This is a genomic window from Pseudomonas sp. LP_7_YM, assembly GCF_004364435.1.
GTDB lineage: Bacteria > Pseudomonadota > Gammaproteobacteria > Pseudomonadales > Pseudomonadaceae > Aquipseudomonas.
This window is the reverse complement of record NZ_SOCT01000006.1, coordinates 1-115343: the sequence shown is the minus strand read 5'-3', so window position 1 is coordinate 115343 and position 115343 is coordinate 1. Positions and strand designations below refer to the sequence as shown.

The 115343-nt window shown below is 58.5% G+C and carries 104 protein-coding genes, 4 tRNA genes, 5 pseudogenes and 1 riboswitch; of the genes and pseudogenes, 47 read left to right on the top strand and 66 right to left on the bottom strand.

All coding sequences use genetic code 11. The features are described from left to right. Positions 1-233 precede the first annotated feature (233 nt). From EC915_RS16085 to EC915_RS16060, 6 genes are all read right to left on the bottom strand, one after another. On the bottom strand, positions 234-416 hold the full coding sequence (locus EC915_RS16085) for a hypothetical protein (RefSeq protein WP_133751521.1): 183 nt from the start codon (positions 414-416) through the stop codon (positions 234-236). Between the two features lie 188 nt (positions 417-604). After that, on the bottom strand, positions 605-1768 hold the full coding sequence (locus tag EC915_RS16080; RefSeq protein ID WP_133751520.1) for a lactonase family protein: 1164 nt from the start codon (positions 1766-1768) through the stop codon (positions 605-607). Between the two features lie 185 nt (positions 1769-1953). Next, positions 1954-2256, bottom strand: a complete 303-nt coding sequence (locus tag EC915_RS16075) for a DUF5629 family protein (protein ID WP_133751519.1) — start codon at positions 2254-2256, stop codon at positions 1954-1956. A gap of 189 nt (positions 2257-2445) precedes the next feature. Beyond that, positions 2446-3771: an MFS transporter gene (locus EC915_RS16070; RefSeq protein WP_133751518.1), complete on the bottom strand. Its 1326-nt coding sequence runs from the start codon at positions 3769-3771 to the stop codon at positions 2446-2448. 237 nt (positions 3772-4008) lie between these two features. Continuing rightward, entirely contained in the window at positions 4009-5001 is a 993-nt protein-coding gene (araD1, locus tag EC915_RS16065; protein ID WP_133751517.1) for an AraD1 family protein, read from the bottom strand. A 33-nt stretch (positions 5002-5034) separates the two neighbouring features. Beyond that, complete coding sequence (locus tag EC915_RS16060) at positions 5035-6351, bottom strand: MFS transporter (RefSeq protein ID WP_133751516.1); 1317 nt, start codon at positions 6349-6351, stop codon at positions 5035-5037. Between the two features lie 220 nt (positions 6352-6571). Here EC915_RS16060 and EC915_RS16055 point away from each other — a divergent pair, with 220 nt between their 5' ends. Next, on the top strand, positions 6572-8314 hold the full coding sequence (locus EC915_RS16055) for an IlvD/Edd family dehydratase (protein WP_133751515.1): 1743 nt from the start codon (positions 6572-6574) through the stop codon (positions 8312-8314). A gap of 167 nt (positions 8315-8481) precedes the next feature. Next, positions 8482-9204, top strand: a complete 723-nt coding sequence (locus tag EC915_RS16050; protein ID WP_133751514.1) for a FadR/GntR family transcriptional regulator — start codon at positions 8482-8484, stop codon at positions 9202-9204. A gap of 86 nt (positions 9205-9290) precedes the next feature. Here EC915_RS16050 and EC915_RS16045 read toward each other — a convergent pair whose 3' ends face one another. Both EC915_RS16045 and EC915_RS16040 read right to left on the bottom strand, forming a co-directional pair. After that, positions 9291-9983, bottom strand: coding sequence for a sensor histidine kinase KdpD (locus EC915_RS16045; RefSeq protein WP_133751513.1), 693 nt, complete (start codon positions 9981-9983; stop codon positions 9291-9293). Further along, positions 9980-11584, bottom strand: coding sequence for a tetratricopeptide repeat-containing response regulator (locus EC915_RS16040; protein ID WP_133751512.1), 1605 nt, complete (start codon positions 11582-11584; stop codon positions 9980-9982). The genes EC915_RS16045 and EC915_RS16040 overlap by 4 nt, the downstream gene beginning before the upstream one ends. Before the next feature lie 446 nt (positions 11585-12030). On the opposite strand from EC915_RS16040, the gene EC915_RS16035 reads away from it, so the two are divergent. Continuing rightward, positions 12031-13671 carry a methyl-accepting chemotaxis protein gene (locus EC915_RS16035; protein WP_133751511.1) on the top strand — a complete coding sequence of 547 codons (1641 nt, stop codon included), beginning with the start codon at positions 12031-12033 and terminating at the stop codon, positions 13669-13671. A gap of 475 nt (positions 13672-14146) precedes the next feature. Further along, positions 14147-15790 (top strand): malate dehydrogenase (quinone), encoded by a 1644-nt coding sequence (mqo, locus tag EC915_RS16030; RefSeq protein WP_133751510.1) that lies wholly within the window; start codon positions 14147-14149, stop codon positions 15788-15790. A 156-nt stretch (positions 15791-15946) separates the two neighbouring features. On the opposite strand, the gene EC915_RS16025 is transcribed toward mqo, so the two are convergent. Together EC915_RS16025 and EC915_RS16020 are read right to left on the bottom strand one after the other, a co-directional pair. Further along, positions 15947-16414 carry a DUF1203 domain-containing protein gene (locus tag EC915_RS16025; RefSeq protein WP_133751509.1) on the bottom strand — a complete coding sequence of 156 codons (468 nt, stop codon included), beginning with the start codon at positions 16412-16414 and terminating at the stop codon, positions 15947-15949. A 273-nt stretch (positions 16415-16687) separates the two neighbouring features. Then, a tRNA-Arg gene (locus EC915_RS16020) sits at positions 16688-16764 on the bottom strand. A gap of 309 nt (positions 16765-17073) precedes the next feature. Between EC915_RS16020 and EC915_RS16015 the strand changes: the two genes are divergently transcribed. The 3 genes from EC915_RS16015 (at position 17074) to EC915_RS16005 (ending at position 18331) form a co-directional block, all read left to right on the top strand. Next, a complete protein-coding gene (locus tag EC915_RS16015) occupies positions 17074-17316 on the top strand; it encodes a hypothetical protein (protein ID WP_133751508.1) in 243 nt (80 codons plus the stop codon). A 51-nt stretch (positions 17317-17367) separates the two neighbouring features. Further along, positions 17368-17565, top strand: coding sequence for a PA3371 family protein (locus EC915_RS16010; protein WP_133751507.1), 198 nt, complete (start codon positions 17368-17370; stop codon positions 17563-17565). A gap of 439 nt (positions 17566-18004) precedes the next feature. After that, the gene (locus tag EC915_RS16005) at positions 18005-18331 is read left to right on the top strand and encodes an Arc family DNA-binding protein (RefSeq protein ID WP_110947489.1); all 327 of its coding nucleotides are present in this window, start codon (positions 18005-18007) and stop codon (positions 18329-18331) included. Between the two features lie 125 nt (positions 18332-18456). On the opposite strand, the gene mgtE is transcribed toward EC915_RS16005, so the two are convergent. Continuing rightward, entirely contained in the window at positions 18457-19899 is a 1443-nt protein-coding gene (gene mgtE, locus EC915_RS16000; RefSeq protein WP_133751506.1) for a magnesium transporter, read from the bottom strand. 321 nt (positions 19900-20220) lie between these two features. On the opposite strand from mgtE, the gene EC915_RS15995 reads away from it, so the two are divergent. Further along, positions 20221-20718 (top strand): cell envelope protein SmpA, encoded by a 498-nt coding sequence (locus EC915_RS15995; RefSeq protein WP_133751505.1) that lies wholly within the window; start codon positions 20221-20223, stop codon positions 20716-20718. A 49-nt stretch (positions 20719-20767) separates the two neighbouring features. Here the strand turns inward: EC915_RS15995 and EC915_RS15990 are convergent. From EC915_RS15990 to ltaE, 7 genes are all read right to left on the bottom strand, one after another. Further along, a tRNA-Arg gene (locus tag EC915_RS15990) sits at positions 20768-20844 on the bottom strand. A 135-nt stretch (positions 20845-20979) separates the two neighbouring features. Continuing rightward, positions 20980-21056 (bottom strand) — tRNA-Arg (locus EC915_RS15985). Positions 21057-21163: 107 nt separating this feature from the next. After that, positions 21164-21254: transfer RNA gene (locus EC915_RS15980), tRNA-Ser, on the bottom strand. A 62-nt stretch (positions 21255-21316) separates the two neighbouring features. Further along, positions 21317-21505, bottom strand: a complete 189-nt coding sequence (gene csrA, locus EC915_RS15975) for a carbon storage regulator CsrA (protein WP_020290522.1) — start codon at positions 21503-21505, stop codon at positions 21317-21319. Positions 21506-21686: 181 nt separating this feature from the next. Beyond that, on the bottom strand, positions 21687-22919 hold the full coding sequence (locus EC915_RS15970; protein ID WP_133751504.1) for an aspartate kinase: 1233 nt from the start codon (positions 22917-22919) through the stop codon (positions 21687-21689). Positions 22920-23009: 90 nt separating this feature from the next. After that, complete coding sequence (gene alaS / locus EC915_RS15965; protein WP_133751503.1) at positions 23010-25634, bottom strand: alanine--tRNA ligase; 2625 nt, start codon at positions 25632-25634, stop codon at positions 23010-23012. Between the two features lie 144 nt (positions 25635-25778). Continuing rightward, entirely contained in the window at positions 25779-26783 is a 1005-nt protein-coding gene (gene ltaE, locus EC915_RS15960) for a low-specificity L-threonine aldolase (protein WP_133751502.1), read from the bottom strand. Between the two features lie 184 nt (positions 26784-26967). Next, positions 26968-27126: riboswitch (FMN riboswitch) on the top strand. Between the two features lie 124 nt (positions 27127-27250). Between ltaE and EC915_RS15955 the strand changes: the two genes are divergently transcribed. Further along, positions 27251-27745: a 6,7-dimethyl-8-ribityllumazine synthase gene (locus tag EC915_RS15955; RefSeq protein ID WP_133751501.1), complete on the top strand. Its 495-nt coding sequence runs from the start codon at positions 27251-27253 to the stop codon at positions 27743-27745. A 68-nt stretch (positions 27746-27813) separates the two neighbouring features. Here EC915_RS15955 and astE read toward each other — a convergent pair whose 3' ends face one another. From astE to acs, 14 genes are all read right to left on the bottom strand, one after another. Further along, entirely contained in the window at positions 27814-28821 is a 1008-nt protein-coding gene (astE, locus tag EC915_RS15950) for a succinylglutamate desuccinylase (protein ID WP_133751500.1), read from the bottom strand. A gap of 21 nt (positions 28822-28842) precedes the next feature. Further along, the gene (locus EC915_RS15945; RefSeq protein ID WP_133751499.1) at positions 28843-29133 is read right to left on the bottom strand and encodes a topoisomerase II; all 291 of its coding nucleotides are present in this window, start codon (positions 29131-29133) and stop codon (positions 28843-28845) included. 77 nt (positions 29134-29210) lie between these two features. Continuing rightward, on the bottom strand, positions 29211-30557 hold the full coding sequence (astB, locus tag EC915_RS15940) for an N-succinylarginine dihydrolase (protein ID WP_133751498.1): 1347 nt from the start codon (positions 30555-30557) through the stop codon (positions 29211-29213). Between the two features lie 164 nt (positions 30558-30721). Next, positions 30722-32191, bottom strand: a complete 1470-nt coding sequence (gene astD, locus EC915_RS15935; protein ID WP_177413381.1) for a succinylglutamate-semialdehyde dehydrogenase — start codon at positions 32189-32191, stop codon at positions 30722-30724. Beyond that, positions 32188-33213 (bottom strand): arginine N-succinyltransferase, encoded by a 1026-nt coding sequence (gene astA, locus EC915_RS15930; RefSeq protein ID WP_133751496.1) that lies wholly within the window; start codon positions 33211-33213, stop codon positions 32188-32190. The genes astD and astA overlap by 4 nt, the downstream gene beginning before the upstream one ends. Before the next feature lie 100 nt (positions 33214-33313). Continuing rightward, a complete protein-coding gene (gene aruF, locus EC915_RS15925) occupies positions 33314-34345 on the bottom strand; it encodes an arginine/ornithine succinyltransferase subunit alpha (protein ID WP_133751495.1) in 1032 nt (343 codons plus the stop codon). 173 nt (positions 34346-34518) lie between these two features. Further along, positions 34519-35739, bottom strand: a complete 1221-nt coding sequence (locus EC915_RS15920) for an aspartate aminotransferase family protein (RefSeq protein ID WP_133751494.1) — start codon at positions 35737-35739, stop codon at positions 34519-34521. 246 nt (positions 35740-35985) lie between these two features. Continuing rightward, positions 35986-36969 carry a transcriptional regulator ArgR gene (argR, locus tag EC915_RS15915; protein ID WP_133751493.1) on the bottom strand — a complete coding sequence of 328 codons (984 nt, stop codon included), beginning with the start codon at positions 36967-36969 and terminating at the stop codon, positions 35986-35988. Between the two features lie 147 nt (positions 36970-37116). After that, positions 37117-37881, bottom strand: a complete 765-nt coding sequence (locus tag EC915_RS15910; RefSeq protein WP_133751492.1) for an ABC transporter ATP-binding protein — start codon at positions 37879-37881, stop codon at positions 37117-37119. 21 nt (positions 37882-37902) lie between these two features. Continuing rightward, positions 37903-39015: a succinylglutamate desuccinylase/aspartoacylase family protein gene (locus EC915_RS15905; protein WP_133751491.1), complete on the bottom strand. Its 1113-nt coding sequence runs from the start codon at positions 39013-39015 to the stop codon at positions 37903-37905. Between the two features lies 1 nt (position 39016). Beyond that, positions 39017-39715 (bottom strand): ABC transporter permease, encoded by a 699-nt coding sequence (locus tag EC915_RS15900; protein WP_133751490.1) that lies wholly within the window; start codon positions 39713-39715, stop codon positions 39017-39019. Next, on the bottom strand, positions 39712-40401 hold the full coding sequence (locus EC915_RS15895) for an ABC transporter permease (protein ID WP_133751489.1): 690 nt from the start codon (positions 40399-40401) through the stop codon (positions 39712-39714). Before EC915_RS15895 ends, EC915_RS15900 begins: the two co-directional genes overlap by 4 nt. 87 nt (positions 40402-40488) lie before the next feature. After that, positions 40489-41265, bottom strand: coding sequence for an ABC transporter substrate-binding protein (locus EC915_RS15890; protein WP_133751488.1), 777 nt, complete (start codon positions 41263-41265; stop codon positions 40489-40491). 753 nt (positions 41266-42018) lie between these two features. Continuing rightward, on the bottom strand, positions 42019-43974 hold the full coding sequence (acs, locus tag EC915_RS15885) for an acetate--CoA ligase (protein WP_133751487.1): 1956 nt from the start codon (positions 43972-43974) through the stop codon (positions 42019-42021). A 452-nt stretch (positions 43975-44426) separates the two neighbouring features. Here acs and EC915_RS15880 point away from each other — a divergent pair, with 452 nt between their 5' ends. Then, the gene (locus EC915_RS15880; RefSeq protein ID WP_133751486.1) at positions 44427-44693 is read left to right on the top strand and encodes a DUF2790 domain-containing protein; all 267 of its coding nucleotides are present in this window, start codon (positions 44427-44429) and stop codon (positions 44691-44693) included. A 125-nt stretch (positions 44694-44818) separates the two neighbouring features. Here the strand turns inward: EC915_RS15880 and EC915_RS15875 are convergent, their stop codons facing one another. After that, positions 44819-46375 (bottom strand): sigma-54-dependent transcriptional regulator, encoded by a 1557-nt coding sequence (locus tag EC915_RS15875; protein WP_133751485.1) that lies wholly within the window; start codon positions 46373-46375, stop codon positions 44819-44821. A 283-nt stretch (positions 46376-46658) separates the two neighbouring features. Between EC915_RS15875 and phhA the strand changes: the two genes are divergently transcribed. The 6 genes from phhA to EC915_RS15850 all read left to right on the top strand — a co-directional run bounded on the left by phhA (position 46659) and on the right by EC915_RS15850 (position 51072). Beyond that, positions 46659-47462 carry a phenylalanine 4-monooxygenase gene (phhA, locus tag EC915_RS15870; protein ID WP_133751484.1) on the top strand — a complete coding sequence of 268 codons (804 nt, stop codon included), beginning with the start codon at positions 46659-46661 and terminating at the stop codon, positions 47460-47462. Between the two features lie 15 nt (positions 47463-47477). Continuing rightward, complete coding sequence (locus EC915_RS15865; RefSeq protein ID WP_133751483.1) at positions 47478-47849, top strand: 4a-hydroxytetrahydrobiopterin dehydratase; 372 nt, start codon at positions 47478-47480, stop codon at positions 47847-47849. After that, a complete protein-coding gene (locus tag EC915_RS15860) occupies positions 47850-49046 on the top strand; it encodes an amino acid aminotransferase (protein ID WP_133751482.1) in 1197 nt (398 codons plus the stop codon). 224 nt (positions 49047-49270) lie between these two features. Beyond that, positions 49271-49408 carry a hypothetical protein gene (locus EC915_RS24850; RefSeq protein WP_166651001.1) on the top strand — a complete coding sequence of 46 codons (138 nt, stop codon included), beginning with the start codon at positions 49271-49273 and terminating at the stop codon, positions 49406-49408. Between the two features lie 80 nt (positions 49409-49488). Then, positions 49489-49668, top strand: coding sequence for a hypothetical protein (locus tag EC915_RS15855; protein WP_133751481.1), 180 nt, complete (start codon positions 49489-49491; stop codon positions 49666-49668). A 174-nt stretch (positions 49669-49842) separates the two neighbouring features. Next, positions 49843-51072, top strand: a complete 1230-nt coding sequence (locus EC915_RS15850) for an MFS transporter (RefSeq protein ID WP_133751480.1) — start codon at positions 49843-49845, stop codon at positions 51070-51072. 22 nt (positions 51073-51094) lie between these two features. Here the strand turns inward: EC915_RS15850 and arfB are convergent, their stop codons facing one another. Both arfB and EC915_RS15840 read right to left on the bottom strand, forming a co-directional pair. Then, a complete protein-coding gene (gene arfB, locus EC915_RS15845) occupies positions 51095-51508 on the bottom strand; it encodes an alternative ribosome rescue aminoacyl-tRNA hydrolase ArfB (protein WP_133751479.1) in 414 nt (137 codons plus the stop codon). A gap of 218 nt (positions 51509-51726) precedes the next feature. After that, positions 51727-53139 carry an amino acid permease gene (locus EC915_RS15840; protein ID WP_133751478.1) on the bottom strand — a complete coding sequence of 471 codons (1413 nt, stop codon included), beginning with the start codon at positions 53137-53139 and terminating at the stop codon, positions 51727-51729. A 453-nt stretch (positions 53140-53592) separates the two neighbouring features. Between EC915_RS15840 and EC915_RS15835 the strand changes: the two genes are divergently transcribed. After that, entirely contained in the window at positions 53593-54120 is a 528-nt protein-coding gene (locus EC915_RS15835) for a hypothetical protein (protein ID WP_133751477.1), read from the top strand. A 58-nt stretch (positions 54121-54178) separates the two neighbouring features. On the opposite strand, the gene EC915_RS15830 is transcribed toward EC915_RS15835, so the two are convergent. From EC915_RS15830 to EC915_RS15795, 8 genes are all read right to left on the bottom strand, one after another. Beyond that, positions 54179-54559 carry a hypothetical protein gene (locus EC915_RS15830; protein ID WP_133751476.1) on the bottom strand — a complete coding sequence of 127 codons (381 nt, stop codon included), beginning with the start codon at positions 54557-54559 and terminating at the stop codon, positions 54179-54181. A gap of 158 nt (positions 54560-54717) precedes the next feature. Next, entirely contained in the window at positions 54718-55176 is a 459-nt protein-coding gene (locus EC915_RS15825; protein WP_133751475.1) for a hypothetical protein, read from the bottom strand. A gap of 145 nt (positions 55177-55321) precedes the next feature. Beyond that, positions 55322-56575 (bottom strand): efflux RND transporter periplasmic adaptor subunit, encoded by a 1254-nt coding sequence (locus EC915_RS15820; protein ID WP_133751474.1) that lies wholly within the window; start codon positions 56573-56575, stop codon positions 55322-55324. Next, positions 56568-58049, bottom strand: a complete 1482-nt coding sequence (locus EC915_RS15815) for a TolC family protein (RefSeq protein ID WP_133751473.1) — start codon at positions 58047-58049, stop codon at positions 56568-56570. Before EC915_RS15815 ends, EC915_RS15820 begins: the two co-directional genes overlap by 8 nt. Beyond that, positions 58042-59277: an ABC transporter permease gene (locus EC915_RS15810; RefSeq protein ID WP_256658749.1), complete on the bottom strand. Its 1236-nt coding sequence runs from the start codon at positions 59275-59277 to the stop codon at positions 58042-58044. Before EC915_RS15810 ends, EC915_RS15815 begins: the two co-directional genes overlap by 8 nt. Further along, positions 59231-59911 (bottom strand): ABC transporter ATP-binding protein, encoded by a 681-nt coding sequence (locus EC915_RS15805; protein WP_256658754.1) that lies wholly within the window; start codon positions 59909-59911, stop codon positions 59231-59233. Before EC915_RS15805 ends, EC915_RS15810 begins: the two co-directional genes overlap by 47 nt. A 52-nt stretch (positions 59912-59963) precedes the next feature. Next, a complete protein-coding gene (locus EC915_RS15800) occupies positions 59964-60728 on the bottom strand; it encodes a hypothetical protein (protein WP_133751471.1) in 765 nt (254 codons plus the stop codon). A 134-nt stretch (positions 60729-60862) separates the two neighbouring features. After that, positions 60863-61552 carry a hypothetical protein gene (locus tag EC915_RS15795; RefSeq protein WP_133751470.1) on the bottom strand — a complete coding sequence of 230 codons (690 nt, stop codon included), beginning with the start codon at positions 61550-61552 and terminating at the stop codon, positions 60863-60865. Between the two features lie 1022 nt (positions 61553-62574). On the opposite strand from EC915_RS15795, the gene EC915_RS24845 reads away from it, so the two are divergent. Further along, positions 62575-62715 (top strand): hypothetical protein, encoded by a 141-nt coding sequence (locus tag EC915_RS24845; RefSeq protein WP_166651000.1) that lies wholly within the window; start codon positions 62575-62577, stop codon positions 62713-62715. Positions 62716-62786: 71 nt separating this feature from the next. Further along, a complete protein-coding gene (locus EC915_RS15790; protein WP_133751469.1) occupies positions 62787-63758 on the top strand; it encodes a leucyl aminopeptidase in 972 nt (323 codons plus the stop codon). 60 nt (positions 63759-63818) lie between these two features. Here EC915_RS15790 and rluB read toward each other — a convergent pair whose 3' ends face one another. From rluB to EC915_RS15760, 6 genes are all read right to left on the bottom strand, one after another. Further along, complete coding sequence (rluB, locus tag EC915_RS15785; RefSeq protein ID WP_133751468.1) at positions 63819-65024, bottom strand: 23S rRNA pseudouridine(2605) synthase RluB; 1206 nt, start codon at positions 65022-65024, stop codon at positions 63819-63821. A gap of 209 nt (positions 65025-65233) precedes the next feature. After that, positions 65234-65422 (bottom strand): DUF1289 domain-containing protein, encoded by a 189-nt coding sequence (locus EC915_RS15780; RefSeq protein ID WP_133751467.1) that lies wholly within the window; start codon positions 65420-65422, stop codon positions 65234-65236. A 175-nt stretch (positions 65423-65597) separates the two neighbouring features. Beyond that, complete coding sequence (gene scpB, locus EC915_RS15775) at positions 65598-66389, bottom strand: SMC-Scp complex subunit ScpB (protein WP_133751466.1); 792 nt, start codon at positions 66387-66389, stop codon at positions 65598-65600. Between the two features lie 18 nt (positions 66390-66407). After that, entirely contained in the window at positions 66408-67106 is a 699-nt protein-coding gene (locus tag EC915_RS15770) for a ScpA family protein (protein WP_177413385.1), read from the bottom strand. A 116-nt stretch (positions 67107-67222) separates the two neighbouring features. Next, positions 67223-67855, bottom strand: coding sequence for an L-threonylcarbamoyladenylate synthase (locus EC915_RS15765; protein WP_133751464.1), 633 nt, complete (start codon positions 67853-67855; stop codon positions 67223-67225). A gap of 13 nt (positions 67856-67868) precedes the next feature. After that, positions 67869-68729 carry a PHP domain-containing protein gene (locus EC915_RS15760; protein ID WP_133751463.1) on the bottom strand — a complete coding sequence of 287 codons (861 nt, stop codon included), beginning with the start codon at positions 68727-68729 and terminating at the stop codon, positions 67869-67871. A 65-nt stretch (positions 68730-68794) separates the two neighbouring features. Between EC915_RS15760 and EC915_RS15755 the strand changes: the two genes are divergently transcribed. From EC915_RS15755 to EC915_RS15730, 6 genes and pseudogenes are all read left to right on the top strand, one after another. Beyond that, positions 68795-69403: a septation protein A gene (locus EC915_RS15755; RefSeq protein WP_133751462.1), complete on the top strand. Its 609-nt coding sequence runs from the start codon at positions 68795-68797 to the stop codon at positions 69401-69403. A 1-nt stretch (position 69404) separates the two neighbouring features. After that, a complete protein-coding gene (locus tag EC915_RS15750; RefSeq protein ID WP_133751461.1) occupies positions 69405-69704 on the top strand; it encodes a YciI family protein in 300 nt (99 codons plus the stop codon). Positions 69705-69781: 77 nt separating this feature from the next. After that, positions 69782-69997, top strand: a pseudogene (locus tag EC915_RS25300) (hypothetical protein); the annotation flags it as partial. Then, positions 69975-70652 carry a response regulator transcription factor gene (locus tag EC915_RS15740; RefSeq protein WP_133751460.1) on the top strand — a complete coding sequence of 226 codons (678 nt, stop codon included), beginning with the start codon at positions 69975-69977 and terminating at the stop codon, positions 70650-70652. The pseudogene EC915_RS25300 and the gene EC915_RS15740, both read left to right, overlap by 23 nt. A 252-nt stretch (positions 70653-70904) precedes the next feature. Beyond that, positions 70905-71348, top strand: coding sequence for a Spy/CpxP family protein refolding chaperone (locus tag EC915_RS15735; protein WP_133751459.1), 444 nt, complete (start codon positions 70905-70907; stop codon positions 71346-71348). Between the two features lie 92 nt (positions 71349-71440). After that, positions 71441-72769, top strand: a complete 1329-nt coding sequence (locus EC915_RS15730) for a HAMP domain-containing sensor histidine kinase (protein WP_133751458.1) — start codon at positions 71441-71443, stop codon at positions 72767-72769. Between the two features lie 79 nt (positions 72770-72848). Here EC915_RS15730 and EC915_RS15725 read toward each other — a convergent pair whose 3' ends face one another. Then, the gene (locus EC915_RS15725; protein WP_133751457.1) at positions 72849-73415 is read right to left on the bottom strand and encodes an NAD(P)H nitroreductase; all 567 of its coding nucleotides are present in this window, start codon (positions 73413-73415) and stop codon (positions 72849-72851) included. A 174-nt stretch (positions 73416-73589) separates the two neighbouring features. Here EC915_RS15725 and EC915_RS15720 point away from each other — a divergent pair, with 174 nt between their 5' ends. Both EC915_RS15720 and EC915_RS15715 read left to right on the top strand, forming a co-directional pair. Then, positions 73590-75044, top strand: a complete 1455-nt coding sequence (locus tag EC915_RS15720) for a TrkH family potassium uptake protein (RefSeq protein ID WP_133751456.1) — start codon at positions 73590-73592, stop codon at positions 75042-75044. A gap of 94 nt (positions 75045-75138) precedes the next feature. Beyond that, positions 75139-75450: an Mpo1-like protein gene (locus EC915_RS15715; RefSeq protein WP_133751455.1), complete on the top strand. Its 312-nt coding sequence runs from the start codon at positions 75139-75141 to the stop codon at positions 75448-75450. Between the two features lie 39 nt (positions 75451-75489). Here EC915_RS15715 and EC915_RS15710 read toward each other — a convergent pair whose 3' ends face one another. The 5 genes from EC915_RS15710 to recQ all read right to left on the bottom strand — a co-directional run bounded on the left by EC915_RS15710 (position 75490) and on the right by recQ (position 81895). Next, entirely contained in the window at positions 75490-76389 is a 900-nt protein-coding gene (locus tag EC915_RS15710; protein WP_133751454.1) for a bestrophin family protein, read from the bottom strand. A gap of 3 nt (positions 76390-76392) precedes the next feature. Beyond that, positions 76393-76695, bottom strand: a complete 303-nt coding sequence (locus EC915_RS15705; RefSeq protein WP_133751453.1) for a SelT/SelW/SelH family protein — start codon at positions 76693-76695, stop codon at positions 76393-76395. Further along, positions 76696-79005 carry a FimV/HubP family polar landmark protein gene (locus EC915_RS15700; protein ID WP_256658748.1) on the bottom strand — a complete coding sequence of 770 codons (2310 nt, stop codon included), beginning with the start codon at positions 79003-79005 and terminating at the stop codon, positions 76696-76698. A 135-nt stretch (positions 79006-79140) separates the two neighbouring features. Then, positions 79141-79575 (bottom strand): MarR family transcriptional regulator, encoded by a 435-nt coding sequence (locus EC915_RS15695; protein WP_133751452.1) that lies wholly within the window; start codon positions 79573-79575, stop codon positions 79141-79143. 193 nt (positions 79576-79768) lie between these two features. Continuing rightward, positions 79769-81895, bottom strand: a complete 2127-nt coding sequence (recQ, locus tag EC915_RS15690) for a DNA helicase RecQ (RefSeq protein WP_133751451.1) — start codon at positions 81893-81895, stop codon at positions 79769-79771. 211 nt (positions 81896-82106) lie between these two features. Between recQ and EC915_RS15685 the strand changes: the two genes are divergently transcribed. Together EC915_RS15685 and EC915_RS15680 are read left to right on the top strand one after the other, a co-directional pair. Further along, a complete protein-coding gene (locus tag EC915_RS15685) occupies positions 82107-82694 on the top strand; it encodes a YecA family protein (RefSeq protein WP_133751450.1) in 588 nt (195 codons plus the stop codon). A gap of 10 nt (positions 82695-82704) precedes the next feature. After that, positions 82705-83010: pseudogene (locus tag EC915_RS15680) on the top strand (YbaN family protein); the annotation flags it as partial. Positions 83011-83115: 105 nt separating this feature from the next. Here the strand turns inward: EC915_RS15680 and pap are convergent. Then, on the bottom strand, positions 83116-84618 hold the full coding sequence (gene pap, locus EC915_RS15675) for a polyphosphate:AMP phosphotransferase (RefSeq protein ID WP_133751448.1): 1503 nt from the start codon (positions 84616-84618) through the stop codon (positions 83116-83118). Positions 84619-84793: 175 nt separating this feature from the next. Between pap and mnmC the strand changes: the two genes are divergently transcribed. The 9 genes and pseudogenes from mnmC (at position 84794) to EC915_RS15630 (ending at position 97500) form a co-directional block, all read left to right on the top strand. Further along, the gene (mnmC, locus tag EC915_RS15670; protein ID WP_133751447.1) at positions 84794-86770 is read left to right on the top strand and encodes a bifunctional tRNA (5-methylaminomethyl-2-thiouridine)(34)-methyltransferase MnmD/FAD-dependent 5-carboxymethylaminomethyl-2-thiouridine(34) oxidoreductase MnmC; all 1977 of its coding nucleotides are present in this window, start codon (positions 84794-84796) and stop codon (positions 86768-86770) included. A 269-nt stretch (positions 86771-87039) separates the two neighbouring features. After that, a complete protein-coding gene (locus EC915_RS15665) occupies positions 87040-87708 on the top strand; it encodes an ABC transporter ATP-binding protein (RefSeq protein WP_133751446.1) in 669 nt (222 codons plus the stop codon). Beyond that, positions 87708-90188, top strand: coding sequence for an ABC transporter permease (locus tag EC915_RS15660; RefSeq protein WP_133751445.1), 2481 nt, complete (start codon positions 87708-87710; stop codon positions 90186-90188). Before EC915_RS15665 ends, EC915_RS15660 begins: the two co-directional genes overlap by 1 nt. Next, positions 90178-91266 carry a lipocalin-like domain-containing protein gene (locus EC915_RS15655; protein WP_133751444.1) on the top strand — a complete coding sequence of 363 codons (1089 nt, stop codon included), beginning with the start codon at positions 90178-90180 and terminating at the stop codon, positions 91264-91266. Before EC915_RS15660 ends, EC915_RS15655 begins: the two co-directional genes overlap by 11 nt. A 385-nt stretch (positions 91267-91651) precedes the next feature. Continuing rightward, positions 91652-91917 (top strand): annotated as a pseudogene (gene tssD, locus EC915_RS15650) (type VI secretion system tube protein TssD); the annotation flags it as partial. A 258-nt stretch (positions 91918-92175) separates the two neighbouring features. Next, a complete protein-coding gene (locus EC915_RS15645; protein ID WP_133751443.1) occupies positions 92176-93948 on the top strand; it encodes an N-acetylglutaminylglutamine amidotransferase in 1773 nt (590 codons plus the stop codon). Between the two features lie 3 nt (positions 93949-93951). Then, positions 93952-95700 (top strand): N-acetylglutaminylglutamine synthetase, encoded by a 1749-nt coding sequence (ngg, locus tag EC915_RS15640; RefSeq protein ID WP_133751442.1) that lies wholly within the window; start codon positions 93952-93954, stop codon positions 95698-95700. A 114-nt stretch (positions 95701-95814) separates the two neighbouring features. After that, a pseudogene (locus tag EC915_RS15635) lies at positions 95815-97042 on the top strand (osmoprotectant NAGGN system M42 family peptidase). A gap of 227 nt (positions 97043-97269) precedes the next feature. Further along, entirely contained in the window at positions 97270-97500 is a 231-nt protein-coding gene (locus EC915_RS15630; RefSeq protein ID WP_133751440.1) for a YheU family protein, read from the top strand. Between the two features lie 31 nt (positions 97501-97531). Here EC915_RS15630 and csrA (EC915_RS15625) read toward each other — a convergent pair whose 3' ends face one another. The 4 genes from csrA (EC915_RS15625) to EC915_RS15610 all read right to left on the bottom strand — a co-directional run bounded on the left by csrA (EC915_RS15625) (position 97532) and on the right by EC915_RS15610 (position 99650). Next, positions 97532-97729 carry a carbon storage regulator CsrA gene (gene csrA / locus EC915_RS15625; protein WP_133751439.1) on the bottom strand — a complete coding sequence of 66 codons (198 nt, stop codon included), beginning with the start codon at positions 97727-97729 and terminating at the stop codon, positions 97532-97534. A gap of 200 nt (positions 97730-97929) precedes the next feature. Beyond that, positions 97930-98262, bottom strand: a complete 333-nt coding sequence (locus EC915_RS15620; RefSeq protein ID WP_133751438.1) for a YnfA family protein — start codon at positions 98260-98262, stop codon at positions 97930-97932. Between the two features lie 96 nt (positions 98263-98358). Then, positions 98359-99168 (bottom strand): SDR family oxidoreductase, encoded by an 810-nt coding sequence (locus tag EC915_RS15615; RefSeq protein ID WP_133751437.1) that lies wholly within the window; start codon positions 99166-99168, stop codon positions 98359-98361. Between the two features lie 104 nt (positions 99169-99272). Further along, complete coding sequence (locus EC915_RS15610) at positions 99273-99650, bottom strand: DUF2784 domain-containing protein (RefSeq protein WP_133751436.1); 378 nt, start codon at positions 99648-99650, stop codon at positions 99273-99275. Positions 99651-99952: 302 nt separating this feature from the next. On the opposite strand from EC915_RS15610, the gene EC915_RS15605 reads away from it, so the two are divergent. Continuing rightward, positions 99953-100111, top strand: a complete 159-nt coding sequence (locus EC915_RS15605; protein ID WP_133751435.1) for a DUF3309 family protein — start codon at positions 99953-99955, stop codon at positions 100109-100111. Positions 100112-100461: 350 nt separating this feature from the next. Here EC915_RS15605 and EC915_RS15600 read toward each other — a convergent pair whose 3' ends face one another. The 3 genes from EC915_RS15600 to EC915_RS15590 form a co-directional block, all read right to left on the bottom strand. Then, on the bottom strand, positions 100462-102120 hold the full coding sequence (locus tag EC915_RS15600) for a cation acetate symporter (RefSeq protein WP_133751434.1): 1659 nt from the start codon (positions 102118-102120) through the stop codon (positions 100462-100464). After that, positions 102117-102428: a DUF485 domain-containing protein gene (locus EC915_RS15595; RefSeq protein ID WP_133751433.1), complete on the bottom strand. Its 312-nt coding sequence runs from the start codon at positions 102426-102428 to the stop codon at positions 102117-102119. Before EC915_RS15595 ends, EC915_RS15600 begins: the two co-directional genes overlap by 4 nt. Positions 102429-102697: 269 nt before the next feature. Then, complete coding sequence (locus EC915_RS15590; protein WP_133751432.1) at positions 102698-103555, bottom strand: glycine betaine ABC transporter substrate-binding protein; 858 nt, start codon at positions 103553-103555, stop codon at positions 102698-102700. A gap of 419 nt (positions 103556-103974) precedes the next feature. Between EC915_RS15590 and EC915_RS15585 the strand changes: the two genes are divergently transcribed. Beyond that, on the top strand, positions 103975-105579 hold the full coding sequence (locus EC915_RS15585) for a beta (1-6) glucans synthase (protein ID WP_133751431.1): 1605 nt from the start codon (positions 103975-103977) through the stop codon (positions 105577-105579). Positions 105580-106161: 582 nt separating this feature from the next. On the opposite strand, the gene EC915_RS15575 is transcribed toward EC915_RS15585, so the two are convergent. Beyond that, positions 106162-106521, bottom strand: a complete 360-nt coding sequence (locus EC915_RS15575) for a hypothetical protein (RefSeq protein ID WP_133751430.1) — start codon at positions 106519-106521, stop codon at positions 106162-106164. A gap of 236 nt (positions 106522-106757) precedes the next feature. Between EC915_RS15575 and EC915_RS15570 the strand changes: the two genes are divergently transcribed. The 3 genes and pseudogenes from EC915_RS15570 to EC915_RS15560 all read left to right on the top strand — a co-directional run. After that, the gene (locus EC915_RS15570; RefSeq protein ID WP_133751429.1) at positions 106758-108056 is read left to right on the top strand and encodes a serine/threonine protein kinase; all 1299 of its coding nucleotides are present in this window, start codon (positions 106758-106760) and stop codon (positions 108054-108056) included. Continuing rightward, the gene (locus tag EC915_RS15565) at positions 108049-108852 is read left to right on the top strand and encodes a VacJ family lipoprotein (protein ID WP_133751428.1); all 804 of its coding nucleotides are present in this window, start codon (positions 108049-108051) and stop codon (positions 108850-108852) included. Before EC915_RS15570 ends, EC915_RS15565 begins: the two co-directional genes overlap by 8 nt. 319 nt (positions 108853-109171) lie before the next feature. Further along, positions 109172-110023, top strand: a pseudogene (locus EC915_RS15560) (pirin family protein); the annotation flags it as partial. A gap of 49 nt (positions 110024-110072) precedes the next feature. Here EC915_RS15560 and EC915_RS15555 read toward each other — a convergent pair. Beyond that, on the bottom strand, positions 110073-111308 hold the full coding sequence (locus EC915_RS15555; RefSeq protein WP_133751427.1) for a patatin-like phospholipase family protein: 1236 nt from the start codon (positions 111306-111308) through the stop codon (positions 110073-110075). Positions 111309-111327: 19 nt separating this feature from the next. Further along, complete coding sequence (locus EC915_RS15550) at positions 111328-112260, bottom strand: lipid A biosynthesis lauroyl acyltransferase (RefSeq protein WP_133751426.1); 933 nt, start codon at positions 112258-112260, stop codon at positions 111328-111330. A 145-nt stretch (positions 112261-112405) separates the two neighbouring features. Here EC915_RS15550 and minC point away from each other — a divergent pair, with 145 nt between their 5' ends. The 4 genes from minC to EC915_RS15530 all read left to right on the top strand — a co-directional run bounded on the left by minC (position 112406) and on the right by EC915_RS15530 (position 115180). Further along, positions 112406-113152 carry a septum site-determining protein MinC gene (gene minC / locus EC915_RS15545; RefSeq protein WP_133751425.1) on the top strand — a complete coding sequence of 249 codons (747 nt, stop codon included), beginning with the start codon at positions 112406-112408 and terminating at the stop codon, positions 113150-113152. A 197-nt stretch (positions 113153-113349) separates the two neighbouring features. Next, positions 113350-114162 carry a septum site-determining protein MinD gene (gene minD / locus EC915_RS15540; protein ID WP_133751424.1) on the top strand — a complete coding sequence of 271 codons (813 nt, stop codon included), beginning with the start codon at positions 113350-113352 and terminating at the stop codon, positions 114160-114162. After that, complete coding sequence (minE, locus tag EC915_RS15535; RefSeq protein WP_037013831.1) at positions 114162-114416, top strand: cell division topological specificity factor MinE; 255 nt, start codon at positions 114162-114164, stop codon at positions 114414-114416. Before minD ends, minE begins: the two co-directional genes overlap by 1 nt. Before the next feature lie 128 nt (positions 114417-114544). After that, on the top strand, positions 114545-115180 hold the full coding sequence (locus EC915_RS15530) for an RluA family pseudouridine synthase (protein ID WP_133751423.1): 636 nt from the start codon (positions 114545-114547) through the stop codon (positions 115178-115180). Positions 115181-115343 lie beyond the last annotated feature (163 nt).

Genomic DNA, 115343 nt, shown 5'->3' with positions numbered 1-115343 from the left:
CTTTCGCGAACAAGCTCGCCTGCACCTGACACATGGCCTGACACGCAGTGGTCAGTGGGTCGCGTCAGCCTGCTAACGGCGAAGTTGCTCGCGAAAGCGTTCCTGATCCTGGAGCAGAGCACCCTGGAGCAGCTAACCATTGGAATTCAATGCTTGAAAATCCATTCCCCGTTATCGATGACTCATGACACGTGACCGTCGTTAACGGGGAATGGATTTACCGCAGGCTCTGTTCATTGCTGGGTTTTGTGGTCCAGGGCGGCATAGAAATTGGCGCTTTGTTGCAGGTATTTGGGGGTGTAGGTCTGGGTCGAGCTGATTTTTTTGTCTGTGGCTTCAACACTGGCATTGGCGGGTAATGCAGCGGTGGCGGAGATGGCAGACGCGGCGATGATGGAGAAGATATTGAAGTTCATGATGCGTACCTCGGTGTGGTTCGTTTCAAGTCTTGACCGTCGTGGCCGTGGAATGAAAGTTACGCCCGAGACGCTTTCAGAAAAAATCTTTTCTGCCACTAGCCCTTATCAATTTAATTAATACAGAGCCGCAGCCCTTATAGATCAAGGGCTACAGCCTGCGTCAATGTGTCACTTGCCAGAGTTCATCACTTCAAAAAACGAAAATCCGAAGGCGAATCGAAGTCAACTTTCTGCACCGTATCGCCAAGCAGGCCGGTTTTCGGGTCTACGCGCACGGTGACGATCTGGTTGCTTTTCTGGTTGGCGATCAGCACGAAGTGGCCGCTGGGGTCAAAGTTGAACTCCCGCGGTTCCTTGCCTTCCACCGACCGACGCTGAACTTCCTTTAACTGGGCGTTGGCCGAAGCGATGCTGAACACCACAAGCTCGTTGGCCTCGCCACGATTGGCGACGTAAAGGAATTTCCCGTCTGGCGACGTGTGCAGGCCGCCACCGGCGCGGTATTGCTGACCCTCCTTATTCGCCAGATCCACCCGTTGAGTGCGCTTGAAGACACCATCGTGGTAATCGAACACGGCCACCTGGGCGCTCATTTCCATGGTGAGCCAGGCGTGTTTGCCATCCTTGCTGAACAGCAGGTGACGCGGGCCACTGCCAGGCGGCAAGTCAATTGATGGGGTTTTGGCAGGTTGCAGCGGCTGGGCATTTTGGCCGTCGTAGTTGAAAACAAACAGCTTGTCGGCGCCCAGATCCATGGCGATCAGGTACTTGCCATCGGGTGTCGGCACAGCGGAGTGAACGTGGGATGAGGCCTGACGTTCAGGGTTGACCTTGCTGGCTTCGTGGGTGGCGGTCTGCGCGACGTCTGAGAGCGTGCCGTCCTTGCCCACCGGCACCACGGCCAATGAACCGCCCGGATCGGGGTGCACGGCGTAGTTGGCGACAAACAGGAAACGGCCATCCAGGCTCAGGTTGGAATGGGTTGGTTCCTCGCCTTTGCTGTCGATCTGATTAATGAACGATACGGCGTGGGTCTTGGAATCGATGGCAAAGCTGCTGACCTTGCCGACCACCTCGGTCTGCCCCGGACCGTTTTCGTTGACCACGAACAGATGACGCTGGTCTTTGGAGAGCGTCAGCCAGGAGGGGTTTTCACTTTTGATCACCTGACGCGGCTTGGCTTCAAGCTGCCCGGTTTGGGTGTTGAAGCCGTAACGGTAAATACCTTCGCTGGCGCCAGCGGTGTAGGCACCTACCAGTACGTCGTAGTCAGTCATGGGTTTGGCCTGAGCGGAAATGGCGGTAAGGCTGCTGGCGAGCACCAGCCATGGCAGGAATCTGGGAGTCATTTGGGTGATCTCGTTTTTGGAGTTATTGGCGCGCTGTTCACGTGGGAGTCAGGGCTATGACAGTGATGGGCGGGGAGTAGTTGCCTGGACGATCGATCAGCGCATTGCCGCTCAGGGTGGGTTGGCTGCAACTGATCCCCGTCGGTCACGGGTCAGCCGTCGGGTTGACGACTGACCTTTTGGTATCAGGCCTGCTCGTCGTCCTCTTCATCCTCGTCGCTGGCGCTAAACGCGCTCAGCACCAGGATGCGGTGATCGGCATTACCGTCGCTGATGACCCAACTTTGCAGTTCGCCGTCGAACTGGGCAGCGTCGACCTGCGCCAGTGAGAAGCGCCAGACCTTGCGCTCGCGTCCGTCCATGCTTTCGATGTACAGCATCTCGTCCAGAGTGAATTCGAAGGCGTGCAGGCCATCGATCTCCAGCATGCTGTGTGAGGTGAGTGCGGTTTGCAGGGCGCTGCGCAAGGTGTCGGGCGTGTGGGTCATGGCAATCGTTCGCGTGGGTGAAAGCGCGAATGATAGGTCAAAAGCACCCATAGCGGGCGTAATGCAGGCCTTGCGGGGTGAGTTCATTCGCCAAAGCGTCCCCAACTCTGGAGCTTGTCGACTGCACCCTTGTTTCGCGAGCAAGATCGCTCCCACTGCCTTAGGTGCAGCGCCCAAGCCTTACGGTCCTTAAGCTTGCGCCGCATCCTTGGCGTAATAGCGCTTCGGAATACCCCATAAGATCAAAGCGATAGCCAGTACGCTCACGGCGAACAAGGCGAATAGCGCAGGCGTTGCGGTGCCGGTCAGGTCCTTGATGCGACCGACCATGAACGGCGCGATGACGCCACCGAGCTGCCCCAGTGAGTTGATCAAGGCAATGCCTGCGGCAGCGGCAATGCCACTGAGGAAGCGTGGCGGGATGGTCCAGAAAATCGGCATCCAGGCGATGAGGCCGGTCATGATGATGGTCATGCCGACCATCAAAGGCAGCAGTTGCCCAGGGAACAACGCGCAGACCAGATACCCCACAGCGGTCAATGTCGCGCAGCCCGCCATGTGCCAGCGTCGCTCGCTGCGGCGGTCGGAGCTGGCGCCAATCAGCAGATTACCGATCACCGCACCCACGTAAGGAATCACGCTCAGCAAGCCGATGTTCAAGGTGTCGGCCACGCCCGCGCTCTTGATCAGTTGCGGCATCCAGAACAACAGCCCGGTCAGCGCCATGACCAGACACAGGTAGATCGCCGACATCACATAGGTCGTCGGATGCTTCCAGATGTCCTTGACCTTCTGCGGCGTGGCAGGCTTCACCTCCCTGGCCATGCGCGACAGCACCACCTGTTTTTCCTGAGCGTTGAGCCAGGTCGCGTCTTCAATTCGGTCCTTGACCAGACAGAACACCACGACCCCCAACAGCACCGAAGGGATGCCTTCCAGCAGAAACAGCCAGCGCCAGCCGGCCAACCCCATGAAGCCATCGAAGTGACCGAGAATCATGCCGGCGATAGGCCCGCCCACAATGCCGCATAAGGGTATGGAGCTTTTGAAGTAGGAATTGACCCGCGCACGCCGTGAGCTGGGATACCACTGAGTGAAGAAATACAACACACCAGGCACAAACCCAGCCTCCATCACGCCGATCAGAAAGCGCAGGGAGTAGAACCAGAATTCGGTCTGAACGTACATCATGCACGCCGAAGCGATGCCCCAGGACACCATGATCCGGGCGATCCAGATGCGCGCGCCGATCCTGTGCAGCAATACGTTGCTCGGCACCTCGAACAGAAAGTAGCCAACGAAGAACAGACTGGCGCCCAGACCGTAGACTGTTTCGCTCAAGCCCAGGTCATTGACCATCTGCAGCTTGGCGAAGCTGATATTGACCCGGTCGAGATAAGCGAACAGGAAGCAGCAAATGAACAACGGCACGATGCGCCAGCTGACCTTGCGGTAGATGCTGTCCTCCAGCGCGTCGGTGTCGAGCTGTTCCAGCGCAATGGCGTTAGCAGTCATGGGGGCGCACCTCGTTTGTTTTTATGGGGGTGTCGGGTATTGCGTTGAACGCGCGGTGCATGTTTCGCAATCTGTTGATCGTTCCCACGCTCTGCGTGGTAACGGCGCTCATGACGCTTCGCGTCCGGTTGACGTAGAGCGTCAAGGGCTGCATTGCCACGCGCAGCGTTGGCACGATCAACGGGTTCGCGGCTACAGGTGATCAGGGTGCTTCGAACCAAGGCGCTGATCACCGCATCAGAGCGGCTTGATCCCTCCCGGTTGAAACACCGCCTCGGCCGGCGCGATCCCGTTGATCAAGGAAGCTCCGAATTCACGCTGGCTGATCTCGAAATGATCGCCCGCCTGGGTCTTGATGCCATCAGCAAAGGACAGGGTCGCGGTGCCGAAGAAATGCACGTGCACGTCACCCGGACGCAGGAACTGGCTGTATTTGAAGTGGTGGTACTCAAGGTTTTCCAGGCTGTGGCACATGTTGGCCTCGCCGCTGAGGAACTCTTTCTCCCACAGGACCTGGCCGTCGCGCAGGATGCGGCTGGTGCCCGCCAGGTGTGGTGGCAGATCGCCGACCCGCAACTCAGGCCCGAACGAGCAGGCACGCAGCTTGGAGTGGGCCAGGTACAGGTAATTCTTGCGCTCCATGATGTGATCGGAAAACTCGTTCCCGATGGCGAACCCCAGGCGATAAGGCTTGCCATCGTGGCCGATGACATACAAGCCGCTCAGTTCCGGCTCTTCACCGGCGTCTTCGGAGAACGGCGGCTGCGGGAAAGACTCACCGGGACGAATGACAATGCTGCCGTCGCCTTTGTAGAACCACTCCGGCTGTACACCCACCTGCCCGGCTGCAGGTTTACCGCCTTCCAGGCCCCATTTGAAGATGCGCATGGTGTCGGTCATGGTCGACTCGTCATTGCCATGCTGGTGCATCTTGTCGCGGGCCGAGGCACTGCCCAGGTGCGTCAGTCCGGTGCCGCTGACCAGCAGGTGCGCCGGGTCCGGGTGATCCAGGGGTGGCAGAATCATCAGGTCGGCGCGCAGCTGCGAATAATCGTGACCTTCACCCAGGCCGAGGCGGTCGACCTGTTCGGCGAGGGAAATTTTCCTTTCGATGGCCTCCAGGGCCAGTTCACGTGTGGTGGTCGCACCTTGCACTTCCCGCACCAGCGCACCATCCACCAGACCGACGCGACGTTGGCCGTTACCCAATTCGAATTGAACCAAATGCATATCAAGACTCCTTTTAATGAGGGCCGCAGGCGCTTAACGAGAGCTGCGAGCGCTGGCCGCGAAGCTGGATGGCGGCAGCGCGTGCTTGCGCTCCAGCACACGATAGACGACACCGGTCAGTATCAATCCGCAGATCATTACGCACGAGAGGAAATACAAACCACTGGCGAGGTTGCCTGTAAGCTCCTTCAGCCAGCCGATCACGAAAGGACCAATATAGCCGCCCAGGTTGCCGACCGAGTTGATCAGCGCAATGCCGGTCGCCGCACTGGCACCTGCGAAGAAACGTCCCGGCAGGGTCCAGAACACCGCTGTGCAGGAAAACAGTGCGAACGCCACCAGACACAGCGCCGCCAGTTGCAGGACCGGTACGCTCAGGAACGCACTGAAAAACAGGCCGATGGCACCGATCACATACAGCACCGCCAGATGACCATAGCGGTCGTTCAGCCGGTCGGAACTGCGCGGCACGAGCAACAATCCGACGATGCCGAAGAAATAAGGCACGGCAGACACGAAACCGGTCACCAGATCGCTGCCGCCAAACGGCTTGATCAGGGTTGGCAGCCAGAGACCCAAGCCATAGATGCTCAAGGTGACAGGGAGGTAGAACAATGCCAGCAGCAGAACGCGCTTATCCTTGAGGGCATGCAGCGGATTACCGTGACGAGTCTGGCCGTACTCCTCCAGGTCCTTCTTCAGCTCGCCGCAAAGCCATTGTTTCTCAACCGGGTCCATCCATTTCACGTCTTCAGGGCCATCCGGCAGCCAGCGTAGCACCGGCCAGGTCAGCAGCAGCGCGGGGGCGCCGATGCACAGGAACAGCCACTGCCAGCCGTGCAGACCGGCAATGCCTTCCATGCCCAGCAGGCCTCCGGAAATCGGGCCAGTGATCAACATGGCAATGGGTTGCGACAGGATGAACAGCCCGAGAATCCTGCCGCGATGGCGCACCGGGAACCACTGGGTGATGTAATACAGCACGCCCGGAAAAAAGCCCGCTTCGGCGGCGCCGAGCAGAAAGCGCATCAGGTAAAAGCTGGTTGGGCCCTGGACGAACGCCATGCCCATGGTGATCGCGCCCCAGGTGACCATGATCCGGGCGAACCAGCGGCGGGCGCCGAAGCGCTCGAGCATCAGGTTGCTGGGGATTTCCAGCAGGAAGTACCCAATGAAGAACAGCCCCGCGCCCAGGCCATAGGCCGCATCGCCGATCCCGATGTCCGCGCCCATATGCAGTTTGGCGAAACCCACGGCCGAACGGTCCACATACGCAATCAGGTACAACAGGATCAGAAAAGGAATCAGTTTCAGGGTGATGCGACGGATAAGCCTGAGTTCCTGGCTCATGTATGCGGTCTCCACATTGTTTTTGTTATGGACGTCTGCGTGGATCGCCTCTGCCTTCGTGTGTGCCGGTGTTTGCGGTACACGGCTGACAGGGTCGTCCATCGATCTGGATCGACTATATAGTATTACTATTTAACGTGACAACTCTTCCAACCTGACGCTTTTCAGCCTATTTTAATCAGACGCGGAGCCTTTAGTCTTACAATAAGAGTGATGATTTATGCCTGATTCCAATAAGAAACCTGTCCTGCGTTCTGCCCAATGGTTTGGTACTGCCGACAAAAACGGCTTTATGTACCGCAGCTGGATGAAGAACCAGGGCATCGCTGACCACCAGTTCCAGGGCAAGCCCATCATCGGCATCTGCAACACCTGGTCTGAACTGACCCCCTGCAACGCCCACTTCCGGACCATCGCCGAGCACGTCAAACGCGGCGTCATCGAGGCCGGTGGTTTTCCCGTCGAGTTTCCGGTGTTTTCCAACGGCGAATCGAACCTGCGTCCCACTGCCATGTTGACCCGCAACCTGGCGAGTATGGACGTGGAAGAGGCGATTCGTGGCAACCCGATTGACGGCGTGGTGCTGCTGACCGGTTGCGACAAGACCACCCCTGCCCTGCTGATGGGCGCGGCCAGCTGTGATGTGCCGGCCATCGTCGTCACCGGCGGGCCGATGCTCAACGGCAAGCACAAAGGTAAGGACATTGGCGCCGGGACTATCGTCTGGCAGATGCATGAGTCGTATAAGGCAGGCCAGATCAGCCTCGACGAATTCCTCTCCGCCGAAGCGGGCATGTCGCGCTCGGCGGGCACCTGCAACACCATGGGCACGGCGTCGACGATGGCCTGCATGGCCGAAGCACTGGGCACCTCGCTGCCACATAACGCGGCGATTCCCGCCGTGGATTCGCGCCGTTATGTGCTGGCACACATGTCTGGCATGCGCGCGGTGCAGATGGTTAATGAAGACCTGCGGCTGTCGAAGATCCTGACCAAAGAAGCCTTCGAAAACGCCATTCGCGTGAACGCAGCCATTGGCGGTTCGACCAACGCGGTGATTCACCTAAAAGCCATTGCCGGACGCATCGGCGTGGATTTGGAACTGGACGACTGGACCCGCATGGGGCGCGGCATGCCGACCATCGTCGACCTGCAGCCGTCCGGTCGCTTCCTGATGGAGGAGTTCTACTACGCAGGCGGGCTGCCCGCAGTATTGCGCCGCATGGATGAGGCCAATCTGCTGCCCAACCCCCACGCACTGACGGTCAACGGTCAGAGCCTGCGCGAGAACGTCAAAAACTCACCGATCTATGGTGAGGACGAGGTCATCAGGGCACTGGATAACCCGATCCGCGCCGATGGCGGCATCTGCGTCCTGCGCGGCAATCTGGCGCCGTTGGGTGCTGTCCTTAAACCGTCGGCGGCGACCCCTGCACTGATGCAGCATCGTGGACGTGCCGTGGTGTTCGAGAACTTCGACATGTACAAAGCGCGGATCAACGACCCGGATCTGGACGTCGATGCCAACAGCATTCTGGTGATGAAAAACTGTGGCCCCAAGGGTTATCCGGGCATGGCAGAAGTCGGCAATATGGGCCTGCCGGCCAAGCTGCTGGCCCAGGGTGTGACCGACATGGTGCGCATCTCGGATGCCCGCATGAGCGGCACGGCGTATGGCACCGTGGTCTTGCATGTGGCGCCGGAAGCCGCTGCAGGCGGTCCGCTGGCCGTGGTGCAGGAAGGCGACTACATCGAACTGGATTGCACGACCGGCCGATTGCATTTGGATATTTGCGAGGCAGAACTGGCTGCGCGCCTGGCTGACTGGCAGGCCCCGCAACAGTTGTTGGTGGGCGGCTATCGTCAGCTGTATATCGACCACGTGATGCAGGCTGATCAGGGTTGCGATTTTGACTTCCTGGTGGGAATGCGTGGGTCGGAAGTGCCGCGGCACTCGCACTGATCGGCGCAATACCTGCAGGAGCCGGCTTGCGGGCTCCTGCAGGTATTTGACGTCCAGCCGGCATACCGTGGCTGGCCTGAAATGCCCCGACATCTGCACTTGCGCCCGGCGCTTCCCGCCAATGCTATGATGCGCGGCATTTCCCGTTCAGGATCGCCTCGCCGCCCATGGATTACCGTAAGCCCTCCGACCGAAAAAGCATGCATTCGCGTATTGTCCAGGACATCGGCATGCAGATCGTTTCAGGCCGCTTCAAGCCTGACGACAAGCTTCCTGCCGAAGCCCTGTTGTGTGAGGAGTACGCGGTCAGTCGCCCGGTGTTGCGCGAAGCCACGCGGGTGCTGGTCGCCAAGGGCCTGGTGTACTCGCGGCCACGGGTCGGCACAGTGGTCAAGCCGCGTCGCGAATGGCACATTCTCGACCCTGATGTACTGCACTGGATGATGCAGAGCTCGCCGCAGAACGAATTCTTCGCGTTGCTTACCAGTGTGCGCAGCATCATCGAACCGGCCGCGGCGGCATTGGCAGCTCAGCATGCGACGCCTGATGAGGTCGACGCCATTGGCGAGGCCTATCAGCGCATGGCCGCCGCGCAGAGCGTCGAGGAAGTGCTGCAACCGGACCTCGATTTCCACAGCCGTATCGCCGACGCCACCCATAACGACCTGCTGGCGCATCTGTGCAACATGCTGTCGCTGGCCTTGCGCGAAGCGCTGAAACACTCCAACCAGCGTCCCAACCTGCACGAACTTGCCCTGCCCCGCCATAGGGCGATCCTAACCGCCATCGAAAACCGCGACGCCCTCGGCGCCCACCATGCCACGCTGGTCCAACTGGACGACGCGCGTAATGCGTTGAATGTGGTGTTGGGGCAAGGCTTGAAGCTGTAAGCGCGCACTTGCCCGCGAAGGCGATGCTTCAGATCACCTTGAGCAACCGACCCGCCGCGTTCGCTGGCGTCGTAACCTGCGGTGTTTCAGGGCAGATAGATACGAAACAATCCGCCGCCCAGCCGTCCGCCGTTGGCGATCTCGATATGCCCTTTCATACCCTGGCGCTGGTGCTGGCGCGCGATGTTTGCGGCGAAGTACAGACCCAGCCCCGTGCTGCCGCTGCTCTGGTTGATGCCCAGTACATAATCGGTCTGCTGCGCGATCATGTGCTCGGGGAATCCCGGGCCGTCGTCGTTGATACTGATGACAAGTTGCCCGGCGACCTGGCCCGCGGTGATCAGCACTTCCTCGCGCGCAAAGCGAATGGCGTTGATCATCACGTTCGAGACCACCGACCCGACCAGTTCACGATCGAAAAAGCCCGGCAAATCGAAATCGCCAACCTCATACCGCGCAGCGATACCGCGACTGATCAACACTTCCTGATGAAACGCCAGTTGTGCCTCGATGAAGTCATCCAGTTCGTGATAATCCGGACGCCACGGCAACTGATTCACCCCAAGCTTGTACAGCCCGAGTAACTGCACGAGCATGCCGTTCAGGTGCGCAAACTCATAATCGATCACACCTTGCTCGGCAGTGCTGCGCTGAGCCTGCGGCAGCTGCTTGAGCCACTCACCGTGAGCCTGGATCAGCGTGGCCAGGGAGTTCTTCATGTCGTGCACGGTGGAGGCAATCACCATGGAGAAATCCAGCCCCGAATCCTTCTCAGTCATTCGCCAAACGCCTTGTTCCGCAGTTTCTGATAACGGTCGTAGCGTGCATCGGTGTCGGGCATCATGCCCACCATTTTCAGACTGTTCCGGCACTCCTGCAGGCTGGCGTTATCAAGGTTCTGCACGCCTACGTGCAGCAGCGACTGGGCCATGTTCAGGGCAACACTGATGTTTTTCGGTTGCAGCGCCAGCGCTCGGCGGAACAGGTCCTGGGCCTCGCCGAGCTTACCGGCGCGGTAGCTGCGGATACCTTGCATGTTCAAATCGATGGCCGCCTTGCCGGCACCGAGAATTTGCGGATCGTCGGTCTGCCTGGCGATGCTCTGCATCACCGCCGGATCAACGCCATAGATTTCAGCACAGCTTTTCAGAATGCCGGCACCTGCCGATTCCTGACCCAGTTGCTTGAGCTGGGAGGCCACTGCCAATGCCGCATCGGCGCTGAGAAACTGTTCCATGCCTTCCAGGCGCGCCATGGCCTGTTCAGTCAGCTTGGCGGCCATTTCCGGATCGGAACCGGCAACGCTGGTGGCTTTCATCAAACGAGCCCGTACCTGCAGGCCCGCGTCGCTGGTGTGCTCTTTGGCGACTTCACCCAGGGTCTGGTTGATCTCCACGCGGGTCCGCGCATCCAGGCCGCGCTCGCCGCCACGACTGATCAACGCCTGCGCCAGCCCGAGGTTGGTTTCAGGGTCCTTGAAGCGGGAAAACTGACCTTGGGAAACGGCCTGACGAAACGCTTTCGAAGCGCCATCAAAGTCCTGATTTTCCAGTGCCAGCTTGCCCAGCAGACGTTGACGACGCACGGCGTAGGGCGACAGACGCACCGCTTCTTCAAGCATTTTCTGCGCGCGCCCGTTGTCGCCACTGGCCATCAGTACATCGGCCAGACCGTCGTACAGCACCGGCATCGCGTTGAAAGCACGAATCGCATCTTCGTAGACCTTCTGCGCTTCGCCATGGCGTGCGCGCTTGAACAACAGCTTGCCCAACGCCACGTAGGCCCAGGGTTGCGGGCGATCAGTCAGAATGGATTTGAGAAAGCCTTCAAGCGCCTCGTGCTGATTGAGGTCGCGCAGCGCATCGGCCTTGTAACGCAGGCACAACGGCGCGAGGCGCGGATCCTGTTTGCTCAGGCTGACGCAAGCGGCCAGCACCTCAGCCGGTTTGCCGCGATCCAGTGCCTGCAGGATCGGCTTGAGCAGGTTCTTGCGCTGGACGATCTTTTCCAGCCGTTGCGCCAGGCTGGCACGGTTGAAAGGCTTGGTCAGGTAGGCGTCAGGCTCCCATTCCAGTGCACTCATGACCATGGCCTGGCTGTTCTCGGCGGTGACCATGACGAACACGCTTTCGTGGCTGATCAACCTGTCGGTCATCAAATCTTCGAGGACCTGCTGGCCGTTCTTCTTGCCGTCGCCCAAATTGAAATCGTGCAGGATGAAGTCGTACCGCTTCTGCGAGCAGGCCCTGATTGCCAGTTCGCCCGTCTCAGCGGTGTCTACTTCCTTGACGCCCAATTCGCGCAGCATCGATCTGACCGAACTTCGAAAATCGGAGAAATCATCGACGATCAGAAAGCTTTTTTGGTTCCACGCCAGCATCGGGATTCCTGTCACGGGATAAATAAACAGCCTATAAGGGACTACACAACACGCGGCCCGCCGCAGCGGTGCTGATGATGCCTCATCGCAGCAAGCCATCAATCTGATTGCATCTGAGGGTGACTACATACACGAGGCCGCAGGTCGTGTGTAGCGGTTATCGGCTTTCGATTCGGAAAACTTAGGTCAAGCCAGGCAAAAAGTCGCCGTAAAACGCAGCATTTCACTGCTTCAGACGAGCACTTCCAACCGCATCCGCTTCTCTTTTAGAAGCGCTCCAATGTAAATATCGTTCACGTACTGTGTTTAATTTCCGGGAAAAGTGCACTAAATGCCAAACTTATTAGAAGTTTGCGTGAAATAAGTAAAGTCCATTCTGCTTGCGCCGATATGCATGGAAAGCGGCCTGTGTAAGTCGCATTTTCATTCCTGCCCGAGTATCACTTATGACCTGGCTGATCCATCTGAAACTCAAATACAAACTATTGTCCGCATTTAGTCTTTGTGCGCTGATCACTATAGTAGTCGGCGTCCTGGGGCAGCATGGCATTTCGCGTCTGTATGACCTGTTTCAGGACACGGTGGACAACAGCATGCTCTCGGTCGCCAAAGTGGATTCGGTCAAGGCGAATGTCATCGCCACCAACCGGGACTTTTTCAAGATCATCAGTATGAGTGCGCTCAAAGCCAGCCCGGATGACATTAACGCTGTGATTGAGGCGCTCAAGGAAAATCAGGCCCAGGCCGAAAGCGACTTCGCCATCTATCGCGGTACACCACTTGAGGACGATGAAAAAGCAGCCGGCGACGAATTCCTTAGAGACTGGCCCGCTTACCTGGCAGCGTTGCAGAACACTTTGAGCGTCATTCAAAGTGGCGATCTGGAACAGGCCAGTCAACTGGCGGCAAACAGCGTTACACCTGTTTATCGCAAGACCATGGCCGAGCTCAAAATCATCATTGAATCCAACTCACGCCAGGCCAGTGAGTCGGCTCAGGCCGGGATCGACACGAACCGGCAGGTGACGTGGATCCTGACCATAGGCGCGCTGATCGCCGTGATCTGCGCCATTGCCCTGGGACTGATCGTCACGAGGATGATCACCAAGCCTATTTATCAGTCGGTAGACAGCGCTTCGCGAGTGGCAAGCGGGGATCTGACCCACACGATTGCCGCAGGCGGCCGCGATGAGACCGGGCAACTGCTGCAGGCCTTGTCGCACATGCAGGGCAGCCTGAAGGGCACGGTGCAGCAGATTGCCAACGCATCCTTCCAGTTGGCCGCAGCGGCAGAAGAACTCACGGTCATCACTGATGACAGCACCCGCGGACTGATGCGTCAGAACGACGAGATTCAGCAGGCGGCAACCGCCGTGAACGAGATGACTGCTGCGGTCGAAGAAGTGGCTCGCAATGCTGCAAGCGCCTCACAGGTTTCGACCCAGACCGCCGACGATGCGATCAAGGGTCAGCACCAGGTTCAGCAGGCTGTCACCGCGATGAATACCATGACCACGGAAATCAGCGAGTCGACCCAACGCGTCGAAGCGCTGGCCGGACAGATCCGCGACATCACCAAGGTGCTTGACGTGATCCGCGGCATTGCCGAACAGACCAACCTGCTGGCACTTAACGCGGCCATCGAGGCCGCCCGTGCAGGCGAACAAGGTCGCGGGTTCGCCGTCGTCGCCGATGAAGTTCGCGCTCTGGCGCATCGTACTCAGGCGTCGACCGGCGAAATCGAATCCATGATAACCCTTGTGCGCAACGGCGCTGACGAGGCAGTGCAGGCGATGAGCAAGAGCCAGGCGCTGGCAGTCAGCACTCAAACGCTGGCCGGTGAAGCCGGTCTGGCGCTGGAGCGCATCAGTAGTGGCGTCAGCCAGATGAACGAACGCAACCTGGTCATTGCCAGTGCTGCCGAGGAGCAGGCCCAGGTCGCTCGTGAGGTAGACCGTAACCTGGTCAATATTCAGGACCTGTCATCCCAGAGCGCCTCTGGCGCCAGTCAGACCAGTACGTCCAGTCAGGAGCTGTCTCGCCTGGCGGTGTCGTTCACTACCATGGTCGGAAAGTTCACCCTTTGATCCGGTCCGCCAGCGCTCGATGCGCTAAAGCGCCAGAAGCGTCGTGGGCAATGAGTTAATACCCGCACTCCTGCCAGGTGCGGGGCCCGACAATTATCGGCCCCAAGCCCCGGCGTAAACGACGTCTTTTTGCCACCTGTGACACATTGGCGTATTGACTAAACCGTCACATGATTTGTCGTAAATCACATTTCAGGTACAATCGCCACCCTCCCGCAGCTTTGCTTGGACCTGATGACCGAGTCCTGCGGGGGTAGATGTTTACTCAAGCTGCTGAATCCAATGATCGAATAAAAAGCCAGCACCGAGGGACATAGAACGAGAGGCCGTCAGACCACTGGCCTTTTGACCCTTCCTCCTCGTCTTCCGAGAGCGAAGCCTGTTTGACGTTGCGCCGGGTGCGGCATGCGACGCCGCGGGATAGCGCCTGAAGAAGGGCTGCAGGCGGATAACTTTCTATCTATTGGATGACTCAATGTTCAAGAAAACCAGCAAGGCTCTACTGGGCCTGGCGATTTCGGCGACCTTCCTGCAAGCCCATGCCGCAGAAAACAAGAAAGTCGATGTGCTGCTGATCGGCGGCGGCATCATGAGCTCAACGCTGGGCGTCTGGCTCAACGAGCTGGAGCCAGGCTGGTCGATGGAAATGATCGAGCGTCTGGACGGCGTCGCCGAGGAAAGCTCCAACGGCTGGAACAACGCAGGCACCGGCCACTCCGGCCTGGCTGAGTTGAACTACACGCCTGAGGATAAAGACGGCAAGGTCAACATCTCCAAAGCCATCGAAATCAACGAAGCGTTTCAGGTGACCCGTCAGTTCCTCTCCTGGCAGGTCAAAAGCAGCGTCCTGAAGAACCCGCCGTCGTTCATCAACACCACACCGCACATGAGCTTCGTGTGGGGCGACGACAACATCAAATTCCTGAAGAAGCGTTATGACGCGCTGCAAGCCAGCCCGCTGTTCCGCCCGATGCAGTACTCCGAAGACCCGGCGCAGATCGCCAAGTGGGTTCCGCTGATGATGGAAGGTCGCGACCCTTCCCAGAAGCTGGCGACCACCTGGACGCCAATCGGCACGGACGTCAACTGGGGCGAAGTGACTCGTCAATACGTGTCCTACCTGAAGACCCGTTCGAACTTCGACTTGAAGTTGTCCAGTGAAGTCAATGACATCACCCGTAACGAAGACGGCTCCTGGCACGTCGAGTACAAGAACCTGAAAGACGGCACCACCTCCGGTACCGACGCCAAGTTCCTGTTCATCGGTGCGGGCGGCGGCGCGTTGAAGCTGTTGCAGAAATCCGGTATTCCCGAAGCTCGCGACTACGCAGGCTTCCCGGTGGGCGGTTCGTTCCTGGTGACCGATAACCCAACCGTAGCCATGCAGCACATGGCCAAGGCCTATGGCATTGCTTCCACAGGCGCGCCGCCCATGTCGGTTCCGCACCTGGACACCCGCGTGCTCGACGGCAAACGTGTGATCCTGTTTGGCCCGTTCGCCACCTTCTCCACCAAGTTCTTGAAAGAAGGTTCGTATCTGGACCTGTTCAGCAGCATGACCACGCACAACTTCTGGCCAATGACCAAGGTCGGTATCGAGCAGTACCCACTGGTCGAGTACCTCGCCGGTCAACTGATGCTGTCTGATGATGACCGCTTCAAAGCGCTGCAGGAGTACTTCCCGCACGCCAAGAAAGAAGACTGGCGCCTGTGGCAGGCCGGTCAGCGCGTGCAGATCATCAAGCGCGACGCGGACAAGGGTGGCGTGCTCAAGCTGGGCACCGAAGTCGTTTCCTCCCAGGACGGCACCATCGCCGCTCTGCTGGGCGCATCACCGGGCGCTTCGACCGCTGCACCGATCATGCTGAACGTGCTGGAAAATATCTTCAAAACCCAGGTGGCAACGCCAGAGTGGCAAGCGAAAATCCGTCAGATCGTGCCCAGCTATGGCACCAAGCTGAATGACTCGCCGGCCGCTGTGCAACAGGAATGGAACTACACCGCCGAAGTCCTGCAACTGGGCAAGCCTCCGGTTATCGACCAGAGTGTGGGTACCGGTACTAGCACCCCGGCTGGCAAGCCTGCCGAAAGCAAGCCTGCGAACGACATGGCGCTGTAAACATCGCTGCCGCTATCGGCACTGGTGACGCTGTGAATGAAGCCACGGGGATCAAATCCCGTGGCTTTTTTATGGCCTCTCCTTGAGCTGCTGCACACCGGACAAACAGGCCCGAATTACGTCGATAACCCCGCCTTGGCTGACCTCTCACGGTACCTACACACGATCTATGCGGCCGCAGTAGCACCCTTGCCTGGCATTGTGTACATGGATGTAGCTGATTTGCGGGTTGCCAAACATCCGCTCGATCAGCGACTCAATCGCCACGCCTTCGATGACATCAGCATCGAGCATCATCCCGCTTTCGCTGTATGCCCGCAGCGATAGCAAACGAATGCGCATCGACTCGGGCACGCTGTCGACAGCGTCGTAGGGCTGCGTAGCGCCCTCACGTATGAAGATCGCGTGGCAAGCACGGTACGGCGTATCAGCAGGCTGGCAAACATGATTGAGTAAAAGCACGCTCTCACCGGGCTCGGCATCTTTCAACTCGACGCGGTCCGGGAAGCCAGGCTTGGCGTCAACTCGATAACGCTTGATCCCGAGCAATGCCAACTCTGCTTCGGGTAAGCCAAAAAATGAGCGAAAGGGTTCTGGGGAAAGGCCGGAAATACGAAATGTCATGGTCAGCTGCCTGCCGAGAGGGAGGTCTATGAGACAGGCGTTCGATCCACAGGGGATATCCGTTTCTTGCTACAGGTTTCGTCGCTACAGCAAGTCGATTTGCAGGGGCGTCGATGACGGCAGCTCAGCCCGCGACAGCAACGCTTCTTGTTCTGCGGTACGAGGCCCAGGCGCTGTGAAAAGCCATGAGGGGGAAAATAGGAAAGGAACAGGCAAGGATGGTCGAGAGCATGAATCACACCTCTGACAGCAACCATTAGAGGTAGTTTTATATGGTGTCCCAGGCGGGGTTCGAACCTGCAACCTTCCCCTTAGGAGGGGGATGCTCTATCCAATTGAGCTACTGAGACACAGAGCCAGCGCGCTGAATGGCGATGGCGGGACGGCGAGCATGTTAACGGCAAGCCTTTGTTTTGTCATGTCGTGATTGTCTTTTTAGGCTGTAATCCGCCAGACATTTGACCTTGATGAAAAGGTCACCATGCAATTTGCAATGCCTCAAAATGACATCATTGCAATCTGCAACCCAGCGCACCCGAATTCATCATTTATGTCGTTGATTTATAAGGATATTTTTAGTTAATTCGTTTGGCATGCAGCGTGCACTATTCCTTCCCGTGCAATCCCCTTCATACCCATTGCAAACGAAGGTAACCGAGATGAACGTGACTCTCTCCTTATTGAATGCTGCGGCTTTGGTCGCACTGGTGGCGTTCCACTTTCAGGACGACGGCAGCAAAACCGAGAGCGTCGCTGTACAAGTTCAACCGCATTACCTTGTCAAACAGGCTCCACGCTTCGCTGCAACGCTGGCGCAACCAGCGCACCGTTCAGACGCCATGCTGGCGAATGACACCGATGAGGCCATCCCCGTGGATCGCTCCGAACGCTGGGTATTCTGACAACGCATTGCCAGAAGGGTTTGCTAGTTTGTTTTTATCGCGAGAAAAATCATGTCAAAAGCAGCACTGTCTTTTCTGATTCTGGCCATCATGGCCATTACCGCTGATCAACTGCTTCCCGAACCTCTGGAGACGGTAGGAACTGTCGCCAAAATTGCCGCTGGCGTGTTCGCCAGTTTGTTCGTAGCCGCATTATTCGTGGGCCGTCGCATCAAATTTGATCCGGTACTGCGTCAAGCCAAGCCGTGACAGCTCTGGGCAGACTGCGTAGCGTCTGCCAGCCATCTTTGCTATGCCCGCCTGTTGTGCCCTTCTCAGGCGTCAACCTACAGATCCTTCGTCTCTTTCCTGACAGCGTTCTTGAATTTCATCCCGCACGCCCTACGCTTTGAGCAGATAGCCATTACAGCGTTCGTTTACTCCCCGCGCAGCCTTGTGGCCCTAGCGGCATGGCTATCGGATGAAGTTTGCAAACTGGAACGTATTTCGGATAATTGGTGCTGGCTAATCGCCTTTATCTAGTTCAATATTTGTCACAGATTTGACGCCAAGGTTTCGACGTATTGATGCATGATGACGGACCTTTATGCTGGCAGGTTGAACATTTCGCCGAAATGAGAGTCAGAGGATGACATCTCGCGGCCAAATGCAAAAACCGCCTCTCCTTTGAACTAAATCGGTTAAATATATGAGCCCTATGAAACAGGCCAATTATTCCAGTCGCACAGCTGACAAGTTCGTTGTCCGTCTTCCGGAAGGCATGCGCGAGCGCATTGCGGAAGTATCCAAAGACAACCACCGCAGCATGAACTCTGAAATCATTGCGCGTCTTGAACAAAGCCTGATTCAAGAAGGTGCACTGGGTGATGAGCCTAAGCTGCGCCTGGACAGCCCTGAGCTGTCATTGCACGAACGCGAGCTGCTGCAGCGCTTTCGTCAGCTCGCCCACCGCCAGCAGAATGCTCTGGTTTCGCTGATCGCACACGACACCAGCCTGGCCGCCGACGACGAATAAGTCCCGGACGCCAGAGACTAAAGAGCCAGCTCTGAGCTGGCTTTTTTGTGGGCGTTATATGAGCCGATTAACCAGATGCAAAAAAACCGCTCTTCTGAGCGGTCATTTTGTGATGCTGGCGGCCGTTAAAGCAGGAACACCGTCGCCAGCCCCAGGAAGATGAAGAATCCCCCACTGTCGGTCATGGCAGTGATCATCACACTGGCCCCCATTGCCGGATCCCGCCCGAGACGTACCAGCGTCATGGGGATCAATACGCCCATGAAGGCGGCGAGCAGCAGGTTCAAGGTCATCGCTGCAGTCATCACCACGCCCAGCGACCAGCTGTGATACAGCAGATAGGCCACGATACCGATTACGCCGCCCCATACCACACCGTTGACCAAGGCAACGCCCAGTTCCTTGCGCATCAGGCGCGAAGTGTTGCCGGTACTGACCTGATCCAGCGCCATGGCGCGGACGATCATGGTAATGGTCTGGTTACCCGAGTTACCGCCAATGCCAGCCACGATCGGCATCAAGGCCGCGAGCGCCACCAGTTTTTCGATCGAGCCTTCGAAAAGGCCGATCACTCGGGACGCAATGAACGCAGTGATCAGGTTGACCGCCAGCCAGGACCAGCGGTTGCGCAAGGAACGCCAGACCGAGGCAAAGATGTCTTCCTCTTCGCGCAAACCGGCCATATTAAGAACTTCGGTCTCACTCTCTTCACGAATCAGGTCAACCATCTCATCGATGGTCAGACGGCCGATCAGCTTGCCGTTCTTGTCCACTACGGGCGAAGAAATAAGGTCGTATCGCTCAAAAGCCTGCGCAGCTTCATAGGCATCGCTGTCCGGGTGAAAGCTTACCGTGTCGCTGGCCATGACTTCCGACACCTGCTTTTCAGGGTCGTTAACCAGCAGACGCTTGATCGGCAGCACGCCTTTGAGAACACCGTCGTTATCGACCACAAACAGTTTGTCGGTGTGGCCCGGCAGCTCCTTGAGACGACGCAGATAACGCAGGACTACTTCGAGACTGACGTCCTCGCGAATGGTGACCATTTCGAAGTCCATCAGCGCGCCGACCTGATCCTCGCTGTAGGACAAGGCGGAGCGCACGCGCTCACGCTGCTGACTGTCCAGCGCTTCCATCAACTCGTGCACGACGTCGCGCGGCAGCTCTGGTGCAAGGTCAGCGAGTTCGTCCGCGTCCATTTCCTTGGCGGCAGCCAGCAACTCGTGATCGTCCATGTCGGCGATCAGCGTCTCACGAACGGAGTCGGATACTTCGAGAAGGATATCGCCGTCGCGCTCGACCTTGACCAGTTGCCATACCGTTAAACGGTCTTCTACAGGAAGGGCTTCGAGAATATAGGCGACGTCGGCAGAGTGCAGATCGTCGAGCTTGCGCTGCAGCTCGACAAGGTGTTGCCGGTGAACGAGGTTTTCAACGCGACCCTGATGCTGGCCTTCCTGGCGGTGAGCCAGATCTTCGACAATCCGCTGACGCTGCAGCAAATCGACGACTTGCGCGAGGCGATCCTGAAGGCTTTCTTGGGTTTTCTTTACTTCTATTACGGTCATAGGCGAACTCCACTCCCAGCAGTGGACCACGCCGGAAGATCAATCAGTCGATTCTCGATTGGTAAAGCCAGGTTCTGAGTTGCTACTGGGTGAGTCCATGGAGGTATTCCACAAGCCCCGGCGGGGCTGACGGGCGCAATCATACACCGCTTGCCAAAGCTTCATGTTAAAAATTCACCGGACAACAAGCGCTTGCAGCGCAATGTTAAGCATCGTCCGAGACGTTATTGCTACGACGTCACATTCAGAGGAGAAAACACGCTCGCCCGTAAAACGCCCTTTGGCTAGTCTCTCTTGATAACTGTCAAGGAGGACGTCGTCATGCCGCTGGACCTTCGTAAAACCGTCATTACTGCCCTGCTGCTACCTGCCACTTTCGGAGCCACGACGGTAAACCGTTGCGAAGACGCACTCGGCGCTATTACCTTCACCACCCTCAGTTGCCCATCAGGCCACGCCAGAACGCCGCACAGCGTGAACAATGCACTTGTTGGAACGATTGCCCCCTCCTCCGCAGCCGCCGAGTCACTGAAGAAGCCACTCAAGCCCGAACTCGTGGTGATCGGTCAACGAGACGATGGCTGCGGAAACATATTGAGTGCTGAACAACGCCGCAAGGCAATCATCAACCAACAGACGCCGGCCGGAATGACCAGCAGAGACGTGGAAAGCCTGCTGGGCAAGCCGGATAAAGTCATTGGTCGAAATGCCGAACTGCGTTTTCTCTATGAGGAAAAGAAAGGACGGAGCCGTCAGATACAGTTCGATGAGCACGGCTGCGTGAAAGGTACGCAGCAGAAGGAAAGATCGAAGAAGTGAATTCTGGAAAAGCAAAAAGCCCGCATTTGCATGCGGGCTTTTCGTTTTATGGTGCACTCGACAGGATTCGAACCTGTGACCGCTCGGTTCGTAGCCGAGTACTCTATCCAGCTGAGCTACGAGTGCATGTGGCGCTTGATGAACCAGATCACCTCTGGTCAGTGCATTTTACTTCTGGAAGTGAGTGGTACTTCCGAAGACCTATTAAAGCCAGGCTCTTTCTTAAGGCTGCTAACCGTATGACTACAGTTAACGCTTAAATGGTGCACTCGACAGGATTCGAACCTGTGACCGCTCGGTTCGTAGCCGAGTACTCTATCCAGCTGAGCTACGAGTGCATTTGTTGCCGCGCATTATAGGCCGTCAAATCTTTTGGTCAAGCACTTTTTCTAGTAATTTCAACAACTTACCGATAAAGCCAGATTACGACGTACTACGCAAATAATGGCGGAGAACGGGGGATTCGAACCCCCGACACCCTTTTGAGGTGTACTCCCTTAGCAGGGGAGCGCCTTCGGCCACTCGGCCAGCTCTCCGCAACACGGGGCGTATAATAACCACCCTTTTCCCCGTTTGCAAACCGAAAATTCAATAAAAATTAATGGCTTGGTTCCTGGTCCTTCTCTTTCTTGATACGCAGGTAAATCTCTTCGCGGTGAACAGCTACTTCCTTGGGCGCATTGACGCCAATTCGTACCTGATTACCTTTTACGCCGAGCACGGTGACGGTGATCTCACCGTCTCCGATGATCAGACTCTCCGCGCACCGACGGGTCAAAATCAGCATACCTATCTCCTCAAGCTGAATTCAGGGACAACACTGTGCACAACCAAAACGGCATCAGCCTGAGCCAGCATCGACAGCAGGTCTACGCCTGAGTATTGACTAGCACCGGAGAAAAAACAGTTTTCTTGCGCCTATCCGATACACAAAAAGCGCGGATGAACCGCGCCTTTTGGTAAAACCCCTACTCGCCCTGACGAGGAGTGTCGAGTTCGAAAGCCGTGTGCAGAGCGCGAACGGCCAGTTCCAGATATTTCTCTTCGATCACGACCGAGACTTTGATTTCGGACGTCGAAATCATCTGGATGTTGATGCTTTCCTTGGCCAGCGCTTCGAACATGCGGCTGGCAACGCCTGCGTGCGAACGCATGCCGACGCCAACGATGGAGACCTTGGCGATCTTGGTGTCGCCGATGACTTCGCGCGCACCGATTTCCCGGGCAGTGTTTTCCAGTACTTGCAGCGCGGACTGGTAATCGTTGCGGTGAACGGTGAAGGTAAAGTCAGTGGTGTTATCGTGCGAAACGTTCTGCACGATCATATCCACTTCGATATTTGCGCCACTGATCGGGCCCAGAATCTTGAAAGCAACGCCCGGGGTGTCTGGCACGCCACGGATCGTCAGCTTGGCTTCGTCGCGGTTGAAAGCGATGCCAGAAATGATCGGCTGTTCCATGGATTCCTCTTCATCAATGGTAATGAGGGTGCCTGGACCCTCCTTGAAGCTGTGCAGTACGCGCAGCGGGACGTTGTATTTGCCGGCGAACTCGACTGCGCGGATCTGTAGCACCTTGGAACCGAGGCTGGCCATTTCCAGCATCTCTTCGAAGGTGATCTTGTCCAGACGCTGGGCCTGGGAGACAACACGCGGGTCGGTGGTGTAGACGCCATCGACGTCGGTGTAAATCTGGCATTCGTCCGCTTTCAAAGCAGCCGCCAGTGCTACGCCGGTGGTGTCCGAGCCACCGCGACCCAGGGTCGTGATGTTTCCGTTTTCATCAACGCCCTGAAAACCGGCGACCACGACTACACGCCCTTCTTTCAAATCAGCGCGAATTTTCTGATCATCAATCTGCAGGATGCGCGCCTTGTTATGCGCGCTATCCGTCAGGATACGGACCTGATTGCCGGTGTAGGACACCGCCGGCACGCCACGCTTGATCAGAGCCATGGCCAGCAAAGCAATGGTGACCTGCTCGCCGGTGGAAACGATCACGTCCAGTTCGCGCGGAACCGGTTGATCGCTGATCTGCCTGGCCAGGTCGATCAAACGATTGGTTTCGCCACTCATGGCGGACAGCACCACCACCAGATCATCACCCGCTTCGCGGAATTTCTTGACCTTGTCGGCCACCTGCTCGATGCGCTCGACCGAGCCCACGGAGGTGCCTCCAAACTTTTGTACGATTAAAGCCATCTCAAAGCCGCCTCAGCCCATGAAGGGCGCCCGTTAACATTCAAACCGCGTAGCGCCGGAGCCTACGGACGCAGGCCCCGGTGGGTCGACTTAAATTCCCTGTTCGGCGTACGGAACAGCCAGTGCGAGCGCTGCATCCAGGCCAGCGGCATCAACGCCACCACCCTGTGCCATATCAGGACGACCGCCACCTTTACCACCCACAGCGGCGGCCGCTTGCTTCATCAAATCACCGGCTTTGAGTTGGCCAGTCAGGTCCTTGGTGACGCCTGCCACCAGTACGACCTTATCTTCATGCACCCCACCGAGCAGGATCACTGCGCAGCCGAGTTTGTTCTTCAACTGGTCGACCAGGGCCAGCAGTGCCTTGCCATCCTGACCATCGAGACGTGCAGCGAGGACTTTGACACCCTTGACCTCCACCGCAGCGGCGGACAGATCGTCGCCGGCAGCGCTGGCCGCCTTGGCCTGCAGTTGTTCCAGCTGTTTTTCCAACAGACGATTGCGTTCCAGAACAGCCGTCAGCTTGTCCAGCAGGTTGTCGCGATTGCCTTTGACCAGGTTCGCGGCTTCCTTTAATTGCTCTTCAGCGGTAGTGAGATAGGCCAGTGCGACGGCACCGGTCACAGCCTCGATACGACGCACGCCAGCGGCCACGCCACCTTCGCTGATGATCTTGAACAGTGCGATGTCGCCTGTACGGTTGGCGTGGATACCGCCACACAGCTCAACGGAGAAATCGCCACCCATGCTCAATACGCGAACGCTGTCACCGTACTTCTCGCCGAACAGCGCCATCGCGCCTTTCTTCTTGGCGGTTTCGATGTCGGTCTCTTGGGTTTCGACGGCGGTGTTCTTGCGCACCTCGGCGTTGACGATATCTTCCAGCGCCTTGATCTGCTCAGGCTTGATCGCCTCAAAGTGACTGAAGTCGAAGCGCAGGCGCTGACTGTCGACCAGCGAGCCTTTCTGTTGAACGTGGTCGCCCAGCACCTGACGCAATGCTGCGTGCAGCAAGTGGGTGGCCGAGTGGTTCAGGGACGTGGCCTGACGCACTTGCGCAGCGACATCCGTACTGACGGTCGCGCCGACTTTCAGACTGCCCGACACCTGGATGCCGTGGTGCAGAAACGCGCCGCCGGTCTTGGTCGTGTCGCTGACGTCGAAACGCGCATCGCCCGCCGTCAGGTAGCCGCTGTCGCCGATCTGGCCACCGGATTCGGCATAGAAGGGGGTCTTGTCCAGAACGACCACGCCGTCCTCGCCTTCGCTCAGCTGCTCGACCGCCACGCCTTCCTTATAAAGAGCAACGACCCTGGCTTCACCAACCGTAGCGCTGTAACCGGTGAACTCGGTCGCAACGTCGACCTTGACCAGGGTGTTGTAATCCAGCGAGAAGGAACTGGCCGAACGCGCGCGTTCACGCTGGGCATCCATCTCGCGCTCGAAACCGGCCTCATCGAGGGTCAGGTTGCGCTCACGGGCGATGTCGCCGGTCAGGTCCATCGGAAAGCCGTAGGTGTCATACAGTTTGAACACCACATCGCCTGGCACCACCGTGCCCTGAAGTTCAGCCAGATCCTGCTCGAGAATCTTCAGGCCCTGCTCCAGGGTCTTGGCGAACTGCTCTTCTTCGGCTTTAAGCACGCGCTCGATGTGCGCCTGCTGGGATTTCAGCTCCGGGAAGGCTTCGCCCATCTCGGCGACCAGGGCCGCGACAATCCGGTAGAAAAAGCTGCCCTTGGCGCCCAGCTTGTTGCCGTGACGGCAGGCGCGACGAATGATGCGACGCAGCACATAGCCACGCCCTTCATTGGACGGAAGTACGCCATCGGCGATCAGGAAACCGCAGGAGCGGATGTGGTCCGAAACCACCTTGAGCGACGACTGATCGCCATTGCTGCAACCGATTGCCGCAGCCGAGGCGCTAAGCAGGTTCTTGAACAAATCGATTTCATAGTTGGAGTGCACGTGCTGCATGACCGCACTGATGCGCTCAAGCCCCATGCCGGTGTCGACCGAAGGTGCAGGCAACGGGTGCAGAACGCCGTCGGCCGTACGGTTGAACTGCATGAAAACGTTGTTCCATATCTCGATGTAGCGGTCACCGTCTTCTTCCGGCGAACCCGGTGGGCCGCCCCAGATATCGGCGCCGTGATCGTAGAAAATCTCGGTGCAGGGACCGCACGGGCCGGTATCGCCCATGGTCCAGAAGTTGTCGGACGCATAAGGCGCGCCCTTGTTGTCGCCGATGCGAATCATGCGCTCGGCCGGCACGCCAACTTCTTTGGTCCAGATGTCGTAGGCTTCATCGTCCGAAGCGTAGACCGTGACCCAGAGTTTTTCCTTGGGCAGGTTCAGCCACTTTTCGGAAGTCAGGAAGGTCCAGGCGTAGGTAATTGCATCACGCTTGAAGTAATCGCCGAAACTAAAATTGCCCAGCATCTCGAAAAAGGTGTGGTGACGCGCGGTGTAGCCGACGTTTTCCAGGTCACTGTTCTTGCCCCCGGCGCGCACGCATTTCTGGCTGCTGGTGGCGCGCGTGTAGGAGCGCTTTTCCTGACCAAGGAAGCAATCCTTGAACTGGTTCATGCCTGCGTTGGTAAACAGCAGGGTCGGGTCGTTGCCCGGAATCAAGGAGCTGGAGGCTACTCGGGTGTGGCCTTGCTCTTCGAAGAAGCGAAGGAAGGCTTCACGGATTTCTACGCTTTTCATAGGTTCTTCCACGGGAACTGCGGCCTGAGGCAAATGCATAACGTCATTCGACGAAGCGACGGCAAAGGGCCGCATTATATAGGCGTTGCCTCCACGGTACAGTGACTTTGTACGATAGAGGCAGCCAATTGGATTATCGATGAGTTATCGGCTACCGAATTCGGCAAAAGCCGCGATGACCTGTTCCATCTGCGTCGATGAGACGTCCAGATGCGTCACCATGCGCAAACGCGGTGATGCACTGAGAACGATCCCTCGCTCGGCGCAGAAGGTCTTGAGCTGCTGGGCACGTTCGCCAATCTGCACATAGACCATATTGGTTTGCACCGGCTCGACGTCGAAGCCCAGCTCATGCAGCCCCTTACCCAGAAACGCAGCGTTGCGATGATCATCGGCCAGACGTTCGACCTGATGCTCCAGCGCATACAAACCGGCTGCTGCAATGGAACCTGCCTGGCGCATGCCGCCACCCACCATTTTGCGCAGACGCCGCGCTTTGGCGATGAACGCGCTCGAGCCACACAGCACCGAGCCGATGGGCGCGCCCAAGCCTTTGGACAGGCACACCGAGACCGAATCGAAATGCTGCGTGATCTCGCGCGCGTCGACGCCCAGCTTGACGGCGGCGTTGTAGAGGCGCGCGCCATCCAGATGCAATCCCAAACCTTTTTCCTGGGTCAGTTTGCGCGCCGCCGCCAGATACTCCAGAGACAGCACCTTGCCCTGCATGGTGTTTTCCAGTGCCAGCAAACGGGTTCGGGCGAAATGGAAATCGTCCACCTTGATCGCAGCAATAACCTGATTCAGGTCCAGCGAACCATCGGCCTGATTGTCCAGAGGTTGCGGCTGGATCGAACCCAGCACCGCTGCGCCGCCGCCTTCATATTTATAGGTGTGCGCGTGCTGTCCCACGATGTACTCATCGCCACGCTCACAATGCGCCATCAGGCCCAGCAGATTGCTCATGGTGCCGGACGGCACGAACAACGCAGCGCTAAACCCAAGATGCTCCGCCAACCAGGACTCCAGTTTGTTGACCGTCGGGTCCTCGCCGTAGACGTCGTCCCCCAGAGGCGCCCGGGCCATGGCCTCGCGCATACCCGCGGTAGGTTGGGTCACTGTGTCGCTACGCAGATCGATAACCGTCATGATGAAGCTCCCTGTCATGTAGTTCGAAACTTGGTTTTGTGGCCAGCGCCCAGAATATTCAAGGCTCCTGGCCGCAATTCCTAGATGTGCTTAGAAGAAAAACTGATAAAAGCCTGCAAAAAGGCTCCATGCGCATTAGGAAAATCTGTGTTACAAACTCTCCGCCGACCCATGATGTTGTCGGCGACGTTCTCAGGGCGGGGTGCGATTCCCCACCGGCGGTAATGATGCGCAATGCGTCTAGCCCGCGAGCGCTCGATCGGGGTTTATTCCCGAAAGAGGTCAGCAGACCTGGTGTGATCCCAGGGCCGACGGTCATAGTCCGGATGAAGAGAGAACGGGATTTGCACCACAGGATCGTCTCGAAGCACCGCCACGCGCTTGTCGCCAGGCATGCCATCGACCGTACCCTGGCATCCCCTTCGATCCAGCACGCCCTGTTTTTTAATTAAACAGGAGTCAGAACAATGCAACCTACCGCAATTCACGCTCATGAGCGCATCGCCTTCGTTCAAGCCTGCTGGCACAAAGAAATTGTCGATCAGGCGCGCAAAGGTTTTGTCGCCGAGATGGCGAACCACGGCTATGCCGAGAGCGATATCGATTTCTTCGAAGTGGGCGGTGCCTTTGAAATTCCACTACACGCCAAATTGCTCGCCAAAACCGGTCGCTATGGCGGCGTTGTGGCCGCAGGCCTGGTGGTGGACGGTGGAATCTACCGCCACGAATTCGTCGCGCAGTCGGTAATCAGTGCGCTGATGCAGGTCCAGCTGGAAACCGAAGTGCCTGTGTTCTCGGTAGTCCTGACCCCACACCACTTCCACGCCGGTGAAGAACACCAGAAATTCTTCTTCGATCACTTCGTGCATAAAGGTGAGGAAGCGGCGAAAACCTGCGCAGACACATTGGCCAAACTGCGAGCAGTGCGCCGCGGGGGCGAGCTGCAAAAAGTGGCAGGCTGATTGACCAGCGCTCTTGATGATGATGATCGTTCCCACGCTCTGCGTGGGGATGTATCGCGTGACGCTGCCTACCCCAAATGCTCATCCGTAACCGGCACAATCAGAATCCCTGCGCGCAGGCCGTTTTTGACCTTCGGGTTGGGAAAAATGATGCGTGCACCCTCCTCCTCGATCACCCAGCGCGAGTCAGCCTGGTCTTCGGCCAGCAGATAGCCCTTGTTCAGCTCGGTGAAGTTCTCGATGTCGTCCCGCAGATGCAGGCGAAAGGCATCGCTGCGCTTGATGATCTCCCGCGCCACGCTGAACAGTTGCAAGCCATCCAACTGATCGTCTGATACCGGTTCAGTCCCTTCTATCAACTGCACCAGCGACGACTTCAGCGTAGACAGATTGACCTGCTGGTTTTGCCCGAATGGACGTGCCTTGCCCAACTCCAGGGTGAAGGACTGCGCCCCAAGCTTGTCGCAGGTATAGGCGCTGAACACGATGGAGGCCGTGTTCTGCAACAGCACCGCCTGCATTCCAGCCCTCTGCAGGCGAGCCAGCTCGCGGCGTGAATGCTGACGGCCTTCTTTCCACGGGTAGAGGGCGAATTGCTCGATCTTTGAGCCACGAATGGCGGTGTGCAGGTCGTAGTGCAGGCGATAGCGATCAGGAATGCTAAAGAAGCTCGCGGCCAGGTCCTCCAGTTCGCAGGCACGCAGTGCTTCGTTACCGCTGCTCTGTCGATGACGACCATTGAACAGCCGATTGACGTCCTGTTCGACATAACGCTCGCCGCGACGCATGGCTTCGGGATTGCCGAACAGGAAAAGAATACGTGCCCGAGGCTTGAGATCGGCCCGGGCGATGGCGTGAATCAGCTCGTCGAGCAGCTCGATCGGCGCCGTCTCGTTGCCATGAATGCCGGCTGAGAGCAGCAGGTCGGTTCCATTGTCATGAGCCTCGGGCGGCTGGACTTCCAGCGCACCCTCAGCCAGCCAGCGCAGCCGCACGCCTTCGACAGTCAGTTGAGTCTTTTCAGCGGGTTCGCGACCCGCCAGGGTCAGTTCAAGCAGTTTGCCGAGGGCGAGCATGGGGCGAGTTCCTGCTGAGTCTTAGTCGTGGTTACAGTCTGGACCGTGCACGTGGCCGTCGTCGTCGCCAGCGATGTCTGCCGGTTCCATTTCCAGTTGCAGGCTGACCAGGTTGGTCGCCAGCGGACGCAGCAGCAGGTTGGCGTACTCGGCATCGTCTTCTTCGACGTCTACGCCGATCAGCAGTTGGCCGCGGCCGTCTTGCTGAATCCATACCTCTTTGCCCTGCCAGATAACGGCAAAACGGGTGCAGGACGTTTCCAGCTGAGTGCCATCGGTGTCTTCAAGGATCAAACGCAGGGCGTCGGTCATGGTAAAAACTCTCTCTTTATAAGCACAGACATCGACTGCCTGACGTCGAATCGGTCAGGCGCGATGTCATCGATGCATCAATTGATTTGGAAAGGATAAACCGCACCCAGCTTCAAGTGCTGCGTCAGTTCATCCAGTGCCGTGCGGCACTCGGTCAACAGTTGAGGATCAGCCAGGTCGCTGTCGCTCAGACGATCGCGGTAGTGTTTGTCCACCCACTGAGTCAACGTGTCGTACAACGGCGCTGTCATGATAACCCCTGGATTGACCGCCGCCAGTTCCGTTTCTTTGAGCGCCACACGCAGACGTAGACAAGCCGGACCGCCGCCATTTTGCATGCTCTGCTTGAGATCGAAAACCTTGACCTCACGAATCGGGCTCTCGTCGGCCATCAGGCGCTGCAGGTAGTGCCATACGCGCTCGTTGCTGCGGCATTCCTCCGGCACGATCAGCAACATTGAACCATCAGCACGTGACAGTAACTGGCTGTTGAACAGGTACGAACGCACAGCGTCTTCGACAGCGACCTCGGTGCGCGGTACGCAAATAGCCTGGAAGCGGCCCCCGCAACGACCGAGTTTGTCGTGCAGTTCGCTGAGCATGTGCTCTGTATTGAGGAAGGCGTCTTCGTGGTAGAAGAGTACCTCGCCGTTGCCCACTGCGATGACGTCGTTGTGAAACACGCCCTGATCGATCACCGCCGGGTTCTGCTGTGCAAACACGACCCCCTCATCGCTCAGACCGTGCAGACGCGCGACGGCTTGCGAAGCTTCCAGGGTCTGGCGCGCCGGGTATTTCTGTGGCGCGGGAAAACGCGCATCGAAGGCAGCGCGACCAAAGACAAAGAACTCAACGCCCGCTTCGCCGTAGCTGCGGCAGAAGCGCGTATGGTTGGCCGCGCCCTCATCGCCGAACTGCGCGACAGCGGGTAACGCCGCGTGGTGGGCGAAGTGCTGTTGATCGGCGAACATTGCGCCCAGCACACGACTGGTGGTCGGGTGCTCGATACTGCGGTGGTATTTGCAGTTAAGGTTGGCAGCAGTGAAATGCACGCGCCCGTCTGCGGTGTCGGCGCTGGGGCTGACCGTCGCGGCGTTGGCGACCCACATGCTCGACGCCGAGCAACTGGCCGCCAGCAGCGGCATGGATTGATTGGCCGCACCCTCGATGACTTGCGCATCGCTACCGCCAAAGCCCAATTTGCGCAAACCGGCAATGTCCGGGCGTTCCTGCGGCGCCAGCACGCCCTGGGTAAAGCCCAGCTCCGTCAGCGCCTTCATTTTCGCCAGGCCTTGCAGCGCCGCTTCCCGTGGGTTGGATGACTGCTGACAGTTGCTTTGGGACGCGACGTTGCCGTAGGACAACCCGCCGTAGTTATGGGTCGGCCCCACTAGACCGTCAAAGTTGACTTCACAGGATTTCATCGGTGAGGCTCCGTGGATCTGTTTTTATGTGCACATTCTTCATCCTGCGCTGCAAAACCTGTAGGAGCGCGCCGGGTCTGGTGCGCATCTGGACGACTGCGCCGTATCAACCGACGCGTCTGGCGCGGACCGACCTCACTTGCGGGCAAGCGCGCCTACAAGGATCAGCTCAGGGTGATGCCCGGTGACAGGCTGGCCGGCAGCACCAGCGTACCGCTCTCCAGCGACGCCACCGGATATGCGCAGTAATCCGCTGCGTAATAGGCGCTGGCGCGGTGGTTACCCGAGGCCCCGACACCACCGAACGGTGCGGTACTCGCAGCGCCGGTCAATTGCTTGTTCCAGTTGACGATGCCCGCCCGGCTGCGCAGCCAGAACTGCTGATAGCGCTCCCGGGAATCCGACAGCAGACCGGCGGCCAGGCCGTATTGCGTTGCGTTGGCCTCTTCGATTGCGGCGTCGAAGTCAACGTAGCGAATAACCTGCAGCAACGGACCGAACAATTCCTCATCCGGGCGATCACGCACCTCGCTCACATCCACAATCCCCGGCGTCAGCAATGCCGACTGCGCATCCGTCTGCGTCATTTCCAGAAGCGACACCGCGCCGTTGGCCAGCAGCTGCTCCTGCGCATCGAGCAGGGCTTGCGCAGCCTGCAGAGAAATCACCGAGCCCATGAACGGTGCAGGCTGTTGATCGAATGCGCCCACCTGGATCGATGCTGTTACTTCAACCAGCCGCGTCATGAAAGCTTCACCCCAGGCACCCTGCGGGACCAGCAGTCGACGCGCACAGGTGCAGCGCTGACCGGCCGAGATGAACGCCGACTGAATCACGGTATACACCGCCGCATCGATGTCAGCGACCTGATCGACCACCAGCGGGTTATTGCCACCCATTTCCAGAGCGAGGATTTTGTCGGGACGACCGGCAAATTGCTGATGCAGCACATTACCCGTGCGGCTGGAACCGGTAAAAAACAGGCCGTCGAGCCCCGGATTGGCCGCCAGCGCAATACCGGTTTCCCGCGCGCCTTGCAGCAGATTCAGCACACCTGCAGGGAGTCGCGCATCAATCCAGCACTGCACGGTAAGCTCGGCCACTTTGGGCGTCAGCTCGCTGGGCTTGAAAATGACAGCGTTACCGGCGAGAAGCGCCGGGACGATGTGACCGTTGGGCAAATGCCCCGGAAAATTGTAGGGACCGAACACGGCAACCACGCCATGAGGCTTGTGGCGCAGCACGGCAGTGGCGTCGCCCAACGGGCCGCTTTTCTCACCGGTCCGCTCGCGGTAACTCTGGATCGAAATCGCCACTTTGTTGACCATACTGGTCACTTCAGTTGACGACTCCCACAACGGTTTGCCGGTTTCCTCACTGATGCAACGCGCTATTTCATCGGTGCGGCTTTTCAGCTTAGCTGTGAATGCTTCGAGAACGGCGATGCGCTCATCGAGGGTGCGGGTCGCCCAGGCCGGAAAAGCCTGACGCGCCGCTTTGACCGCTGCGTCGACTTGATCGGCATTAGCCCCCTGCCCCTTCCAGAGCACTTGTTGGGTGACCGGGTTCAGCGATTCAAAGGCCTCGCCCCGCCCGGCTTGCCAGGCGCCCGCGATGTACAAGGTATTCATCAAATGCTCTCCCGAGCTGGAGACAAAGGCACGGCGCGTACCTGATCGCCCGCGTTCAGGCGCAAGCGCTTGGCGGTCATCGGATCGACGACCAAAGTACCCGCCGCAAACCGCGCGGGGGCAGCCGTGATGCGGCAGTCTTCACGCTTGCGGTTATGGATAACAAAGGGCGTTGCATCGTCACCCGGCGTGCCGACTGCCAGCACCAGCGCCTGGCTGTCACGCACCGCGCGGATCTTGCCGGTTTCGCACTCGATCGCCGGCCCTGCGTCGAAAATGTCGACATAGCCCTGATAGCTGAAGCCTTCGGCCTTGAGCATTGCCAAGGCAGGCTCGGTGCTGGTGTGCACGCGTCCAATGACGTTGCGCGCCGCTTCGGAGAGGAAGCAGCTGTACAGCGGAAATTTCGGCATCAGTTCGGCAATGAATGCGCGGTTGCCTACGCCAGTGAGGTAGTCCGCCTGACTGAATTCCATCTTGAAGAAATGCCGCCCCAGGCTCTCCCAGAACGGCGAATGACCTTGCTCGTCGGACATGCCGCGCATCTCGGCAATGATCTTGTTACCGAACAGCTCGGGGAATTCAGCGATGAACAGCATCCGCGCCTTCGATAACAGCCGACCATTGAGGCCATTGCGGAAATCTGCCTGCAGGAACAGCGAGCACAATTCCGAGTTGCCGGTCAGATCATTGGCCAGGAACAGCGTCGGAATCTCACGGTAGATGTTCAGCTCCTGAGACGCGCTGACCGTAAGCCCCACTCGATAGTTGTACCAGGGCTCACGCAGGCCAACGGCACCTGCGATGGCGGAGATGCCGACCACCCGGCCCTCGTCGTCCTCAAGGACGAACAGATAATCGGCGTCGCCCCGGTCAGCGTCGCCACGAAAGGTTTTTTCGGCCCAACCGACCCGGTGTGCCAGACGCTCTTCGTTGGCCGGCAGCGTGGTCAACCCTGCGCCTGTGCTGCGCGCCAGGTCGATCAGCGCCGGTAGGTCACTACTGCGTACGGGACGAACGATCATGCTTTCTCCTCAAGCCGGTTTCCGTAGAATCCGACGAACTCGCTAACCTGCGACACGGTACCAGGCTGTCGATCAGCGCTGATCACCGATGACTCAACTGTCAAACCGCGACGATACGGACGCTGGCGCCTTCACCGACACCCAGCGCTTCGGCTGCGCAAAGGCTCAGGGTTACTGGCTTACCAGGCACCCAGTCCAGCTCCAGCATCACGGCCCGGTAGTCCTGCAACTGACTGTTGGCGACCAGATAAGGACGCCCGCCTTTGACCGCATCGCCGCTGTTGACGGTGTCGACTCTCACCGGCACCACACGGCTTTGGGCGATCGAACGAATACCGGAAACCCGGGCGTGCAGCGTCGGGCCGCCATCGAAGATGTCGATGTAATGATCGGTTTCGAAGCCTTCGCGCATCAGAATGTCGAAGGTGATCTGCGCCCGCGGGTGCACCTGCCCCATGGCCTCCTGAGCTTCGTCCGGCAGCAGTGGGACGTAGATCGGGTAATGCGGCATCAATTCGGCAAGAAATGTACGGCTCTTCAGGCCGCAGATACGCTCGGCCTCGGCATAGTTGAGGTCGAAGAAGTTGCGGCCGATGGCGTCCCAGAATGGCGAGTCACCGTTTTCATCGCTATAGCCGACAATCTCGGTCACTACCGAGTCGGCAAAACGCTCGGGGTGCGCTGCGACGAACAGCAAGCGCGCCCGGGAGTTGAGCTCCGACCACAACGTACCCACCAGCTCCGGCAGCACATAAAAACTGGTCAGCAAGCTGTTGCCGGTCAGGTCATGGCATTGCGAGAGCACGTGAATCTTGTTGTGAATCTTCAGTTCGCGGGAAGCATGAACGAACGTTTCGTTGCGAAAGCTGTAGAACGGCTCGGAATACCCAGCCGATGCAACAATCCCGGAACAGCCGACAAGACGACCGGAATCGGTGTCTTCCAGCACAAAGAAATAGGTTTCCTCGCCGTTGAAACTGACTTCGGCAGCGAACGACGCTTCGGAAGCGGCGATCTTGTCACTCAGACGTCCAGCGTCATCCGGCAGGGACGTGACACCAATCGGGCTGTCCGCAGCGAGTCGTTGAACCTCGCTCAGATCAGCCATTTGCGCGGGGCGCATCACCAGCATGGTGTCACTCCTTGAGAAAAACAGGCCGGTGGACCGGCATTGGGAAAATAGTCCAACCGCACGCACATCTCTGTAGGAGCAATCGCAGGTGACGACGGTCGCGAAAAGCGGTGTGTCAGACAGACCGCCATCGCGACCACACTCACGCCTACAGGGTTCGTGCAGCTCGGGAGTCAGGCTTTCGTCAGTTTCGCAACAGCACGCTCGAAGCGATCCAGACCTTCATTGATGTCGGCGTCTTCAATCACCAGACTCGGCGCGAAGCGCACCACGTCGGGACCTGCCTGCAGAATCATCACGCCTTCGTGCTCGGCGGCGTTGAAAAACTCCTTGGCCTTGCCCTTCCAGGCATCGGTGAGCACGCAGCCAATCAACAGCCCCATGCCGCGCACCTGGCTGAACACGCCGTACTGCTGACCGATCTTCTGCAGGCGCGCCTTGAACAGCTCGTGTTTGGCGTTTACGCCGGCCAACACTTGCGGCGTGTTCACCACATCGATGACCGCCTCGCCTACCGCACAAGCCAGCGGGTTGCCGCCGTAGGTGGTGCCGTGAACGCCGACCGACAGGTGCTTGGCCAGTTTTTCAGTGGTCAGCATGGCGGCCATCGGGAAGCCACCGCCGATGCTCTTGGCGCTGGAAAGGATGTCCGGGGTCACGCCGTAATGCATGTAGGCGAACAAATGGCCGCTGCGGCCCATGCCGCTCTGCACTTCGTCGAATACCAGCAGCGCATTGTGCTCGTCACAGAGTTTGCGGGCACCTTGCAGGTATTCCAGCTCGGCTGGCAGCACGCCGCCTTCGCCTTGGATCGGCTCGAGCACGACAGCGCAGGTCTTGTCGCTCACTGCGGCTTTCAGCGCTTGCAGGTCGTTATACGGCACATGGGTGATGCCGGTGATTTTCGGGCCAAAGCCTTCAGAGTATTTCGGCTGGCCACCCACACTCACGGTAAACAACGTGCGGCCGTGGAAGCTGTTCAGCGCAGCAACGATTTGATACTTCTCGGTGCCGTAGAGATCGTGGGCGACGCGACGCGCAAGCTTGAAGGCCGCTTCGTTGGCCTCGGCACCGGAGTTACAGAAGAACACGCGTTCAGCGAAGGTGGCGTCGACCAGCTTTTTGGCCAGACGCAGCGCTGGCTCGTTGGTGAATACGTTGGAGACATGCCACAGCTTGTTGGCTTGTTCGGTCAGTGCGCCGACCAGCGCCGGATGCGCATGGCCCAGTACGTTGACCGCGATGCCACCGGAGAAATCGACCAGTTCACGACCCGACTGATCCCACACGCGGGAACCCTGGCCGCGTACGGGAATGAATGCTGCGGGGGCGTAGTTAGGAACCATCACCTGGTCGAAATCGGCACGTTGCACCGGAACTTGCTCAACGGACATCGGAGTCTCCTGAAGAGGAACGCCTGCCTGAGACTGGCGGGCGATGAAAGGATTGTAAGGACTGATTTCGGTCCGGCCTTGCCGCCAAGCGACAACTTGTTATAGCGCCAAACCGGCTTTTCCCGAGGTTTTCGGCAATGCGACAAATAGCGTCGGAAAGGCGCAGTTTAAACGTTGGCGGCGTGCTGTAGCAGGCCTTGCGGTGTGAATGCCAGCCAATGATTTTGAAGGCAACGGGAGTATCGATTAACCCCGCTCCGCCGGCACCGAAGACAGTTCGAAAGGGCTGCTGCTACGGCGTTGGTTGCGGTCTTCGCGGGGAGTGGCGCCGAAGAAATTACGGTATGCGCTGGAAAAATGCGGGCCGGAGGAAAAGCCGCAGGAGAGGCCGATCTGGATAATCGATTTGCTGGTCTGCATCAGCATTTGCCGGGCCTTGTTCAGGCGCAGCTCCAGATAATACTGGCTGGGGACGCGATTGAGGTATTGCTTGAAAATGCGCTCCAGTTGACGACGGGACACGCAGACATGTTGAGCGATTTCGTCGGTGGTCAGCGGCTCTTCGATGTTGGCTTCCATCAACAGCACAGCTTGAGTGAGCTTGGGATGACTGGAGCCCAGGCGATTCTGCAACGGGATGCGCTGACGCTCGCCACCTTCACGAATGCGCTCGACCACCAGTTCCTCCGAGACCGCGCCCGCCAGCTCCGCACCATGATCGCGCGCCAGCACCGCCAACAGCAGATCCAGCACCGACATGCCGCCGCAGGCCGTCAGACGATCGCGATCCCAGTCGAACAGATGACTGGTGGCGATGACCTTGGGGAAGCGCTCGGCGAAATCATCCTGCCAGCGCCAGTGCACTGCAGCCCGATAACCATCCAGCAGCCCCAATTGCGCCAGCGGATACACACCCGCCGAAAGACCGCCGATCACGCAACCTGCGCGCACCAACTGCTTGAGCGCTGCGGCCAGTGAAGACGCCATCGGGGCTGGCGGCTCATCGGCGACGAGAAATACTTTCTGACAACCCTCAAGCCGACCGCCCCAAGGCTCACCCGGTAATTGCCAGCCGCCGCCTTGCGCCGCAGGCTCGGCCTGCATGAAGGTCAGATCGTACACCACCTCAGGATGAACACGCTGAGCGACACGCAAGGCTTCCTCCGCCAGCGCCAGAGTCAGGGCTTTGGTGCCGGGCCAGATAAGGAATCCGATTCGATGGGCAGTCATGGCGTGCAGTCCGAAACGTGTCGCTGTTATGGGTCACACGCAGCGCGTGTGAAAGCAATCTACCGGGTTCAGCTCATGGCAGCGCGAGGTGACGCGCAGCATGAACTGTTCTCGTACAAAACGCACCGTTCAACACGGCGCCAATGGTTACTTCAAGCTGCCTGATAGGAACTGCTGCAGGCGCTCGGATTTGGGGCTGACCAGCACTTCTCGCGGGTTGCCGCTCTCTTCGACCAGGCCCTTGTGCAAGAAGATGAGCTGGTTCGACACCTCTCGGGCAAAGCCCATTTCGTGGGTCACCACGACCATGGTGCGGCCTTCCTGGGCCAGTGCCTGCATGACCTTCAAGACATCGCCGACCAGTTCCGGATCGAGCGCTGAAGTCGGCTCGTCGAACAACATCACCTCCGGTTCCATGGCCAGCGCACGGGCAATTGCCACACGCTGTTGTTCGCCACCGGACATGTGCCCCGGAAAGGCATCCTTGCGATGAGCGACGCCGACCTTGTTCAGATAGTGCTCGGCCTTTTCCAGGGCCTCCTTTTTCGGGACCCCCAGCACGTGAATCGGCGCTTCGATAATGTTCTCCAGCGCGGTCATATGGGACCAGAGATTGAAATGCTGGAACACCATCGACAGCCGCGAACGCATGCGTTGCAACTGCTTGGGATCGGCAGCCTTCAAGCCACCGTCCTTGTTGGCGACCAGTTTCAGCTCTTCATTGTTGAGCAGAATGCGCCCGGATTTCGGCTGCTCCAGCAAGTTGATGCAGCGCAGGAACGTACTCTTGCCCGAGCCACTGGAGCCGATGATGCTGATGACATCGCCAGCCCTGGCGGTCAGCGAAACGCCCTTGAGCACCTCGTGATTGCCGTAGTACTTGTGCAGGTCCTGGACTTCCAGTTTGTTCATGTTGTCGGTTCTCACAAGTAATCAGTCACTGAGCAGGCGGCCGCTGCGCAAAGGGGTGCGGCCCGCCACCTTGGCCATCCAGAAACCTGGCTGGGCGTAACGCAGTTTTTCGATGGCGAACAGTACGCCGGCAGTCCCGGCGCACACCGTGGTCGCCCGATCGGACAAAGGGTCTATGACCTCGAACAGCGGCTCGCCGGGCTCTACCCAGGCGCCTGCCGCACGCAGGAACGTCAGCACGCCAGGATGCGGCGCGTAGATCATTTCGGTGCCTTCGAACGGCATGCCTTCGCACGCTTCGAACGCCGGTTGCGGCCATTGGCCACTGATCAGGCCATGCTCGGCCAGAAATGCCAGCATGCCTTCGGCAAAGGCCTCAGCGTCCGCCTTGCCGGTGTTGGACTGACCGCCCAGCTCCAGGGTGGTGGACATGCAGGCCGGCGGAATCTGCGCATCGGGAAAACGCTTCGCCAGTCTCAACCAGGGAAGCGAGCAGGCCTCATCGAACGAGCTGCCACCGGAATCCTCAGCCAGCAGCCCGACACTGACGCCCAAACGGGCAGACAGCGAGCGCCATTGGGGCCAGTGCTGGGGCAAGGCGTACATATGCAGGGAAGCATCGGTGTCGCAATGCAGATCCAGAACGATATCGGCGTTGCAAGCGTGACTCAGCAGCACACGCTGCATGCCCGCCAGCTCACTGCCCGCCGGTGGCAACCGGTCAAGCACATCGGCCATGGCCTGACGGATCAGCTTGACGTTGGCATGTGGATCGTCACCAAGCTTGCCAGTGAGCAGGTCACCCACCGGCTCGCTCAACTCGGTGAAATCGCGGTTGAAGTTCTTGCCGCTGCCGTACTCGAAGCGCCCCTGATGATTGCCCTGCAGCAATTGCCCCAGGCCAATCGGGTTAGCCACCGGCACCAGCTCGATAACGCCGTTGAGCAAGCCCTGCTCCTCCAGCTGCATCAGACGCTTTTTCAGCTCCCACGCAGTGCGCATACCCGGCAGCTCGTCGGCGTGCAAGCTGGCCTGAATGTAGGCCTTACGCTCGCCTTGACCGAAACGCAATACGCTCAAGGTGCGCTGGGTGCCGAGGCTGCCCCACGGCAGGCTGTGATCGATGCGCTGCATATCAGTGCTTCCTCGGTGCGAGGTAACTGAGCCAGCGGCGCTCGGCCAGCTTGAACAGTTTCACCAGAATGAACGTCAGGCACAGGTAGAACACCCCAGCGGTAATGTACGCCTCGAACGGCAGGTAGAACTGCGCGTTAACGGTGCGCGCCGCGCCGGTGATATCCATCAAGGTGACAATGGACGCCAGGCTGGTGGTCTGCAGCATCATGATCACTTCATTGCTGTACTGCGGCAGTGCCCGACGCAACGCCGAGGGCAGAAGGATGCGGCGATACAGCTTGGACTTGGACATACCCATCGCCCGGGCCGCTTCGATCTCACCGGGCGGGGTGGACTTCAGGCTGCCGGCAATGATTTCGGCGGTGTAGGCGCTGGTATTGACGGCAAACGCCAGGCAGGCGCAAAAGGTGGCACTGGACAACCATGGCCAGAGAAAGCTTTCGCGCACCGCTTCGAACTGGGCCAGCCCGTAATAAATCAGGAACAGCTGCACCAGCATCGGCGTGCCGCGAATCACGTAGGTATAACTCCAGGCCAGCAGGTTGACCCAGGCGACTTTCGAGACCCGCATCAATCCCAGAGGCAATGCGGCCAGCAGACCGAAAAACAGCGAAATCGCAAGTAGCTTGAGGGTAATCAACATGCCGCCGAAATACAGGGGCAGGTTTTCCCAGACGACGTTGTAATCGAAGATCATAGGTCTGCCACCCTTACGCCCGCCGAATAACGCTTTTCGATTTGACGCAGTATCAGCAGCGAGACACTGGTGATCACCAGGTACATGGCCGCCACTGCAAGGAAAAAAGTGAAGGGCTGGCGAGTGGCATCGGCCGCCTGCTTGGCCTTGAACATCATGTCTTGCAGGCCGACCACGGAAATCAGCGCGGTGGCCTTGGTCAGTACCAGCCAGTTATTGGTGAATCCGGGAATCGCCAGACGAATCATCTGCGGCACCAGGACGCGGAAGAACAGGCGTGAACTGCTCATGCCATAAGCCATGCCCGCCTCGGCCTGCCCCTTTGGAATGGCCATGAACGCGCCGCGGAAGGTTTCGGACAGATAGGCGCCGAAGATGAAACCCAGCGTGCCGATACCGGCCACCAGCGGGTTCAGGTCGATGTAATCGTCATAACCGAGCAGGGGTGCGGCGCGGTTGAGCAAGTCCTGGCCGCCGTAAAAAATCAGCAGGATCAGGACCAGATCGGGAATACCGCGAATGACCGTGGAATACAGATCACCCAGCCAGGCCAGCCAGCGCACCGGCGACAGGCGCAGCGACACGCCGATCAGACCGAGCACGATTGCCATCGCCATGGAGCACAGGGCGAGCTGCAAGGTCAGCCATGCACCGTCGAGGATGACGGCTCCGTAGCCTTTCAACATGTTGTTTGGCCCTCGAGCACGGGATAGAAAAATGGCGCAATCGTGGATCCGGTCCCCGCCGATTGCGCCATTACTGCAGGTGTTTACTTACTGGCCGTAGATATCGAAATTGAAGTACTTGTCCTGGATCGCCTTGTATTTACCGTCTGCACGGATAGCAGTGATGGCCGCGTTGATTCGGTCCAGATCGGCCTTGTCACCCTTGCGTACCGCGATGCCTACGCCGTCGCCGAAGTAGTTGACATCGGTGAAGGCCGGGCCGACAAACGCGTAGCCCTTGCCCGAATCGGTATTGAGGAAACCGTCCTGCAACAGGGTCGCATCCGCTACGGTGCCGTCCAGGCGACCGGCGCCGATGTCCAGATAGATTTCGTTCTGCGAGCTGTAGGGCTTGATTTCGGCGCCCAGTGGAGCGAGGACTTCCTTGGCGAAACGCTCGTGGATGGAGCCACGCTGCACGCCAATGTTCTTGCCCTTGAGCTCGGTCATGCTGTCGCTGACGACGGTGCCTTGCTTCATGACCAGACGGGCCGGGGTGTTGTAGTACTTGTTGCTGAAATCAACGGACTTCTTGCGATCTTCGGTGATGGACATCGAGGACAGGACCGCGTCGATCTTGCGTACTTTGAGGGCCGGGATCAGACCGTCGAACTCTTGCTCGACCCAGACACACTTGACCTTCATCTCTTCACACAGCGCGTTGCCGATGTCGTAGTCGAAGCCGACGATGTTGCCGTCCGGCGCTTTCGAGGCGAATGGAGGATAAGCAGCTTCGATACCGATCTTCAGGGGTTTTTCATCGGCAACTACAGGCTGTGCCAATACGGACAACGCCAGCGCGCCCAGCAGCATGAGCTTTTTCATTCTTGAAACTCCATCGGTATAACGCGACAAATGGCAGAGAGCGAAACGCTCAATGTGCAGAAGGAATATCTGAAATTGCGACGCAGGTCCCGTCGGGTCTCAGGGCTCGACAGGCCTTCGGCGAGTGATCGGCATTTTAGCGACAGGCTGTAAGTCGATATTTCTTCAATGCGACAACTAGTTACAGAAGCACCAAGAAAGCCGATCAGCCCGATTGACAGCCCAGGATTTTTATGCCCGAACCAGTAGCGGCAAACCCATCAACAAAGCAAATAACGCGCCCATTATTGGCAAAGCCTTCTAATCCGGCAAGTCCAGCGTGCCAGGCGGTGGGTTTCGGGCGATGACATGCACGCATTTCGGGTTGAAACGCCCCACAGCGGGGCGCAAGGTTACAGGGCGTGGGCAGGCGGTAACAAATCGATATATATCTCGGTTTTCTCATGCACCGCAGTCTCTGCAGCAGCTATCGGAAGGCCAGACAGCCGCGAAAGCGATCTTCCTGACATACAGATTGCGCCACTGTCGTAACCTCCAGCAGCGCCTACAGGCATGAGCAGGGGCGGAAGATCTCGACACAGCGCTGCCCGTCCTGCGCAGGCGAGTTGATTCACGAGAGCGACATTGAACCAGATGTATTTCTGGCGCTTTATAGATTGATCGCGAATGAATTCGCTTCCTCAGCGATTCGCAGGAAGCTGAAAAAAGCCCCGCCAGGCTTTCACCAAGGGGGCGCTTTTGATCACGCGAGCGTCAGGCGACATTCATGGTCTTGTGGGTCTCGACCAGATGGGCGACGACACCTGGATCGGCCAGGGTCGAAATATCGCCCAGAGCATCGTATTCGCCGGTGGCGATCTTGCGCAGGATACGACGCATGATCTTGCCCGAACGGGTTTTCGGCAGGCCCGGTGCCCACTGAATCACGTCTGGCGAGGCGATTGGGCCAATCTCCTTGCGCACCCAGCTACGCAGTTCGATGCGCAGCGCTTCGTCCGGCACCTCGCCCCCATTGAGTGTCACGAATACATAGATGCCCTGCCCTTTCAGATCGTGCGGCACACCGACCACCGCCGCTTCGGCGACCTTGGGATGAGCGACCATCGCGCTTTCGATTTCAGCGGTTCCCATGCGGTGGCCTGAAACGTTGAGCACATCGTCCACCCGGCCGGTGATCCAGTAATAGCCGTCCTCGTCGCGGCGAGCACCGTCACCGGTGAAGTACATGCCGCGGAAAGTCTTGAAGTAGGTGTCAACGAAGCGGTCATGGTCGCCATAAAGACTGCGCGACTGACCCGGCCAGGAATCGAGAATCACCAGATTGCCTTCGGCTGCCCCCTCGATCAGGTTGCCGAGGTTATCCACCAGCGCCGGGATGACGCCAAAGAAGGGACGCGTTGCCGAGCCCGGCTTCAGGGCCGTTGCGCCTGGCAGCGGGCTGATGAGAATGCCGCCGGTTTCGGTCTGCCACCAAGTATCGACGATCGGGCATTTCTGCTTGCCCACGGTGTTGTAGTACCAGTTCCAGGCTTCCGGGTTGATCGGCTCACCCACCGAACCCAGCAGGCGCAGGCTCGAGCCGTCCGCACCTTCCACCGCTTTGGTGCCTTCAGCCATCATCGCGCGGATGGCAGTCGGAGCGGTGTAGAGGATATTGACCTTGTGCTTATCGACAATTTTCGAGACGCGGGTGATGTCCGGGTAATTCGGCACACCTTCGAACAACAAGGTGGTCGCACCGTTGGCCAGCGGGCCGTAAACAATGTAGCTGTGCCCGGTCACCCAGCCCACGTCAGCGGTGCACCAGTAAACCTCACCCGGCTTGTAGTCGAACACACGCTCATGGGTCAGCGCGGCATACAACAGATAACCTGCCGTGGTGTGCAACACGCCCTTGGGCTTGCCGGTCGAGCCCGAGGTGTAGAGGATGAACAGCGACTCTTCAGCCCCCATTTCTTTCGGTGCGCAGGTGCTGGAAGCCACCTCGAGCAAGGCGTGGTACCAGATGTCGCGATGACGGTTCCACTCGATGTCACCGCCGGTACGCTTGCAGACGATGACTTTCTGCACGCTGCCGGTTTCAGGGTTGGTCAGGGCCCTATCGACGTTCGCTTTGAGCGCAGTACGCTTGCCGCCACGCAGGCCTTCGTCAGCGGTGATCACCACTTTCGATTTGCAATCGATGATGCGCCCGGCCAGAGCCTCCGGTGAGAAGCCGCCGAACACCACCGAGTGGATCGCACCGATACGCGCGCAGGCCAGCATGGCGACCACGGCTTCCGGAATCATCGGCATATAGAGGGTGACGACATCGCCACGGTGCACATCCTGACCGCGCAAGGCATTGGCGAACTTGCAGACTTCTTCATGCAGTTGGCGGTAGGTGATGTTGCGGCTTTCGGAAGGGTCATCGCCTTCCCAGATGATTGCAATTTGATCGCCACGTTCGGCCAGATGACGATCCAGACAGTTGTAGGAAACATTCAAGGTGCCATCGGCAAACCACTTGATATCCACCCGGTGATCGTCGAAGGAGGTCTGTTTGACGGTAGTGAAAGGCTTGATCCAATCCAGGCGCTGGGCCTGCTCACGCCAGAAGCCATCGGGGTTGACCACCGACTGCTGGTACATGGCCTTATAGGTCGCCTCGTCAGTGAGCGTATTTGCTGCCACTTCAGGGCGGACGGGGTACAGGGAAGCCGCGCTCATCTTTCTTACCTCGGTGAAAATGTTGTTGTTTTATGACCCTGTTGTATCTGCCGATGGCCCCGAAAGCCATTCGACGATGGTCTTACCGGCCTTGAGCATAACGCCGAAAAGCTCTGCAATACCCGGGTCGCCGCAAATTTCCCTCCAGACGCCATGGCCAGAGAACCCGATCAGTAGAGGGTCTACCGAGCCTGTTCAGTGATTGTTACGCAATTGCTCAACAGTCTTTATCAAAATGGTTTCTATATAACTTCCAGACAGGGGCATAGAATTCATTCCGCCAACACGGCAACTGATTGACAACGCAAAGCCCCCCACCCCGGCTTGTCGATCCAGCAACTTAACCTGGTTATCACCTGGCTTCACACAGAACCCCAGAAGGGTTTTGCGCACCCGGCCGAACGGAATTCCCGTTCAGCAGAGTTGACGAAGCAACCGAGAGGAAACATGTAATGAAAGCTGCACTGGTTGTAATGGCTCTTTGTGGTTTCAGCGCCATGGCAATGGCAGAAGAATCGGGCGCGAAAGTGGCCGCCCAGCAACAACGCATCGAGCACTACACGTATGCGAGCAAGCCGGATATCGCCAAGGTCATCTCGGTGGATGAAGTGCCCAATGTGTGTCGCGTCGTACCCGAACACATGACGTACGAAGACTCGCAGGGTCAGCGTCACATCATGGAATACATGGTCATGGGCAACGGATGCAGTAACGGCTAAGCCTGCAGTGTTCCCACTGTCTGAACTCACGTTTATGTGCAGGCGTTACTTGCCAAGCAAACGTGCACCTGCCAGTTGATATGGAAACTCAGGCAGCGTCCTGCCAGACAAACGCGCTCTAGCAATCAGCGCGTTTGCCCTACTCCATAAAGTTTCAACTTATTGGCAATTGTCGTATGAGAAAGACCTAACCGTTTTCCCAATAGCCGACTACTGGGATGGCCGCAATACAACTGTTCCAAAACCGCTTTCTCGAAACGCCCGACAATATCGTCCAACCCGCCCTCCAGCGAAAAATTCCCAAATGGCTGCGGCACGCCGTAATCCGGCAGCCGGATGTGTTCAACCTTGACCAGCCCGCCCTCGCATAATGAAACCGCCTGAAACAGCACGTTTTCCAATTGCCGGACGTTACCCGGCCAATGGTATTGAGCCAGACGCTCCAGCGCAGCGGGCGCAATGCGCGGCAAAGGGCAGCCAATCTGCCGACTGGCCTGATCGAGAAAATGCTCAACCAGAGGCTGCAGGCCGTCGAGGCATTCCCGAAGCGGCGGTATATGCAGGGAAAGTACATTCAGCCGGTGGTAGAGGTCCTGACGGAACGCACCACGGGCGCACAACTCAGACAGATCGACCTGGGTGGCACAGATTACCCTGACATCCAGGTACACCTCTTCTTCACTGCCCACCCGGCGAAAGCAGCCTTCTTGCAGAAAGCGCAGCAATTTGGCCTGCAACCGCGCGCTCATTTCCGCCACCCCATCGAGAAACAGCGTCCCGCCTGCGGTCAACTCCAGCAGCCCCAGCTTGCCCTCGACCCGTGCGCCTTCGAACGCCCCCGGCCCGTAACCGAACAGCTCGGTCTCAGCCATGGATTCGGACAACCCGGCGCAATTGAGCGCCATCAGCGGCGACTGACCACGCGGACTGGCCAAGTGACAGGCGCGAGCCAGCAGCTCCTTACCGGTGCCGGTTTCTCCTTCTATCAATAGCGGTGCATCCAGCGGAGCCATGCGCCGGGCTTCACGCACCACTGCTGCCATCACTCGGGAGCTCTGGAATATGCTGTCGAAGCCGCGCAGCTCCTGCTTGCGCACGTTATAGATGTGCTCACCGACGCGGTCGGCCCGATGCAGGGTCAACACCGCACCCGCCATGGCCTCGCTGTCTTCGTGCTCGGACTGCAATGGCGCGATGTCAGCGAGAAAGACATCGCCCTTAACCTTCACCCTCAGACCGTTGATCCGCGAGCGATTGGCACGCACCAGTTGCGGCAAGTCAAAGTCATCGACGTAGCGCGCCAGCGGCATCCCGGGCACTTCATCGACGCGTACGCCCAATAACTGCGCCGCTGCTCTGTTCGCAGCAACGATCGCACCGCTCATGTCGATGGACAATACCGGGAATTCCAGCGCACCCAGCAGTGCGTTCAGCTCCATATGCCGACGCTCGCTCGGCATCAATCCCACGCGCTTGACGCCGAAGACTCCAGGAATCGTTGCGAATTTGGGGACCAGCGACTGAAATTGCAGATTGATGAGATTGGGACAGCGCAAATAAATCGCATCACCATGCTCACCCCCGACCTCGCCGCTGGAAACATTGACGCCGTATGCAACCAGCAATTGGAGGATGTCGCGCAGGATTCCGACGCGGTTCTGACAGTGCACCTTGATACGCATGGCGAGTGGACTCTTCTGAACAGGCAGGCTTTTTAGGCTGACGCGAAGTTTACCGTCAAGGTTACGTTACAGCGCAAGCACTAATAGCCCCGCGGAATCGAAGAACATGACGCGATCAATGCTTGACTGTCAGGGATTCTTTACGATTTAGGCAAACGGAGGCTGCAGTGACGTTCTTCGCTCTACTACGAAGGGATTGAAAAGCGGTTATCAATAGCTACACGCAGGTCATTAGCCCGCATCGCATTGCTCCAGATAAAAACAAGCCATTCAGGAGAGCAGCATGAGCACGCAATACATTGCCCGTGAGCCGGACGCCACCGGTTTCATCCATTACCCTGACGCCGAACATGGTGTGTGGAATACCTTGATCACCCGCCAGATGAATGTCATCGAAGGCCGTGCCTGTCAGGAATACCTCGACGGTATCGAGCAGTTGAAGCTGCCTCACGACCGAATTCCGCAACTGGACGAAATCAATCGCGTGCTGGCGGCGACCACGGGCTGGCAGGTAGCCCGGGTTCCGGCGCTGATCCCCTTTCAAACCTTTTTTGAACTGCTGGCCAGCAAACGATTCCCCGTGGCTACGTTCATCCGCACCGAGGAAGAGCTGGACTACCTGCAAGAACCTGACATCTTTCACGAGGTCTTCGGCCACTGCCCGCTTCTGACGAACCCCTGGTTTGCGCAATTTACCCACACCTATGGCCAGCTAGGTCTGGCAGCCAGTAAAGAGCAGCGGATATACCTTGCCCGCCTTTACTGGATGACCATCGAGTTCGGACTGGTAGAAACCCCACAGGGCCGCAAGATCTACGGCGGCGGCATTCTTTCCTCGCCAAAAGAGGCGGTTTACAGCCTGTCGTCGACGCCGGAACATCAACCCTTCGATCCCGTCGAAGCCATGCGTACGCCTTACCGCATCGACATTCTGCAGCCACTGTATTTCGTGCTGCCGGACCTTAAACGCCTGTTCAACCTGGCCCACGAAGACATCATGGGCATGGTCGAACGGGCCACCGGCATGGGCCTGCATGCCCCACGCTTCGCGCCCAAAAAGCAGCCAACCAAAACAAACGTCGCCTGAAAAAGGACATCTTTCATGACCGCCCACAACTCCCATACGCTGAGTCAGGCCCATTGCGTAGCCTGCCGCGCCGACGCCCCGCAAGTCAGCGAAGCCGAATTGCCGGAACTGCTGCGCCAGATCCCGGACTGGAACATCGAGGTTCGCGATGGCGTGATGCAGTTGGAAAAGGTCTTTGTGTTCAAGAATTTCAAATTTGCACTGGCATTTACCAACGCGGTCGGCGAAATTGCCGAAGCCGAAGGTCATCACCCGGGTCTTTTGACCGAATGGGGCAAAGTGACCGTGACCTGGTGGAGCCACTCAATCAAAGGGCTGCACCGCAACGACTTCATCATGGCCGCCCGCACCAACGAGGTGGCCAACGCCGCCGAGGGCCGCAAGTAAATGCATTTTTCACAGATTCAGCGCGTACCGGACGATCCAATCCTGGGCTTGATCCAGGCCTACGCCAAAGACCCGAACCCGAACAAGTTCGACCTGGGCGTGGGCGTATATAAAGACGCGCAGGGCCTGACCACCATTCCGCGCGCAGTCAAGCTGGCCGAGCAGCGCCTGGTGGATTCGCAGCCGACCAAGGCCTACATCGGCGGCCATGGCGAACCGCGTTTCGGTACGCTGATCTGTGACCTGGTGATGGGCGCCGATTCGCCACTGATTCAGCAAAAGCGCGTGGGCGCCACCCAGACCCCAGGCGGCACTGGCGCGCTGCGTTTGTCAGCTGATTTCTTCGCCAATTGCCTGCCGGGCAAAGGCATCTGGCTGAGCGATCCGACCTGGCCGATTCACGAAACCATCTATGCCGCTGCGGGACTCAGGGTCAATCACTACCCCTATGTGGGCAGCGACAACCGGCTAAACGTGTCGGCCATGCTGGAAACGCTGAACACCGTACCGCAAGGCGACGTGGTGCTGCTGCACGCCTGTTGCCATAACCCGACCGGCTTCGACCTCAGTCACGAGAACTGGCATCAGGTGCTGGAAATTGTCAAACGTCGCAACCTGCTGCCGCTGATCGACTTCGCCTATCAGGGGTTCGGAGAGGGCCTGGAAGAGGACGCATGGGCCGTTCGCCTGTTCGCCAGCGAGTTGCCTGAACTGCTGATCACCAGCTCCTGCTCGAAGAACTTCGGCCTGTACCGCGAACGCACCGGCGCGTTGCTGGTGTGCGCTCAGACCAGCGAAAAGCTCGCGGACGTGCGCAGCCAGCTATCGGCGACGGCTCGCAATCTTTGGTCCAACCCACCGGATCACGGTGCAGCGGTGGTCGCCGAGATTCTCGGTGACCCCGAACTCAAAGCCGTATGGGCCGATGAAGTCGAGCAAATGCGTAGCCGCATCGCGCAACTTCGCAAGGGTCTGGTAGATGCACTGACACCGCTGGGCTTTGGCGAACGCTTTGCACACATTGCGGCACAACGGGGCATGTTCTCCTACACCGGCATGAGCGACGATCAGGTCGTACGCTTGCGCAACGAGTACGGCGTGTACATGGTTGCCGCTGGCCGGGCAAACGTAGCGGGTATCGACGCTACCCGCATCGATGCACTGGCGGCAGCGTTCGCGGCCGTCTGCGACGACTGAACGTGTGACCTGTGGGAGTAAGCCTGCTTGGCGAGCAAGCTCGCTCCCACGGGCTTTCGCGCAGGGTAATGGAATCAGCCCCGCCCGGTGGGTTGTGGAATTCATTGGCTACTACATGACCAACGGCCATCAAGAAAAAATCTGTTTGTCATTTGTTGTGCTGTATCCTCCGTTGGCGTTTTTTGGACGCGCTGTTCAAACCAGCAACTTGTGAGGAGTGACTTATGCACGAAATCCCAAATTTCCCCTTCCCAAGCCAAACCCAGCAAAGCGCAGCAGCCCGTCAGGAACTCGGTCAGCCGACCGGGATGAACGCCGGTGCCAAAGATGGTGATAGCAAGAAGGCCCAAAGCCAAGGCTGAAGGCTGATTTCAGCCCCTATGCAAGAGCGTCTTTCAGGCGTACTTCCATAAGGGCTGAAACGTTTCGAGACCCGATACCCATGACCGAATTCACTGAAACCCAGGCCCAGGCGCTGATTGGCACGGCCGAAAAAATGATCGACATCTGGGCCCGCCTGAGCCCGGAAAAACAACAGGCATTACTGGCGCGCTTCGGTACCCAGGAAAATGCCCTTGCCGCCCTGGTCACGACGCAGCTCGTGGCACCCGCTGCTGACTGAGCCAATGACTGGCTGATAAAAATCGCGTTTGATTCAACGCTGATTCAACCTTCGCTGCCCTGCACGGGAAAGCCCGTTATCATGTGCGGCATCGCTTGATTATCAGACGTGTACGCTCCATTTCAATTTTCAGTCCCGCTGCACCTCCCCAGTCGTAATCGTGGATCAATGCCCATGCCAGACGCTTTGAGCGCCGCAACTCAACGTAGTGCCGACCCATCGCCAAGGGCGGTCACGCTTCAGGTCGTTTCCATTGTCCTGTTCACCTTCATCGGCTATCTGAACATTGGTATCCCCTTGGCCGTGTTGCCAGGTTACGTCCACACCGACCTGGGCTTCGGCGCCGTGGCGGCGGGTCTGGTGATCAGCGTCCAGTACCTGGCCACGCTGCTCAGCCGCCCCTATGCCGGGCGCATCATCGATAACAAAGGCCCGAAGAAGGCAGTGATCATCGGCCTGTTTGGCTGCGGCCTGAGCGGCGTGTTCATGCTATTGGCCGGCTGGCTCGATGCCTGGCCGATGGTCAGCCTGGTCAGCCTGTTTATCGGACGGCTGGTGCTCGGCAGCGCGGAAAGTCTTGTGGGCTCAGGCTCCATCGGCTGGGGCATTGGCCGGGTGGGGGCGGCGAACACGGCCAAGGTGATTTCCTGGAACGGCATTGCCAGTTATGGCGCGCTGGCCATCGGTGCGCCGCTGGGTGCAGTGCTGGTCAACGCCTTGGGGCTGTGGAGCATGGGGGTGAGCATCATGCTGCTGGCGGCCCTGGGTATTTTCCTGGCCTGGGAAAAAACGCCTGCTCCGATCGTCCATGGCGAGCGCATGCCATTTCTGCACGTGTTGGGGCGGGTGTTGCCCCACGGAACCGGACTGGCGCTGGGCTCCATTGGCTTTGGCACCATCGCGACGTTCATCACCTTGTACTACGCCAGTCACAGCTGGCCCAACGCGGTGCTGTGCCTGAGCCTGTTCGGCGCCTGCTTCATCGGTGCGCGACTGCTGTTCGGCAATATGATCAACCGCATCGGAGGCTTCCGCGTGGCGATCGCCTGTCTGTCGGTGGAAGCACTGGGGCTACTGCTGTTGTGGCTGGCACCCACGCCTGATCTGGCGCTGGCCGGTGCCGCACTGACGGGCTTTGGTTTCTCGCTGGTATTCCCGGCGCTGGGCGTCGAGGCAGTGAATCTGGTACCCGCGTCCAGCCGTGGTGCAGCAGTGGGCGCCTACTCGTTGTTCATCGACTTGTCGCTGGGCATTACAGGCCCCGTGGCGGGCGCTGTAGCGTCAGGCTTTGGCTTCGCCTCGATCTTCCTGTTCGCGGCGCTGGCCTCTCTGGCAGGGCTGGGGCTAAGCGTGTACCTGTACAAGCAGGCCAAGGTGACGCGGGACAAGGTGACAGGGTTGTAGCCGCGCCTGCGCAGGGCGCTCTTTAGAAATCCACCCTTCCCCGCCCCGCCTTGATCGAGCCGCGCTTGGACTTGGATTCCAGTCTGCGGGTCTTGGAGCCCAGCGTCGGTTTGGTAGGCCGACGCTTCTTCTCCACCTTCGCAGCACTGATGATCAGCTCGCTCAAGCGCTCCAGTGCATCGGCACGATTGTGCTCCTGCGTGCGGTACTGCTGGGCCTTGAGAATGATCACCCCCTCGCCGGTGATTCGACTGTCACGCAGCGCCAGTAGCCGTTCCTTATAGAACGGCGGCAGTGAAGAGGCATTGATGTCGAAACGCAGATGCACCGCACTGGACACTTTGTTAACGTTCTGGCCGCCCGCCCCCTGGGCACGAATAGCGGTCAGTTCGACTTCGCTGTCAGGCAGATGAACGTTGTTGGAGATGATCAGCATGCGGGGACTCAGGTTGGAAAGTGACCACTACCGCGGACATTGCCCGCAAGATCGTCTGGTCTGACGACAGATAGCAGTAGGAGCGAATTCATTCGCCAGACGTCGCTACAGACAACAGATCTGTGTCGACTGCACCGTTGTTTCGTCGGAGCGCCGCCCAAAATGAATTCGCTTCCACAGGTTCAGCGGCGCACTGAAAATCAGACGCCGCTGACGCTCTATTTAATGATCGAGGTGCGTTGCGCCATTGATTCAGCGTCGGCGTGGCGCTTGTTCTTGATCAGGTAGAACACCCACATCGCTGCCAGCCAGACAGGGATCGCATAGACCGATACCTGAATCCCCGGAATCATCAGCATGATTGCCAGGATCAACGCCACGAACGCCAGGCACAGGTAGTTGCCATACGGATACCACAACGCTTTGAACATCGGTTGCAGGCCCTCACGTACCATGTGCTGACGGAACTTGAGGTGCGAGTAGCTGATCATGGCCCAGTTGATGACCAACGTCGCGACCACCAGTGACATCAGCAACTCCAATGCATTTTGCGGCATCAGGTAGTTGAGCAGCACGGCGATCAGCGTCACGGCTGCCGACAGCAGAATGGCTCGCACCGGCACGCCACGACGATCGACTCGTGCCAGCGAACGTGGTGCATCGCCCTGCTCGGCCATGCCAAACAGCATCCGCGCATTGCAGTAAGTGCCGCTGTTATAGACCGACAGCGCCGCCGTCAGCACTACAAAGTTGAGAATATGCGCGGCGCTGGTACTGCCCAGCATCGAGAATACGTGCACGAACGGACTACCGCTGTAGGCATCGCCGGAGGCGTTCAGATCGGCCAACAGGGCATCCCAAGGGGTCAGCGACAGCAGCACCACCAGCGAACCAATGTAGAAAATCAGGATGCGGTAGATCACCTGATTGATCGCTTTGGGAATGATGACCTTGGGCTGGTCGGCTTCGGCTGCGGTGAACCCGAGCATTTCCAGGCCGCCGAAGGAGAACATGATGAACGCCAGCGCCATCACCAGACCGCTCACCCCGTTAGGGAAGAAGCCGCCGTGGGACCACAGGTTACTCACCGACGCATGAGGTCCGCCGTTGCCACTGACCAGCAGATAGCTGCCCAGCGCGATCATGCCCAGAATGGCTACGACCTTAATGATCGCGAACCAGAACTCAGCCTCGCCGAAGACTTTGACATTGGCCAGGTTGATGACGTTGATCATCACGAAGAACACCGCTGCCGATGCCCACGCCGGGATTTCCGGCCACCAGTACTGGATGTATTTGCCGACTGCGGTCAGCTCCGACATGCCCACCAGGATGTACAGCACCCAGCAGTTCCAGCCGGACAGAAAGCCCGCAAACCCGCCCCAGTATTTATGTGCAAAGTGGCTGAAGGACCCGGCCACCGGTTCTTCAACGATCATCTCGCCCAGCTGGCGCATGATCATGAAGGCAATGAAGCCGCACAGGGCGTAGCCAAGAATCATCGACGGACCCGCCGATTTGAGAACCCCCGCCGAGCCCAGGAACAGGCCGGTGCCGATGGCGCCGCCAAGGGCGATCAGCTGGATATGACGGTTTTTGAGACCACGCTTCAAGTCTCCTGAATGGGACATGTGTTCACTCACTGGATAGTCACCTTTTTGTTCTTGTCTGTGACGGAATCGAACCCGACGCGCTCATGACGCGGCGGAGTGAAACGGAGTGGATAACCCCGAGTTTTTTGTGGCGTCCATACGCCGATGGATCACAGAAAAAACGCGGCGCATTGTACACCGTCACGTACGCAGATGACCGAGAAAACCTGCGGGCTCGATCAGGCAGAGAGTTATCGAATGAGCAGAGTTTGCAAATACTTACAACTTAGAAGCCTGCTACCCGCCTCGAAACGTGGAGAGTCTGTTCTCTATTCCCGGGAAAACTGTACGGATCGCGCACTTACTTAATGCGTAAGCTGGACATTGCATTCAATAGCACTAAAATTGCCGAGGCAGTTGAGGTAGAGAGAAAGTCCAACAAAGCCAATAAATAACCGAAACAAGCACGTTAAAATCATGGAGGACATTCAAATGTCTGTTTTGCTGACCGCTGCAGAAATGCGTTTGACCAAACAAGCCAATGCATATCAGATAAAAAACCCTAACCAGGTTGAAACGGAATTCACAATCACCTCAGAATCGAAAGCAGCTCAGACGTTAAAGCTCAATGATCAAAGCAAAATTAACGACCTGAAAGACTTTTTGAAAAGCTACGACATGACGAACATCAGCACTGATGAATTGAAAAAGGTCGGCGCTGAATTATATAAGAATGGCTTGATAGACGATAACGTTTTTTCGTCCTTCATCGGTGGAGATAGGGCTTTCGACGTTAACGGAGAGCAAACTGACACAGATAAAAAATTTAACGCTATTGCAATGTTTAACGAAATGCTTGCAGACAACACCGCCTATAATAATGAATACCCTCAATATGCCAATCAGGACTCAGCAATAGTCGCCAGACAAGGATTGATTGGCGCAAATCAAGCGATCAGTGCCTTGGCGTATTTTGCCAACTCGGGTAACAGTACGCTTGCGGTGCACGAAAAAGCGTGAAGACTGCTGAGTCAACTGATGCGCCAAGGGCAACCCTGGCGCACCATCCAAAGGGTAACTACCGGCCGTATCCTGTAGAACCCGAGTAGGTTACCGGCATAGCTTCGGTATTCTCCTGGCGAACACGATAAGTACCGAGCGGGCCGAGGTACGAGGCATTATTACCCGTATCACCGGCTACTTGAACCCAGCTGGAGCCTAATTGACGCTCGATGTAGAGCTTAGGAGATCTACCCCCGCCAACAGCAGAAACGGATGCGGTAATGTTCGCGTTAGGGCATCCATTCGCATCGTTGATGGTGAAAGGACCGTACGCGACAATTTCCGAGTTGGCTGCCATGGTGCCGCTGTATCGGGACGTAATATTCAAACATAGAGCGCAAGCCTCAAAAGACAACGCCGCAAGCGAAATAATAGATACTGCCAGTAAACGTTTCATTTAATGATTCCAATAACGAATTAAACAGGGATGCATTCAAAGCGCCGGGCAAGCGCATGGTTTCAGGTAATGCATTCATGCATGACCGGCACTGTCGGCTGGAACACCGAACACAGCCTTGTCCCCACAATGGCGGGCAGGCTGTGCTGGTCATGCGCTTATTTCATGGTGAACTGAACAGCCCATTCATGGGTGCTGAAGTTGGTCGAGGTAATGGTTGCCGTGCAGGTAGCGCCGCCGCTGGGTGTTGCGCTCTTGTTCCACTTGGGAACCTTGACCCCGCCAGCGCCAATCGTGTTCGAGTACGTGGTACTGAACGCGCAGGTCTTGCTGCCTATGGTGTAGCGCACAGACGCATAGTTCATATCCGGAGAAATATTGCTTTGAACTCTGTAGGAATCGCGTGCACCGGCGTCAACAGTTGTATCCGGTTTGGGACTGGCATTCATATTGGTACTGGTTTCATTTGAATTGGTAATGATGTACTTGGCCTCATCCGAATCGGCTGACCCCACATGTTTAAATGTGACGGTAACAGCAGGTCCAGCATAAACAGCACCTGTTGCAAAACATGCAGCTATTGCCAACGTAGCAAACAGTGACTTACGAGCATCCATAACCATACCTTCCTTGTTTAGCGTTTAATGCAATGACGAACCGAGGCCGCATTGCCGAGTACGCAGTCCTGGCGCAATAAGGCCGGGATCGCGAATTTGAGAAATCCACGTGGTGCAGATTTATTGCGCAGCGCACTCAGAACAACTAGCGCGCGGTTGTACTTACATATCCCGGCTGCAGACCAATGACTTCCACGCCCTGCGGCACCGCCTTGCCCAGAGTGACCGGAACACGTCGCGCTGGCCCATCCGCAGTAGGCCGGTAAATGACATAAACGCCGTGGGCATCCTGATTCAATGCCTCGGCGGGCAAGGCCAGGCCGCTGTCGTTGTGATAGGTAGTCAGCGCCAAGCGCGCACTCATGCCCAGCCGTACTCGCGGTTGCTGCTCGGCAGTCAGGCTGTCGATGGAAACAATGACCTTGTAATAACCACCGCCGGCGGTCTGCGATGCCAACGACTGAGCGCCGATGAAACTGACATGACCTTGCAACGTAAGCCCGTCGAAGCCGTCTCCGGTAATCTGAACAGGCATGCCTGCATGTATCTGATGAAGATCGACTTCTTCAATCCGGGTAATAGCGTTTATATGTTCCAGGCTGACCAGTTCGAACAACGGGAGACCTTGAGGCACATGCCGCCCAATCTGAATGACAGGCGCACTGTCGGGTCCATCGCCTTTATGTGGACGCAATATGACGCCGGTAAACGGCGCATGAAGTTCACGTTGGGCCCGCTGGGCCAAGAGGCTGTCATGGCGTGCCTGAGCATTGGCCAGTTCCATCTCGGCGATTTGCCGATTTTCGTTATCGCCTCTTGAATGGGCCGCACGTAACTCGATCTTTGCAGCAGCCAGGTCCAGTTGCTGCAATTTGACTTGCTGTTCCTGGGCCTCAACTTCCATACGCGCGACGATGCCACTTGCCAACAAGCGGCGGGAATCGCTCAGTCTGGCCTGGCTGTCATTAAGATTGAGTTCGGCATTGGCCAGGGTGCGCCGTGCGCGCGCCACCTCATCGCTGTTGCTCCAGTCCCGTATCTCTTTGACCGTGCGTCGAGCTTTGAGCAGTTCAGCCGACGCCTGGCGTACCTGAATGTCCAGTTGGGTGGTGTCCAGAACGAGTAACTGACTGGATCGTTCCACCTGTTGGCCTTCACTCGCGGTCAGTTGCTGTACGCGCCCTTCAAACGGTGCGGACAGTGTCACCTTGTTGGCCGCTTCGATACGTCCCACCAGCCCAAGCTGACTTTCCAGCACCTGTGGCTGCACAAGTAACCAATGCCCCTGATCGACCGCTACAGAGGCGTTGAACCCCCCTGTAGCGGCCAGCATTGCGGCAATCGCCACTGCCGATGCCAACCCGATTATCAGGCCACGGACTTTCGAACGCTCAGTCATTGAGTTCGATGCCCCAACTTTCCAGGGTCGTGCCGAGGTTTTGGTCCAGTGTGCTCTGGGCGTTGAAATACGCGATGAGGGCGTCCAGCCGAGTGCTTTCGGCCCCGCGCAAGTCGGCTTCGAAACTGATCACCTGAAAGTTGCTGGAACGCCCCGCCGTAAGCTTCTGGCGCTCGATGTCCAGTTTGCGCCGTGAAAGATCTCGGGCTCGCTCAGCGATTTCGTACTGACGCCAGCGCGCGTTTAAATCCCGTACCGCATTTTCAACGTCTCGCTCCAACAGCTGACGACTGTCGGCCATGCGGATGAGCTGATTGGCGACCTGTACCTGAGCGCGCACTTTGGCTTGGCGGCGCGACAGGTCATTGATCGGAATGTCGATCTGAACACCGGCATAGCCTTCCCAACGGCGGTCGGTCTGTCGCTCGCCCGCGTGCCTGTATCGGTCTCGGACCTGGGTGGCGCCTGCGATCAAGGAGACATCCCATTGCTGTTCATTGTCCGCAAGCACAAGATTTATATCTGCCTGCTCACGGGCGATCAGCTGCATCAAGTAGGTTGGCTGCTGCTCCCGCGCCGCGTCCAGTGCTTGCGCCAGCGTGATGTCGATTCGTTGAGGCGCCAGGGTGTCGATGGCTCGCAGCGATGTGTTCAGGTTCAGCGCCAGCAGATGCAACAGGTCAAGGCGAGCAGCATCCAGTTGGTTGATGGACTGCTCCACGGCGAGCTCCTGGCTGGCGACATCGGCTTGGGTTTGCACCTGTTCAAATGTCGCCATCCGGCCCGCAGCAATCATCGCCTGGTTGGCTTCCAGCAAATGGCGTGATCGCGCAAGGGCGTCATTGACGATCTGTAGTTGCGCCTGGGCGCGTAACAATTCCCGGTAGGCAAGGATGATCTGCGTGATCGCGTCCGAGACGGTGGCTTTGAGATTCAGCGTGTTGATGTGCTCGCTCAGGCGGGCCAGGCGCAAGGGCGCGGTGCTCACTTCCCGGCCCGCGCCACGTAACAGGGGCTGAATGACGCTGAAGGTCGCGCCATCATTGCGGGCACGACCGGCACCATCGGCGACCGACAACTGGTTGCTCCAGGCCATGCTGAAGCGTGCTCCCGTTTCGGTCTGCCAAGTGGTCTGCGGCAGTACTTCAGCCTGGCGATAGCGGTCGTTCTGGTTGCGATAGGCGACTTGTCGGCCGCTGAGCGTCAGCTTGGGCGTAAAGCGATCCTCTTCAACCCGCAGATCGAATTTCTGCGCAATACGCTCCAGGTACACGCTGCGGATCGATCGGTTGTCGCGCAGGCCCAGATAAATAGCATCGCTCAGGGTCAAGCCAAGGGTCTCGCCGACCAAAGAGATCGTTCGTGCCGGCATGTAAGCCTGTGACGGTGCGAGCGGTGCGGCCTGACCCACGCCGGAACAGCTGAACAGGTACAGCGACACCAGTCGTGTGGTGATGCTTCGATAATCAGTCATCACGCAGCGCCTGTATCGGTAACATCCGCGCCGCTGCCAACGCAGGCTGCAGGCCGAAAAACAGGCCGATGATCAGTGAGCCGAAAACACCCAAAGGCAGCGACAGCGGCGACACACTGAAGGCCCAGCCAGACGCCTTCACAAATACCCAGGTGGCGATCAGGCCGCAGACCGCGCCGACCAGCGCCCCTGCACACGACAGCACCGCTGCCTCGCCCAAAAACAGATTTCTGATGTCCGAAGCCCGGGCACCCAGCGCCATGCGCACGCCGATTTCACGGCGGCGCTGCGCCACGTTCATCAGCATCACGTTCATCACGCCAACGCCGCCGACCAGCAGCGATATGCCACCCAGCCCCGCGAGCAGCCAGGAAAAGGTACTGGCTTGCCGGTTTAGGCCATCCAGCAAGTGCAGGGGGATCTGAACATCAGCCTCGCGTCCGTTGAGCACCGCTTGCAGATACTGTTTCAAGGTGGTCGCCGTGGCCGAAAGTGTCGACCTGTCGCTTCCCCATGCAAGAAGGCTGGTCAGCTGCGGCGCAGGTTGGAACCGGCGCGCCCCTTCAATGGGGATCAGCACCGACTCGTCGGGCGCCATTGCCACCAATGGATTGAGCGGCTGGGCCGTCAGAATGCCGATGACGTCAAGGACGTAGCGTTCAGCCTGCAGCCGGCTGCCCACATGAATATTCAGTTTTTTAGCAATGCTGGCGCCCACTACGGCATGGGTCGAAGCCCGATCAAAAAATGCAAGAAATCGACCGGCCTCCATGTCCAAACCCAGAATATTCAACAGCTCAGCGGTGGTGCCGATGATGTAAGCATCGGACCTGCGTCCGGCGTGGCTGAGCTGGGATGAATACACGATCAAGGGAGCGGCGTACGTGATGCCTGGGAGCCGGTTTTTCAGCGCAGCCGTGTCGAGCGCCGCAGGTACCGACCGGGTGCCGTCCGGCGCTGGGGGAAACGACACCACCAATGTATTGACGCCCAGCCCTTCGAAGGCGGCGATGGCTTGGTTGGCAGCCGCCTGCCCAATGTTCAGCAGCGCAACGACGGCCGCACATCCCACGGCAATACCCAGCAATGCAAGCAACGAGCGTCGTCCCAACAGGCGCAGGCTGCCCAGCGACTCATCCAGGTGCTGACGCAGCGTCATGCTCTGAGCGTTGGACCTCATTTCAGGCATGCCGAGCGTCTCGCGCCAGAATGTGACCGTCTTGAACATGCAGACGCTGGTCCAGGCATCGGGCCAGGCCGCTGTCGTGCGTCACCATGACCAACGTCACGCCATCGTTGCGATTCAGCGTCAGTAGCAGGTTCATGATGTCGGCTGCGGTACCGTCATCAAGGTTGCCGGTGGGTTCGTCCGCCAGAATCAGCGCCGGTTCACCGACCAATGCTCGAGCAATGGCCACACGTTGGCGCTGGCCACCGGACAAGTCGGCCGGACGATTGAGTGCCCGCTCGCCAAGCCCGACACGTTGCAGCTGCCGACCGGCACGCAGGCGCGCTTGCGTGCGCGAAACACCCCGGTAGAGGAGCGGCAACGCAACGTTATCCAGTGCACTGAGCCGTGGCAGCAAATTGAAACTTTGAAACACGAACCCGATGCAGCGGTTACGCAGGCCCGCACGCTGGTCCGATGTTGACGCCTGTACATCGAGTCCTTCGAGCATGAACCGCCCTGAAGAGGGTTGATCCAGCAAACCGAGAATATTGAGCAGCGTACTTTTGCCCGAACCAGACGCACCGGTGATGGCGTAACTGCGTCCTCGCACGATCACGAGCGAAACGTTATGCAGAACGCGGTGAGATGCGCCTGCCGTCTGATAGTCATGACAAATGCCCTGCAGCACGATGAACTCATCATGGGCGGGTGCGGGATGCCGATTTGAGCACGTGATTTGCGCATTAACCGACACTGCCCAATCCTCCGGAAGTGGTTGAGCCTGATGACGCCCCGTTTTCCGAGGAGACGCTTGACGCACCGCCCCTTGCCTGGCCATCTGCGGGAGTGAAGTCCTGGCCGATTTTCTGCCGCAGGCCAGCCACATAACTCTGCGGGTATTGCGCTCGTTCGATGGCGGGTAGCGACTCGTAATGGTCGAGCACCTCGGCGAAGAAACTGGTCGTCTTGCCGGTGGCCTCGTATTCAGCCGATGCCTTTTGAATGACCTGTCGCCTCCAGACTTGCTCCTGGTCATAAGCCTCACGCCAAGCGGCACGACGCTCATTGACGGTAAACTCACCGCCTTCGTCGTAGGCAATCACGGCAAGCTGGTCGCCAGACAAACCCTTGAACGGGTTGGTGTCGTTGCCATAGATAAATCCCGTTGCCTGACGGGCGCGTGCGAGCAATTCAGGATCATCCGTATCAGGTACTTCGGCATTATTCCGAGCCTTGTTGGCTTGGTAGGTATCGCCAATCAATTCATCGGTGATGCGCCCAGCCAACTGTCCCAGTGCCTTGAAATCAATCGTGGCATCCCTGAGTTCCGCCCGCTTTGCCGCCTCGCTCAGTTGACGTGCCAATGTAGAAACAGCAGGTTCAGCGCTCGCTTGAGGGTCAGTCTTTTCTGTCCTTTCAGTACGCACAGTGGCAGCGGATTGAATGTTTGCGGTTGCAGCAGTGGTTATTGAACTGCTGCCTGAAAATGCAGTGGCGATTCCGACCATGATGATTCTCCTTAATCCAAGCCATGCAGTAACTCGGGCAACAACATGTGCAGTTGCGTTATCGCGATGTGGCGAAATACTCGAAGCGGTCAGTAACAGTCAGCCCGACTTTTTGAATACTTGCGGGCGACAAATCAGTTTTCCCCCTGATTACCTGTGTGAACGAAGTCCTGGCCGATTTTCTGCCGCAGGCCAGCCACATAACTCTGCGGGTATTGCGCTCGTTCGATGACTGGCAGCGATTCGTAATGGTCGAGCACCTCGGCGAAAAAACTGGTCGTCTTGCCGGTGGCCTCGTATTCAGCCGATGCCTTTTGAACGACCTGGCGCTTCCAGACTTGCTCCTGGTCAGATGCTTCGCGCCAAGCCGCGCGGCGTTCATCAACAGTGAAGTCGCCACCTTCGTCGTAGGTAATCAACGCAAGCTGCTCGCGAGATAATCCTTTGAAGGGATTGCTGTCAGTGCCCTTGATAAATGCGGTGGCCTGCCGAGCACGGGCAAGCAACTCAGGATCGTCCGTCCCTGGGACCTCGGCGTGATTCCGGGCTCTATTGGCCGAATAGGTGTCACCAATCAATTCATCGGTGATGCGCCCAGCCAACTGTCCCAGTGCCTTGAAATCAATCGTGGCATCCCTGAGTTCCGCCCGCTTTGCTGCCTCGCTCAGTTGACGTGCCAGTGTAGAAACAGCAGGTTCAGCCCTCGCTTGAGGATCATTCTTTTCTGTCTTTTCAGTGCTCACAGTGGCAGCTGATTGAATGTTTGCAGTTGCAGCAGTGGTTATTGAACTGCTGCCTGAAAATGCAGTGGCGATTCCGACCATGATGATTTTCCCTAATCTGCACCGCTGGGTCCCAGTTTGATAACGAGCTATACGATAAAGTTATCCGCTACCGCAGAAACGCTTAAAAAACCAATAAACAAGAAACAGTTTTCACCAACGGCAATAAGTACTCGCCTGGTTACCCTACACAATGCTCGCCACAGAATAAATAAACAGCTGCAATTATTTTCACGACCGCGCATGCACAGTGTGTTTATTCTTTCGATACCTACAGAATTTATATAAAAGCGACACAGCTATTATTCATATAAGTGAGTGAGCAGGCACTACTTCAAATCAACACGGCCTGTCTTTACCAATCGAAAACGGCCAACGACCGCAGCAGGAGGTGCACCTGAATTTGCCGTTCTCTCACGCTATCAAGCAACGTGACCACCCCAGCCAAACGGATTGCCACAACGTGCCATGCGTGGCGCACGCAAAAAAAAACGCCAGTCACAGGGACTGGCGTTTTTCATTTCACGACACGGCTATTAAGTCATGGGACAACCTGAGGCCCAACCGAGGCGCCGCTGTTTGAGCTTGTCCTCGGTCTTGGTGTCCATTTGCGGCATGGCGGCCGGCTTCAGCCGAAGGGGTCCGCGACAGCGACGCCCACTGCGAACCGGGTCAGAAAATCAGGATTCATGCATCGGGCCGGGAACGAGCCGCACCAGCGATCAGATACTGCCCAGAAAACACACTGATACAGCGCTATGTGTGGGGTACCGGAAACGTCGTTTCAAAGACGATTGTTTAAAACCCGACATAATTGCGTCGAAAAAAGTTTAAAAAAAAACGGTTCAGCTGGGCCGTTGTTTTCCTGCAAGTTTTTGTTTTTTAGGCGAAATGCCAGCATTGTCATCGTGTATAAAATTTTTGCAACAATCGGATTCGTGCACTAACTTTTTCAACGCCTGCTGGCCAAGAAGGTCAGCGTGCTTCCCCCGACGAGGCGGTCACCGCTACCGGTACGGTTGTCCTCGTCGCACTCGGCAAGTAAGTATTCTCAGGAGATTCATATGCAATCAACAGCGGAACATACCCTGGAAGAAGAACTGCAACTGGACGACTGGTTTGAAGCACCGACGCACGATGCTGCCGTGGAAATGATGCAAGCTGACGCCGTGGTGCCATTCGGCACCGCGATGTGGCCGCTCTAAGGCAGAAACAGGGCGAACGGGTCTGACCCGTTGGCCCTTTCAGTTTTCAGCATTTGCAGCGGAGCGCCTTTATGGATCAGAACAGGGCAATCGACCACTTTCTTTACTACCTGCATCATCATCCCGCCGTCGCGCATATTCCTTCACCCAATGTTTTGCTGGCCCACACCGAAGACTACGACGCTCTGGTCGCAGAGATCGTTGAAGGCCCCACCGCCCGTGACACCTTTCAATTCAGCAAGATGCCTTTACAAACGTCGTCCACCGATCAGTTGACTCAAGCCATCATTGAGGCTGATCTGTATGTCCTGTTCTACGACGCATCTACCCTGCCCAATCCGCGGGCCGAAGGACCGGATTTCATTCGCGCGCTGCAGGGGGTGATGTCGGAACACTGGAAGAAATCGCTGCTGTTCAAGGATTACGGCAGTCACTTCTACGACACCTTCAGCGTCGAACCGCAACGTATTGCGCAGTTGAATGCCGCCCTCATCGAGAACATGAATCAGGGCGAAATCCTGAGCTTCAGCGACGAGCAAGGCTCGCATTTCGAGCTCCCTCTGGGTGAGCTGAAAAAATGGACCAACATCAACGGCGTCGGGAACTATGATTTGGCACCCGGCGAGGTCGCGACGCACAGCGACTCCATCAACGGCCATGTGAAATTCGTCGGGACCTTTCTCGGTACCATCCCCTTTGCGCGCAAGTACGGAATTATTGAGTCTCCCCTGGAGTTATGGATCGAAAACTCCACCGTTACACGTATCGCGACGCAGGTGCCCGGGCTGGAAAACGACTTCAACAAGTACCTCGATGCCAACCCTTCGAACCGCCGCATCGAAGAACTGGGCATCGGTACTAACGAGGGCGTAAGGCAGCTGTATGCCCGCAATGCCGGATTCGAAGAGCGCCATTGCGGACTGCATCTGGGCCTGGGCGGGGGCGCCAAGGGCAGTCATCACCTGGACCTGATTTTCAACAGCGGAGCGCTGGCTGTGGATGGTCGCGTGCTGTTCGACGGTCTTCGGTATGTGAATCTGTAAGCGCACGCCACACATGAAAACGCCAGTCACAAGGACTGGCGTTTCTATTTCAGGACCGGATCACTCAGGCTTGCGACGACCGAAGCCCGGACGCTGACCGGCCCCGGCCGGGGCGCCGCGACGCTTGCCCGAAGGGGTCTTGTCGTCGTCCACCAGCTTGATACCCGGACGCGTGGTCTTGGGCTTGGCCGGGCGCTTGTTCATCTCGCTCGGACGATCTGCTACCGGCGTGCCACGACTGCTGTCGGTGCGACCGCCAGCTGCCGGACGCGGGGTACGTGCAGGACGGCCGCTGTCGGCCGGCTTACGGGCAGGACGCTCACCATCGGCCAGACGCGGCTCGCGGGCAGGACGATCAGCCGGTGCGGCATCCTTGGCAGGACGCAACTGACGCACGCGCTCGCCTTTGCCCAATGGGCGCGAAGACTGACGCTGCAGACGTTCGAGCTTATCCTTGGTCTTGGCGTTCATTTGCGGCATGGCGACCGGTTTCAGGCCGACTTCGGCGCTCAGGATGTCAACTTCCTGCTGACTCATTTCGCGCCAGCGCCCCATTGGCAGGTCGGAGTTGAGGAACACCGGCCCGAATCGCACGCGCTTCAGGCGGCTGACCACCAACCCCTGAGACTCCCACAGGCGACGAACCTCGCGGTTACGGCCTTCCATCACCACACAGTGATACCAGTGGTTGAAGCCTTCACCACCCGGCGCTTGCTGGATGTCGGTGAAACGCGCAGGACCGTCTTCGAGGATCACACCGTTTTTAAGACGCAGCAGCATGTCGTCATCGACTTCGCCACGCACGCGTACAGCGTATTCGCGGTCCATCTCAAACGAAGGGTGCATCAGGCGGTTGGCCAATTCACCGTCGGTGGTGAACATCAGCAGACCGGTGGTGTTGATGTCCAGACGACCGATGTTGATCCAGCGGCCTTCTTTGGGGCGCGGCAGGCGGTCGAACACGGTCGGGCGGCCTTCCGGGTCGTCACGGGTGCAGATTTCGCCGTCTGGTTTGTTGTACATGACGACGCGGCGCACGGTCTCGGCCGCTTCTTCGCGACGGATGACGCGGCCATCGACGGTGATGGCGTCGTGCAGGTCGACACGCTGCCCAAGGCTTGCCTGTACGCCGTTGACCTTGATCCGGCCTTCGCCGATCCAGGCCTCGACGTCACGGCGCGAACCGACGCCAATGCGCGCCAGCACCTTTTGCAGTTTTTCGCCTGCTGGGCCGATTTCTTGGTCCTGCTTGTCTTGTTCACTCATCTGGGCACCTCCCGGTGTGTCGAATCAGGGCGTGCGCGAGTGGGCACGGCCTGTTGCCCGATCTCTGGACGAGCATGGCGCTCAGAACCAGCAGGGCTGAAAACTGAAGCCTGAGGCGAGTGTGGATCGCCAAAAGGTCGCGAATCATACGCTCATGGCGCGCGTCGCGCATCAGAGACCAGACGAAAATATCGGGGGTTAGCCCTCAGCTACTTCTTTTTCCGCCGACCGGCGCCCTTGAGCTTGATCAGGCGCATGGCTGACTCGGCCAGCACCGAGCGCTTCTCGTTCTTGTCCATCTTCTTCCACGATTTGATCTCGCGCTTGCTGCGACCACAGCCGATGCAGATGTCATCGTCAAATTTACAGATACTGATGCAGGGGTCTTTGGTACTCATGAAGTGGCCTGAAGTCGCGTATCAACCGGAGGAGAACCTGTAGAGGCGATTCATTCGCGAAAAGATCGGTCAGGCGATGAGCATGCGTCGACTGCACTGCCCTCTTACGAATGAATCGTCTCTACAGGATCGCGTTTCAACATGAAATCGCAGGCATGCGTGGATCGGTGCCGCGTTATCGCGAATCTTCGTCGTCCGCAGGCCCCTCTTCCAATTCAGACTCTTTATCGGCGTCATTGAGCAATAAATCGTCGAAGTCGATTTTCAGCCCCTTTTCCATGGTGTCCAGCTCGGCCAGCAGACTGCGGAAGCTGGTCTCATCACGCGGCGCCTCGGGCTCGGTTTCAAGGGTCGGTTCCAGACTTGCGTCGGCGAGCGCCTGCAAATGTGCAGGGACCGGCGCGTCGTCGAAGTCCAGCACCGGTTCTGCCTCCATTTCCCGCAAGTCTGCCATGGGCGGCAACTCGTCCAGACTCTTCAGATTGAAGTGGTCGAGAAAGCTTTTGGTGGTGGCGAACATTGCAGGCTTGCCCGGCACATCGCGGTAACCGACGATCCTGATCCACTCGCGCTCCAGCAGCGTCTTGACGATGTTGCTGTTGACCGCCACGCCGCGCACATCCTCGATCTCGCCGCGGGTGATGGGCTGGCGATAGGCGATCAGTGCCATGGTTTCCAGCAAGGCACGGGAATAGCGTTGCGGGCGCTCCTCCCAAAGTCGGCCCACCCAGGGCGCGAACTTTTCACGGATCTGCAAACGATAACCCGAGGCAACCTCTTTGAGTTCGAAGGCCCGGTTGTCGCAGGATTTGCCCAGCAGCGCCAGGGCTTTCTTGAACACCGCAGGCTCCGGTCGCTCGCCCTCCTCGAACAGCTCGTAAAGCCGGTCAAGCGATTGCGGTTTACCGGAGGCCAGCAGGAAGGCTTCGAGCAGGGGCGCGAGTTCACGGGGTTCGTTCAGGTTCATCGATCAGCTCTGGCTCTTTTATTCGGCTCGGGCGCGCACATGAATGACAGCGAAGGGTTCGTTCTGCACCAGCTCGACCAGTTGCTCCTTGACCAGCTCAAGCACCGCCATGAAGGTCACGACTACGCCCAGCCGCCCCTCCTCTGCCGTGAACAGTTCGGCGAACGGTACGAAACCGGCTCCTTTGAGCCGTTCCAGCACATCGCTCATGCGCTCGCGAGTGGACAATGCTTCCCGGCTGACCTGATGGCTTTCGAACATGTCGCCACGGCGCAGCACCTCAGCCATGGAAATCAGCAACTCTTCAAGTGCCACATCCGGAAGCAGCTTGCGCGCACGGGCCTCGGGTGCGTCGAGTTTGGGCACTACCACGTCACGGCCTACCCGGTTCAGGGTGTCGATCCCTTCCGCCGCTGCCTTGAAGCGCTCGTATTCCTGCAGACGACGAATCAGCTCGGCACGCGGGTCGTCCTCTTCCTCTGCGGCGATTTCCGAGCGCGGAAGCAGCATGCGCGACTTGATCTCCGCCAGCATCGCAGCCATGACCAGATACTCGGCGGCCAGCTCAAGACGCACCGTTTTCATCAGCTCGACATAACCCATGTATTGGCGAGTGATCTCTGCCACCGGAATGTCGAGGATGTTAATGTTCTGCTTGCGTATCAAATAAAGCAGCAAGTCCAGCGGGCCTTCGAAGGCGTCAAGAAAAACTTCCAGCGCATCCGGGGGAATGTACAGGTCCACCGGCATCTGCATGACGGCCTGCCCGTAGACCATGGCAAATGGCAGCTCCTGCTGAGCGTCGACTTGCGAGTCCGCCGTCTGGACCTCGGTCACTCGACTTCGACCCCGAACGGCGTCGGATCACCGCAACCGATGCGTACCACTTGCGGCTCGTGTTCGGTCAGATTGATCACGGTGGACGCCGATATTCCGCCCTCGCCGCCATCGATGATCAGATCGACATGATGTTCGAGTAACAGGCGCATCTCGTAGGGGTCGCTCATGGGGAGGGTCTTACCCGGCATGATCAGGCTGACGCTCATCAACGGCTCGCCCAGCTCCTGCAGCAACGCCTGCGCGATGGGGTGTTTCGGCACCCGCAGCCCGATGGTGCGACGCTTTGGATGAAGCAACAGCCGCGGCACTTCGCGGGTCGCGCCAAGGATAAAGGTGTAAGGGCCGGGCGTATGCGCCTTGAGTTGACGAAACGCGGCGGTGTCCACTTTGGCGAACAACCCCAGTTGTGACAGGTCACAGCACATCAGGGTGAAGTTGTGCTTGTCGTCCAGATTGCGAAGGCGGCGGATGCGATCCAGCGCCGTCTTGTCGCCCATCTGGCATCCCAGCGCGTATGAGGAATCGGTCGGATAGACCACCAGCCCGCCGGCCTTGATGATGTCCACGGCCTGCTTGATCAGGCGCGGCTGCGGGTTTTCCGGGTGGACCTGGAAAAATTGACTCACGGTATCTTCCTGTTCAGACGGCAGTAGGCTGGTCATGTTTGAATCGCCCCCAAAGTGGCGGCAGGTCATCCGGTAACGGGCGATAGACGCCTATCTCGGACCAGGCGCCAGGCGCATGGAAATCACTGCCGGCGCTGACCAGCAGACCGAACTCACGGGCCAGAATGGCCAGGCTGCCCACTTGATCGGCAGGCTGCAAACCATTAACCACTTCCATCGCATGACCGCCTGCCTGAATGAAATCGGCGACCAGCTTGCGGCGTTTGCTGCGGGTAAAGTCATAGTGCGAAGGGTGCGCTAGGCTGACCCAGGCGCCTGCTGCGCGCAAGGTCGCGACCGTTTCTTCCAGGGTCGGCCAATGCTGCTTGACGTCGCCCAGCTTGCCGGCGCCCAGCCATTTGCGAAACGCTTCGGCGCGATCCTTCACGAAACCCTGATTGACCAGAAAGTCCGCAAAGTGCGGTCGGGCCGGCGCATTACCGCTGTCACCCAGCGCCTGTTGTACCGCACGGGCACCTTCCAGCGCGCCGGGCATACCTTTCATCGCCAATTTGCGACTGATTTCTTCGGCGCGCAACCAGCGACCGGTGTGCAATTGCTCAATAGTATCGAGCAAGGGCCGGGCATCGACATCAAAGCCATACCCCAGAATATGAATGGTGGCACCGCCCCAGGTGCAGGACAGTTCGATGCCGTTGATGAGCTGCATATCCAGCGCCAGCGCCGCCGCGCGGGCTTCTTCGAGGCCTTCGATGGTGTCATGATCGGTCAGCGCAAGCACGCGCACGCCGTTATCAAAGGCACGGGCGACGAGTGCCGCGGGCGCTAAGGCGCCGTCGGAGGCGGTACTGTGACAGTGCAGGTCGACATTCATAGGGGCGCTTTCGCAGTCATTGATGTTTGTTATTATGCCGCCACATCCAGCTTCTGGCTCTTACTGTGAAACAATTCATCGACTTCATCCCGCTTATCCTGTTTTTCATCGTCTACAAAATCAGTCCCCAAGGCGTCAATATCCTGGGCCACAGCTTCATGGTCGGCGGGATTTTCAGCGCCACTGCGGTGCTGATCGCCAGTTCCATCGTGGTCTACGGCATCCTTTATATACAGCAGGGCAAGCTGGAGAAAAGCCAGTGGCTGACCCTCGCCGGCTGCCTGGTGTTCGGTAGCCTGACCCTGGCCTTCCATAGCGAAACCTTTCTTAAATGGAAGGCGCCGGTGGTCAACTGGGTGTTCGCGCTGGTCTTCGCCGGCAGCCACTTCATTGGTGACCGCCTGCTGATCCAGCGCATCATGGGGCATGCACTGACATTGCCACAGGCAATCTGGACCAGGCTGAACATCGCCTGGATCATCTTCTTTCTGTTCTGCGGCGCGGCCAACCTGTATGTCGCGTTCACTTACCAGGCGTTCTGGGTTGACTTCAAAGTCTTCGGCAGCCTGGGCATGACCCTGATTTTCCTGATCGGCCAAGGCATCTTCCTGGCCCGTCATCTGCACGATGCCGACGCATCGACCCAGCCTTCAACCAAAAAGACCGAGGACTGACATGCTCTACGCAATCGTGGCAACAGACGTCGCCAACTCGCTGGAAAAACGTCTCGAAGCGCGCCCTGCGCATCTGGAGCGTCTGACCGCGCTGAAAAATGAAGGCCGCATCGTGCTGGCGGGGCCTCTGCCAGCAGTGGACAGCAATGATCCGGGCACGGCAGGCTTCACCGGCAGCCTGATCGTTGCCGAGTTTGCCTCCCTGAGCGCCGCACAAGCGTGGGCCGATGCCGATCCTTATGTGAAGGCCGGGGTCTACGCTCACGTCGTGGTCAAGCCGTTCAAGCAAGTTCTGCCCTAACTTTGTCATTGCGCCAGTCTCGCGCCGGGGCCGGGCGCGTGCGGTGCAACACCGAGTGCGAAAGATTTCTGGCGGGACATGTGCGTCAGGAGAACCAAACGCCTGAACTGCAGCTCAAAGAAGCGCAGCCGGTCGTGCCCGCATATGTACTGACCGAGCAGCAATAATGGTTCGTTCCAGGGGGCGGCGTTTTAATATCAGCCCTGCTGTGCGGTATCTTTGCCGGCGGCTGGCGTAGACGGCGTCGGCAATGGCTAAATCGAGTGAGTCATGAGCGAGCTGTTACTTATTGATGATGACCAGGAGCTGTGTGAGCTTCTAAGCAGTTGGTTGAGCCAGGAAGGTTTTGTGGTACATGCCTGCCATGATGGCAAAAGCGCACGCAAAGCTCTTGCCGAATCAGCCCCTGCTGCCGTGGTACTGGACGTCATGCTGCCCGACGGCAGCGGTCTGGAGTTGCTCAAGCAATTGCGCACCGACCACCCCGAGTTGCCTGTGCTGATGCTTTCGGCGCGTGGCGAGCCGCTGGACCGCATTCTCGGCCTGGAGCTTGGGGCCGATGATTATCTGGCCAAACCCTGTGATCCCCGTGAACTGACTGCCCGCTTGCGCGCCGTGCTGCGCCGCAGTCATCCGGCAGCAGCCTCCAGCCAGGTGGAACTGGGCGACCTGTGCTTTAGCCCGGCGCGAGGTGTGGTCATCATCGACGACCAGGAGTTCACATTGACGGTGTCCGAGGCGCGCCTGCTCGAAGCCCTTCTGGGTCAACCTGGCGAACCGCTGGAGAAGCAGGCATTGGCGCAATTGGCGTTGGGCCGCAAGCTGACACTTTACGATCGCAGCCTGGACATGCACGTCAGTAATCTGCGCAAGAAGATCGGGCCCCATGCCGATGGCAGGCCGCGAATCGTGGCGCTACGCAGTCGCGGCTATTACTACAGCCTCTGATGAGGCAGCCGCGAGCTACAAGCTTCAGACGGCAAGTAGCACAAGCCAGAGCGATGCGTACTGTTATAGCGTGTGGCCGCCAGCTTGCAGCTGAGGCGTGCGCCGGTTCAAGCCTGGATTTGAGCGCCAAAGTAAGTCTCCCAGCGCGCCGCCTTTACTCAAGCTTTACCCACGCCTGACCTCGCTTGACCTTGATCTCCCTAAACTGGCCACAACCGGCACAGAGCCGGATTCGAGACAAGGAGATACACCATGCGTAAGACTCTGATGGCTTTGATGTTCGCTGCCGCCCTGCCCACCGTTGCGATGGCGATGCCTGCGCAAGGTGGTCCACTGGCAGGTCCTGGCGGCCCAGGTTTTGATAGTCCCGGCATGCACCACCGCAAAGGCCCGCTCGACACGCTGAACCTGACGCCGGAACAACGTCAGCAGGTCGGCAAACTGATGGGCGATCAATGGCGCGGTCGCTCCGAGATCACCCAGAAGTACCTGGCCAAGCTGTCGCCGGCCGATCAGAAAGCCATGCAGGATGAACTGGCCGCCAAACACGCGAAAACCCAGTCCGACATCCGGGCAGTGCTGACGCCAGATCAGCAGAAGGCGTTCGACCAGATTCAGAAGGATGAAGCACAGCGTCGTGCTGATCGCGCCGAGTTCGAAGCCTGGAAGGCGCAAAAGGCGCAGAAAGCTCAGTAACGGGACTGCCACACGGCATTACACTCCCAACCCGACACGCTCTCCCCGGCGTGTCGGGCTTTTCCATTTCCGGGGCAGATCGAGGGCTGAACGTGCGTTCATTGTTCTGGCGAATACTGGCGAGCTTCTGGCTCGCGATTGCGTTGGTGGCGGGTCTGTCGATTCTGCTGGGACACATGCTGAATCAGGACGCCTGGATTCTCAGTCGTCACCCCGGCCTGCACAACCTGCCGCAGAAATGGACGCAGCTTTACGAAGATCAGGGTGAAGGTCCGGCGCAAGAGTTTCTGCAGAACCTCAAGCGCAAATACCACATCGACGTTCAGGTCCTGAACGACAGTGGCGAGGCGATTATTCCAGGCACCTTCCCCCCTCGCGCGGCGGCGTTCGAGGAGCGTCAGCAAGACGACACTCGACCACTGCCGTGGCGACGCCTGACCGCTGAATACACCAGCCCGAAAACCAGCGAAACTTACCTGCTCATCTACCGGATCCCTCATCCTGAACTGGATGCGTGGCACCGGGAAAGCCTGCTCTGGCCGCTCAGCGCACTGGGTATCGCACTGGTAGTGCTGACCTTATTCAGTTTGCTGGTGACCCTGTCGATCACTCGCCCCTTGAGCCGACTGCGTGGCGCAGTGCACGATCTGGGTCAGACCACCTATCAGCAGAACAGCTTGGCCCAACTGGCCAATCGTCGCGACGAGTTCGGCGTACTGGCCAACGACTTCAACCGTATGGGCGCGCGCCTGCAGAGCTTGATCAGCAGCCAGCGCCAACTGCTGCGCGACGTGTCCCACGAACTGCGCTCACCCTTGGCCCGGCTGCGCGTAGCCTTGGCACTGGCCGAGCGCGCCGAGCCTGCAGAACGACAAAAGCTTTGGCCGCGTCTGATTCGCGAATGCGATCGGCTGGAGGAGTTGATCAGCGAAATTCTGGCACTGGCCCGACTGGACGCCGACATGGGCAGCGCTGTGCCGGTCGATCTGCCGGGTTTACTGAATCACCTGAAAGCCGAAACCGAGATGGCTGACACCGAGCAGACCCTCGAAGTCAATGCTGAACCGGGCGCCCAATTGCAAGGCTGGCCAAATGTGCTGGAGCGTGCCCTGGATAACCTCCTGCGTAACGCGCTGCGCTTCAATCCCGTGGGGCAGCCGATTGAACTCAGTGCACGAGACGAGGGTGGCGACCTGTTCATCAGCGTGCGCGACCATGGTCCGGGTGTGAGCCCGGAACATCTGGCGCAACTGGGCGAACCCTTCTACCGCGCGCCAAACCAGACCGCGCCGGGGTATGGCCTGGGTCTGGCCATCGCCAAACGCGCTTCGCAGAAACACGGTGGGGATCTGCTGCTGGAGAACCACCCACAAGGCGGATTTATCGCCAGCATCGTGGTACCCCGGGAAACGAGCGGCTGACCCCTGCGCTCCCACAGGTTATCTCGGCCCCCCTTTGAATCTGCGACGACCGATTCATCCCGGCGGCTGATTCGATTCGCTAACTCTGTCCCTGCCAGGCACTGACAAAATCCGCGACATCCGGCTTCGGCGCCTCGCGTGGCGGGTTTTGCGGAGTGCCCAGGTAGAGGAAGCCGATGATCTGCTCACCGGTTTCCAAGCCCAGTCCCTCGGCCACACGGCGTGAATACGACAGCTCACCCGTGCGCCATACCGCGCCGACGCCCAACGCATGGGCCGCCAATAACACACCGTGGGCCGCGCAACCCGCAGTGATGACCTGCTCCGTCTTCGGCACCTTGAAGTGATCCGTCAGTCTGGCGATAACGACCACCACCAACGGCGCACGCAGCGGGCCAAGACGGGCTTTGTCCAGCGCCTTTTCATCTGCCCCACCACCGTTTTCGGTCAGCGCCTGGGCCAGCAGATCGCCCATGCGGTGACGTGCCTCGCCTTCCACGGTAAGAAACCGATAGGGGCGCAAGGCGCCGTGATCGGGAGCACGCAGCGCAGCGCCGAAGAGGATTTCGCGCTGAGCGGCATTCGGCGCCGGTTCGGTCAGCCGGGGCACGGACACGCGATTGAGCAATACATCAAGCGCTTCCATTGAAAGGTCTCCTGAAAATTGATGGGCCATTGTAGTGCTGCGAACGCCCTCTTGATCCTCAATAACGAACCACAGCTGCAATTACTTACACGACAACCGGAAAAACCCTCGGTTTACTTGTATCGACCCACGGGTAGAATGGGCGGCTTTCCACTATCTGATCTGAGCGACTGCATGGCGTTGCCGACTCTGCGCATCATCGGTTTCATTATCGGCATCTTCCTCATCACGCTGGCCATCGCCATGGTGGTGCCCATGGTCACGCTGCTGATCTTCGACCGTACCGGCGACATGCCGTCGTTTCTCTGGGCGAGCCTGATCACCTTCATCGCCGGGCTGGCGCTTGTGGGTCAAGGCCGCCCGGAACACGTGCACCTGCGTCCGCGGGACATGTACCTGCTGACCGTTAGCAGCTGGGTCGTGGTCTGCGTGTTTTCCGCACTGCCGTTCCTGCTGACTCAGCACATCAGCTACACCGATTCGTTCTTCGAGAGCATGTCCGGCATCACCGCCACCGGTTCGACCGTGCTCAGCGGGCTGGACACCATGTCGCCGGGCATTCTCATCTGGCGCTCACTGCTGCATTGGCTGGGCGGTATCGGTTTCATCGGCATGGCGGTGGCGATCCTGCCGCTCCTGCGCATCGGCGGGATGCGCCTGTTTCAGACCGAGTCCTCGGACCGCTCGGAAAAGGTCATGCCGCGCTCACACATGGTCGCCAAATTCATCGTGCTGATTTACGTAGGGTTCACGGTGTTGGGCAGCGTCGCATTCTGGTGGGCGGGGATGAGTCTGTTCGATGCGATCAACCACGCGATGTCGGCGATTTCCACAGGCGGTTTTTCCACCTCCGATCAGTCGTTGGCCAAATGGCCGCAACCGGCGGTGCACTGGGTCGCGATCGTGATGATGATTCTCGGCAGTCTGCCGTTCACGCTCTATGTTGCAACCTTGCGCGGTAACCGCCAGGCACTGATCAAGGACCAGCAGGTGCAGGGTTTCATCGGTCTGCTGCTGTTGACCTGGGTGGTGATGACGGTCTGGTACTGGGCCACCACCGATCTGCCTTGGTACGAAGCGCTGCGTCATGTGGCGCTGAATGTCACTTCCGTGGTCACTACCACCGGTTTTGCCTTGGGCGACTACAGCCTGTGGGGCAATTTCGCACTGATGTCTTTCTTTTATCTGGGCTTCATCGGCGGCTGCTCCGGCTCCACGGCAGGCGGGGTAAAAGTGTTCCGGTTCCAGGTGGCCTACACCTTGCTCAAGGCCAACCTCCATCAGCTGATTCACCCAAGAGCAGTGATCAAACAGAAGTACAACGGCCATCGCCTGGATGAAGAGATCGTGCGCTCGATCCTGACCTTTTCGTTCTTCTTCACGTTCACCGTCGGCCTGATCGCCCTGCTGCTTTCCCTCCTGGGGCTGGACTGGATGACTGCGCTGACTGGCGCAGCGAGTACGGTGTCAGGCGTGGGCCCGGGCCTGGGGGACACCATTGGCCCGGCAGGGAATTTTTCGACGTTGCCGGATGCGGCCAAGTGGATCCTGTCGGTGGGAATGCTCTTGGGACGTCTGGAAATCATCACGGTGTTGGTGCTGTGTATTCCTGCGTTTTGGCGACATTGATCAAACAAGGCTCCCACTGCTGGCATCCCTTGTTACTGGTGGCTTGGAGGCGCTCGGCTAGACTCAGAACACTCGTCCGCAAGGGAGTACCGCTGTGGATAACGTCAAGACGTTCGAAGATTTCGCCGACTTCTACCCCTACTACCTGCAAGAACACCGGAACAGCGTGTGCCGCCGTCTGCATTTCATCGGCACCACGCTTGTCTTGCTGATCCTCGCACTCGCGGTATTCAGCGCAAACTGGCTACTGCTGTGGATGCTGCCGCTGGCGGGATACACCTTTACCTGGGTCGGGCATTTCATTTTCGAGAAGAACCGGCCCGCCACTTTCAAGCATCCGTTCTACAGCTTGCTGGGCGATTTCGTGATGTACCGGGACATGCTGATCGGCAAAGTGCCGTTCTGATAGCAGACTCCAGAACGGTCTCCTGGCGACTTCTGCACGTCAGGTCAATACAAACTCCACAGGCTCCAGCAATGGCGGCAGGGGGTGGACGCCCAACGCATCGAGTACATCGCGTTCGACCACCCGCACCAATGCATCCAGAGGCAGGTCGTTTTCATCGTAGCCGAACGGGTCTTCCAGCTCGTTGCCGATGGCGTCCAGGCCGAAGAATGTGTAGCTGACAATGGCCATGAACAAAGGCGTCATCCAGCCCAGTGGTTCTGCCATGGCGAAGGGCAACAGGATGCAGAACAAGTAGATCGTGCGGTGCAGCAACAAGGTGTAAGGGAACGGCAAGGGGGTGTGCTTGATGCGGTCACAGGTGGTCACGACCCGGCTCAGCGCGCTCAAGTGATTCGCCATCAGCGTATAGCGCCACTCGTTGATGTGCCCCGCTTCGCTGGCCTGTGAACACTGCCGACCGATCTGCTGCAGTACCTTGTCGCAGAAGTTGGCGCTGTCCGCCGCCGGCAGATGACTCAGCCAGGGTTGCGCAACTTCCCGCATATCCTGATGACGCAGGGTCGCATTCAGCGCATGAGCAAAGCCGCATAAATCGCGCAAGATACCGGCACGTAGTGCTCCATCCTTGATCACCTGGGTTTCGCGGATGATTGATCGCGTTTCGGTGATCACGTCGCCCCACGCCTTGCGAGCTTCGTACCAGCGGTCGTAGCAGGCGTTGTTGCGAAAGCTCATGAAGATCGACAGTGACAGACCGAGCAAGGTAAACGGCGTCGCGCTGACCTTGGCGAAGTAATCCGGGTGCAGGCTCTCGATCAGCACGATGACTGCCGCCAGCAACGTCACCATCACGGCGCGCAGCGCAATACGTCGGGCAATCGAGCCCTTGAGGGCCAGCAGCACGTTGAGCAGGTTGGGATGAGGCCGAACGATCATGGGTCAGTCCCCGTCCGGGCGAGCATCGCGATCGTTATGCCCGAGATCGCGATCCGGATCTATGCGGTCGCGCACTCGCTGCTTGAGCATTTTAGCGTCGGGGAAACCGCCATCGGCCTTGCGCTCCCAGATCTGCACATCATCGCAGGTGATGCGAAATACCCCGCCGGTTCCCGGAACCAGCGATACCTTGCCCAGATCGTCGCCAAAGGTGCTGAGCAGTTCCTGCGCCAGCCAGGCAGCACGCAGCAACCATTGGCACTGAGTGCAGTAAGTGATGACGATTTCAGCCTTGGCGCTCATCAATCACTCCAGCCCCGCCAGCAGGTCATGAGCGGTCCGTTGCGGGCCGTCATCGGATTCGTCAATCACTTCCTGCAGCAGACGACGGGCCTCCTCGATATTGCCGTCATCGATCAGAACCTGCGCTTCATTGATCTTGCTCAGGGGCTCTTCTTCCCCAAGGTCCATCAGATCGAATTCAGTGTCGTCGTTCATGAAGCTGTCAAGAAAAGCATCATCCAGCAAGTCGCTGCTGCTCTGGGCAACAGCGTCAGGCACTGCTTCATACCGGACCTCGACCTCCGACGTTTCCTCATCCTCGGCAAAGTCGCTGAGGAACTGCTCGTCGGGCATCTCAAAGACTTCCGGCAATTGTGTGAGGTCCGAAGCGAATGCAGGATCTAGCTCGGGCTTGGCATCCGGCGCAGGTTTGCGCGGCGCAGGCGTGCTCTCGAAGGGATCAACCAGATCCCAGTCGGCGTCCATGGACAAGTCATCAAGGTTGAGCTGGAAGTCGTCGCCCGGTGCAGGGTTCAGCGATGCTGCGGCGTTCTGGTCCAACCGGGCAGGGGTTTCTTTGCTGGCCACGGTCTCTACAGCGACCGCTGCGACAACCGCAGCCCCCGCAACAGCCGCAGGGGCTATTGCGGAAGCTAAATCCACGGCTGGCACGGGCGTGACGTTGAGTTTCGGATAGCGTGCGCGGATCTCTTGAAGTTTCCGCGCCTCGACACCCTGGCTCAGCAGCACCTTTTCTTCCTCATCGAACTCGGCGACATCGCCTTGTTCGCCGAGCAATTCGAGGATGCGCATGCGCACGTCGGTGCGTTGCGGCTGGCGCTCCAGCGCCTCGCGCAGGATCGCTTGCGCTTCGGCAAAACGACCGTAAGCGATATAGATGCTGGCGCCGTCCAGAGCGTCCGTCGCCGCACCCGCCAGACGTTGACCGACAGGTGCGGGCACGCTGGCGACAGGCGCCGGCGTTGCGGCCGGATGCGGGGTGACTGCCGGGATTTCGAATACCGGTATGACTGTTGCTGGGGCGGTATGAACCAAGGACTCTAACGCCTCGGGCTCAAGTGCCAATTGATTTTTGATGCGGTTGCGCCGCACCGACCAGACCAGCGCCAGCAGCAGAAGCACCAGCAGCAGCCCGGCCAGAATCGTCGTCCAGGGCAAATCATCGTCTTCAACGGGAGCGGCAGGCGCCGATGCTGGAGCAGGTGCTGGAACTGGCGCTGGGGCAACGGAAGTTACAGCAGACTCGTTCTTGCGGATCGGGGCATTCCCGGGAGCATCTGTCGGGGCCGGCGCAGCGGCGGCGGCATTCATCTCGGCTAACTGCGTCTGGAGTTCGCTGAGCTGCCTGGTCTTGTCCTCGTCGTCTTCGGTCACCTTCTTGACTTGACCCTTCAGGTCCTCGACGGTCTTGGCCAACAGCTGGTTCTCAATGGCCGAGGCAGTCGTTTGTTCGTCAGTGCCCTGCGTCGTGGCGGCTGCGGCGGGTGCAGGTACCGGGGCCAGTGCCTGAACGCTTGGTGCGGACGCTGAAGGCGCTGCGGCAGCGGCCCTGGGTTCGACCGCGCTGTCTGGCAGCAGCAGGCTTTGACCGACTTTCAACTGGCTGCGCTCGCCATTGGGAAAGGCCTGCGGATTGAGCGCCTGAATGCCGCTGATCAACCGAGCGCTGGAGGTCTTGTCGCCGGGCGCCTGTATACGGCGCGCAATGCCAGCCAGGGTATCGCCGGAGGCCACTGTGTAGCGCTTACCCTGTACCGCTTTGGGCGGTGCAACGGGTAGCCGTGACTGATCAGCCTGGCCCTCGGCGTTAGCAGACTGCGCGCGGCTACGGGCTGCAGCCAGTCCGGTCGGCGAATTGGGCGGATCGAGCAACACGGTGTATTCATGCAACTGGTCGCCATTAGGCCGGGCCAACCGCACGACGAAGTCCATGTAGGGCTCGGTCACTGCCTTGCGCGACTCGACATGCACGACGGCCCGGTTACCACGAATGACCGGGGTAAAACGTAGTTCGTTGAGAAAGAACACTCGCTCGACGCCGGCTTTGGCGAACGCGTCGGCAGGCGCCAGCGTGACCACGATTTCTTCAGGGCTCAGACCGCCTGCTTCGATCAGTTCGATGTCAGCGTTGAAAGGCTGACCCAGCGCGGAATGCAAGATGATGTCGCCAAGTCCCAGAGCTGCGGCCATAGCACTGTGCAGCGTGGCCGCCGAGGCAACGGCCAACGCCAGCAACCCTGTACGAAGACCCGACTGAACGCGAAGTGATCCGAAACCGCCGCGCCGACTACCGGCCTGAAAACTCTTCAGCATGCGACCCCTTATGAGGCAGGCTTCCCTGCAAATTCGTTTTGCGGACACCCAGTCCGAGCAAATCATTATGGGTGCAAATAGAACAGGATGTTTCAGCAGGTTCAATGTATTTGTGGCAGGCACCGGGCCATATCGTCAGGATTTTTCCAGATTGCCCAGAATTGTTGAATGCACGCGCAGACACACCCGCAAATCCTCCTCATCAAGGCCCGCGAACAGCTCGTGACGAAGATCTGTGGCGATGGTCTCGATCTTCTCGATCAATGGTCGGGCCGTATCGCTGAGCAGGATTTTCTTCGCCCGCCGGTCTTCAAGGACAGCCTGACGCTGCACCAGCCCATGGTTCTCAAGACTGTCGAGCAAACGGGCCAGAGTCGGGCCTTCGACGCCCACGCTTTTGGCCAGCTCACGCTGAGTCGGCGGCTCTGAAAATCGCGCCAGATGCAGCAGGACCAGCCAGCGAGCCTGGGACAGCCCCAGATCGGCCAGACGGCGATCAAGCTCTGCACGCCAGCCCCGGGACAGATTGGCCAGTTGCATGCCGAAGCGGTGTTCTTCTGTTAATGGCATAAGTAACTCGGTGATTAAAGGCGACTCCTAATTAATAGGCAGCTAATCATGGAGATACTGACGAGGCAAGTACACAGATGGGGTGTTTCGTCGCACAACGGCGTGGTGGACCGGAGTTCGACAGATTTGTCGCGCAATGCCTTACAGCCTTTGAGACTGTGCGCTTGCAACATCGTGATGCAGGGAGCTTGGGTTACACCTCAAACTCCGACTGCAACGCCGCACGTACGCAATACAGCACGCCTTCCGGCACCCGACCGGTGAACATCTGGGCGATGGAGGCCACAGGTGGCAGCTCGCCTTCGCCGTCGAGGAAGGCGTCCTGAATTTCGCTGAGCAAGTCTTCCGGCAGATCGAGCGCCTGATCCAGCGATAACTGCTGCTTGCCGATGGCCTCGGCCAACAGGGTGTAGACGTTTTTCTCCGAGCACTGTAACTGACTGGCAATCTGCATCGGGGTCATGCCGGCGCGGGCAAGGCTGATCAGCTCGTGGCGCAGGTCGGTGACCACCCGCGGCGCAGGTGCCGCGCCGCCAAGCACTTGCAGGAATGCCTCGCCATAACGCTCCAGCTTGCGCGCACCGACGCCGCTGACCCGGCCCATCTCGGCCATGCTGCCAGGCTGGCTTCGGAGCATTTCCAGCAAGGTTGAATCCGGGAAGATGACGTAGGGCGGCACGCCATGTTCTTCCGCCAGCTTGCGCCGCAGGGCGCGCAGGGCTTCCCATTGCTCGCGCTCTTCGCCACGCACCAATTGGCTGGCCGGGCTGCCCGAGGCTTTCGCGGTGGTTTGCGGTTTGAGGTCGCGGCGCAATTGCAGAGTCACTTCGCCGCGCAACAACGGGCGGCAGGTGTCGCTCAGACGCAGGCCGCCATAACCTTCAAGGTCGATGTCAGCCAGACCGCGAGCGACCAGTTGACGAAACAGGGAGCGCCAGTCGCCCTCACTGCGCCCCTTGCCGACGCCAAATACCGCCAGCTTCTGATGGCCGAAACTTTGCACCTTGTCGTTTTCCTTGCCCAGCAATACATCCACCAGATGCCCGACCCCGTAGCGCTGCCCCGTGCGGTAGATCGCAGACAACGCCTGACGCGCGGGTTCGGTAGCATCCCAGGTCTGCACGCCATCGACGCAGTTATCACAATGCCCACAAGGGTTGGGCATGTGTTCGTCGAAATACGCCAGCAGCGACTGACGCCGACAACGGGTTTCTTCACACAACGCGAGCATGGCGTCGAGCTTGTGATGCTCGACGCGTTTATGGCGCTCGTCGCCTTCGGAGTTCTGCAGCATCTGCTTGAGCATCAGCACGTCTTGCAGACCATAGGCCATCCACGCATCGGCTGGCAGACCGTCACGCCCTGCCCGACCGGTTTCCTGATAGTAGGCTTCCAGCGATTTGGGCAGATCCATGTGCGCGACAAAACGCACGTTGGGCTTGTCGATGCCCATGCCGAAGGCGATGGTGGCGACCATGATCAACCCTTCCTCATTGAGGAAGCGGCGCTGATTACCGGAACGGGTCTCGATGGGAAGACCGGCATGGTAAGGCAATGCCGGGTAGCCGTTGTCGCTGAGGAACGCAGCGGTTTCCTCAACTTTCTTGCGTGACAGGCAGTAAACGATCCCGGCGTCGCTGCGGCGTTCGGAGAGAAACGCCAGCAACTGTTTGCGCGGCTGTTCCTTGGGCACGATGCGGTAGAAGATGTTTGGCCGGTCGAAACTGGAGAGGAAACGCTCGGCGTTCTGCAAATGCAAACGGGTAACGATTTCTTCGCGGGTGCGCTTGTCAGCGGTTGCAGTCAAAGCGATACGCGGCACGTCCGGGAACAGCTCGGCAAGCTGCCCCAATTGCAGGTATTCCGGACGGAAATCATGTCCCCATTGTGAAACGCAGTGCGCTTCATCGATGGCGAACAGGGCAATCTTCAGGTTTTGCAGGAACGCCAGCATGCGCGGCTGGACTAATCGCTCCGGCGCCAGATAAAGCATTTTCACTTCCCCCAGCCGAATCCGGTTGGCCAGATCACGCTGCTGTTCGGCACTGAGGGTAGAGTTCAGCGCGGCAGCGGAAACACCGAGCTCTTCGAGGGTTGCGACCTGATCGTCCATCAACGCGATCAAGGGCGAGACCACGACTGCCAGACCATCGCGCAGCAGGCCGGGCACCTGGAAGCACAGGGATTTACCGCCGCCGGTGGGCATCAGCACCAGAGCATCACCGCCACTGGCCACACGCTCGATAATGGCACCCTGGCGACCGCGGAAGCTGTCATAGCCGAAGATGTCTTTAAGTACGCGTTGAGCCTGGTCGAGCATAAGTACCCCGGGTGGTGCCGCAGCAGCGGGTGAAGAATCGCTGTAGAAATTGCAAAACGCGGGAGTATACCGGAGCGCCCCAAGAGATAGGACAGCGGTGACACCAGCGGTCGAAATTAGCAGCAATGCCGATTCTATAAGCCTCGCTGCTGGCGCCGTGAGCCCTCAGGGCCTAGAATTCAGCATCGTTTATTTTCAAGGTAGCCCTTCCATGTCCTTCGCTGAGCAATTAAACCGCCTGCAAGCCTTCCTCGACGCCGATGAGCTGCATGACGAAGCGCTGGACTATGTAGCCGCCCACGGCTACCTGACCGCGCTGTCGATCTGTGCCGAAACGGTGCCTGAGCGCGAATGGATCGACGCCTTGTTCGCCGAGCCTCCGCATTACGCCGACGACGCTCAGCACCAGGAAGTCGAATCCACGCTGATCAAGCTCAAAGAGCACATCGCCCGTCAGCTGGCGTCGGATGAAGAGTTTGAACTGCCTTGCGATCTGGATCTGGGCGATGAGCCAGATGATTCGGAATTGCGTGGCTGGTGCATCGGCTTTATGGAAGGTGTGTTCCTCCGTGAGTCGGCCTGGTTCGAGAACGACGAAGAAGAAGTCAGCGAGATGCTGCTGCCGATCATGGTCGGTTCGGGCCTATTCGATGAGCAACCGGAGTTCGCTGACATCGCTGCGGATGCAAACCTGATGGACGACATGATCGTACAGATTCCCGAAGCGCTGACTGCGCTGTACCTGCTGCTGCAAGCACCGGATGAAAAGCCGGCGATCCTCAAGCCCCGCCACCACTGAGTCGGCGCCTATGGCGCAACGCCGCCCCGCTGATTCAGCATTGCGTACGAGTCGATCCCGGCTCGTACGTTATCTCTTGCAGGGCTTCGGTTGGCTAAGTGTGGCGCTCGGCGTGATCGGGATCTTTGTCCCGGTTTTGCCCACTACTCCTTTTCTTCTATTGGCTGCGGCCTGTTTTGCGCGCAGTTCTCCTCGTTTCTATCACTGGCTGGTCGATCACCCTCGGCTCGGCCCGTGGATGGGTGGGTATCTGGAAGGCGACGCAATTGCGCTCAAGGGCAGGTTACGACGGTCGCGAATGCGGTATATCAGCATCAAAAACGTTAATTACACCGCACTGCTGCCATCTGAACCTCCGGCGCTCCAATAAAACGCTCAGACGCTTTCTACAACCGATGCCCCGGCTCCGGCGCTTAGCGTTCTATTTCCGCTTTTTATCTTCCCGCTCGAACGCCGCTTGCAGCGCATTGTTGATAGTGCGCAGCACTTTCACCCGCGCCCAGCGTTTGTCGTTGGCTTCCACTAACGTCCACGGGGCAATTTCGGTGCTGGTACGGTCGACCATATCACCGACGGCCTCGCGGTATTGCGGCCATTTCTTGCGATTGCGCCAGTCGTCGTCGGTGATCTTGTGACGTTTGAACGGGATCTTCTCCCGCGCCTTGAAACGTTCCAGCTGGGTCTTGTCGTCGATGGCCAACCAAAACTTGACCACCACTACATTCGCATCGGTGAGCTGTTCTTCGAAGTCGTTGATCTCGCTGTAGGCGCGCAACCAGTCAGCCTCGGAGCAGAACCCCTCAACGCGCTCCACCAGCACCCGCCCGTACCACGAGCGGTCGAATACAGTGAACTTGCCACGCGCCGGAATCTGTCGCCAAAAACGCCACAAGTACGGCTGCGCCAGTTCATCCTGACTCGGCGCGGCAATCGGCACGATGTGGTATTGCCTGGGGTCGAGCGCCCCGGCCACGCGTTTGATCGCCCCGCCCTTGCCCGCCGCGTCATTGCCTTCGAATACCGCCACCAACGCATGACGGCGCATGCGCTTATCGCGCATCAAACCGGAAAGCCGAGCCTGCTCGGTAATCAGCTGCTCGTTGTAATCGTCTTTCTCCAACGCAAGCGTCATGTCCAGATTGTCCAGCAGACTCAGTTCATCGGTGTTACTGGGTAAAGGACCGACGTTAACCAGGTTGGCGCTGCCCTCAGGCGTCTTGAGCGCGTTCTGCAAACCTTCGAGCAACAGCCGCCCGACGGTCAGGCTGCGGTAATTGGGGTCGACGCCCTCGATCACATGCCAGGGTGCATAGTCGCGGCTGGTACGGCGTAACACCCGCTCACCGAAGCGTACGAACTTGTCGTAGGTCTGGGATTGCTGCCAGTCCAGCGGGCTGATGCGCCAGCTGTGCAGCGGGTCGTCCTTGAGGGTCTTGAGGCGCAGCTTCATCTGCTTCTTCGACAGGTGGAACCAGAATTTGAAGATCACTGCGCCTTCATCGACGAGCATCTTTTCCAGACGTTCAGCGCTGTTGATTGACTGGTCCAGTACCGGGTCCTTGAACTGCTTGTGCACCCGGCCCTGAATCATCTGGCTGTACCAGTTGCCGAAAAAGATACCTATACGCCCCTTGGGCGGCAGTTGGCGCCAATAGCGCCAGACCGGTGGATGGGCGAGTTCCTCGTCGGTCTGCTGATCGAAGGTGCGCACTTCGATAAAGCGCGGATCCATCCAGTCGTTGAGCAGCTTGACGGTTTCGCCCTTGCCGGCACCCTCGATGCCATTGATCAATACGATGATCTGGCGCTTGCCCTGTTCGTGCAGATCGTACTGGGCGTCAAGCAGGGCTTCGCGCAGGGCCGGAACCTCGGCGTCGTAGGTTTTGTCGTCAATGGTGTGGCCGATTTCAGCGGATTCGAACATGTAGTGCTCCTGTTCCAGATCGCTCAAGACTAGCGGATCGATACGAGCGGTGTGGGTTGTGACAACGAATCCCTGTCATGGATCAATCGTCGTGCAGCAAGCCAACCCGCGCAGTGAGTGCAGTGAGTTAAGATAGCGGCCTTGCCCCTGCCAAAGCGCCCTCCGTAGCCCGACCATGACCACTGTCCAGCACGCCCAACTCGACTGGGACGAAAACGGCAACCCGATCTCCCGGGCATTCGCCGATGTCTACTTTTCCAACGAGTCGGGCCTGGCCGAGACCCGTCACGTATTCCTCACCCAGAACGACCTGCGCGCGCGCGTCACTGCTCTGCCAGCGGACGGTCGTCTGGTCATTGGCGAAACCGGCTTTGGCACCGGGCTCAATTTTCTCTGCGCGTGGCAGTTGTTCGACGCTTGCGCCACACCCGGCGCGCGACTGCAATTCGTCAGCGTCGAGAAGTTTCCCCTCAGCCGTCCCGACCTTGAGCGCGCCTTGAATTTGTGGCCGGAATTGAAAACCTTCGCCGATCAGTTGCTTGATCAATACCTGGCCATTCACCAAGGCTTCCAGCGATTGGCGTTCGACGACGGGCGCGTCACCCTGACCTTGTTGATCGGCGATGCGCTGGAGATGTTGCCGCAGCTGGACGGGCAGATCGACGCGTGGTTTCTCGACGGTTTCGCACCTTCGAAAAATCCGGAAATGTGGACGCCGCAATTGTTTGCCGAACTGGCCAGGCTGGCCGCGCCAGGCTCGACCATCGGCACGTTCACCAGTACCGGCTGGGTCCGCCGTGCCCTGAATGCCGCGGGCTTCAAGATGAAACGTGTGCCGGGCATCGGTCACAAATGGGAGGTGCTCAAGGGCACGTTCATTGGCTGGCCCCAAGACGTGCCTGCGCCCAGCCTTGCAACACCCTGGTTCGCGCGGCCCGACTTGCCGCAAGGCGAACGCAAGGCGCTGGTGATCGGCGCAGGACTGGCTGGCTGCGCCACGGCGCAAAGCCTTGCCGCGCGAGGCTGGCAGGTCAGCCTGCTGGAACGCCATGAGGCCCCCGCCCAGGAAGCGTCGGGCAATCCTCAAGGCGTGCTCTATCTGAAACTGTCGGCCCACGGTACAGCGCTGTCGCAGTTGATCCTCAGTGGTTTCGGGTATACGCGACGTAGGCTGGAGCGCCTCCAGCAGGGTGTCGATTGGGCGGCCTGCGGTGTGCTGCAACTGGCATTCGACGAGAAGGAAGGCGAGCGCCAGACGCACCTGGCACAGGCATTCTCCCCTGAGCTGCTGCATGTTCTGACCAAAGCCGAAGCCCAGGCCAAGGCTGGCGTTGACTTGCCCAGCGGCGGGTTGTTCTATCCCGAGGGCGGCTGGGTGCATCCACCTGCGCTGTGTCGGCAGCAAGCGAATCGGGCAAACATTCGCCTGATGGCACACAACGATGTACTGGAGCTGCGGCGTGAAGGTGACGCTTGGCAAGCGTGGGATGGCGAGCGGCTGCTGGACTCAGCTCCCGTGGTGGTACTGGCGGGCGCGGCGGAAATCAAACGATTCCCGGCCAGTGCAGACTTGCCCCTCAAGCGGATTCGCGGCCAGATCACCCGACTGCGGGAGAACGAGGCCAGCCAGTCGCTGAGCACCGTCGTGTGTGCCGAAGGCTACGTAGCGCCAGCACGCCTGGGTGAACACACACTGGGCGCCAGCTTTGATTTCAACAGCGATGATCTGACGCCGACTGTGGCCGAACACCTTGGCAATCTTGAATTGCTGCGGGAAATCTCGACCGATTTGAGCGAACGCTTGCAGGTCGATGCACTGCCTGTCGAACAGCTGTCAGGGCGCGCCGCATTTCGCTGTACCAGCCCGGATTACCTGCCCATCGTCGGTCCGTTGGCAGACAGGGATGCATTTCTTGAGGCCTATGCAGTCTTGCGAAAGGATGCCCGGCAGGTCCCGCAGTCCGAATGCCCCTGGCTCGATGGACTCTACGTAAACAGCGGGCATGGCTCGCGCGGATTGATTACCGCGCCGTTGTCCGGCGAGTTGATCGCCGCGTGGCTGGATAACGAACCGTTGCCTTTGCCGCGCAGCGTGGCCCAAGCCTGTCATCCGAACCGGTTTGTGTTGCGCAGTCTGATTCGCGGGAAATAACAGCGCCTTGCCAGCAAGTGCACGACACGACGACCAGAGCACGAAGGCGGCATGTCAGTCGATATGTCCCGCCTGCCCAATGCATTCGCCACTGTCGCAAAGCTCCAGAAACTTCGCAGGCCACGCGTGATTCGCAACTACTGCTCTGGTGCAAAGGCGCTTGTCTGCCCCACATCCAACGCAACTTCTTCACCCCCCTGCAGATCCATTGTCCGACTGCTTATATATCCCGGTATTGTGCAACTCGTTCTCCTTTCAGGTGCATGTCGATGCTGCAAGTCCAAGGCGTGTTTAAAAGCTATGCCACAGCCCAAGGTCCGCTGGCGGTATTGCGGGGCGCGGATTTGCAGCTGGGCCAAGGCGAAAGCCTGGCGCTGATGGGTGAATCCGGCAGCGGCAAGAGCACACTGTTACACCTGGTGGCCGGGCTGGACCCTGTCGACAAGGGCAGCATTGAAATTGCAGGCCAGCGCCTGGACCAAATGAACGAAGCGCGGCTGGCAAACTGGCGACGTACTGAAATCGGTCTGGTGTTCCAGCAGTTCAACCTGATCGGCAGCCTCAAAGTCCAAGACAATCTCGCCTTTCAAGCGCGACTGGCCGGGCGTTATCAGCCCCGGTGGCAGGCCGAGCTGGTCGAGCGACTGGGACTGGGCGCATTGCTCAAGCGCTATCCCGAACAGCTCTCCGGTGGCCAGCAGCAACGGGTTGCCATCGGTCGTGCCCTCGCTTCGCGCCCCGGCCTGTTGCTAGCGGACGAACCCACCGGCAATCTCGACGAACACACCAGCGACGAAGTGCTGCAGTTGCTGCTGGACCTGCTTGCCGACAGTCCTACCAGCCTGTTGATGGTGACGCACAGCCCACGGGTAGCGGCGCGCCTGGATCGCCAGGCGGTGCTGCATTTGGGGCGCCTGGCTTCTGAAGGCGTTCGCTGATGCCAGTGTTTTTCTGGACGCTCAAAGCCCTGCTCAGCCATTGGCGGCGTCATCCGGTGCAGTTTTTCAGCGTGCTGACCGGCTTGTGGCTGGCCACCAGCCTGCTCACCGGTGTGCAGGCGCTGAACAGCCAGGCCCGGGAAAGTTACGCCAAAGCCAGCCAGATGATCGGCGGTGAGCCGCAGAAGATTCTTGTCGCGCCCAATGGCGCGAATTACTCGCAAGCGCTGTTCGTCAGCCTGCGTCGGGCCGGTTGGCCGGTGTCGCCCGCCTTGCGTGGCCGGATCACGCTCAAGGGCCTGCCCGATCAACGTCTGACACTGCTGGGCATCGAGCCGATGTCGCTGCCCGCCCAAACGGCACTGGCCGGGCAGACGCTGGATACCGCACAGATCGTCGAGTTTTTCACCCCGCCCGGCAGCACCTGGATCTCCCCACAGACCATGCAGGCATTGGGTCTACACGAAGGTCAGCAGCCCCTGAGCGAAGCCGATCAAGCCCTGCCGCCCCTGCGTGCGCAAACCGATATGGCCCCCGGCCTTTTGCTGGTAGACATCGGCTATGCCCAGCACCTGCTGAACCAGCCCGGGCAGATCTCGCGCATGACTCTGCCGACGGATTTTGCGGAAAATCCGCCCGCCCTGCCCGATGAGATGAAGGGCGAACTGATCATCCGCAAGAGTGGCGAAGACAACGATCTGGGCCGCCTCACTGAAAGCTTTCATTTGAATCTCGACGCGCTGGGGTTTTTATCCTTCGTGGTCGGGCTTTTCATCGTGCATGCGGCGATTGGCCTGGCCCTGGAACAGCGTCGCGGATTACTGCGTAACTTGCGCGCCTGTGGAGTCAGCGCGCGGAGCTTGACCGCCAGTCTGGTGATTGAGCTGGGTGTGCTGGCGCTGTTGGGCGGCGTCGCCGGGGTCATCAGCGGTTACTGGCTGGCAAGCGTGTTGCTGCCGGATGTCGCCGCCAGTTTGCGCGGGCTGTATGGCGCCGAGGTGGCCGGCCATTTGAACCTGAGCATCTGGTGGTGGATGAGCGGCCTGGGCGTCGCCTTGCTGGGTGCCTTTCTCGCGGGTGCCAGCAGCCTGTTGCGCGCGGCACGTCTGCCTTTGCTCGCACTGGGCAATGCCCAGGCCTGGCATGAGACCCACGCGCGCTGGCTCAGGCGTCAAGGCTGGATTGCCGGTATAGGCGCCGTGATCGCCCTGCTGGCTGCCCTGTTCGGCAACAGCCTGACGATGGGTTTCGTGCTGATGGCCAGCCTGTTATTGAGCGCTGCATTGGGCCTGCCGGTATTGCTCAACGCCTTGCTCAACGCCCTGTTGGGCAAGACCCGATCGGTATTGGGCCAATGGTTCCTGGCTGACTGCCGCCAACAGTTGCCTGCCCTGAGCCTGGCGTTGATGGCTTTACTGTTGGCCATGGCGGCGAACATCGGCGCGGGCAGCATGACCTCCGGCTTTCGTCAAACTTTCAACCATTGGCTGGAGCAACGGCTGAGTGCGGAGTTGTACATCAATCCGCAGAATTCCGCCCAAGCGGCGCCATTACAAAAATGGCTGAGCGAGCAACCTCTGACATCCGCTGTTTTGCCCAACTGGCAGGTCTCGTTGCAACTGCACGGCTGGCCCGCCGAGCTGTACGGCATCATCGACAATCCGCACTACCGGCAACACTGGCCGCTGCTCGAGTCGGCTGGTGACGATCCCTGGGGGCAACTGGCCAAAGATAACACGCTGATGCTCAGCGAGCAGTTGGCGCGCAGGCTCAAGGTCGCCGTGGGTGACGAAGTAAAACTGCCTGCGCCGGACGGTGACTGGCGGCTGCGCGTCGTGGGTATCTACGCCGACTATGGCAACCCCAAGGGCCACATGCTGGTTAACGCCGGGCACTTGCTCGAACACTGGCCACAGCTGACGCCCAATCGGTTCAACCTGCGCATCGACCCTCGTGCCATCCCTCAATTGCTGCGGGTGCTGCATAACAAATTCACCATCGACGACAGCCGCATCGTCGACCAGATCCAACTCAAGGCCTGGTCGCAACAGGTGTTTGAACGCACCTTCGCCGCGACCGCCGCGTTGAACAGCCTGACATTGATGGTTGCGGGAGTGGCGCTATTCATCAGCCTGCTGACCCAGAGTCAGAGTCGACTTGGGCAACTGGCGCCACTCTGGGCGTTAGGCGTCACACGACGGCAATTGATGCTGCTCAATCTGGCTCAAACCTGGTTGCTGGCGCTATTGACGCTGGTGTTGGCGATTCCGCTGGGGCTGCTGCTGGCATGGTGCCTGGACGCGGTGATCAACGTTCAGGCGTTCGGCTGGCGTCTGCCGCTGCAGGTGTTCCCAGGCCAGCTGCTGAGGCTGATGTTGCTGGCGATGCTGGCTACCCTGCTGGCTTCAGCCTGGCCTCTTTATCGTCTGTATCGCACCCGACCTGCCGACTTGCTGAGGACGTTCGCCAATGAAAGCTAACGCGCTTGCCCTGCTGATCGTCGCGTTGTCACTGGTCGGTTGCGACAACAAACCTGAGGAGGAGAAGGGTTTCGCTGGCCTTGCTGACGACGCCGCAAGCTACGCTCAAGTGACCCCGGACAGACGTTTTGTATTCCCGGAAGACCACGGGCCCCACGATGATTTCCGCATTGAGTGGTGGTACATCACGGCCAACCTCAAGGACGCCGACGGCCAGTCATTCGGGGTGCAATGGACGCTGTTCCGCAACGCCCTTCCCCGCGCGAAAGTCGCACAAGGCGACGATCAGGGCTGGAGCAATCGAAACCTGTGGATGGGCCACGCGGCTGTCACTTCGGCAGATGAACACTACGCCGCCGAACGCTATGCCCGCGGCGGCGTGGGCCAGGCTGGCGTCACTCTGGCGCCCTTCTCGGCGTGGATCGATGACTGGGCCTTGAGCAGCCGGTCGGCCACCGATGATCCCTTGGCCGATATGCAGTTGCAGGCACGCGGCCCGCAGTTCAACTACCGCCTGCACCTGACCTCGAGCAAGCCTTTGGTGCTGCAGGGCAAGCAGGGTTTCAGTCAGAAATCCGAGCAAGGTCAGGCGTCCTACTACTACAGTCAGCCGTTTTTCGAGGCCGACGGCAGTATCGAGATCGATGGCAAGGCTTACCAGGTGTCCGGTCCCGCATGGCTGGATCGAGAATGGAGCAGCCAGCCGCTGACGAACGATCAGACCGGCTGGGACTGGTTTTCCCTGCACTTGAAAGACGGGACTGACGTCATGCTGTACCGCATGCGCCAGAAGGACGGCGAACCTTACTTGACCGGCACCTGGATCAGCGCCGATGGCAGCACCGGGCTGCTTGCAGCAGGCGACATCGAACTTGAGCCGCAGGACACAACAACCGTTGAAGGCCGCGACATGCCCACGCGATGGTCGGTAAACATTCCGGGCAAGGGCCTGCATCTGACGGTTGAAGCGCTCAACCCGCAAGCCTGGATGAATCTACAGATTCCTTATTGGGAAGGTCCGGTTCAGGTGAGCGGGACCCAGGACGGTGTGGGGTATCTGGAAATGACCGGGTATTGAGCCTCTTGCGCGTAGCCGCCCAAATGTCTGAGACCGTGATCTGCCGATAGAACAGAACGACTCAGCATTGGAAATTGCGGTTTGCCATTATGCGCAAGAAGTTGCCCAATGAATTGTGGATAAACGTGTGCACACTTCTCTGTAAACCAAGAAACCGAGTAAACGCAGACGCGTGCGCAGGAAGTTGCACAGCAGTGCGCAACTTCCTGCACAGCTTTAGCGACTTTACAATCGTCACTGCATGAAAGTTAAGCACTAAATCCATCAAGTCTTTGATTTATAAAACTTTTTGGCGCCTTGGCATAGGAGTTGATTAGTCATACATGACCGGCGAGCAACTTTTTCTGCCGGACACTCTAATTCTCTATTGGCAAGGAAGGCATTAATGGCTACTCCAGCGTACATGTCCGTCACGGGCGAAAAACAAGGCCTGATCACTGCCGGCGCCTTCACCGCCGACTCGGTGGGCAACACCTACCAGGCAGGTCACGAAGACCAGGTCATGGTCCAGGCGTTCAACCACGACGTGATCATCCCGCGTGATCGCAGTCCTGCCAACCTACCGGGCAACGCGTTCCCAAACCTGTGGTAATCACCAAGGTCTACGACAAATCTTCCCCCCTGCTGCAGGCGGCGTTGACGTGCGGGGAATGCATGTGGCTCCGGGGCCAGATATCATAAATGACCCGCCTTAGCTAAACCCAAACCTGCTGCTCATGGCTTCACAATAAGGCCCGAGCCGAGCGAGGGCATTGCAAGGAATCACATCCATTGGAACGACCGATACTGAACCAACCCACCTGCTGCTTATAACCTTTCGTTCTAAAACTCTCACAATTCCTGCCGGTCAGTCTTTGGGTAGGCGGACTTCCCGTCTACGTTCCCCAACGGAAAACCGGTAAGGATTATATGTGCGGATTAGCTGGTGAATTACGTTTTGACAACCAACCTGCGGATCTTGCCGCGGTAGAACGCATTACTCATCATTTGGCACCTCGCGGCCCGGATGCGTGGGGGTTTCATAGCCAAGGGCCGATTGCCCTGGGCCATCGTCGTCTGAAAATCATGGACCTGTCTGACGGCTCGGCGCAGCCGATGATCGACAGCCACCTGGGCCTGTCACTGGCCTTCAACGGCGCGATCTACAACTTCCCGGAACTGCGGGCCGAGCTTGAAGCCCTTGGTTATCAGTTCCACTCCGGCGGCGACACCGAAGTGCTGCTCAAGGGCTATCACGCCTGGGGCGCCGACATGCTGCCCAAGCTTAACGGAATGTTTGCCTTTGCCATTTGGGAGCGCGACAACCAGAGCCTGTTCATTGCCCGCGACCGGCTGGGCGTCAAGCCGTTGTACCTGTCGCGCACCGATAAAAGGCTGCGTTTCGCCTCGACTCTGCCTGCATTGCTCAAAGGCGGTGACATCAGCACGATGCTCGACCCGATTGCGCTGAACCACTACCTGAACTTCCATGCGGTGGTCCCTGCGCCGCGTACCTTGTTGGCTGGCGTCGAGAAAATTCCGCCTGCCACCTGGATGCGCGTAAGCGCCGCTGGCAAGGTCGAGCAGAACGTCTGGTGGACGCTGCCCTATGGCCCGCGCGCCGATGAGGCGAACCTGACCCTTGAGGACTGGCGCGACCGCGTACTCGACAGCACCCGTGAGGCGGTAGCCATTCGTCAGCGCGCTGCGGTTGATGTCGGCGTCCTGCTATCCGGCGGCGTCGACTCCAGCATGCTGGTCGGGCTGCTGCGCGAAGTCGGGGTCAAAGACCTGTCTACTTTCTCGATCGGTTTTCAGGATGCTGGAGGCGAGCGAGGTGACGAGTTCCAGTATTCGGATCTCATCGCCAAGCATTACGGCACTCAACATCACCAGCTGCGCATCAAGGAAAGTGAAATCATCGAGCAACTGCCTGCTGCATTCCGGGCGATGAGCGAGCCGATGGTCAGCCATGACTGCATCGCTTTCTACCTGCTGTCGCGCGAAGTGGCCAAGCACTGCAAAGTCGTGCAGAGCGGCCAGGGCGCAGACGAGCTGTTCGCGGGCTACCACTGGTATCCCCAGGTCGACGGTGCCAGCGATCCCTATGCCGCCTACCGCGATGCATTTTTTGATCGAAGCTACGACGAATACGCAGCCACCGTAGCTCCGCAATGGCTGACGCCCAACGATGCTGCAGGCGACTTCGTGCGTGAACATTTCGCCATGCCTGGCGCCGAGGCGGCCGTAGACAAAGCTCTGCGCCTGGACAGCACGGTGATGCTGGTCGATGACCCGGTCAAACGTGTCGATAACATGACCATGGCCTGGGGTCTGGAAGCCCGAACACCCTTCCTGGACTACCGCCTGGTTGAACTGTCGGCTCGCGTTCCTGCCCGCTTCAAGCTGCCCGACGGCGGTAAGCAAGTGCTCAAGGAAGCGGCACGGCTGGTCATCCCGTCGCAAGTCATTGACCGTAAGAAAGGCTATTTCCCGGTGCCAGGCCTCAAGCATCTTGAGGGTGACACCCTGAACTGGGTGCGCGACCTATTGCTCGACCCGAGTCAGGACCGCGGTCTGTTTAACCCGACCATGCTCGACAAGCTGTTGACCGACCCTGATGGTCAATTGACCCCCCTGCGCGGTTCCAAACTGTGGCAGCTCGCGGCGCTGAACCTGTGGCTCAGCGAACAAGGACTTTGACCGATGAAAGCCAACGCTTCGATCTACAATCAGCGTCTGTTGCGTGGTCAGGCGCCGTCCTATGAGCGTTTGCAGGCACGCTTTGCCGAGGACGGCAGCACCCCCGACAATGAGCCGCTGGCATTGCACTGTGGCTGGGGTCGTCTACTGATAGGGCACACCTATCCTGATCCCGCGGCGCTGGCCCATGAGCTACTCAATGAGAAAACTGGCGAGCGAGATATCGCGTTGTACGTAGCCGCGCCGCAACAAGTACTCGCGCAATCGCCGCAGCAGTTGTTTCTCGACCCGTCGGATACCTTGCGCTTATGGTTTAGCGACTACCGCCCTGCCCAGCGCGTGTTCCGTGGTTTTCGAATCCGTCGTGCGCAAAACCAGGCTGACTGGGAAGCGATCAATAACCTGTACATCGCACGCGGCATGTTGCCCATTGATCCGGCATTGCTTACCCCGCGTCATCATGGCGGACCGGTTTACTGGATCGCAGAAGACGAAACAACCTATGCGGTGATCGGCAGCGTCATGGGCCTGAATCACCAGAAAGCATTCAACGACCCCGAAAATGGCAGCAGCCTCTGGTGCCTGGCGGTGGATCCGCAATGCACTCGCCCCGGTGTCGGCGAAGTGCTGGTGCGGCATTTGATCGAACATTTCCAGAGCCGCGGGCTGGCTTACCTGGATCTGTCGGTCCTGCATGACAATCAACAGGCCAAGAATCTCTACGGCAAGCTGGGCTTTCGCAACCTGCCGACCTTCGCCATCAAGCGCAAGAACGGCATCAACGAAAAGCTCTTCCTCGGCCCGGGCCCGCAAGCGGACTTCAATCCCTATGCCCGGATCATCGTCGAAGAAGCCCATAGGCGCGGTATCGATGTACAGGTCGATGATGCCGAAGCCGGTCTGTTCACGCTTATTCATGGTGGCCGGCGCATCCGCTGCCGGGAGTCGCTGAGCGACCTGACCTCCGCCGTGAGCATGACGTTATGTCAGGACAAGCGCCTGACCAATAAGCTATTGAAAGCCGCAGGCCTGGAATTGCCGGTGCAGCAATTGGCGGGCAACGCCGATGACAACCTCGCCTTTCTCGATGAGCATGCGCGCATCGTGGTCAAGCCTGTGGACGGTGAACAAGGTCAAGGCGTTGCTGTGGACCTGAGCACCATCGAAGACGTTCAGGAAGCCGTAGAGCGGGCGCGTCAATTCGATTCCCGGGTGCTGCTGGAAAGTTTTCACGAAGGGCTGGACCTGCGCATTGTCGTTATCGGTTTCGACGTGGTGGCAGCAGCGATCCGACGACCGGCGGAAATCATGGGCGATGGCCGTCACACTGTCGGTGAGTTGATTGAAGCGCAGAGCAGACGTCGTTCTGCGGCAACGGGCGGGGAAAGCAAAATCCCCGTCGATCAGGAAACCCGTCGCACAGTGGAGGCTGCCGGGTTCACCTTTGACAGCGTGTTACCGGCCGATCAGCGTCTGGCCGTGCGCCGCACCGCGAATCTGCACACTGGCGGCTGTCTGGAGGATGTAACGGCCATTCTGCACCCGGTGTTGAAGGATGCCGCCATCCGCGCAGCCCGAGCCCTCGACATTCCGATAGTAGGCCTGGACCTGATGGTTCCGGCCGCCGATCAGCCGGAATACGTGTTCATCGAAGCCAACGAACGTTGCGGTCTGGCCAATCACGAGCCACAGCCGACTGCCGAACGCTTCGTCGATCTTTTGTTTCCCCACAGCCTGCCCGTTCACGGGTAAAAGCAGTGACGAGTGGCAAGCCGCAAGCGACAAGTGAAGTCACACGCGGATCAGCTTTTGACTTTACTTGCAGCTCAAAGCCTGAAGCTCGTAGCTGCTCCGACAGGAGCCCTCATGACCGCTGCAAAAATCCTCGAACCGGATCTGAATTACCTGCAGAAAGTCCTGCTGGAAATGCTCGCGATTCCAAGTCCCACCGGCTTTACCGACACCATCGTGCGCTACGTTGCCGAACGTCTGGAAGAGCTGGGCATCCCCTTTGAGCTAACGCGTCGCGGCACCATCCGCGCCACCTTGAAAGGCAAGCAGAACAGCCCCGACCGTGCAGTCTCCGCACACCTGGACACCATTGGCGCCAGTGTACGAGAGGTCAAAGACAACGGCCGTCTGGGCCTGGCGGCGGTCGGCTGCTGGTCCAGCCGTTTTGCTGAAGGCAGCCGCGTGAGCGTGTTCACCGACACTGGCGTGATTCGCGGAAGCGTGTTGCCGCTGATGGCTTCCGGGCATGCGTTCAACACTGCCGTCGATACCATGCCCATCAGTTGGGATCACATCGAGCTGCGGCTGGATGCCTACTGCGCCACGCGCGCCGATTGTGAATCGCTGGGGATCAACGTTGGCGATTTCGTCGCCTTCGATCCGCTGCCTGAGTTCACCGAAAGCGGGCATATCAGTGCGCGTCACCTGGACGATAAAGCCGGGGTCGCAGCGCTGCTGGCGGCGCTCAAGGCCATCGTCGAAAGCGGCGCCGAACCGCTGATCGATTGCCACCCGCTGTTCACCATTACCGAAGAAACCGGGAGCGGCGCGGCAGGCAGTCTGCCGTGGGACGTCAGCGAATTCGTCGGTATCGACATCGCGCCGGTAGCGCCCGGCCAGCACTCCAGCGAACATGCCGTCAGCGTGGCAATGCAGGATTCCGGCGGGCCATATGACTATCACCTGTCCCGACACCTGTTGCGCCTGGGCCAGGAAAAGGAACTCTCGGTGCGCCGTGACCTGTTCCGCTATTACTACAGCGATGCGCACTCGGCGATCACGGCAGGCTACGACACTCGCACGGCGCTACTGGCGTTCGGTTGCGACGCGACCCATGGCTATGAGCGCACGCACATCGACAGCCTCAGTACGCTCAGTCGCCTGTTGACCGCCTACATCATGAGCCCGCCTGTGTTTGCCAGCGATGCGAAACCGGCCAATGCGTCACTGGAGAATTTCAGTCATCAGCTCGAACACGACACTCAGATGGAAACCGACACCCGCGTGCCGCCAGTGGATACGTTGGTAGGACAGCGGTAACAGGCCTGCGCAGGGCCTGCGGGAGCTACTCGCTACGTCGTGACGCAATGGATTGCGCCGCGACCCAATGCAGGAACTGGCTTGTTGGCAAATGCCGCAGGTCAGTCGCGTGATTCGTTACCTGATACACCTTCTTCGCAGAGGAAGCGTTGTATCGGCCTTACGCGGGAACCCGTTCCATTGTAGGAAAAATTGACTACCGCTGTGGCCCATCAACCTTGACCACGCTAGCATCCTCGCCCTCCGCCCACTGCGATAATCGAGAACCCCATGCTGATCCCCTACGACCAACTCGAAGCCGACACTCTGACGCGTCTTATCGAGGATTTCGTGACCCGCGATGGCACCGATAACGGTGACGACACCCCTCTTGAAACGCGCGTGCTGCGGGTCCGTCATGCATTGGCCAAAGGTCAGGCGGTCATCTTTTTCGATCTTGACAGTCAGCAGTGCCAACTGATGCTCAAGCACGAAGTGCCTAAAGAATATTTCGACGAATGAGCCCTGCTCGCAGGCTCCCCGACTGTCAGATCTATGAGGTCGACGACTGCGCAGCGAGCTGCTGCAGACGCGCAGCGATTCGCCTGTAGACTTCCGTGCGATGGATCTTCACGTGTTGCGGGGCATCGATGCCCAAGCGGACCTGATTACCCGTGATGCCGAGAACCTGCACCTTGATGTCATCACCAATGGTGAATGATTCTCCAATCTCTCGCGTCAATACCAGCATTCTTCCTACTCCCCGGGGTGATAACCAAGGAGGCAGGTTGCCGTGCTGGATCCAATCCTTCAATGCGCTAAAAGCAAATCAGTCTTCCCCTTCAAAGCTGATCGGCGACGGCTGACAGACGCGTCCTACACGCCGTCAAATACGCCCCTACATGTCGCCAGCCCGGAGCAAGAATCACAGGGTACTGCGCAGTGATGTCATCAGGAAACGGACCCACGTGGGCCGAACAGAATGATGGTCGCGCCTATCACGCAAAAGCCCACGCCGATCCAGTCCGAGGTCAGAGGTCGTACACGCTCGATCAGGCCAAGCCAGGCAATCGAAGCGATGATGTAGATCCCGCCGTACGCCGCATAGGCCCGCCCGGCGTATGTGGCTTCGACCCGCGTCAGCAGCAGGGCAAACAGCGTCAGGCTGATCAGGGCAGGAATCACCCAAAGCCCGGTTTTGCCTTGCCGCAACCACACCCAGAAACCATAACAACCGGCGATCTCGAACAGGGCAGCGAGGAAGAACCAGAGATAATTGAGCACGTTGAAGTCTCTTCAAGGGCGGTCGGAAAGGTGCGCGCCACCCTATCAGAAATGCCGGCGATGACGGTCACCGTGGAGAGCAGACGTATCCTGGTCTTACCTGGCCTTCACTTTGGCGCGCATCTTGTCAGCCATGGTAGCCATCTCGTCGTAGATCAGTTGCGGGGTCTGCTGCTTGATCTGCCACGCCATGCGGCCTTGCTCATGAGGCAGGATCATGAATTCGCACTTGCCTACCTGATCGAAGATATACCCGGCGATGTCACTGGCGGTAATGGGCGAGCTTTCAAGCAACCTGCCAACCTGGGCTTTCATCGCTGGGGTCGGACCGCGAAAAGAGTCGAGCAGGTTGGTCTGAAAAAACGAAGGGCAGACCACGTGTACGTCGATCTCCTGCTGCCGCAACTCGACCAGCAAGCTCTCGGACAACGCCACAACGCCCGCCTTGGCAACGTTGTAATTGCTCATCGCCGGCCCCTGCATCAGGGCCGCCATCGAGGCGATGTTGATGATCTTGCCTTTGCTTTGTTCCAACAGGGGCAGGAAAGCCTTGCATCCCTTGACCACGCCCATAAGGTTGATCGCGATCTGCCAGTCCCAGTCCTCCAGCGACAACTCGCCGAAGAAGCCGCCGGACGCCACGCCTGCATTGTTGACGACGATGTCGATACCGCCGAACTTTTGTTCGCAGGCCTGCGCCAGGGCGGTCAGTTGGCTGTAATCGCGTACATCGCAACGCTGAATGAAGCCCTCTCCACCCGCTTCGCGCACTGCGCTCAAGGTCTCCTGAAGACCGCCATCACTGATGTCGGACAGCGCCAGACGCCATCCTTCCCGCGCCCAGCGCAGTGCCATTTCACGCCCCAGGCCGGATCCTGCGCCAGTGATCATGATGCGATTGTGCATAGCGGTTGCCTTGTCGATTGCGGGGAAGTGGCGTGAGTGTAAACAGACACATCGCCCGACAGCGCCTTCATCAGCTCGCTGAATGTGTCAGGCAAACCGCCGACTCAGGCTGCTCTGCGGCGAACCCGCCAGCGACTGATGACCTGCGCGTAAGCCAGCAGATTAACAATCAGCACAAGCGCGCCGATCCCGATCTGGACCTGTGGAGTGAGACCTGCAGGATAGATCAGCGCAATCAGGTAGTGGCCGATGAAATCACCCTCGTAGCCCGCAATACCCGCCTTGATACGTAGGCTGTTTTCCAACGGCGTCAGCGGGCAATACAAATGCAGGAATTCCACTGCCATGCCCCAGGCCACCGCCGGAAGATGCAACCAGAGCCAGACCCACCGCTTTAAAACCAGAAGTGCGCCGAACATGACGAACATAATGAAAGCAAGATGAAAGATGAGCACGGTATCGGCCATAACGGAATAAGGCATAGCTGGCCTCCTGACACTCCACAGGCGGGGTTCTGGTGACCCACTGCAGAATTCTTAGTTCCGTCTTTGTTTAGCTAATTCCGATTAAGAAGCTAAGTGAAATCATGTCTTTCCAGGCTTCTATGAATCGACAACCCCTTGTTTTCAATTAAATTTTTCAAAATGTGAGTTTTTGTTTCCTTTCGTCCGAACCTTTTGTTCAGCACCACAGTCCGATCATTCAAGCAGCACAACTTTTAAAGAAAGTTGGCGAACGCTTGAACGGCATTGCCATCTACCAAGTACACAAGAAGGAACTCGTCATGGGCATCGGCACTATTCTGATCATCATCCTCATTCTCCTGCTGGTTGGCGGTCTTCCGATCTTCCCGCACTCCAGAAGTTGGGGTTACGGTCCGTCGGGTATCATCGGTACGATTCTGGTTATTCTGCTGATTCTGGTATTGCTCGGAAGGGTGTAACTTCCGGCAGCAGTAAAAAACCCGCTCTTGTAGCGGGTTTTTTTATGGGTCATACCGGCGTTGAATATGGGACGTATGCCCGTTATTTCCAGTGGCACCCGTCACGGTTTTGCTTTGAGTTTGAACGCCAGCGATATGCCTGTGGCAGCTTCTGGGGATTACGACAGTGCTGGCCGCGATCAGACGAATATGGCGTATCAGGCAACTTATCTGTAAGGGCCTGCCGCGTTCGCGGCCGTCGTAACCTCCGACCTCTCCCACAAGGTTCTGCGGCGTCCGGGTATTTTCGCCCCAAGACACAAAAACGCCCCGATTCAATCGGGGCGCTCGTTTCAACCCCCTACTTCAGATCAATGCGAAACCGCGCCACTGGCCCCAAGCCCAGTCTGCGAACGCACGAACTGCGGGAAGAACAACGCACGCTCACCTTCCGCTGCTTTGGACTTATCGGTCACCGAGAAGAACCAGATCCCGACGAACGCAATGATGATCGAGAAGAATGCAGGGTACTCATACGGGAAGATCGCCTTCTCGTGATGCAGAATCTGCACCCAGATGGTTGGGCCGAGAATCATCAGCACCACCGCGCTGATCAAGCCCATCCAGCCGCCGATCATGGCGCCACGGGTGGTGAGGTTTTTCCAGTACATCGAGAGCAACAATACGGGGAAGTTGCAACTCGCCGCGATGGAGAACGCCAGGCCGACCATGAACGCGATGTTCTGGCTTTCAAACGCAATACCCAACAGGATCGCGACGATCGCCAGCGCGACAGTGGTGTACTTCGACACGCGAATCTCATCTTTTTCGTTGGCTTTACCGGCCTTGATCACACTGGCGTACAGGTCGTGAGACACCGCCGAAGCGCCGGCCAGGGTCAGACCGGCCACCACCGCTAGAATGGTCGCGAACGCCACCGCCGAGATGAAGCCGAGGAACAGACTGCCACCCACGGCATTGGCCAGATGCACCGCTGCCATGTTGTTACCACCCAGCAGCGCGCCTGCCGCATCCTTGAACGCCGGATTGGTGCTGACCAGCAGGATAGCGCCGAAGCCGATGATGAACGTCAGGATGTAGAAGTAGCCGATGAAGCCGGTCGCATACAGAACCGATTTACGCGCTTCCTTGGCATCGCTCACGGTGAAGAAGCGCATCAGGATGTGCGGCAAACCGGCCGTGCCAAACATCAGCGCCAGGCCCAGGGAGAACGCCGAAATCGGATCCTTCACCAGCCCGCCCGGGCTCATGATGGCTTCACCTTTGGGATGAACCTTCACCGCTTCGGAGAACAGCACGTTGAAGTCGAAGTTGACGTGTTTCATGACCATGAAAGCCATGAACGTCGCGCCGGCCAACAATAGAACCGCCTTGATGATCTGCACCCAGGTGGTCGCCAGCATGCCGCCGAACAACACGTACAGACACATCAGAATGCCGACCAGTACCACTGCAACGCTGTAGTCCAGGCCGAACAGCAACTGGATCAGCTTGCCGGCACCGACCATTTGCGCGATCAGGTAAAACGCCACCACCACCAGCGAACCGCAAGCGGACAGGGTGCGAATTTCCTTTTGCTTCAAGCGGTACGAAGCCACGTCGGCGAAGGTGTATTTGCCCAGATTGCGCAGACGTTCGGCGATCAGGAACAGAATGATCGGCCAGCCCACCAAAAAGCCGATGGAGTAGATCAGACCGTCATAACCGGAGGCGTACACCAGGGCCGAGATGCCCAGGAAAGACGCTGCCGACATGTAGTCACCGGCGATGGCAAGGCCGTTCTGGAAACCGGTGATCTTGCCGCCAGCGGCGTAGTAATCCGCTGCCGATTTGTTTTTCTTGGCCGCCCAATAGGTGACACACAGCGTAAACCCGACAAAGACCACGAACATGATGATCGCGGCGACATTGAGTGGTTGTTTCTGCACCGGGCCGGTCAGGGCATCCGCCGCCCAGAGTGTCGGTGCGAAAGCCGCAAGGCCGAGAGCTGCAAAGAGGCGCCGGCTCATTGCTGGGCCTCCTTCAGGATCGCGTTATTCAGCTCATCGAATTCGCCGTTCGCACGACGAACATAGATGGCAGTCAGCACGAAGGCCGAGATGATCAGTCCTACGCCGATTGGCATTCCCCAGGTGATTGATGATGTGACGCTGAGTTTGGCGCCAAGAATCTGAGGCCCATACGCAATCAGAAGAATGAATGCGGCATACAGTCCAAGCATGATCGCCGAGAGAGTCCAGGCGAATCGTTCCCTTTTCGAGACCAGCTCCTTGAAACGGGGGCTGTTCTGAATCGAGAGGTAAATGCTGTCGTTCATTGTTTTTGTCCTCGCAGCACAGATGGATGTCACGTGTTGCACTTTAGTCGGCTTCCAAGCGGGCTCCAGACGACCTTAGTATTAGAACGACATTAGTTGATGTGCGCGAAATTGCGCTTCTATCAAGCAAGTAAAAGCGCAGGAGTACCTCTGCCAATCAAGCGTGGTAACAAGCCGGTCCTGCAACCGGCGCTTATATCAGCCAACAAAAAGCCGCCTGGCAATCGCTCACCAGGCGGCATTTTGAAACGCTGCGTATTTATTGCAGCTTATTTACCGGTCCACTCCTTGACCCGATCCGGGTGCTTGGCGACCCAATCCTTGGCGGCGGCTTCAGGTTTGGCGCCATCCTGGATAGCGAGCATGACTTCGCCGATTTCGTCCTTGCTGCTCCACTGGAACTTTTTCAGGAATTCGACGACTTCCGGGGCCTTGGTTGCCAGATCCTTGCTCCCGACGTTGTCCACGGTTTCAGCTGCACCGTAGACGCCCTTTGGGTCTTCCAGGAATTTGAGTTTCCATTTGGCGAACATCCAGTGCGGCACCCAACCGGTCACGGCAATGGACTCTTTCTTGTTCTCGGCGCGAGTCAGCTCGGCAATCATGCCGGCGCCGGAACTTGCCTGAAGTTTGTAGCCATCCAGCCCGTAATCCTTGATGGCCTGATCCGTCTTGATCATGACGCCTGAGCCGGCGTCGATGCCGACGATTTTCTTCTTGAAGGTGTCGTCGGTTTTCAGATCGGCGACCGAGTTGGCTTTCACGTACTCAGGCACGATCAACCCGATTTTGGCGTCCTTGAAGTTAGGGCCGTAGTCGGTGACCTTGTCCTTGTTCTTTTCCCAATACTCGCCATGGGTCACAGGCAGCCAGGCGGAAAGCATCATGTCCAGTTTGCCGGTGGCCACACCCTGCCACATGATTCCAGCGGCCACCGCTTGCAGTTTCACGGGGTAGCCCAGTTTCTCCTTGATCACTTCAGCAGCCACGTTGGTGGTCGCGACGCTGTCAGACCAGCCATCCACATAGCCGATACTCAACTCGGGTTTGTCGGCGGCAAGGGCCAGCGTGGAACTGATGGCAAGCGCCAGAGCGGCCCCCGCACCCAGGATATTTCGCATTTTCATCGTTACTTCCCCGGTAGTCCTGCACCCGACGGCGGTCGGGTATCGTTAACGTTTTTTTAAGCCCACAGCTCACGCCCATATTTGGCGCGCCGCCCGACTTCCACGCTTCAACCATGTGCCGACGCAGCATCATTAACCGCGTTGACCAACCGATCATCAACCCCTGCCGAGCGCGTGCCTTTCCTGTCAACGACACTCAGACAGCGGTAAACGACATCACCGGGCCATCAGCGACAGACAGGTCGTAAAAAAGCCGCAATCCGTCCGGAAATTGCATGCTTTAACGTCAGCTGCGAGTTTTGAGTGGCGAACTGCAGGTAACAGCAGAATCACCGCGCAGCGACTTGCAGCTTGAGGCTTATAGATAATGGCCGTTCCTGAGCTAAGATGCGGGCCATCTGCCCTACTTTGGCTCGATCATGCCCGGCCCTTCTCGCTCCCCTGTTTTGACTTACCTCTTCTCTTGCCTGATCGCTTTGATCGCCTTGTGCGGCTATTGGTATGGCCTTGGCAGACCGGTGGTGCTGCCGGACGCCGCGACGCCGACTCACAAGCTGCAATGCGCGTCTTACACGCCGTTCGATAAGGACCAGTCGCCTTTTGATCAGCCCTTCACCCTGCGTCCGGCGCGGATAGATGCTGATCTGGCATTGCTGGCGACGCGCTTTGACTGCATTCGCACTTACTCAATGACCGGGCTGGAAGCGATTCCCGAACTGGCGCGCAAACATGGTCTGAAGCTGATGCTGGGTGCTTGGGTCAACGCCAACCCGGTGGACACGGCCAAGGAAGTCAATGCACTGATCAAGGCCGCCAATGCTTACCCGGAGGTAGTCACCGCTGTGATCGTGGGGAATGAAACCCTGTTACGTAAAGAAGTGACAGGCCCGCAATTGGCCAAACTGATACGTCAGGTAAAGGCCCAGGTTGAACAGCCAGTGACCTACGCCGATGTTTGGGAGTACTGGTTGCAGTACCCGGAAGTCGCATCGGCTGTGGACTTTCTGACGATCCATCTGCTGCCCTATTGGGAAGATGACCCCAAGGGCATCAACGACGCGCTGGCGCACGTTGCTCAGATCCGCCGGACCTTCGGCAACCAATTCGCCCCCAAAGACATTCTGATCGGCGAAACCGGCTGGCCCAGCGAAGGGCGTCAACGTAAAACCGCCCTGCCCAGCCGCGTCAACGAAGCGAAGTTCATTCGCGGTTTTGTCACCATGGCCGAGCAGAACGGTTGGCGTTACAACCTCATTGAAGCGTTCGACCAGCCATGGAAACGCGCATCCGAAGGCGCGGTGGGCGGCTACTGGGGACTGTTCGACGCCGATCGCCAGGACAAAGGCGTGTTGGCCGGTCCCGTGTCGAACCTGCCTTACTGGCCTTTCTGGCTATCGGTGGGTGGCGTGATCAGCCTGCTGACACTGGCACTGGCTGGACGTGTCACTCAGACGCGCAGTGCGATGGTCATACCGTTGCTCGGTGTCTTCGGCGGTTGCTGCATCGGCACTTGGGGCGAATTGGCCCGCGTGACCAGCCGTTTCTACGGAGAATACGCATGGGCTGCTGCCTTGGTCGTACTGAACCTGCTGGTGCTGGCCCATGCGGCGTTAATGCTGTCTGCCCGGCAGGGGTGGCGTGGCCGGGCATTCGGCTGGTTCGAGCGCCGTGCGGGCTGGTGGCTGAGCGCGGCAGGTTTCGCAGCAGCGGTGATGATGCTGGCAATGGTGTTTGATCCGCGCTATCGCAGCTTTGCAACGCCTACCTTATGGTTACCTGCGCTTTTCTACCTGTTCAGGCCGGTCCGCGTCCCTCGTCGCGAGGTTGCGCTGCTGGCGTTCATCGTCGGCGCCGGAATCATCCCTCAACTGCTGCGCGAAGGCTTGAGTAACCCGCAGGCGCTGGCGTGGGCCGCGGTCAGCCTGCTGATGACACTGGCCCTATGGCGCAGCTGGCGGGTCAGCGGGATATGTGCGACAGGGCAACCTGCGCAGACTCCCCCACCAGCGCGTACGCCGGGGTAACGTTGGACGAAACACATTGTGTTACCGCTGAAGGCGGTTCTGCACAAAATACGGGTAACACGGGAACAGAAATGCGTGCGCCAAGGCGGTTCATAAAAATTATGATTTTTAACTTATTGATTAAAAAGGATTTTCAAAAGCTGGCACGGCACCTGCTATATCTCCTGCATAACAAGAATAAAATGTGAAAACTCAATAAAAATAAGATGAATCGGCTCTGACATAACAAGAACAACGGCACAGAGACGCAGCCAACAGATTTTTTTGGAGTAGATGTGCTTTAAGAGGCCTTGGTCTCACAGCCCGACAGAGAACAATAAAACTACCATCAGGTAGCGTCCGGAACGGGTTGGATCCTGGCCACTGGCATGGGATCGAAGCGTGTTAGCGCTCAAAAAAATACGTTTGCTCTTGAATCCCGCATGGGGATCACTGAAGAACGCAGAAAGGGAATGGTTGCCAAAAACAACAACAGACCTCCCTAAAATAATAAGAAAGAGCACGTGCAACGATTTAAAGGGGAGCTTCGGCTCCCCTTTATGCTGTGCGGGATTCGGAACGTAAAGCCAAGCCAGACACTGCTCAGCCAGCCCGCACCCACCGCAACCCCGCAATCACCACCGCGAATACCGCAAGGCTTGCTGTGTATAGCACCAGCGCCAGTAATCCCAGCAGCAGTCCGGTTCCCGCCAGCACTCGCCCCACCACTCCTGGCACAAAGAATCCGGCCACTGAGGCCAACAGCGCCCCCCAGCCAAACACCCCGAAGTGAATCAACAGCCCCAGGTTGGAACGCACGACGCATTGCCATGCCTGCGCGTCATCGGCGCAGATGCCTACCCACTGCACATCTTCCATGAGCCCGTAACGCAAGCCATAGACAATGACCAGCCAAAGAGCCAGTACGACAACAAACACAATCAGCGGTAAACGACGCGACACGGAACACCCCGCAGCAGGAAGACAACGCTCAGCATATCCGTACTCAGCCCCGACAAGAACCACAACACATTTGCAGCACAAACTGACACGCTTGCAGGACCGGAACGTGTATTGTCGCCGGGAGTTATACCGGAGTAGCGCGGCACTGAAACAAAATGCCACTATGGCACTTTCGTACCAGCTCTGTGTCATAGCCTGCGTATCTCAACAGCACTTCTTTCCCAAGGGATTTAGTCATGCTTCGTTTTCTACGCCTCGCCGCCTTTTCAGGCGGCTTGTTCTTGAGTGCGTCCGTGATGGCGGTCGATATCGATCCGTCCAGCTATGGCTTCCCTCTTACCAACCCGTTTGAGGCGACCATCGCCACGACGCCTCCTGATTTGCGGTCAAAAGTGCCGGACGACGCGGACATTGATCAGGATGACTACAGCCTGACCCTGCGCCCCGATCGCGAGTTCACTCTCCCGGACAACTTCTGGGCCGTGAAAAAACTGCACTATCGTCTGGCCAAGCAGGACCATCCGGCACCGCTGATCTTCCTCATCGCAGGAACCGGCGCGCCTTACAACAGCACACTTAACGAATACCTCAAGCGCCTGTACTACGGAGCCGGGTATAACGTCGTACAGCTGTCATCGCCCACCAGCTATGACTTCATGAGCGCAGCCTCTCGCTTCGCGACCCCCGGGGTCACCACCGAAGACGCTGAAGACCTCTATCACGTGATGCAGGCAGTCCGCGCCCAGCAAACCAAACTGCAGGTTACCGAGTACTATCTCACCGGTTACAGCCTTGGTGCTTTGGACGCCGCGTTCGTCAGCAAGCTTGACGAAACCCGTCGCAGTTTCAACTTCAAGAAAGTGCTGCTGATCAACCCGCCCGTGAACCTCTATACGTCGATCACCAATCTGGACAAGATGGTCCAGACCGATGTGAAAGGCGTCACCAACAGCACTACTTTCTATGAGCTGGTGCTGCAGAAGCTGACCCGCTACTTCCGCGAGAAAGGCTATATCGACCTCAACGATGCATTGCTGTATGACTTCCAGCAGTCCAAACAGCACCTGTCGAACGAACAGATGGCCATGTTGATCGGTACTTCGTTCCGCTTCTCGGCCGCTGACATTGCCTTCACCTCGGACCTGATCAACCGTCGCGGCCTGATCACGCCACCCAAGACGCCGATCAGCGAAGGCACCAGCCTGTCACCTTTCCTGAAACGTGCTTTGCAGTGTGACTTCGACTGTTACGTCACCGAGCAAGTGATCCCGATGTGGCGCGCCCGCACCGATGGCGGCAGCCTGCTGCAACTGGTCGACCAGGTCAGTCTGTATGCGCTAAAGGATTACCTGAGTAACAGCAAAAAGATCTCGGTGATGCACAACGCCGACGACGTCATCCTGGGCCCGGGTGACCTTGGATTCCTGCGCAAGACCTTTGGCGACCGTCTGACCGTTTATCCGTATGGCGGTCATTGCGGCAACATGAACTATCGCGTCAACAGCGACGCCATGCTGGAGTTTTTCCGTGGCTAAACGTCTATTGCTTATTGCCGTTCTGCTCTGCGCGGGCGCTGTTCACGCGGCCGATGAGCCGATTGTTTCCAAGGCGGCCCCGGTGCAGCGGCTGGACAGTCCCGACGGCTTCACCGAGCCTTTGAAGTCGCTGAAATTCAACCCCGGTCTGGACGCTCAGGAATTCGAGCGCGCGTCGCTTAACGCCCTCAACGTCTACGACCCCCTCGAGTCCTGGAACCGTCGGGTCTACCACTTCAACTATCGCTTTGATGAGTGGGTTTTCCTGCCGGTGGTCAACGGCTATAAGTACGTCACGCCAGGCTTCGTGCGCAGCGGCGTAAGCAACTTCTTCAGCAACCTGGGCGACGTGCCCAATCTGGTGAACAGCCTGCTGCAGTTCAAGGGCAAGCGCTCCATGGAGACCACCGGGCGCTTGCTTATCAACACTACGCTGGGCATCGCCGGGCTGTGGGATCCGGCGACCATGATGGGGCTGCCGAAACAGAGCGAGGACTTCGGTCAGACCTTGGGTTTCTATGGGGTGCCTGCCGGGCCGTATCTGGTGCTGCCGATCCTGGGACCGTCGAACTTGCGTGACACCGGTGGTCTGGTCTTCGACTTCACCGCCGAATCGCAGATCAACTTCCTGAACGTTTCGCAGGTCAGCGAGGATCATCCTGAGCTGTATCTGCTGCGTGCGATCGACCGTCGTTATACCACCAGCTTCCGTTACGGCCAGATGAACTCACCATTCGAATACGAGAAGGTTCGTTACGTTTATACCGAAGCGCGGAAGTTGCAGATATCGGAGTAATAATCTGTCAGCAACCGGCTGACTGTTGATAGAACCCCTGTGGGGGTGACTTCAGTCGCAACGCGGCAGTTCGGGCGATACAACATGTACCGCCTGTAACCTGGTCTGGCGAAGGAATTCACTCCCACAGTTATGAGTAACGCCTGTATCAGCTGTTACTGCGCAGTTGCGCGTGGCGACACCGGATCGTGAAACCGACGATCCAAACGCGTAAAATCCATCTACAAACCTGATCAATCCCTCGCAAAAACCTCACCCTTTCATCGCCTCAACAGGCATACCATAGGCGCCATACCCACCCTCTTCCGGAGTGAGCCTCATGACTCAATTACGCACAGTGCTTTCGATTCAGGCCGGTCAACCGACTTCGGATGGCGCGGGCGTCAAGCTGACGCGCGTCTTCGGTGGCCAGGGTGTCGAACTGTTCGACCCCTTTCTGATGCTCGATGAATTCGGTTCGGATAAACCTGACGACTACATCGCCGGTTTCCCGCCGCATCCGCACCGTGGCTTCGAAACCGTAACCTATATGCTTGAAGGCCGGATGCGTCACGAGGATCACATGGGCAACGTCGGCCTGCTGCAGGGCGGCGGCGTGCAATGGATGACGGCCGCGCGCGGCGTCATTCACAGTGAAATGCCCGAACAGGAAGAAGGTGTGATGCGTGGCTTCCAGCTGTGGCTCAATCTGCCAGGCAAATCGAAGATGGGCGAGGCCGGTTATGACGATATCCAGCCTGAACGCATTCCGCGAGTGACCACGCAAAATGGCGTTGACATCGTCGTGATCGCAGGCTTGTTCGACGATGGTGAGTTGCAACAGACCGGTGCTGTGCAGCGCCCGGACACCGAGCCGCAGTATTTTGACCTGCACATACCCGCTGGCAAGTCGATCAGCCCCAAAGTGCCGGAAGGCCATCGCGTGCTGCTCTATGTGTACGAAGGTGAAGTAGACATTGCCGGACAGACGCAGAAACTTAGCAAGAGCCGTCTGGCGCGCTTGTCGGAACATGGAGCGCTGCAACTGAGCACGGCCACCGGTGCCAAGCTGCTGTTGATCGCAGGCAAACCGTTGGGTGAACCTATCGTGCAATACGGCCCTTTCGTCATGAACAGCCGTGAGGAGATCGAACAGGCACTGCGCGACTTTCGCAATGACAGGTTGACCGCATGGTCAGGGAATCAAAGCGCTCCTGTGGTTCCGATTCACGCCGGGGACTTCAATCCAATCGCAAGAACTTCATCAACTGGTCCTTCTGCGCCATTGCATCACGCCGACCCAGCTCGATCAGTTCGCTGCAATAGCCCGATTCGAACAGCAGATAGCTCAGTACCCCTGCCCCACTGGTCTTAGTGGCGCCCGGACCGCGCAGGAAAGTGCGCAACGCCGGGGGCAATTCACGGCGATGGCGCGCAGCAATTTCGTCCAGGGGACGACTGGGCGAAATCACCAGCACCTCAACCGGTGCAAGCGATTGCGCCGGAGTGGGTTGTTCAGAGACCTGAGGTGAAGGTTGCCGTGGCTCAGGCAACATGCGGCTCAACAGATTGAGCCGCTCGATCAACTCGATATCACTTTCCAGGCTGTCGATGAAGGTGCTGTTGAGCATGTGGCCGCTGATCTGCGCCAGACTCGGCTGCGCTCCGCTCACCGTGCGCTGCATCGGCTTGTTGGCGCCTGGGCCACGCGGGTTGCCGCTGACGCCGACCACCAACACTCGGTTTGCCCCCAGATGCAAGGCCGGGCTGATGGGCGCCGACTGACGCACCGCGCCGTCACCGAAATACTCATGCCCGAGCTTCACCGGCGCGAACAGCAGCGGAATGGCGGAGCTGGCCAGCAGGTGATCAACGGTCAAACGAGTCGGCACGCCAATGCGCCGGTGCCGCAGCCACGAATCGATGGTGCCTTTGCCTTGATAAAAGGTCACCGCCTGCCCCGACTCATAACCGAAAGCCGTGACTGCCACTGCACGCAAATGCCGGGCTTCGATGGCCTCGTCGATACCGGCAAGATTCAGCCTTTCGGTCAGCAGGTCCCGCAATGGTGAACTGTCGAGCAACGCCACCGGCACCTGCTTGCGTCCAACACCCAGCAGGCTGCGCCCAAAGAATGTCGAAGCCTGACGTATAACCCCTGTCCAGTCGCTGCGCAGAACCTGATGACTGCGAAAACTCTGCCAGAAAAGGGTCAATTCATGGATGGCGGTACGAAAGTGGCTGGCGCCACTGGCAAGCTTCACCGCGTTGATGGCGCCGGCCGAAGTGCCGACGATCACGGGAAAGGGATTCTTCGCACCTGGCGGCAGCAGATCGGCGATGCCCGCCAGCACGCCCACCTGGTAGGCAGCCCGCGCGCCGCCGCCGGAAAGGATCAGCCCGGTGACCGGCTCGATATCGGCCGCACTGGGTGAAGCACGGATGACGGGTTCTTGTTCGGCTGTGCTTGTCGTCATAAAGGCTCGGTTATTGGTTTCAGCCACGCTTGGGGTATAGCTTGGGCTCGCCAGCCGGTCTACTTTTGAAACGCCGGTGCGCCCACAAATACTGTTCCGGGCATGCGGTCACCGCACGTTCGACCCACTGATTGATGCGCACGCAATCGGCTTCATCGCTTTCACCGGGAAAATCGGTCAGTGGCGGATGAATCACCAGCCGGTAGCCACTGCCGTCAGCCAGACGCTCCTGAGTAAAGGGCACCACAAGGGCGTGGCCGAGCTTGGCGAACTTGCTGGTAGCCGGCACGGTGGCGGCCTGAATGCCGAACAGCGGCACGAAGAGGCTCTGCTTGGCGCCGTAATCCTGATCGGGGGCGTACCAGATGGCGCGGCCCTTGCGCAGTTGCTTGATCATGCCGCGCACGTCTTCGCGCTCAACGGCGATGGAGTCCAGGTTGTGCCGCTCGCGACCACGGCGTTGAACGTAATCGAACAAGGGGTTCTTGTGTTCGCGGTACATGCCATCAATGGTGTGCTGCTGCCCGAGCAACGCCGCGCCGATCTCCAGCGTAGTGAAGTGCAGCGCCATCAGAATTACGCCCTGGCCGTCGAGCTGCGCCTGCTTGAGATGCTGCAGGCCCTCGATGTGAGCCAGCCTGGCCAAGCGCGGCTTGCTCCACCACCAACTCATGGCCATCTCGAAAAAGGCGACGCCGGTTGAAGCGAAGTTTTCCTTGAGCAGACGTTTGCGCTCGGCCTTCGAATACTGCGCGAAGCACAGTTCCAGATTACGCGCGGCGATGATCCGCCGATCGGTGGCGAAGTAGTACATGATCCTGCCAAGGGCCCGGCCCATCCCCACCAGCACCCGGAACGGCAACTGCACCACCAGCCAGAGCAAACCCAGCCCCAGCCACAGGGGCCAGAAGCGGGGATGAAGAAATTGGGCTCGAAAACGCGGGCGTTCCATTAAAGCTTCCGTCAAGGCAAAGGCGGGCATTCTACATCGGTTCGGCAGGATCAGTGACGCTCTGTCAGATGCGCCTCCCTTGCGACGCACGGGCGTTCTCGTTATAAGTCTCGGCACTTTTAGCGATAAGCCGCTGTATGCCGACATGAGCCAAATCGAATTGCAAGACAAGGAACCCGTGTTCCAGCTGAAGGGCAGCATGCTGGCCATCACCGTGCTGGAACTGGCCCGCAACAACCTTCAAGCCCTGGATCGTCAACTGGCGGCCAAAGTTGCCCAGGCCCCGAACTTCTTCAGCAACACCCCGCTGGTGCTGGCGCTGGACAAGCTACCGCACAATGAAGGCGCGATTGATCTGCCAGCAATGATGCGCATCTGCCGCCAGCATGGTCTGCGTACCTTGGCCATTCGCGCCAACCGGATCGAAGACATCGCCGCCGCCATCGCCATCGACCTCCCCGTTTTGCCACCTTCGGGGGCACGGGAAAGACCGCTCGATCCGACGGAAAGCGAAGTCAGGAAAAAGCCTGAAGTCGTCGAGAAGCCCCCGGAGCCCTTGATCAAACCGACCAAGATCATCACGGCCCCGGTGCGCGGCGGGCAACAGATCTACGCCCAGGGCTCGGACCTGGTGGTGATTTCCTCGGTCAGCCCCGGTGCGGAACTTCTCGCAGATGGCAACATCCATGTGTATGGCCCAATGCGGGGCCGGGCACTGGCGGGGATCAAGGGTGATACCAAAGCGCGGATCTTCTGCCAGCAGATGGTCGCCGAACTGATCTCCATCGCCGGGCAATACAAGGTTTCCGAAGACTTGCGCAGAGATCCATTGTGGGGTGCCGGGGTACAGATCAGTCTGTCCGGCGACGTGTTGAACATCACCCGTCTTTAACGGATACTGCGCCATTTTCAAAGCCACTCAGATTCGTCGCGAAAACGATGCAACAGGGAAAGGAAAACCGTGAAATTCACGGGTTTTTCAGGATCATGAGTCCGCAAGGCGCTCGTCCCTTACCGTTGCTCGGATCAATGCTGCGTTCCGAGGGGCTATTCAGGGACTAGCCGTCCTACTTTTAGGGGTGATACACCTTGGCCAAGATTCTCGTGGTTACATCCGGCAAGGGTGGTGTGGGCAAGACCACCACCAGCGCCGCTATCGGTACCGGCCTCGCTTTGCGCGGCCACAGAACAGTCATCGTCGACTTCGACGTCGGCCTGCGTAACCTCGACCTGATCATGGGTTGCGAACGCCGGGTAGTGTATGACTTCGTCAACGTGGTCAACGGCGAAGCGAACCTGCAACAGGCGCTGATCAAAGACAAGAAGATCGAAGGCCTTTACGTTCTAGCTGCCAGCCAGACTCGCGACAAGGACGCGCTGACCAAGGAAGGCGTGGAAAAAGTCCTGATGGAGCTCAAGGAATTCTTCGAGTACATCGTCTGCGACTCCCCGGCCGGTATCGAAACGGGCGCTCACCTGGCGATGTACTTCGCCGACGAAGCGATCGTGGTCACCAACCCCGAAGTGTCGTCGGTTCGTGACTCGGACCGCATGCTGGGGCTATTGGCCAGCAAATCCCGTCGCGCCGAGCGCAACGAAGATCCGATCAAGGAACACTTGCTGCTAACCCGCTACAACCCTGAGCGCGTGAGCAAAGGCGAAATGCTGGGCGTTGAAGACGTCAAGGAGATCCTTGCCGTGACCCTGCTGGGTGTGATTCCCGAATCCCAGGCCGTGCTCAAGGCTTCCAACCAAGGCGTGCCGGTCATTCTCGACGACCAGAGCGACGCCGGCCAGGCGTACAGCGATGCCGTCGACCGCCTGTTGGGCAAAGACCGCGAGCACCGCTTCCTGGACGTAAAGAAAAAGGGATTTTTGGAACGTCTGTTCGGGGGTAACTGATGAGCATTTTTGACTTCTTTCGTGCCAACAAAAAGCCCAGCACCGCGTCGGTAGCGAAAGAGCGTCTACAGATCATCGTGGCGCACGAACGCGGCCAACGCAGCACTCCGGACTACCTGCCAGCCTTGCAGAAGGAACTGGTCGAAGTGATCCGCAAATACGTCAATATCGGCAACGATGACGTGCATGTCGCGTTGGAAAACGACGGCAGCTGCTCGATTCTGGAACTCAATATCACCCTGCCTGATCGTTGATCGAAAAGGCAGTCGCCACGGCGGCCCGGTTGCCCGGCTCTTCACAGAAGCCGGGTGAGCGAGCCGCCGTTGGCGTTTGTCAGACGTCGTTTTCTGTTCTGATATTGCTATCGCTACGAGGCTGTTCGATGCCGCTGTCCAACGTACACATTCTTCATCAGGACGATGCCGTTCTGGTGGTGAACAAGCCTACCTTGCTGCTCTCGGTGCCCGGTCGTGCCGATGACAACAAGGACTGTCTGATCACTCGCCTGCAGGAAAACGGCTATCCCGAGGCGCGTATCGTCCACCGTCTGGACTGGGAAACCTCCGGGATCATTTTGCTGGCGCGCGATGCGGATACTCACCGTGAGTTGTCCCGGCAGTTTCACGATCGGGAAACCGAAAAGGCTTACACCGCGCTGGCGTGGGGCCAACCCACGCTGGACAGTGGCAGCATTGATCTACCCCTGCGTTATGACCCACCGACCAAGCCACGGCATGTGGTCGATCATGAATTGGGTAAGCATGCGTTGACGTTCTGGAAGGTGCTGGAGCGTTATGACACGCATTGCCGCGTTGAGCTGACGCCGATTACCGGGCGTTCACATCAGTTGCGGGTTCATATGCTGTCGATGGGTCATCCGCTGTTGGGGGATGGGTTGTATGCGCATCCTGAGGCGCTGGCCGCGTATCCGCGGTTGTGCCTGCATGCGAGTATGTTGGCGTTTACCCATCCGGTGACGGGTGAGCGGATGCGGTTTGAGTGTCCGGCGCCGTTTTGAGGTGGTCGTTTACAAGGCGTTAGTTATAGCCGCCGTGTGAATACTTATTGGTGTTGGCACTGGTATCGGGGACTGTCAGATTTTTTGTGTGCGGGCCGGTAACGGCCTGCCGTCAGGCAGTCCGTGCTTTTACCAGGTCGGCCTGATAAATCGATCTCCGTAC

Excerpts from the sequence above, each read along its gene's own strand:
- mqo (WP_133751510.1), top strand. The coding sequence starts at position 14,147 with ATGTTCAAGAAAACCAGCAAGGCTCTACTGGGCCTGGCGATTTCGGCG.
- EC915_RS15850 (WP_133751480.1), top strand. The coding sequence starts at position 49,843 with ATGCCAGACGCTTTGAGCGCCGCAACTCAACGTAGTGCCGACCCATCG.
- argR (WP_133751493.1), bottom strand. The coding sequence starts at position 36,969 with ATGACTGCCCATCGAATCGGATTCCTTATCTGGCCCGGCACCAAAGCC.
- ltaE (WP_133751502.1), bottom strand. The coding sequence starts at position 26,783 with ATGACGGTTATCGATCTGCGTAGCGACACAGTGACCCAACCTACCGCG.
- araD1 (WP_133751517.1), bottom strand. The coding sequence starts at position 5,001 with ATGCATTTGGTTCAATTCGAATTGGGTAACGGCCAACGTCGCGTCGGT.
- csrA (WP_133751439.1), bottom strand. The coding sequence starts at position 97,729 with ATGCTGGTATTGACGCGAGAGATTGGAGAATCATTCACCATTGGTGAT.
- EC915_RS15570 (WP_133751429.1), top strand. The coding sequence starts at position 106,758 with ATGCTTCGTTTTCTACGCCTCGCCGCCTTTTCAGGCGGCTTGTTCTTG.
- EC915_RS15665 (WP_133751446.1), top strand. The coding sequence starts at position 87,040 with ATGCTGCAAGTCCAAGGCGTGTTTAAAAGCTATGCCACAGCCCAAGGT.
- EC915_RS16010 (WP_133751507.1), top strand. The coding sequence starts at position 17,368 with ATGTCAAAAGCAGCACTGTCTTTTCTGATTCTGGCCATCATGGCCATT.
- EC915_RS15740 (WP_133751460.1), top strand. The coding sequence starts at position 69,975 with ATGAGCGAGCTGTTACTTATTGATGATGACCAGGAGCTGTGTGAGCTT.
- EC915_RS15955 (WP_133751501.1), top strand. The coding sequence starts at position 27,251 with ATGCAACCTACCGCAATTCACGCTCATGAGCGCATCGCCTTCGTTCAA.
- EC915_RS15600 (WP_133751434.1), bottom strand. The coding sequence starts at position 102,120 with ATGAGCCGGCGCCTCTTTGCAGCTCTCGGCCTTGCGGCTTTCGCACCG.
- EC915_RS15735 (WP_133751459.1), top strand. The coding sequence starts at position 70,905 with ATGCGTAAGACTCTGATGGCTTTGATGTTCGCTGCCGCCCTGCCCACC.
- EC915_RS15610 (WP_133751436.1), bottom strand. The coding sequence starts at position 99,650 with ATGCCTTATTCCGTTATGGCCGATACCGTGCTCATCTTTCATCTTGCT.
- aruF (WP_133751495.1), bottom strand. The coding sequence starts at position 34,345 with ATGCTGGTGATGCGCCCCGCGCAAATGGCTGATCTGAGCGAGGTTCAA.
- arfB (WP_133751479.1), bottom strand. The coding sequence starts at position 51,508 with ATGCTGATCATCTCCAACAACGTTCATCTGCCTGACAGCGAAGTCGAA.
- EC915_RS15760 (WP_133751463.1), bottom strand. The coding sequence starts at position 68,729 with ATGAATGTCGACCTGCACTGTCACAGTACCGCCTCCGACGGCGCCTTA.
- phhA (WP_133751484.1), top strand. The coding sequence starts at position 46,659 with ATGAGCACGCAATACATTGCCCGTGAGCCGGACGCCACCGGTTTCATC.
- EC915_RS15840 (WP_133751478.1), bottom strand. The coding sequence starts at position 53,139 with ATGTCCCATTCAGGAGACTTGAAGCGTGGTCTCAAAAACCGTCATATC.
- pap (WP_133751448.1), bottom strand. The coding sequence starts at position 84,618 with ATGTTCGAATCCGCTGAAATCGGCCACACCATTGACGACAAAACCTAC.
- EC915_RS15645 (WP_133751443.1), top strand. The coding sequence starts at position 92,176 with ATGTGCGGATTAGCTGGTGAATTACGTTTTGACAACCAACCTGCGGAT.
- EC915_RS15895 (WP_133751489.1), bottom strand. The coding sequence starts at position 40,401 with ATGTTGAAAGGCTACGGAGCCGTCATCCTCGACGGTGCATGGCTGACC.
- EC915_RS15710 (WP_133751454.1), bottom strand. The coding sequence starts at position 76,389 with ATGATCGTTCGGCCTCATCCCAACCTGCTCAACGTGCTGCTGGCCCTC.
- EC915_RS15865 (WP_133751483.1), top strand. The coding sequence starts at position 47,478 with ATGACCGCCCACAACTCCCATACGCTGAGTCAGGCCCATTGCGTAGCC.
- EC915_RS15825 (WP_133751475.1), bottom strand. The coding sequence starts at position 55,176 with ATGGATGCTCGTAAGTCACTGTTTGCTACGTTGGCAATAGCTGCATGT.
- EC915_RS15700 (WP_256658748.1), bottom strand. The coding sequence starts at position 79,005 with ATGCTGAAGAGTTTTCAGGCCGGTAGTCGGCGCGGCGGTTTCGGATCA.
- EC915_RS16035 (WP_133751511.1), top strand. The coding sequence starts at position 12,031 with ATGACCTGGCTGATCCATCTGAAACTCAAATACAAACTATTGTCCGCA.
- EC915_RS15725 (WP_133751457.1), bottom strand. The coding sequence starts at position 73,415 with ATGGAAGCGCTTGATGTATTGCTCAATCGCGTGTCCGTGCCCCGGCTG.
- minE (WP_037013831.1), top strand. The coding sequence starts at position 114,162 with ATGAGCATTTTTGACTTCTTTCGTGCCAACAAAAAGCCCAGCACCGCG.
- EC915_RS16050 (WP_133751514.1), top strand. The coding sequence starts at position 8,482 with ATGGATTACCGTAAGCCCTCCGACCGAAAAAGCATGCATTCGCGTATT.
- EC915_RS15810 (WP_256658749.1), bottom strand. The coding sequence starts at position 59,277 with ATGTTCAAGACGGTCACATTCTGGCGCGAGACGCTCGGCATGCCTGAA.
- minC (WP_133751425.1), top strand. The coding sequence starts at position 112,406 with ATGAGCCAAATCGAATTGCAAGACAAGGAACCCGTGTTCCAGCTGAAG.
- EC915_RS15585 (WP_133751431.1), top strand. The coding sequence starts at position 103,975 with ATGCCCGGCCCTTCTCGCTCCCCTGTTTTGACTTACCTCTTCTCTTGC.
- EC915_RS15615 (WP_133751437.1), bottom strand. The coding sequence starts at position 99,168 with ATGCACAATCGCATCATGATCACTGGCGCAGGATCCGGCCTGGGGCGT.
- EC915_RS16025 (WP_133751509.1), bottom strand. The coding sequence starts at position 16,414 with ATGACATTTCGTATTTCCGGCCTTTCCCCAGAACCCTTTCGCTCATTT.
- EC915_RS15890 (WP_133751488.1), bottom strand. The coding sequence starts at position 41,265 with ATGAAAAAGCTCATGCTGCTGGGCGCGCTGGCGTTGTCCGTATTGGCA.
- EC915_RS15660 (WP_133751445.1), top strand. The coding sequence starts at position 87,708 with ATGCCAGTGTTTTTCTGGACGCTCAAAGCCCTGCTCAGCCATTGGCGG.
- astA (WP_133751496.1), bottom strand. The coding sequence starts at position 33,213 with ATGATCGTTCGTCCCGTACGCAGTAGTGACCTACCGGCGCTGATCGAC.
- EC915_RS15945 (WP_133751499.1), bottom strand. The coding sequence starts at position 29,133 with ATGACCGACGCCCTGCGTTTGATCCTTGAAGACACCGATGGCACTCAG.
- EC915_RS15750 (WP_133751461.1), top strand. The coding sequence starts at position 69,405 with ATGCTCTACGCAATCGTGGCAACAGACGTCGCCAACTCGCTGGAAAAA.
- EC915_RS16075 (WP_133751519.1), bottom strand. The coding sequence starts at position 2,256 with ATGACCCACACGCCCGACACCTTGCGCAGCGCCCTGCAAACCGCACTC.
- EC915_RS16060 (WP_133751516.1), bottom strand. The coding sequence starts at position 6,351 with ATGAGCCAGGAACTCAGGCTTATCCGTCGCATCACCCTGAAACTGATT.
- EC915_RS15795 (WP_133751470.1), bottom strand. The coding sequence starts at position 61,552 with ATGGTCGGAATCGCCACTGCATTTTCAGGCAGCAGTTCAATAACCACT.
- acs (WP_133751487.1), bottom strand. The coding sequence starts at position 43,974 with ATGAGCGCGGCTTCCCTGTACCCCGTCCGCCCTGAAGTGGCAGCAAAT.
- EC915_RS24850 (WP_166651001.1), top strand. The coding sequence starts at position 49,271 with ATGCACGAAATCCCAAATTTCCCCTTCCCAAGCCAAACCCAGCAAAGC.
- mnmC (WP_133751447.1), top strand. The coding sequence starts at position 84,794 with ATGACCACTGTCCAGCACGCCCAACTCGACTGGGACGAAAACGGCAAC.
- EC915_RS15590 (WP_133751432.1), bottom strand. The coding sequence starts at position 103,555 with ATGAAAATGCGAAATATCCTGGGTGCGGGGGCCGCTCTGGCGCTTGCC.
- EC915_RS15790 (WP_133751469.1), top strand. The coding sequence starts at position 62,787 with ATGGATCAGAACAGGGCAATCGACCACTTTCTTTACTACCTGCATCAT.
- mgtE (WP_133751506.1), bottom strand. The coding sequence starts at position 19,899 with ATGACCGTAATAGAAGTAAAGAAAACCCAAGAAAGCCTTCAGGATCGC.
- EC915_RS15970 (WP_133751504.1), bottom strand. The coding sequence starts at position 22,919 with ATGGCTTTAATCGTACAAAAGTTTGGAGGCACCTCCGTGGGCTCGGTC.
- EC915_RS16070 (WP_133751518.1), bottom strand. The coding sequence starts at position 3,771 with ATGACTGCTAACGCCATTGCGCTGGAACAGCTCGACACCGACGCGCTG.
- EC915_RS15655 (WP_133751444.1), top strand. The coding sequence starts at position 90,178 with ATGAAAGCTAACGCGCTTGCCCTGCTGATCGTCGCGTTGTCACTGGTC.
- EC915_RS16015 (WP_133751508.1), top strand. The coding sequence starts at position 17,074 with ATGAACGTGACTCTCTCCTTATTGAATGCTGCGGCTTTGGTCGCACTG.
- EC915_RS15720 (WP_133751456.1), top strand. The coding sequence starts at position 73,590 with ATGGCGTTGCCGACTCTGCGCATCATCGGTTTCATTATCGGCATCTTC.
- EC915_RS15820 (WP_133751474.1), bottom strand. The coding sequence starts at position 56,575 with ATGACTGAGCGTTCGAAAGTCCGTGGCCTGATAATCGGGTTGGCATCG.
- EC915_RS15860 (WP_133751482.1), top strand. The coding sequence starts at position 47,850 with ATGCATTTTTCACAGATTCAGCGCGTACCGGACGATCCAATCCTGGGC.
- rluB (WP_133751468.1), bottom strand. The coding sequence starts at position 65,024 with ATGAGTGAACAAGACAAGCAGGACCAAGAAATCGGCCCAGCAGGCGAA.
- EC915_RS15685 (WP_133751450.1), top strand. The coding sequence starts at position 82,107 with ATGTCCTTCGCTGAGCAATTAAACCGCCTGCAAGCCTTCCTCGACGCC.
- alaS (WP_133751503.1), bottom strand. The coding sequence starts at position 25,634 with ATGAAAAGCGTAGAAATCCGTGAAGCCTTCCTTCGCTTCTTCGAAGAG.
- EC915_RS15920 (WP_133751494.1), bottom strand. The coding sequence starts at position 35,739 with ATGTCCGTTGAGCAAGTTCCGGTGCAACGTGCCGATTTCGACCAGGTG.
- EC915_RS15555 (WP_133751427.1), bottom strand. The coding sequence starts at position 111,308 with ATGACGACAAGCACAGCCGAACAAGAACCCGTCATCCGTGCTTCACCC.
- EC915_RS16040 (WP_133751512.1), bottom strand. The coding sequence starts at position 11,584 with ATGCTGGCGTGGAACCAAAAAAGCTTTCTGATCGTCGATGATTTCTCC.
- EC915_RS16055 (WP_133751515.1), top strand. The coding sequence starts at position 6,572 with ATGCCTGATTCCAATAAGAAACCTGTCCTGCGTTCTGCCCAATGGTTT.
- EC915_RS15780 (WP_133751467.1), bottom strand. The coding sequence starts at position 65,422 with ATGAGTACCAAAGACCCCTGCATCAGTATCTGTAAATTTGACGATGAC.
- EC915_RS15880 (WP_133751486.1), top strand. The coding sequence starts at position 44,427 with ATGAAAGCTGCACTGGTTGTAATGGCTCTTTGTGGTTTCAGCGCCATG.
- astE (WP_133751500.1), bottom strand. The coding sequence starts at position 28,821 with ATGCTCGCCCTCGGCAAACTGCTTGAACTGACCCTGGCGGGTCGCGAA.
- scpB (WP_133751466.1), bottom strand. The coding sequence starts at position 66,389 with ATGAACCTGAACGAACCCCGTGAACTCGCGCCCCTGCTCGAAGCCTTC.
- EC915_RS16005 (WP_110947489.1), top strand. The coding sequence starts at position 18,005 with ATGAGCCCTATGAAACAGGCCAATTATTCCAGTCGCACAGCTGACAAG.
- ngg (WP_133751442.1), top strand. The coding sequence starts at position 93,952 with ATGAAAGCCAACGCTTCGATCTACAATCAGCGTCTGTTGCGTGGTCAG.
- EC915_RS15695 (WP_133751452.1), bottom strand. The coding sequence starts at position 79,575 with ATGCCATTAACAGAAGAACACCGCTTCGGCATGCAACTGGCCAATCTG.
- EC915_RS15550 (WP_133751426.1), bottom strand. The coding sequence starts at position 112,260 with ATGGAACGCCCGCGTTTTCGAGCCCAATTTCTTCATCCCCGCTTCTGG.
- EC915_RS15530 (WP_133751423.1), top strand. The coding sequence starts at position 114,545 with ATGCCGCTGTCCAACGTACACATTCTTCATCAGGACGATGCCGTTCTG.
- EC915_RS15855 (WP_133751481.1), top strand. The coding sequence starts at position 49,489 with ATGACCGAATTCACTGAAACCCAGGCCCAGGCGCTGATTGGCACGGCC.
- EC915_RS16045 (WP_133751513.1), bottom strand. The coding sequence starts at position 9,983 with ATGACTGAGAAGGATTCGGGGCTGGATTTCTCCATGGTGATTGCCTCC.
- EC915_RS15595 (WP_133751433.1), bottom strand. The coding sequence starts at position 102,428 with ATGAACGACAGCATTTACCTCTCGATTCAGAACAGCCCCCGTTTCAAG.
- EC915_RS15995 (WP_133751505.1), top strand. The coding sequence starts at position 20,221 with ATGCCGCTGGACCTTCGTAAAACCGTCATTACTGCCCTGCTGCTACCT.
- EC915_RS15830 (WP_133751476.1), bottom strand. The coding sequence starts at position 54,559 with ATGAAACGTTTACTGGCAGTATCTATTATTTCGCTTGCGGCGTTGTCT.
- EC915_RS16085 (WP_133751521.1), bottom strand. The coding sequence starts at position 416 with ATGAACTTCAATATCTTCTCCATCATCGCCGCGTCTGCCATCTCCGCC.
- EC915_RS24845 (WP_166651000.1), top strand. The coding sequence starts at position 62,575 with ATGCAATCAACAGCGGAACATACCCTGGAAGAAGAACTGCAACTGGAC.
- astB (WP_133751498.1), bottom strand. The coding sequence starts at position 30,557 with ATGAAATCCTGTGAAGTCAACTTTGACGGTCTAGTGGGGCCGACCCAT.
- csrA (WP_020290522.1), bottom strand. The coding sequence starts at position 21,505 with ATGCTGATTTTGACCCGTCGGTGCGCGGAGAGTCTGATCATCGGAGAC.
- EC915_RS15910 (WP_133751492.1), bottom strand. The coding sequence starts at position 37,881 with ATGAACAAACTGGAAGTCCAGGACCTGCACAAGTACTACGGCAATCAC.
- recQ (WP_133751451.1), bottom strand. The coding sequence starts at position 81,895 with ATGCTCGACCAGGCTCAACGCGTACTTAAAGACATCTTCGGCTATGAC.
- EC915_RS15815 (WP_133751473.1), bottom strand. The coding sequence starts at position 58,049 with ATGACTGATTATCGAAGCATCACCACACGACTGGTGTCGCTGTACCTG.
- EC915_RS15900 (WP_133751490.1), bottom strand. The coding sequence starts at position 39,715 with ATGATCTTCGATTACAACGTCGTCTGGGAAAACCTGCCCCTGTATTTC.
- EC915_RS15605 (WP_133751435.1), top strand. The coding sequence starts at position 99,953 with ATGGGCATCGGCACTATTCTGATCATCATCCTCATTCTCCTGCTGGTT.
- EC915_RS15905 (WP_133751491.1), bottom strand. The coding sequence starts at position 39,015 with ATGCAGCGCATCGATCACAGCCTGCCGTGGGGCAGCCTCGGCACCCAG.
- EC915_RS15800 (WP_133751471.1), bottom strand. The coding sequence starts at position 60,728 with ATGGTCGGAATCGCCACTGCATTTTCAGGCAGCAGTTCAATAACCACT.
- EC915_RS15630 (WP_133751440.1), top strand. The coding sequence starts at position 97,270 with ATGCTGATCCCCTACGACCAACTCGAAGCCGACACTCTGACGCGTCTT.
- EC915_RS15835 (WP_133751477.1), top strand. The coding sequence starts at position 53,593 with ATGTCTGTTTTGCTGACCGCTGCAGAAATGCGTTTGACCAAACAAGCC.
- EC915_RS16080 (WP_133751520.1), bottom strand. The coding sequence starts at position 1,768 with ATGACTCCCAGATTCCTGCCATGGCTGGTGCTCGCCAGCAGCCTTACC.
- EC915_RS15875 (WP_133751485.1), bottom strand. The coding sequence starts at position 46,375 with ATGCGTATCAAGGTGCACTGTCAGAACCGCGTCGGAATCCTGCGCGAC.